Genomic DNA, 112087 nt, shown 5'->3' with positions numbered 1-112087 from the left:
ACCGAGCCGACCTTGTCGGCCGGGGCCGCCGTAGCGACCAGGGCGAAGGTGGCTCCGCTGCCCGCGCCGAGGGCGGCGGCCATGATCAGGAACGCGGCCGTGCCCGCCGGCATCAGCGGCGGGGTGAACGCCTGGGCCGCCGCGCAGAGCGCCACCACGGCGAAGACGGCGGCCAGGACGGGGATCGGGCCCAGCCGGTCCGACAGCCAGCCGCCGGCCGGGCGCGCCACCACGGCCAGCAGCACGAACCCGGCCATCCGGTTGGCCGCGTCCGCCTGCTCCAGGCCGTACGCGGACTCCAGGTAGACGGGCAGGTAGACAGAGAAGGCGACATATCCGCCGAACGCGACCCCGTACAGGATGCAGGCCTGCCAGGTGATCGGCAGGCGCACGGCCGCGGCCAGGCGCGCGGTGATCGGCGCGACCGGTGCGGCGCGGCCGGGCGGGTCGCGCATCAGGAGCCAGGCCACGGCGGCGTACAGGGCGAGCGCGGCGGCGGTGAGCAGGAACGGGGTGGCCGCGCCGCCGGCCTCGACCAGGCTGACCGTGGTGAGCGCGCTGATCGCGGTGCCGCCCATGCCCATGCCGAACACGCCGACGGCCAGGCCGCGCCGCTCGGGCGGGAACCAGCCGCTGACGTAGGGGACGCCGACGGCGAAGACCGTGCCGCCGATCCCGAGGAAGAACCCGCCGGCGAGCAGCGCCGCCAGGGAGCTCTGCCCCACCAGGCCGATGAACAGCACCGGCACGATGGTGGCGGCCGAGATCAGCGGGAACATCGTCCGGCCGCCGAAGCGGTCGGTGAGTGCTCCGACGGGGATGCGGCCCAGCGAGCCGACGATCACGGGGACCGCGACGAGCAGCGCCTGCTGGGCGGCCGTGAGGTTCAGGGTCTCCTTGAACCTCGGGCCCAGGGGGCTGAGCAGGGCCCACGCCCAGAAGTTCACGGCGAACCCCGCCGTCGCCAGCAGCAGCATCAGCGCCGGTGTGCCGGCCGGCCGTGCGCTGCTCTTGTCGATGCTCATCCTGCTCGTCCTCCCATAAGGCCTGCTCAGGGCATTCCCCTGGGGTGGAGTCCGGTAAGCATCCGGCCGTCGGATCGCTGCCGCCGACCGCCACGACCTCTTGCGGCAACCTCACCGCCTTTTATACTAAACCTACATGTAGAGTAGGTTTTGGAGCCGCTGATGAGTCCCACGTTCCTCTGGTACATCCCGAACCAGGCGCAGCCCGGCCACCGGGGCGACGACGTCGTCGAGGACCACGACAGCTTGCCGACCCTCACGAGTCACGCCCTGGCTCTCGAACGGCACGGCTGGGACGGGGCGCTGCTCGGCACCGGGTGGGGGCGGCCCGACACGTTCACGGTCGCGACCGCGCTGGCCGCGCGGACGACGACGTTCCAGCCGCTGATCGCGGTGCGGCCCGGTTACTGGCATCCGGCCAAGTTCGCCTCGGCCGCCGCGACCCTCGACCACATGAGCGAGGGGCGGGTGCTGGTCAACATCGTCTCGGGCAAGGACAATCTGGCCGCGTACGGCGACTGCGAAGGCGACCAGGCCCACCGCTACGCCCGTACCAGAGAGTTCATCCGGATCGTGCGCAGATTGTGGACCGAGGAGAACGTCACCTACCACGGGGAGCACTTCGGCGTCACCGACTCCACCGTGGCGCCGCGCCCGGTCGTCCGGGGCGAGCGCCGGCATCCTCCGCTCTACTTCGGCGGCGCCTCTGAGGCGGCCGAACGGGTGAGCGCCGCCGAGGCCGACGTGCAGCTCTTCTGGGGCGAGCCGCTCGACGGGGTCGGCGAGCGGATCGAGCGGCTCAAGCGGCTCAGCGAGGAGGTCGGGCGCGAGCACGCCCCGCTGGAGTTCGGGCTGCGCATCACCACGCTGGTACGCGACACCACCGAGCAGGCCTGGGCCGACGCCGAGGCCAAGGTCGCACAACTGGCGCAGGGCCACATCCCGCGCGACCCGAACTGGCGCGCCGCCGTCGGCCAGCAACGACTGCTGGACCTGGCCGCACGGGGCGACGTCCTCGACGACAACCTCTACACGGCGCCCGGCCGGTACGGGGCGGGCGGAGCGGGGACGACGTGGCTGGTGGGGTCGGCCGAGGACGTGGCCAAGTCACTCCGCCGCTACCAGTCCCTCGGCATCACCCACTTCATCCTCTCCGACACCCCTTACTTGCCCGAGATCACCCGCCAGGGATCGCAGCTTTTGCCGCTCCTACGCCCCTGAACGCACGCCGCCGCGACATCGGCACGCCGGCGGCCATCTCCAGTCCTGCGACCTACGCACCGCCGACGGCAACCGCTTCTCGGACCCCAGCGAGCGCCCCCGGCCACCGAGCAGGCCACGTGAACCACAACGAGCGGCCCCTTCTGATCCGACAAGCGATCTTCGAAGGCGGTGCACGATCGGCGGGGGCCGCACGACCGGGGGGCCGCACGACCAGCGGAGTGCGCACAACCGGGGGCCGCACAACCGGGGGTGCCACACAACCGGGGGTCCCACACGATCAGCGGAGTGCCGCACCTGATCGGCGGGGCGACGCACGATCGAGGAGGCCGCGCCCCATCGATTGACGAAGACGGTGTGCCTGATCGGCGCGCACCGCCCATCGACGAAGGCCGTGCACGACCGGGGGCGCGCCTGACCGACAACGCCAACCCCGCTCGGCGAAGACGGAGCACGGCCTGCAGCGGCCGCACCTGATCGACGGAGCCGTGCGCGATCGGCGGTGCCACGCCTGCTCAGCGGAGGTCGCGACGCCTGGCCGAGGCAGCGCCTGACCGCCAACCCCCCCACCCCATCGAACCAGCCGCTCCCGACCGGCACAGGCACTCCACGACCGCCGGGCCGCACCTCATTCACCGACCCGCTCCTGACCGGCGGACACGTACCCGATGGGCGGGCTCCACCTGATCGACGAAGGCAGCGCATCGCCGAAAGAGGCGGCACGCAACCCGCGGAGGCCACGACTGACGAACGAAGCCCTGCACGACCGACGGACCCGCACCTGAGCAACGGGAGCCGTGGACGACCAGCCGAGACAGCGCTCCGCCACCCCAGCCGCAGCCGATCTTTCCAGGGTCAGAATGCGCTGAACGTCGTCTCCGGGCGGTCGCGCTTGGTGAAGAGCTCCCAGGCGCCGTCCGCGAGCGTGTCCGGGTCCAGGGAGCGGATCTGGCCGCCGAAACGTTCGGGCTGGGAGGCGACCAGCTGGTAGATGTCGCCTCGTTCGATCAGCCCTCCGATGATCAGGTTTCCGGCGTACACGCCCTGTTCGGCCAGGGCCGCGTTGAGCGTCAGCCCGTAGTTGCGCAGTGCCGCCGAGGCGAGGGCCAGGCCGCCGAGTGCCGGCATCGGCATGACGGCGCTGAGGCCGCCGGCGAACAGCAGCCCGCCCTCTCCCCTGGCGAGCATGCCCGGCAGCACCTTGGCGACCACGTCGATCGCCGGATAGAGCAGCTCCATCGCCTCCCTGGCCTGCGCCTGGGTGGTCTCGGTGATCGGTTCCGGCCAGGCGGACGGGTCGGCGGCCCCCGGGCCGTAGTAGACGACGTCGATCGTCCCGAACCGTTCGGCGATCTCGTCGAGCGCGCCGTGCAGCCGGTCGCGGTCGTGCACGTCGGCGGCGAAGCCGGCCGCCTCGATGCCCGCCTCGGCCAGGGACGCCACGTATCCGGGGTGGCGATCTGCGCTGCGGGAGACGAGCGCCACGGCGTACCCCTCGCGTCCGAACCGGTGCGCCACGGACAGGCCGAGCCCGGGTCCGGCCCCGATGACGACGATGGTCTTTCTTGCTGCTGTGGACATGACTATCCCCTTCAACTAAATCGAGGGTTGCCTCAACTTTCTCTCCAGACCGTACCACGGAACTTGAGGGTGTCCTCGATTTCGTATGATGGAGGGCATGGCAGCCGAATCGAAGCCGCTGCGGTCGGATGCCGCGCGCAACCGCGACAAACTGCTGGTCGCAGCCGCCCAGACCTTCGCCGAACGCGGCCTCGACGCGCCCCTGGAACACATCGCCCGCCGCGCCGGGGTCAGTATCGGCACGCTCTACAACCACTTCCCCACCCGGGAGGCACTGCTGGAGGCGATCCTCCCCCAGCGGCTGGCCGCGCTGGAGGAGATCAACGCCTCCGCCCTGGCCGACCCCGACCCGTGGTCCGGGTTCGTCGGCCTGCTGGAGGGGATCTTCACGTTGCAGGCCGAGGATCACAGCCTCAACGACGCCATGGTGCAGAGCTTCTCGCTGAGCACCGACATGAGCCAGGCCTGCGGCGGCGGCCTGGGGGACGTCGAACGCATCATCGAACGCGCCAAGGCCGCCGGCCGGCTCCGCGCCGACTTCGACGTCCAGGACCTGGTCACCCTGGTCTGGGCGATGTCGCAGGTCATCCGGGAGTCGATGGACACGGCACCGGGCATGTGGCGCCGCTGCCTCTCCTTCTTCATCGACGGCCTGCACGCCGAGCCCGCCGCCCAGCCACTCCCCTCCCGATAGCCTCCACTGCCGACCCACCTCGGCCTGACCAGATCACCGGCGACCAGCCGGCTGGTGACCGGTTGACCCCACTTCCGATCTGCGGGCCGAGGCGAGGATGGTGGGCTGCTGGAAGGCAACGCGAATCACTGCGACTATCTGGTCCATCCAGCCCTGAGTGCGAAACTGCCCGAGGCCGAGATCACCCGTTATTACCGGTCTGTCAGCAGCGTCTTGGTTCAGGTACGCAGGCGGCTTTGTCAGGGGCCGGTCACAGCGGGGTCACCGGGCTTGCCTCTGGTACATAGATCAGGGCGTCGTAGGACTTGGCGGGCACCATCTCCACTGTGTACGCCCAGAGGATGGAGCTGTAGGCCGAGCGGAAGCCGTCGCCGACGCTGCCCATCCTGATCTTCGAGGTGAGCAGCTCACGGTTGCCCGGGTCGGCGGAGGCCTGCGCGAGGTTCACGTAGCCCATCGGCTCGCCGCCGAACAGCTTGGCCACAGGTGCGTCGTGGCTGACGGTGAAGCGTTTGCGTGCGCCTGAGTCCTCGTCCTTGCTGATGAAGGTGCTCCTGCCGAACTCGGTGCCGATCGCGAAGTAGCCGCCGCCGTAGGTCTTGGCCAGCCGCTGCCCCATCGACTGGAACGGGAACGCCGCGCCGCTCTTGTCGATGTGACCGTTGTGCCCGGCCACGATGATCTTCTTGCGTCCCTGGGCCGCCTCGGTGTCGGCGATCCACCCGATGCTCCCGGCCATCCAGGCGTCCCGTTTGGCGGCGTAGTCGTTGCCCGAGGTCTGCAGTCGCGCGCCGCGCCAGATCGTCTCGGCGTGGTGCAGGGCCGGCGCGTACGACTGCGCGGAGCTCGCTTTCACGTACCGCTCCCGCCCGGCCCTCATCGTGGTGACGAGCCGGCCTGCGGCGCTGGCAGCGGCGGCGGTCTTCTTCGGGTCCTGGGTGGTCCGGGTGGCGTCGGTGAGGTCGGCCAGCGACGTCTCCGCCTCGCGTCTCAGGGCGGGGTCGACCTTGGCGAGATAGCGCAGCAGCCGTTCCTTGTTGCGGTCGTAACGCTGCATGTCGAAGCCGTAGAGGCGGATCTTGTCGCGGTCGTCGGCGGCGGCGTTGTGGTCGTGGATCCACTTGATCAGGTCGGCCGTCTCGCGGGTGCGGTAGAGGTCGAACCCGAGCGCCTTCGCCGCGCCCTCCGCGCTGCCCTCGCCACCCATGACGTAGTCGCCGGCCACGGCCGTACCGCCGAAGTCGGCCTCGATGGCGACGGTGCGGAAGCCGTGGTCGCGCACCAGCCGCTGGATGACCAGCAGCCGGGTTCTGACGAACTCCTTGTTGCCGTGGGTCGCCTCGCCGATCCCGACCACGCGGGCGGGCGCGGCGTCGGAGAGTGGCGCCTGGTCGAGGGGGACCACGTCGGCGGCTGTCACCCCGGAGGTGTCCGCTCCCCCGCAGCCGGCCGCCGCCGACGCGCCGGTCAGGCCGCTCAGGATGATGGCCGCGAGTTTGCGGAACGGCCGGGCCCTCATGCCGGCCCGCCTTGGACGGCGGTGGCGGGGGGAAGGAGGTCGGCGCATGCGCCGATGTGGTCGAACTCGATCATGCGATCGATTACATCGCAGGCGGGATCGGCCGGTCATCGGACTCAGGTCGAGAGCGGACGGGCGCAGGGATAGCCGTTTCGGGCCGGACGTAGACCCGCGGCCAGGACGATGTGGACCTGGGTAGCCAACGCACCTGGTGAACCTCCCTAGCGAACGCGGCCGGCGAACCTGGATGGCCGACGCACCCGGTGCACCTCGGTAGCGAACGCGGCCGGTGAACCTCGGTGGCCGACGCACCCGGGGGGCGGGCCCGTGCGACGGCAGGAGACGGGGATCGGCTGGAAGGGGGCGGTGGCGTCGTGGGTCAGGAAGTGGGGCTCCAGGAGCCGGCGAAGGCGGTTCTGTAGTGTTCGGCGGAGGCGGCCATGTCGTCGCTGAGCAGCTGGAAGAAGCGGCTCGCGGTCAGGAGTCTGGTGCTGGCCGGGGTGTCCGCGCCGAGCACGTCCGCGCCCTCCCTGACGGTGGCCGCCCACAGCGCCATCGACCGGGTGCCCACCAGCCAGGCGCGGTACCAGACGTCGTCGTCGATGCGGTACCGCTCGCGCCGGTTGTCACGCTCGCGCTTGAGGAGTCCCAGCTGTTCCAGCGCGCCGACCGCCTTGGAGATCGACGCGGGGCTCACCCGCAGCCGTTCGATCAGGTCGGCCACGGTCATGTTCCCGCTGTCGCTGGTGAGCAGGCAGACCATCACCTTGGCCGCCATCGGTGGCCAGCCTCCCGCCAGCAGGCCGGTGAGCTTCTGCTCGTACGCGCGCACCGCCCCCGGGTCGCGCCCTGTGACCTCGTGTCCGCCGTGCTCGTGTCCTCGGGGATCACCGGCGGCGGCCGGCGGCAGTGGCGGGGTGGGACGGCGGCGGGCTCGCCAGGTGGTCGCCTGCTGCGCCCTGGCCGCGTGGTAGCCGTGCGGCCCGCCGTTGCGGGCGATCTCCCGGCCGATGGTGGATCTCGGCCGTCCGAGGCGACGGGCGATCTCCGCGTAGGGGAGCCCTTCGGCCAGCCCGTCGGCGATCGCGCGGCGGTCCTCGTACGTCAGATGGCCTCCAGGCATGAGCCCCTCCCGATCGACGCTGCCGAGCCGAGTATGTCGCCGTTCGAAGGTCGTTGCGACACGCGGCGGGCGGTTGTTGCGTTCGGCGGCAACGTCGTTGCGCCAATCAGTCCGCTTTGAGCTGGGAATACATCGTCAGTACGTTGCCGCCGGCTCGAACGCGGACGTAGCTTTCCCGGTGCGTGAACGATGGCCGTTCCCGCAGAAAAGAAGCGAGATGACCCAGTCACACCTGGCGTCCGCGCCACCGATCGGGCGTGCGGCGGAGTGCCCCTTCGATCCTCCTCCCATACTCACGCGGGTACGTCGGCGTCGCCTTCCCGCTACCGGAGGCGTCCATGCCGTGACGTGGGAGGCGTGATGGCATCGCACCGCACCGGCGTCCGGGAGAAGGCCGGCCGGGTGTGCCTCGTCACCGGCGCCTCGTCCGGCATCGGGCTGGCCACCGCGCTGGAGCTCCTGCGCGCGGGCCACATCGTGTACGGCGCCGCCCGCCGCGTACCCAGGATGACGCCGATCGTGGCAGCGGGAGGATACGCGCTGCCGCTGGACGTCACCGAGGAGGACGACCTCCAGCGCGTCGTCAGCACCCTACTGGACCGGCACGGGCGGATCGACGTGCTGGTCAACAACGCCGGAGCGGTCGTCCACGGCGCGGCCGAGGACACGCCGGTTGCCATGGCGCGTGATCTGTTCGAGGTCAACGTGCTCGCTCCGGCGCGGCTGGCTCAGCTCGTGCTGCCGGGGATGCGGCTGCGCGGGTCGGGCACGATCGTCAACGTATCGTCGATCGGCGGCGTGATCGCCCTGCCGCTCGGCGCCTGGTACTACGCCTCCAAGCACGCACTCGAGGCCTTCTCGGACACACTCCGGATGGAGGTGGAGCAGTTCGGCGTCGACGTGGTCGTCATCCGGCCCGGCGTCATCAGGACCGGCTTCGAGGCGGGGGCCGCCCGGCAACTGCGGGAGGTCTCCGGGCACGGCGCCTACAGCCGGATGGCCGAGGCGATGGCACGCGCGGCCGAGGCGCAGACGATCGCGGAGGCACAGACGGACGCGCAAGCCGACGCGGAAACGCACACGAACGCGCAAGCGGACGTGGACGGCCCGGCGTTCCGAGCGACCGACCCGGTCGTGGTGGCGGAGGTGATCCGGCGGGCCGTCGAGGCGGACCGGCCGCAGACCCGCTACGTCGTCGGATGGCAGGCCGAAGCACTCCTCAACCTCCGCAAATCCCTCACCGACCGGGATTTCGACGCCCGCGTCACCGCCCCGCTGCTATGAACCGCCCTCCCCATCGGAGAACCACCCATGACCCCTGCCATCACCGTCTCAGGACTCGTCAAGACATTCGGGCCCGCCCGCGCGCTCGACGGCCTCGACCTCACCGTGAACACCGGCGAGGTGCACGGCTTCCTCGGCCCCAACGGAGCCGGCAAATCCACCACCATCCGCATCCTGCTGGGCCTGGTGCGCGCCACCTCCGGCACCGTCCGGCTGCTGGGCGGCGATCCCTGGGCCGACGCCGTCGCGCTGCACCGGCGGCTGGCGTACGTACCCGGTGATGTCGAACTGTGGCCGAACCTCACCGGAGGTGAGGTCATCGACGTGCTCGGCCGCCTGCGCGGCGGGATCGACGAGCGGCGCAAGAGAGAGCTGATCGAGCGGTTCGAGCTCGACCCGCGGAAGAAGGCGCGCACCTACTCCAAGGGCAACCGGCAGAAGGTCGCCCTGGTCTCCGCCCTGGCCGCGGACGTCGAGCTGCTCATCCTGGACGAGCCGACGAGCGGTCTGGACCCGCTGATGGAGGCGGTGTTCCAGCAGGTCGTCGCCGAGGTGAAGGCCGCCGGGCGCACCGTGCTGCTGTCCAGCCACATCCTGGCCCAGGTCGAGACCCTGGCCGACCGGATCACCATCGTCAGGGACGGCAGGGCGGTGGAGTCGGGGACGCTGGCGCGGCTGCGGCATCTGACGCGGACGACGATCGCGGCGGAGACGGCCTCCCCCGTCACCGGCCTCGACCGGCTGCCCGGCGTGCACCGGGCGCGGGCCGGGGCGGGGAGTGTCAGCTTCAGCGTGGACGCCGAGCACCTGGACGCGGCCGTCCGGCATCTGACCACGTTCGGCATCCGCTCGCTGGTCAGCCATCCGCCGACGCTGGAGGAGCTCATGCTCCGCCACTACGAGACCGAGGAGGCCGCCGCATGACCGCCACGTCGTCCCGGCCGCGGGACGGAGGCGGCCCGCTGACCGGCACGGGCGCCATGGTCCGGCTGGCGCTGCGCCGTGACCGGCTCAGGCTGCCGATCTGGGTGCTGGTCGTCGTGGCCCTCGTCCCGCGCTTCTATTACGCCGCCACGTCCGCGGTCGTCCCCACGCCGCAGGCGCTGGCCGACGCCACGCGGCTGATCCGGGCCTCGTTCATGCGGGTGCTGGCCGGGCCCTTCTTCGGCGCCGAGGCCGTCACGACGCAGAAGTACTTCCTGGCCGCGTACTGGGTGGAGTTCCTGCTGGCCGCGGCGCTGATGAACATCCTGCTCGTCACCCGGCACACCCGGGCCGAGGAGCAGAGCGGCCGGGCCGAGCTGGTCAGGGCGGCGGTCGTGGGCCGGCCCGCGCAGCTGACGGCGGCGCTGGTCGTGGCCGCGGCGGGCAACGCCGTGCTCGCGCTGCTCGCCGCGGTCGCGGCCGGCGCCATCGGGTTCACGGCCGGCGGCGCGCTGCTGTTCGGCGCCTCCCTCGCCGCCGCCGGGATGGTCTTCGCCGCGGTCGCCGCGGTCACCGCGCAGCTCACCGAGCATCCGAGGGGCGCCACCGGGCTCGCCGGGGCGGTGCTGTTCGTGGCGTGGCTGCTGCGCGGCGCGGGCTCGTTGCAGGCGGAGCAGGGCGGGCCGCTGTTCTGGCTTTCGCCGATCGGCTGGTCGCAGCAGACCCGGGTGCTGGCCGGCGATCGGTGGTGGCCGCTCGGTCTGTCGGTGCTGCTCGCCGCGCTGCTGGTCGCGGCCGCGTACGCGCTGGCGGGCCGGAGGGATCTGGGCGCCGCCCTGGTGGCCGCGCGTCCCGGCACGGCCTGCGCTCCCGTCTGGCTGCGCTCGCCGCTCGCGCTCGCGCTGAGGCTGCGGCGGGCGGCCATCGTGTCGTGGGCGGCGGCGTTCCTCGCCGTGGGCCTCGTCCTGGGCGGCATGACCGGCGCGATGTCGGTCACCGACCTGCCGATCTTCGCCGGGGCGGACTTCGGGCGGGCGTGGCTCGGCCTCATGGTGTTCACCGGGTCCCTCTACACCGGCGTGCACGCGGTGCTGTCGGTCCTGCGGCTGCGTGCTGAGGAGGTGCGCGGGCTCGCCGGTCCGGTGCTGGCCGGGCCGACGAGCAGGCGGGCGTGGTTCGGATCCTCCCTGCTGGCCTCGGCGCTCGCCGTGGTGGCGCTGCTCACGGTGTACGGGGTGGCGCTCGGGGCCGGCGCCGCCCTCTCGACCGGCGACGGAAGGCTCGTCGCCGAGGTCGCCTGGGCGAGCCTGCGCCGCGTGCCGGAGGTGCTGGTCCTGCTCGCCGTGCCCGCCGCCCTGCTCGGGCTCGCCCCGCGCGCGGCCGGCGCGGCGGCCTGGGCCGTGCTCGGCTGCAGCGGGTTCGTCGCGGTCCTGGGGGCGTACCTGCGGCTGCCCGGCCCGCTGGTGAACGCGTCGGTGCTGTCCCACCTGCCCTGGCATCCGCTGGAGGCGGCCGCGCCGGTGGCCACGGTGGTGCTGCTCGGGCTCGCCGCGGCGCTGACGGGCCTCGGCCTGTACGGTCTGCGCCGCCGCGACCTCAGCACGGGATAGGCCTGCCCGCCGGTGCGGAGACGGGGGCGTAATCGGGGCATGCGTGTCGGCATAGCGCGTCATTTCGGCTGGGCCGTGGGCCGTCACCGCGTCGGCCGGTCACCGGGTCGTCGACCGCAGGCGGATCGAGCTGGTCGAGCCGGGCGTGCCGGCCGCGCCCGTCCATCACGACGGCAAGCCGCTCGACGACGGCGCGTTCTCGGCTCTGGTGGCACGGGTGCGGGCGTCGGCGCTCCGGGCGACGGCCGTCTCGCTGGACGAGCTCGCCGCCGCCCTGCCGGGACCGGCGAGGTCCTGCGCGGCCCTCGGACCGCCCTGGACGCAGGATCATCGGACGGCGCTCGCGGCGACGGTCCTGGCGGCGCTCCCCCGCGCCGCTCCGGACGCCGGGCCGGCGGGATCAGAGCGGGATGTTGCCGGGGCAGCCTCGCGCGGGTGCGGCGTCGGCGAGGGCTCGGGCGGGTGCGTGACGGCGGGACGACCGATGCGTTCATGCGGCGCGGCCACCAACGTGGGCGGCGAAGCTTGTCCACAAGCCGCGCCGGCCGTCACTGCGGCGGGCGTACGGCCGGGAGTGCCGCCTCGACGGTGTCGAAGATGGGCAGGTGGGCGTACAGCCCGGTGATCCGCAGCCACTGCCGCACCAGCGGGGCGGGCTGGGTGAAGGCCATCGGCACGCCGGCCTGGCGCAGGCGCTCGGAGGTCGAGAGCAGGCTGGAGATGCCGGCCGAGTCGAGGAACGTCAGCGCTGACAGGTCCACCAGGACAGGTACGCCGGAATCGCCCGCCACGTGCCCGTCGAGCCACGACCGCCAGTCGGCGACGGTCTCCCACACGAGCCCTCCGGCCGGTCTGACGACGAGCACGCCGTGCTCCTCGGCCACGGTCACGGCGATCGCGTTGCCGGGCATCCCGCCTCCCCATGGTGGCCGCGTCGGCTGGCGAGCGGACGGCGGCCGCGTCGCCGCCGGGGCCGGCACCGAACCCCGGCGCTCACCCACAGTACCCGGATCGGGCCGCCGCGTTCGTTCGCGCCGCTCGCACACGCCGCTCGATCGCCCCGGGCAGGCGTCCTGGGCGGATCGTGGCGGTCAGAGGCGGTCAGAGCGTGGTCAGAGCGTGGTCAGAGGCGGTAGACGCGGGTGGCGGTGGCGGTGAAGACGTCGTGGACCTCCTCGACCGTCCGGCCGGCGAGCGCGTCCTGCCAGGCGGTCAGGAGGGTACGCAGGTCGGTCCAGAGCTTCTCGATGGGCAGGTTGCTGCCCCACATGCAGCGGCGGGAGCCGAACAGGTCCAGGCACGTGGCCGTCACCCGTTCGATCAGCGCTCGGTCGACGCGGTGCACGAAGGTGCCCTGGCCGCTGAGCTTGACCACGACGTTGGGCCGTTCGGCCAGCAGCCTCATGCCGCGCGTCCACTCGGCGACGGCGTCGGACCCCACCGGCATGCCGGCGTGCACCAGCACGAACGTGATCTCGGGAAAATCGCCGGCGAGGTCGGCGGCGTCGGCCATCTGGGCGGGGAAGACCTGGAGTTCGAACAGCCAGCCGAGCTCGGCGAGCGTGGCGAGGTTGCGCCGGAAGGTGGCGTCCTTCATCCGGTCGGGGGCTTCGGCGAAGCGGAACTCGGGCCGTTCGTGCCAGTGGAGCTGCAGCCGGGTGCCGCGGACGAGCGGGGTGAGCGCGGCCTGGCGGCGCAGGACGTCGGCGGCGCCGGCGTCGAAGAGGTCGGCGCTGCCGACGACGGCGGTGGGCCAGCCGGTCTCGGCGTGGACGTCGCGCAGCCAGGCGACCTCGTCCAGGGCGCGGCCGAGCGGCCAGTTGGTCTGGACGTAGACCGACGAGGTGATGCCGCAGGGCGCGGCTTCCGCGAGGTATTCGGCGATGGGATAGTCGCGGCGGATCGGCTCGTACGGGCCGAAGATGCGCGGGACCATCTCTCCTTGCAGCCAGGGCAGGTCGGCGGCGCGCCAGATGTGGTGGTGCGCGTCCACGATTCCGGCGCGGTGGTGGGACGGATCGGTCATCGGGCGGCTCCCATGGGGTGCGGGGTCCAGTGCCTGGCGGCGGTGTGGCGCGGGCCGGACAGGACGGCGGGCAGGCGCCGGACCTCCGCCAGCGCGGTGGCCAGGTCGCGGACGCCGCCGAGGTGGTCCAGGCTCGGCAGCTGGGCCGACATGGCGCGGGTGGCGGGACGGTACTCGGGTGAGCAGGCCAGCGGCGTCCACCAGACGAGCCGGTGGCCGAGCCGCGACAGCCGGGCCGTGGCCCGGACCATGGGGGCGGGGTCGCCGCGTTCGAGCCCGTCGGACAGGACGATCACGAGCGCGCCGCGGGCGAGCGCCGCGTAGCGCGGGTTGGCCAGGAAGCGGTGCAGCGCCGCGCCGATCGCCGTGCCGCCGTCGGCGTCGGTGACCAGCCGCGCGACCGACGTCAGCGCGTGGTCGGCGTACGGGTGCGACAGCGCGGCGGTGATCCTGGTGAGCCGGGTGCCGAAGGTGAACACCTCGGTACGGGCGGGCGCGGCGCGCAGCGCGGTGTGCGCCACGCGGAGCAGGTCGGGGGTGTGCTGCCGGAGCGAGCCCGAGACGTCGACCAGGAGGAGCAGGCGGCGGGGGCGGGGCGGGCGGGCGAGGCGGCGCAGGTCGACGATCTCGCCGTCGTGGCGGCGGGCGCGCCGCCAGGCGTGCCGCACGTCCAGCCGGTCGCCCGTCCTGGCCGGGCGGCGGCGTCTGGACGGGGTGGCGGGCAGGGCGGCGGGCCAGGCGGCTTCGAGCGCGCGCATGAGGACGTGCCCGCGTTCGCCGGTGCGGCCGAGGTCCCGCGTGCCGTAGGTGCTCAGGGTGCTGGCCCGGGTGCCGTCGCCGGGCCGCAGCTCGTGCGGCGGCGGGTCGTCGTGGCCCGGCGCGCCGGGGGACGGCGTGCGCTCGTCGTCGCGCGGGAGCGGCGGGTCGTCGAGGGGGCCCTGCCGGAACCAGGCGTCGAAGACGCGGTCGAAGGCGGGCAGGTCGCCGGCGTCCTGGAGCAGGGTGACGCGGGCATACCAGTACAAGGCGGTCAGGTCGGACGGTGGTGACTCGGCGATCACGCGCAGCAGGTCGGCCCGCTTCGGCGGCGCCGCCGGCAGCCCCGCCGCGCGCAGCCCCGTCAGGAACCCCCACAGGTGGTCGGCGGCGAGCCCGGCCGGATCCGCCGCCACCGGGCCGGCCCTCCCGGCGCCCCTCCCGGCGGCCCTCTCGTCGGCCACGTCCGCCGCCACGTCGGTCGCCGGCCGGTCCTCGCTCGCGGCCGGGTCAGGCATCGGTGAACAGCTCCTCGGCGTGGTCGAGGAGGAGCCGGGTGTCCTCCTCGTCCTTGATCAGCAGGCCCAGGGCCCGGCGCAGCGCCACGGGCCACGGGCTGCCGTCCTCCGCAAGCGCCACCGCCCCGCGTGCCCACTCCACCGACTCGGCGATGCCGGGCCGCTTGAGCAGCGGCAGCCGCCGTACCCGCTGCACCGCCGCGACGAGCCCCTCGGCCGCCCGTTCCTCGAGGCCGGGCACCGACGCGCGCAGGATGGCCCGCTCCCGGTCCGGATCGGGGAAGGCGATCCAGTGGTAGAGGCAGCGCCGTTTGAGCGCGTCGTGCAGCTCGCGGGTGCGGTTGGAGGTCAGCACCACGATCGGCGGCGTGCCCGCCCGTACGGTGCCCAGCTCGGGGATGGTGATCTGGAAGTCGCCCAGGAATTCGAGCAGGAACGCCTCGAACTCGCTGTCGGCCCGGTCGATCTCGTCGATGAGCAGCACCGCGCCCCGCTCCGCCCGTACGGCGCGCAGCAGCGGCCGGCGCAGCAGGAACTCCTCGCGGTACAGCTCGCCGACGTCCTGGCCGCGGCTTTCGGCCACCCGGACCTGGAGGAGCTGCTTGGGGTAGTCCCATTCGTACAGCGCCTGGCCGGAGTCGAGCCCTTCGAAGCACTGCAGACGGATCAGCTCCAGCCCGGTGACCCGCGACAGCACCGAGGCGACCTCGGTCTTGCCGACGCCGGGCTCGCCCTCCAGCAGCAGCGGCCGGCCCAGCCGCAGCGCCAGGTGGACGGCCGTGCACAGGCCCTCGTCGGCGAAGTACCTCTCGCCCTCCAGCGCGGCGGCCAGCTCGCCCGGGCGCAGGGTCACAGCTGCGCGTGCTCGGTGGTCAGCAGGTGGACGCGCTGGGAGGTGTGCGCGGCCGCGTCGGCCGCCGCGGCCTTGCCGTGCTCGGAGCCGAACGCGGCGGCGCGGGCGTCCTCGTCGTCGAAGTAGAGCTCGTTCACCGAGTCGTACGCCCCGTCCGCGCCGTTGCTCACGCTGACCGTGTACCTGCGCAGGCCGGGCAGCTTCCTGGCGAACTCGACGTGCTCCTCCACGACCCACTTGGCGAACTCCTCGTGGGACAGTCCCTCGGCCCGCTTGAGCAGGGAGATGACCTTCAGCATGTTTCCTCCGTCTTCAGGGCGTCCAGCCCTCGCAGGACGCGTTCGGGGGTGAACGGCATCGACGTCAGGCGTACGCCGCAGGCGTCGAAGATCGCGTTGGCGATGGCCGGGATGGGGGCGTTCGCCGTCATCTCGCCGATCCCCTTGGCCCCGTACGGGCCGTTGGCGGACGGGCGTTCCAGCAGCAGGCTGTGCTGGACGGGGAGGTCGGCGGGCCCCGGCATCAGGTAGCCGGCGAAGTCGCGGGGCCCGTGGTCGCGGGCCGGGTAGTACGGCTCGGTGGTCTCGAACAGGGCGTGCGAGAGCCCCATCCACGCCCCGCCCTCCACCTGCTGGGTCGCCATGGCGGGGTTGAGCGCCCGGCCGATCTCGTAGGCGTTGAACAGCTCCAGCACCTCGACCACCCCGGTCTCGTCGTCGACCTCGACGACGGCGACCGTGCACGCGTGCGCCTGGCAGGAGTCGGGGTCCATCTCCCCCGTCTCGGGCACGGGCACGCTGGGCTCCTTGAGGTAGATGCCGCGCCCGGAGATCGTCCGCCCGTGCTTGAAGTGCGCGGCCAGCGCCAGGTCGGTGATGTGCACCCGCTTGTCCTGCGCGCCCTTGACCGCGATGTAGCCGGTGCCGTCGGTCTCCAGGTCGGCCGCGTCGACCTCCAGCTCCTCGGCGGCGACCTCCAGCATCACGCCGCGCGCCTCGGCGGCGGCCATGATGACGGCGTTGCCGACGCGGTGGGTGCCGCGGCTGGCGAACGTGCCCATGCAGTGCGGCCCGGTGTCGGTGTCGGCGGTGTCGACCAGGATGTTCTCCATCGGCAGGCCGAGCGTCTCGGCGGCGCACTGGGCGGCGATCGTCTTGATGCCCTGCCCGAGGTCGACGGAGGACAGCGAGATCACGAACGTGCCGGTGGTGGTGGCGTGGACCAGGGCCTGCGAGGGGTCTCCGCCCAGGTTCATGCCGGTCGGGTAGTTGACCGAGGCGTACCCACGGCCGCGCAGCTTCGCCATCACAGCCCCTCTCGTGTCGTGGACGACATCCGGCGGTAGGTCTCGGGCAGCTCGTGCCCGGACATCTCCGCCGCCTTCTGGATCACCTCGACCAGGGCCGTTCCCTCGGCGACCTTGCGGTGCGCCTTGACGTCGCCGTCGCGGTAGGCGTTGAGCAGCCGGAGCTGGAGCGGGTCCATGCCGAGGGTGCGGGCGACCTGGTCCATCTGCGACTCCAGCGCGAAGTCGGCGATGGTGACGCCGAAGCCGCGCATGGCGCTGGACGGGGTGCGGTTGGTGAACACGCAGTGGCAGTCGGCCCACACGTTCGGGATCGCGTAGGGGCCCGGCAGGTGCGCGGCGGCCTTGGTGACGCCGTAGGGGCTGTGGCGGGCGTACGCGCCGGCGTCCACGTACAGGGTGATCTTGCGGCCGATGATCTTGCCGTCGTTCATGACGGCGTCCTTGATGTAGAGGCGTTCGGCGGCGCGCGGCGAGGAGACCTGCATCTCCTCGGCGCGGTCGTAGACGAACTTGACCGGCCGGTCGGTCGCCATCGCGGCGACGCACGCGATCGGCTCGACCACCACGTCCACCTTGCCGCCGAAGCCGCCGCCGACCGTCCCGCCGACGATGCGCAGCTTGTTGAACGGCGTCTCCAGGATCAGCGCGGTGTTGTCGAGGGTGAAGAAGCACGCCTGGGTGTCGGAGTGGATCCGCAGCCGGCCGTCGGCCTGCGGGATCACCACGCAGCCGGTGGTCTCGACGGGCGCCTGCTCGATCGGCGCCGACTGGTAGCGCCACTCGAGGACGTGGTCGGCGCGGGCGAAGGCCGCCTCGACGTCGCCGAAGCGGATCCGCCGGCAGTGGTGGCCCTCGTAGATGAAGTGGTTCTGGCCGTGGTACTCGTTGACCAGCGGCGCGCCCTCGCGCAGCGCCTCCTCGACGTCGAAGACGGGCGGCAGGTCCTCGTAGGTGACCTTGACCCGGGCAGCGCCCTCCAGCGCGGCGGCCTCGGTCTCGGCCACCACGGCGCAGATGGGCTCGCCGAGGTAGCGCACCTTGTCCACGGCCAGGATCGGCTCGTCGTCCGGCCCGACGCCGATCAGCTTGAGCGGGGTGTACAGGTTGTTCGGCACGTCGGCGTGGGTGAGGACGCGCAGGACGCCGGGCACGGCCAGCGCCTCGCCCAGGTCCACGGCGGCGATCCTGGCGTGGTGGCGGGCCGAGCGGTGCATCTTCAGGTGCGCGAGCCGGGGCGGGGCCACGTCCTCGAAGAACTCGGTCCTGCCGGTGACGTGGCCGCGGGCGTCGGAGCGCTGGACCACCGAGCCGATCACGGTGAGGTCGCCACCGCCGCGCTCGGCGGCGAAGGCGGTGGTGTCGACGGGGGCGAGCCGGTACGTCATCGCGTCACCGCCTCCTCCCTGCGCCGGGCGGCCGCCTCCAGGACGGCCTGCACGATGGGCCGGTAGCCGGTGCAGCGGCAGACGTTGCCCGAGATGGCCTCGATCACGTCCTCCTCGCTCGGGTCGGGGTTCCGATCGAGCAGCGCCTCGGCGACCATGATCATGCCGGAGGTGCAGAAGCCGCACTGGGTGGCGAAGCAGTCCACGAAGGCGCTCTGCACCTCGTCCAGGTCGCCGCCGGTGGCGACGCCCTCCAGGGTGCGGACGGACCCGCCGGCCACGGTCTCGACGGCGACCAGGCACGAGGCCTCGGGCCGGCCGTCGACCAGGACCGTACAGCTGCCGCAGGCGCCCTGCGCGCAGCCGCGCTTGGCGGCGGTCAGCCCCAGCGACTCCCGCAGGCACGCGAGCAGGGTGGCTCCCGGCGCGGCGATGAACTCACGGTGCTCGCCGTTGACGACGAGCGAGACGATCTGTGACGGCACGGTCCCACCTCTTCGGATGCGGGCGCTTCAAGGGTGACGGGGTCGGGGATGACAGGGGTCGCTCAAGGGGGTTCAGGTGAGTTGCGAAGCGTTCATGTGCGTTCAGGTGCGTTCAGGTGAGTCAGGACAGGAAGGCGCGGCGGAGGTGCACGGGCAGGACGCGGGCCCGGTACCACGCGCTGGCGTAGGCGTCGTCGAAGGGGTCGATGTCGGCGCGGGCGGCCTGGCCCGCCTCGGTGAGGCTCTCCTCGGTCAGCGGACGGCCGCGCAGCGCCCGTTCCGCGGACGGCGCCCGTACGGGGCGGGGGGCGACGCCGCCCAGCGCGATCCTGCACTCGCCGGCCACGTCCTCGGGGGTGGCCTTCGTGACGACGGCGGCGACGGTGACGATGGAGGCGGAGTTCAGGCGGCGGCGCATGGCCTTGTGGTAGTGCCAGGCGCCCGGTGGAGGCGGTGTGAGCCGTACCGCGACGACGATCTCGCCGGGGGCGAGCCCGGCGGCCAGGACGTCCGCGACCGGCGCGTCCCGCCGGCCGGCCGGTCCGGCGATCTCGCAGGCGGCGTCGAGGGCGAGCAGGCAGACGGCCAGGTCGCCGTACGGCTGCGCGACGAACAGGTTGCCGCCCACGGTGGCCTGGTTACGCAGGGTCGGGGAGGCGATCGTGCGCAGCGCCGGGCGCAGGAACGCGAGCCCGGGATGCTCGGCGACGGCGGTGAGCGTGGCCGCCGCCCCGATCGTGGCCACGCCGTCGCTCACCTCGATGCCGTCCAGGCCCGCGCGGCGCAGGCTGATCAGCTCGGTCACGCCCGCGGATCCGCTGTTGACCAGCGGCATCACGACCGTTCCCCCGCCCATGACCAGGCCGCCGGCGGCCGACCGGGTCACCACGGCTTCGACGGACTCGGGCACGTGCACCGCCTCGATCACCATGTGCGGCCTCCCTGCTCGGGGTTTACGGCGCTATAATTCTCGATAATTGATTATCGAGATTCCCGCGTCAAGAGATCTTCTCCTCTTGCTGATCGGTAGGATCGCGCCATGACCGAAGAGCCCCCGAAGCTGCCGCGGCTCACGCTGGCGCGGCAGATCCGCGACTCGCTGGTCAGCAGGATCGTCTCCGGGCAGGTCAGGCCGGGCGAGCGGCTGGTGGAGACCCGGCTCGCGGCCACCTACGGCACCAGTCAGGCGCCCGTGCGCGAGGCGCTGCGCGAACTGGAGGCCATGCGGCTGGTGGAGACGCTGCCGCGCCGGGGCACGTTCGTGCGCCCGTTCGTACAGGAGACCCTGCGCGAGAGTTACGTGGTGCGGGCCGCGCTGGAGGAGACCGCCACCCGGCTCGCGCTGCTGGCCGGGACGGTGCCGGTGGAGGCGATGCGGGCCGACGTGGAGGCGATGCGGGACGCCGCCGGCCGCGGCGACGACGAGGCGTCGGCGCGGGCGAGCGTGTCGTTCCACCGCCATCTCGTCGAGGCGGCGCGCAACGAGCTGCTCAAGCTCACCTGGGAGAGCCTGCAGATCGAGGCGCGCACCTCGGTCACCATGGTCGCCACCGAGGTCGACCTGCACGACGTCGCCCGCGATCACGCCGAGTTGCTGGCCGCGATCGAGGAGGGCGACCTGGAGACGGCGTGCCGGCAGGCCCGCGACCACCAGTGGCACTACGCCGACCTGCCGCACGACGCCCACGGCCGTACCCGCGACTCCGCCACGGGCTGACCCCTTCCGAGGCGAAATACATCGATATTTGATATAAATACGGGCGTGACGCCCGCGCCACCGGATCCGGAGCCCGGCTCCGCGCCGGACCTCGCACCCGACCTCGACCTCGACGTGCTGGCCACCGCGATCGAGGACTTCAACACCTACTTCATCCGGCTCCCGTCGGTCAGGAGGCTCAGCTTCTCGACGCTGTCGGTGCTGCACACGCTGGAACGCCGGGGGCCGATGCGCCTGACCGCGCTGACGGCGACCGAGCAGCTCAAGCAGCCCGCGCTCACCAGCCTGGTCGCCAAGCTGGAGCAGGACGGGCTCGTCTCGCGCCGCCCCGACCCGCGCGACGGCCGGGCCGTGTTGCTGGAGCTCACCGAGGAGGGCCTGCGCATCGTCCGCTCCCGCCACGCGGACCGGGTGGCGCGGCTGTCCCGGCTGGTGGAGCACCTGGACGAGGACGAGCGGGCGGCGCTGGCCGGCTCGGCGCGGGTGCTCGGCCGCCTGACCGAGATCGCCGCGAGCCTCGGCGACTGACCGCGTACGACCTGCTCCAGGAGGAGACCCATGCCGACCCGGCCGTTCCCGCTCGAACCGCAGCCGCTGCACGTCCCCGACGAGGTCCTCGACGACCTGCGGCGCCGGCTGGTGACGACCCGGTGGCAGCCGGACGCGGGCAACGACGACGGCTACTACGGGGTGCGCCGCGCCTACCTGGAGGAGCTGGTCTCCTACTGGGCGGACGGCTTCGACTGGCGGGCCGCCGAGCGGGAGATCAACGCGTTCGAGCACTACCGGGTGGACGTCGGCGGCGTGCCCGTGCACTTCATGCGCAAGCCCGGCGTCGGCCCCGACCCGGTGCCGCTGATCCTCAGCCACGGCTGGCCGTGGACGTTCTGGCACTGGTCGAAGGTGGCAGGCCCGCTCGCCGACCCGGGCGCGCACGGGGGCGATCCGGCGGAGGCGTTCGACGTGATCGTGCCGTCGCTGCCGGGCTTCGGCTTCTCGACCCCGCTGACGGACCGTCCGGACATGAACTTCTGGAAGATCGCCGAGGTCTGGCACGAGCTGATGACCGGCGTCCTGGGGCACGACAGGTACGCCGCCGGCGGCTGCGACGTCGGCGCGCTGATCACGGGGCAGCTCGGCCACAAGTACGCCGCCGAGCTGCACGGCATCCACATCGGCTCCGCGCTGAAGCTCACGCTGTTCAACGGCGACCGCGCCTGGGACTTCAGCGGCGGCGCGCCCATCCCCTCCGGCCTGCCCGCCGACGTCCACGCGCGGATCCTGGAGATGGACCGGCGCTTCGCCGTGCACCTGGCCGCGCACATGCTGGCGCCGTCCACGCTCGGTCACGGGCTGAACGACTCCCCCGCCGGCATGCTGGCCTGGATCCTGGAACGGTGGGCGAAATGGTCGGACAACGGCGGAGACGTCGAGCGGGTCTTCAGCAAGGACGAGCTGCTCACCCACGCGACGATCTTCTGGGCGGGCGGCGGGATCGGCACCTCGATCCGCACCTACGCCAACAACAACCGCTACCCGTGGACGCCGTCGCACGACCGGTGGCCGGTGGTCGAGGCGCCCACGGGCATCACGTTCGTCGGCCACGAGAACCCGCCCGGCGTGCACACCAGCGAGGAGCGGGTACGCGGGTTCCTCGAGAGTGACCGGGCGGCCTGGTACAACCACGTCAACATCACCGCCCACGACCGCGGCGGCCACTTCATCCCGTGGGAGACCCCTGCGGCGTGGGTGGACGACCTGCGCCGCACGTTCCGCGACCGCCGCTGACGGGCCCGCTACCGGGCTCCGCTCACCGGCGGCTCACAGCCCCAGCCTGACCGGCTCGTCCGGCGCGCCGCCGGCCAGCAGCGCGCCCAGCGTCCCGGCCAGGTCACGGGGCGAGAACAGCTCGCCGCCGTCTCCCGCGGCGATCTCCGCCAGCCTCCACCAGCGCATCCCGTGGATGTGCTCGGCCGCCAGCCGCTCCGCGGACCAGGCGGGGTTCGGGACGAACGCCGGGACCCGTACCAAGTGGTAACGGTTGATCACGCCGTCGTAGCCGGGCGCGTACCCCGGGCCGCTCACCTCCTGATGCCAGACGAGCGGCGGATCGCCGTCCAGGCGCAGCCCGATCTCCTCCATCAGCTCGCGGCGCAGCGCCCGCAGGTCCGTCTCGCCCGGCTCCACCCCGCCGCCCGGCATCGCCCAGACGACGGGGCCGTCCAGGGCGGTCAGGTCGTGGCGGCAGAGCAGGACCCGATCGCCCGGGTCGAGGACGATGGCGCGGACGGACCTGCGCTTGCGCGATTCCGGCATTCCACGCACCTTACCCGAGCCGATCTTGCTCGGGTGCGCTGCCAGGTGCGGTTACCGGATCAAGGGTTGCCGGAGCGGCAGACCGGGTTCGAGCGGAACTCCACGGACGCGCCGGTGCCGTCGGAGATCACCGCCCGGATGTCGTAGCGGAAGGTGGGCTGGCAGCCGATCCCGACGAACGTCCGGTTGTCGTACGCGGGCACGTGCGATCCGTCCACGAACCAGCGGACGCTGACCGGCGCGACCGCTCCGCTGAAGGCGACCGAGCAGAGGAAGCGGCGTGCGAGGCCCTCGCAGCTGCCGCCGGTGAGGGTGAGGGCCGCACTGGCGGCCGCCGCCGAGCCGGCCGCAGTGGACGAGGCCGACGCTGGGAGCGCGCCGGGGAACATCAGCATGGCGGCCGCGGCCACGGCAGGCAGGGTGAGCTTGTACGACGTGCGACGCATGTCCGTCTCCTCCGGGTAGGGGGCTCGGACGGGACCGGTGCCGCGCACGGACGCCTCCGGCGCGGTGATCCCGCTCATCCCTTGCTTCGCCCGGCCCGCGATCCCGGATGACCATCACCGGGCGCCGTTTTCCTCCGGAGCCCCCTCCGCCGCGTCCGTCGCAGGCGACAAGCGGTGCGGACCGGCCAAAACGCCCCGAAGGCCCTCAGATACGCTCCTGAACGTCCAATTCGTGGAAGGGAACAGGTTGTCGGGGGTTGTCGCGGCGTTCGCCGCTCTGGTGTCGGTCGCCGTGCTCGGGTACGTCATCGGTGTCATCGGCGTGCTGCGCGCCACCGACGAGCTGGTGCTGTCGCGGCTGGCGTTCTTCGTGGCCACCCCGGCACTGATGTTCGCCACCGTGTCCCGGGCCGACCTCGGCGCGCTGCTGTCGCCGGTGCTGCTGACCCAGGTCGTCGCGGTGGCGTTCACGGCGCTGGTGTTCGTGCTGGTGGCCAAGCTCGCCTGGCGGCGTACCGCGCGGCAGCTCACGATCGGCGCGCTCGCCTCCTCCTACGTCAACGCGGGCAACCTGGGCGTGCCGATCTCCCTGTACGTGCTCGGCGACGCCGCCCTCGTCGCCCCGATCCTGCTCTTCCAGCTGCTCGTGCTCACCCCGCTCTCCTTCCTCGTCCTGGACAAGGGCTCCCGTTCGCCGCGGGCCGCGCTGCTGCTGCCGCTGCGCAACCCGCTCACCGTGGCCTCGCTGTTCGGGCTCGCGTTCGCGCTGGCGGGGGTCGCGCTGCCGGTCACGGTCATGCGCCCGATCGACCTGCTCGGCGGCGCGGCCGTGCCGGTGGCGCTGCTGGCGTACGGGCTCAGCCTGTACGGCTCGCGCCGCGCCGCCCCAGCCCCGGAGGAGGACGGCGTGGGCCGGGACATCGCCCTGGCGGTGGCGCTCAAGGCGTTCGCGCAGCCCGCGGTGGCGTACGCGACCGCCCGCCTGCTCGGCCTGGAGGGCACGCACCTGCTGGCCGCCACCCTCTTCGCGGCCCTGCCCACGGCGCAGAACATCTACGTGTACGCGGTCACGTACGACACCGGCAGGCGGCTGGCCCGCGGCGCCGTCCTGGTGACCACGGGCCTGTCCATCCCGATCATGGCGACGCTCGGCGCGGTCCTCGGCTGACCTCGAAAAAAACTTCGCGGCGGATGTCGATCCGCGCCCGGCGTGTTCGACGCCCTGGTGAACGACCACGACGACTCCCGATGGAGGGACTCACCATGCGGAAGATCACCACGTGCCTCTGGTTCGAAAGCCAGGCCGAGGAGGCCGCCACCCTTTACACGTCGCTGATCGCCGGCTCCCGGATCCTGGAGGTCCAGCGGTTCGGCGAGGCCGGCCCCGGTACCCCCGGGACGGCCATGGCGGTCACGTTCGAGCTGGCCGGCCAGCAGTTCATGGCGCTGAACGGCCGGCCGGGCTCCGCCTTCACCGAGGCGGCGTCCGTGTACGTGGCCTGCGAGTCGCAGGCGGAGATCGACGAGCTGTGGGCCAGGCTCACCGCGGACGGCGGCGAGGAGGGGCAGTGCGGGTGGTTGAAGGACCGCTGGGGTGTCTCCTGGCAGATCGTCCCCCGGCAGCTGTCTGAGCTGCTCGGCCACGCCGACCCGGTGGCGGCTCAGGGGGCGATGAAGGCGATGCTCGGCATGCGCAAGCTCGACCTGGCCGCCCTGTACGAGGCCGCCGGCCTCTGAGGCCGATCCCCGCCCGGCGCAGAGGCAGCTGGGCGGGATGCCGCCGCGCTACGACGCGGGTCGCGTCAAGGGCTGACGTAGTGGTGCACCAGGGCGGGCTCGCCTGCCGCGTTGAGCCAGGCGGCCCGGTCGCTGCCGATCCTGCGCCAGCCCGCGCGCTCGTAGAAGGCGATGGCCGCCTTCCCCTCCGAGGAAACCTGCAGCTTGAGCGGCCCGGCCGCGGCGGCCCTGGCGGTTTCGAGGAGCCGCGCGGCCAGTCCGCCGCCGCGCGCCGCCGGGGTCACGAACAGCCGCACGATCTCCGCGTCCCCGGTCAGCCCCACATGCCCGACCACCACACCCGACTCCACCGCGATCCAGGCCGCCGCCAGGTCATCGGGCGTCAGCCAGCCGCCCGGATCGTCCGGCCAGTCCACCGGATACCGGTCGGCGGCCTGGACCTGAGCGAGCGCGTCGACACATGCGGGAAGGTCTTGCGGGGTTCTGGGGCGGATCGTCACCCGGGCAAGGGTAGCCGCGACGTCACCCGGCCCCGGCACCGCGGTCGATCCTTATCCGGGGCGTCGCACCGGCCTTCCTGACAGACGCGTGCTCAAACTCAGCCGTCGCTGCGGAACGGCCCCGTTCCGGTCAGTGCTTCATGCTCAGCAGGACCGCGGCGGGAACAGCCGCGACGAGGGTCATGACGAGCGCGGCGGGGCCGAGCAGGCCGGCCGCCAGGAGGGGGGTGACGATCGCGGCGCCGATCGGCGGCGTCGCCTGCATGAGCGTCCTGAGGATGGCGAAGCCCCGGCCACGCAGGGGCGCGGGGATGCGGGCCATGCGCAGCGACTGCGCCCAGATGGTCATGGGCGCGCTGAACATCCCGATGACGAGGAACCCCGCGAGGACGGTGATCGTGAGCGGGGCGGTCAGCAGCGCCAGGAACCCGGCTGCGGCGACGAGCTGGACTCCGGCGATGGCCCTGAGCGGGCGAGCCCGCGGCGTCCTCGCGCCGGCGACCGCCGCACCGGCCAGCTCGCCCGCCGCCAGAGCGGCGAGCAGCAGGCCCAGAGCTTGCGGACCGCCCTGGAGCTGGGTCTTGGCCAGCCAGGGGCCGGTGACGAGCAGCATGCCCACGGCGATGTTGAAGGCCATGAACGCGAGCGTGGTCGCGACCAGCACCCGGTCACGCAGCAGGGTCATGAGCGTGCCACGCGCCGACTCCGGCACCGCTTCCGCCGACGGTTCCGTCGCCGCTTCCCGCGGCGGTTCCGTCGCCGGAGACGCCTGCGGTGCGAGAGGGCGGCGGACGACGGAGGGGCGGCGGACAGCGAAGGGCGGACGGACGGAGGCAGGCCGGCGCACGACGAGGGGACGGCGGACGGTGAGGGCTGCCACGGCGAACAGCGCATAGGAGAGGGCGTCGAAGGCCAGCACGGCCTCGCCGCCGAACCCGGCGATCAGGACACCGCCCAGAGCGGGTCCGATCATGCCCGAGAGGCTGAAGCTCAGGCTCTCCAGCGCGTTGGCCGCGTCCCGATCCCGCTCGGGGACGAGGTCCGGGATCGCCGCCGGAAACCCGGCCAGGGGCACCATCCTGAACAGCCCGTACACCGCGGCGACCACGAACGGCATCGCCGGCGGCACCTCGCCCACCAGCGACACGACCGGGATCGACGCCATCGCCCCGCCCCGGACCACGCTGTCGACGGCCAGCACATGCCGCTTGTCGAACCGGTCCAGCACCGGCCCGGCCAGCAGCCCGCCCACGAACACCGGCAGCGTGTGGCAGACGGTCAGCAGCCCGAGCCGCCGCACCCCGTCAGGCTGGGACAACACCAGCCACGTCAGCGCGACGAACGTCATCCCGTCGCCCACGAGCGAGACGGACGAACCCAGCCAGAGGACGCGGAAGTCACGCCGCGACAGCGCCCGCCGGTATCCGGCCAGACGGCCGCCGGCGACATCGTTCACCATCATGCGGACAAAGCCTGGTCCCGGCCCGCCCGCCGGCGCTGGCGGGCATCGGCCGCCGACCGTCGCCGTCCGATGCCCGCCAGTCGTGCTCCCGTCCCTGTGGCACGCTTGATGAGGTGATCGAGGACGAGCTGGCGTACGCGGCCATGCGGAGCCGTGACCCGCGCTTCGACGGATGGTTCTACGTCGCCGTCACCACGACCCGCGTCTACTGCCGTCCGAGCTGCCCGGCCGTCATGCCGAAGCCGCAGCACGTGCGGCTGTTCCCGACCGCGGCGGCGGCGCAGGTCAACGGGTTCCGGGCGTGCAAGAGGTGCCGTCCCGACGCGGCCCCGGGATCCCCCGAGTGGAACACGCGCACGGACCTGATCGGCCGGGCCATGCGGCTGATCGCCGACGGGATCGTCGACCGCGAAGGCGTCACCGGGCTGGCCGCCCGCCTCGGCTACAGCCCGCGCCAGGTGCACCGTCAGCTCGTCGCCGAGGTCGGCGCCGGACCCCAGGCCCTGGCCAGGACGCGACGGGCGCAGACCGCGCGGATGTTGCTGGAGTCCGGCCCGCTGCCGATCAGCGACGTGGCCTTCGCCGCCGGGTTCGCCAGCATCAGGCAGTTCAACGACACCATCAGGCAGGTGTACGCGACGACGCCGAGCCGGTTGCGCGGCGCCGGGAACGGTGCCCAGCCGCCGGGGGTCACCACGGTGCGGCTCGCCTACCGGCCGCCCATGGACGTGCCCGCGCTGCTGGCCTGCCTGGGCGCGCGGGCCGTTCCCGGCATCGAGCACTATGACGGCGACGCCTACAGCAGGTCGCTGTCGCTGCCGCACGGCGCGGGCGTGATCACGTTGCGGCCCGGGGCCGGGCACGTAATCTGCGCTCTGCGGCTGGAGGACCTCAGAGACCTCGCCGCCGCGGTGCAGCGCTGCCGGCGGCTGCTCGACCTGGACGCCGACCAGCAGGCCATCGACGCCTTCCTCGGCGCGGACCCGGCGCTGGGACCGCTGGTCGCGGCCCGCCCCGGCCTCCGGGTGCCGGGTTGCGCCGATCCTGGAGAACTGGCGATCCGGGCGGTGCTCAGCCACCGGACGCGAGCCGCGACGGTACGCGACCTGCTCGCCGGCCTGGTCAGCACGTACGGGACACCGCTCACCACCCCCTTCGGCGCGATAACCCATGTGTTCCCCGACATGTCGGTCCTGGCGGACACCGCGTCCGCAGGCCGTACCGGGCGGGAGCTGGCCCGCGCGCTGGCCGACGGAACGCTCAGGCTGGACACCGGCTGCGACCCCGCCCAGGCGCGCAAGCAACTGCGCGACATCCCCGGGATGAGCCGGTGGGCGATCGCCTGCATCCAGATGAGGGTCCTCGGCGATCCCGACGTCCTCCTCCCCGGCCTGCCGGTACGGCGAGCCGTGCACCGCCTCGCCGCCGATCCCGGCCGGTGGCGCCCCTGGCGCTCATACGCCATGCGGCACCTGGCCCTCATACCCGACACCTCCGGGAGCCGGCCCCACGCCGCGTCTGCCACACGACCACGACTTCCGCGGCACCACCCGCGCGTAACCCACGGCACCACCCGCTCGTAACCCACGGCGCCGTCCGTTCGTAGCCCGCGTGCAGTCCCCATCCGCAACACGAGGCAGGGCCGGTTTGCCCACCGCATCGCGCCCTCCCGCTCGCAGCACCTCAGCTCGTCTCGTCCAGGGGAGCTCGTCGAGCCGCCCATCCCGGGAGTAGGTGCACCCCGGTTCTGCCTCCACCCTCAACCACGCCCACGTCGCGTCCTCCCGCCCGTATCACCCCGGCTCATCCGCTCAGAGGAGCTGGTCGAGCCACCCGCCCCGGGTGCAGGTGCGCTCAGGTCGTGCCGCCCCAGCCCCGCCGCGCCCACGTCGTGCACTCCCATCGGCAGCAGGAGATGGCCCAGCCCTTCCGGGCTCCTCCCCCACACACGACGCACCGGCCGCCCGACCCGTCCTCAGACCGGCGGCATCCCGAATCGCCCCCTTTGGGCGGCACTCCGGGTCGCCCAACCGTCCTTCAGCCGCAGCGCCCCGGCCCATCCCTTCCGTTCTCCGGGGGCAGTGCCCCGGCCCATCCCTTCCGTTCTCCGGGGGCAGTGCCCCAGCTCATCCCTTCCGTTCTCCGGGGGGCAGCGCTCCGGCTCATCCCTTTTGTCTCCCCGGGGGCAGCGCTCCGGGGCGTCCATTCCGCCCTTCGACCCGAAACGCTTGGTCGCCTATCTCACCCTCCCGCCGGCAGCACGCCGGCCTGCCGCTCCTCCCCTCCGACCAACAGCAACCCAGCCCTCCCACGGCCACGCGCAGCATATGGCGATTGACATAGTGGGCGCTTGCCCATTTATAGTGGGCACATGACCACTTCTACGCCGGACTCCGGCCGTACGTCCATGTCCACCCCCGGCAACGCCCACGTCGCGAACTCTCATCGGCAGCGGGAGATGGCCGAGTCCTTCGGGGTGGACGCCGAACGTTACGACCGCACCCGCCCCGCCTACCCGGACGCCCTGATCGATCAGATCATCGCCACCAGCCCCGGGCGCGACGTCCTCGACGTCGGCTGCGGCACCGGCACCGCCATGCGGCAGTTCCTGTCGGCCGGCTGCACCGTGCTGGGCGTCGAACCCGACCCGCGCATGGCCGCCTTCGCCCGCCGGGGCGGGCTCGACGTCGAGGAAGGGACGTTCGAGACCTGGGACCCTGCCGGCCGCACCTTCGACGTCGTCGCCGCCGGGACGGCCTGGCACTGGATCGACCCGATCGCCGGCGTCACCCAGGCCGCGCGCATCCTGCGGCCTGGCGGGCGGCTGGCGGCCTTCTGGCACGTCTACCAGCTGCCGGCGGAGGTGTTCGAGTCCTTCACCGCCGCCTTCCGGCAGGCCCTGCCCGTGTCACCGGTCAACGGCCAGGCGCCCGGCCAGTCCCTCGACGCCTACCAGCCGCTGCTCACCAAGGCCGCGAACGGCATCCGCGAGGCGGGCGGCTTCGCTGAGCCCGAGCAGTGGCGGCACGACTGGGAGCGGACCTACACCCGCGACGAGTGGCTCGACCAGCTCCCCACCTCGGGCACCCTCACCCGGCTCCCGCGCGAGGAACTGGAGCCGATCCTGGACGCTGTCGGCGCCGCCATCGACGCCCTCGGAGGCCGCTTCACCCTGCCGTACGCCACCATGACCGTCACCGCGACCCGGCTTTCCTGAGCCCGGCCCGGCCGACTACCCCCGGCCGACGCTAGCCCGGCAGCGGACCCGGCTTTCCTGAGCGACCAGGCCTTCTTGAGCAACCTGCCTCTTTGAGTAACCACCTCCCGATGCGCGCGCATCCCCTGGCGACCCTCTTACGCCACCCGACCGGGTCTCCCTACAGGGATCGGCGTCCCTTGAGTTGCCTCCTCCCGCCGAGCAACCGACGTCTCTTGGGAGACCCTCTCGCGCCACCCGGCCGGTCTCCCTACAGGAACCGGTGCCGCTGGCCGATGTCCCTCGAAAGACCCGCCTCCGCTGAGCGACCGGCGCCTCATGAGCGACCCTCTTACGCCGCCCGACCGGCTCCCTACAGGGATCGGTCTCCGCTGAGCGACCCGCTTCCCACGCAAGCCGTCTCCGCATCTTGACCCACTTCCATAAGCGACCATCCCCCGAACTACCGGGCACCCAGAACGGTCGACTCCCTGAAACGACCAGCCCGAACGACAGGCCCCCGAACTACCGGCCCCCGAACGACCGCTCGCCTGGCCGGTCTCCCTTGACAAGCCGCCTCCGGCACTCAACCCGCCCCATCGAGCAACCCGCTGCTGGGTCGTCGTTGCTTGTTGTGTTTCAGTTCTTTCTCTTCGAAAGATTTGCAGGTAGCGATGGCCTTTACGTTGTAGATTTCTGCGGTGACGCGTCGGCGATCCCGATCAGTCGTCGCGCCTCCAGGACGAGTCTGGACGATCCCTTGCGGGCCGCGAGCGCCGCCACCTCCGGCAGGTCGGCCCGGGCGCCCGCGATCCTGGCGGCCCGTGCCCCCGCCGCCAGGAGGTCCGCCGCTCCGGCTCGGGGCCGCTCCCCCTCCTTGGGCAGCAGGCCGGGCAGCAGGTGGGTGATCACCGCCCACACCGCCTCGTGCGCCCCGGCCTGGTTGGCGTCGTCGAGGACCGACACCACCCGGTTGAGCCGGATGAACTCCTGCGTCACCAGGTCCGTCACCGCCTCGCCCAGCTCCCGTGCCGGCACCTCGCCGCGCGCAGCCAGGGTGAGGAAGGCGTCGGTGGCGGCGGCTCGTTCCGCGGTCTTCTCGTGGCTCATCCCGCAGGCCAGGGCGTAGGCCGTGGCTAAGCCGAGCGGCCCGTCGCCGTGGGTGAGGACCGCGAGCGCGCGCGTCTGGCCGTCGCTGGACTCCATGGACGACGGCAGGTAGCCGGTCAAATGTGCCGCCGCGAGCTCCCGGTGGCCGGGCAGGGCGAGCGGCCACCAGGTGAGGGTGTAGCTGTGGCCCGACCGCATCTCGAACAGGGCGCGGATCTCCTCGGGCAGCCCGTCGGACGCGGGGATCTCGGGCTCCGCCTCGAGCAGGTGCCACCCCGCCTGGTTGTAGCGGCCCCAGCGCCGTACGGACATGCTCACCGGCGGATCGGCCAGCCCTCCGCTCCGCATCCATGCCGCGCACTCGCGCCCCGCGTCGGACGTCAGCCGGCCCGCCCGCTCCACCTCAGGCGCGGAGAACGTGCGCGGCAGCCGGAGCAGCGCCTGGGCCAGGTCGGCCGGCAGGGCCCGCACGCCCTCGGTCTCCAGCAGCTCCAGCCGGTCGAGCAGGGTGGCCGGGTCGAGGTGGCCGGTGCCCGATGTGGGCGTGGCCAGCAGGACCGGGTAGCCGGTGCCCTCCTCGAACGGCGTCACCAGCTCCAGCGCGCGGCGCAGGTAGAGGCGGTCGAGCGGGCCGGGGGACGCCGGTCGCCGCCGTGTCCCGGACGCGGCCAGGGTCAGGCTGATGCTGTGCTCAGGGGCGGCGAAGGCGAGGAAGGCTCGGGAGACGGCTTGGATCAGGTCCTCGTGGATCTCGCTGCCGTAGTGACCGTACCAAGAGGGATTGAACGGGTACCACCAGGACCGCAGCGCCTCGCGCAGCTCGTCCGGCGCGCGGTGCGACCACTCGGCCAGGCCAGCCAGCAGGCGTTCGAAGGTGTGGACGTCCTGGGCCCAGCGCCCGGCGGTGAGGACCTCGACGAGTTCGCCGGGCGAGGCGACGGGCGGGGGCATCGCCGGCACGGCGGGGAGGATCAGCGGGAGCGCGGCGGGCGCCTCGGCCGCGGCGATGCCGCCCCCGAACGCCGCCGAGACCCGTTCCCGCAGTTCGTCGGGCAACTCGGTGGCGGCCTGGCGCACCGCTTCGCGCGCCGCCTGTCCCGCGCGGGGCGCGAGTTTGACGGCCAGGCGTACGGCGCGATCCTGCAAGGCCAGCGTGTCCTGGGCGAAGATCAGCGCCAGCGCCTCCAGCACCGTGCCGGTCCGGCCGGCGTCGCGCAGCACCGCGTCGCCCGCCCACGACATGGCCGCCCGCAGCAGCTTCTTCTCCGGCCGGAACGCCAGCGCCCGCATCGCCTCCTCGAACAGCTCTTCCTCCAGCCGTCCCGCCTCCTCCAGTCGCCGCAGCTGGGCGAGCGCCAGATCGGCCACCGCGACCGGCCCCGCGGGCAGCAGCCGGGCGTAGTCTTCGGCCCGCGCGTACGCCTCGTCGATGTCGGGGTCCAGCCGGTCGTGCAGGCCCGCCAGCGGTACGAGCGCGCCGGGGCCGTCGCGCAGCAGCCGCCCCACGACCGCGTCGAGGACGGCCACGCGGTCCAGCCGGCCGGTGTCGACGAGCCGCACGACCGTCTCGACGACCTGCCACAGGTCGGTCTCCGCCAGCGCGTCGATCTCGAAGATCCGGTCGACGTAGGCGGCGAACAGCGGATCGTCCGCGACCTGTCCCACCTGCTTGATCGGCCCCGCAACCTGCCCCGGGGTCGACCCTTCGATCGGCCCCACGACCGGCCCTTCGATCAGCCCCGCGATCGGCCCCTCGACCGACCCCACGGACGACCCTTCGATCGGCCCCGCAACCTGCCCCGCAACCTGCCCGGCGATCGGCCCTTCGATCGGCCCCCTGATGGGCTCCGAGCACAGTTCGCGCAGCCAGCCGACCATGAACGCGTCGTCGCCGGGCGGCTCGATGCCCGTTTCGCGGACGAGCCGTGCCGCCAGCCCCCAGCGCCGCAGCTCCGGCACCCGCAGCCGCCCGCACATCCGCCGCGCCAGGTCGGCCCGCCATGCCACCGGCCGCCCGCCCAGCAGTTCGAGCACCCGCTCGGCGGCCTCCGCCTCGCGCCACCACCGGAACTCGCGCCGGAACAACCACGACGCCACGGCCGCCGGGCCGCCCAGGCACACCACGCCGGCCAGCACGAGCGGCGTCATCTGCCGGTCCCACGACTCCCATCCCGCGGCGCGGGCCTCGCCGGTGACGTACGCGGGCAACTCGGCGGCGACCGCCTTCCGGCCGGCCGCGTCCAGCTCGGTGACCATCCTGATCGTGCCGAACACGTCGCCCGCTCGCACCAGCTTGCGCACGTCCGCCCACGCGTCCACGCCTGCACCTCCTTAGGGAGGCACCGCGCCTCCATACCGAAAAGGGACGGCCGGGCGCGGCCTGATCACGGCCGCGCCGACCATGATCGGGACACTAGCGACCGGGGACGACAATTCCGGGATCACGACGGTCTCCGTGACCGCAGTGGGATCACGACGGCTTCCCGGTCGCACTTGAGGAGATGTCGACGGCTCCCCATCGCCCCCGACAAGGCCTCGGCGGGTCCCCATCGCCTCCAGCGACGTCTTGACGGCTCCCGGTCGCCCTAGGGGAGGTCTCGACGAGTCTCCACCCCGCCCATGGCGGGATCATGGCCGGTCCCAGGTCCCTGGCGCCGGTGGGTACACCACTTCCATGGTCGCGGCCCGCCGGCGACAGCGCGCCGCCGAGCTCAGTGATGGCGCCAGTAGCCGCAGAACATGCTCCCCCACCACCACCCGTAGCACGGCTCCTGAGGAACGGGCAGGCTCAGCGCCGCCGTGCCGGGCACCGCGCCGGGGTCGTCGCGGACGATCCAGCTCACCGCGACCCCCTCAGGGTGGTCGAGCGGCTGCCGGTCCTGCGGCGAGGGGATCTCGGCGCCTCCGAGCGTGACGCGGGCGACGTGCGGCGGCAGGCGTTCGCGGCGCAGGACCCGCAGGACGAGGAGTTCCGACGTCCGGGGCTTGATCCTGGTGCTGTTCAGGTTGCCGCGGGCCACGCGGGGCTGTTCTTCCGCAGACGCACGCCTTTACGTTGTAGATTCACCGGCGGAGGCTGCGGGGACGCAGATCGGTCCAGTTGCCGGCCACGTACGCGAGACAGGCCGCCCGCGCGTCAGGCCCGAAGCGGACCTCCCAGCCGTCGGGCACGGCCGCGAAGGAGGGCCAGATTGAATGCTGGTCCTCGTCGTTGACCAGGACCAGGAACTCGCCGTCCGGGTCGTCGAAGGGGTTCATCGGTTCGCTCCTTAGTTAGGTAAGCCTTGCCTAATTTGATCGGAAAGTCGTGATCTGTCAAGGAGGAAACGGACAGTGAGGTGCAACACCTGGCGGGGTGCCGGACACTGACCACGGTGTCAGGCACCTTTCGCGAGGAGAATCTGTGACACACCGGGATCGCTTCGAAGCGGTCTACGACGCGTACTATCCGGCGATCCACCAGTACGCCGCCCGCCGTACCGGCTCGGCCGACGACACCGCCGACGTCATCTCGGAGACGTTCCTCATCGCCTGGCGACGCGCCGGCGAGATCCCGGAGGGCGAGCGGGCGCTGCTGTGGTTGTACGGCGTGGCGCGCCGGGTGCTGGCCAACCACCGGCGCGGCGACTCGCGCCGGGCCATGCTCGCCGACCGGCTGCGCGCCGAGCTGTCGGCCCAGCGGCCGGAGCGAGCGGCGGGGCCGGGCGAGCTGGACCACGTACGCGCCGCGTTCGACCGGCTGCCCGAGCGCGACCGCGAGGTTCTGGCGCTGGCCTGCTGGGAGGAGCTGACCAGCGAGCAGATCGCCAAGGTCGTGGGCTGCACGGCCATCGCCGCCCGGACCCGCCTGCACCGGGCGCGCAGACGACTGGCGGCGGCGCTGGAGCGGCGGCCGTCCTCGACGATCGTGATGGGGGAAGCGTGAACGGCATCGACCACCTGGTGAAAGCTATCGACCCCGCACCGCGGGCGCCGGAGCGAGGGCCCGGCGCGCGCGAGCTGCGGGCGGAGATCATGGCGACCGAGCCGGCGCGCAGCCGCCCGTTTCGAGTAAGGACGCGCGGGTTCGTGCTCGCGGGGGCGGCGACCGCGCTGGCCGTGGCCGGCGCGATCGGGATCGGCCTGCCCGCGACCGGCCCGGCCACCGAGTACGCCAACGCGGCCGTCGCCATCAAGAAGGCCGCGGACCACTTCACCGTCACCGTCACCGACCCGGCCGCGGATCGCGAGCGTTTCGAGGAGGCCTTCCGCGCCGTCGGGCTGAACGTCACGGTGAAGATCGTCCCCGTGGCCCCGGGGAAGGAGGGCGAGCTCATCGGCCCCGTCGTGCCCGGGGGTTTCCGCTGGCACGGGAGCGTCGGCGTGCAGGCGGTGCGGCCGTGCGCGTCCGCGTTCTGCGGCAAGGTGTGGCTGCCGTCTGACTTCCCCGGACGGGTCGTGTTCGGGATCGGGCGGCAGGCGGCCGCCGGCGAGGCGTACGTGCGCGACGACCTCGCCACGGATTCCGAGTGCATGACCGGCTACCCGGCCCACGGCAGAACGGTCGAAGCCGTGCGGGCCGAGGTGCTGCGGCGCGGGGCGAAGATCGGCTACCGCCTGCTCTGGTCCTCCCCCGGAGGCGGCTGGTACGAGCAGTCCGTCCCGGCGGAAAGGATCGAGGCGGACTGGATCGTGGCCGGCTGCCGCCCGTACAGCTCCGACACCATGGAGGTCTACGTCAAGCCCGGCCCCGGCGCCGGCCCGGCCCCCGATCCGCGCACGGTCGCCACGCCCGAGTGGTACGACGACTGAGCCGCGCCGGCCGCCAGGCGGCGCCTGCGCCTGGGCAGGCCGTAGGTGGGGTGCCGGGTGGCCCACAGCGCCATCCTGAGGATCCACGCCTTGATCCGCGCGCCCTCGCGGCCGCCGTAGTACCGCGGTTTCGCCCGCCCTTCTTCGTCGAACGTCTGCAGGATCCCGTCCCGCCGTCCGAGACTGATGTGGTTGTACGTGTGGACCAGCCTGGTGTGCACGATCCTGCGCCCGGTCAGGCGCCCCACGATCGCCTCGATGGCCTGCCGCCCGGTGTAGCCCGCCGAGGCGCAGGACATCGGCAGCGGCTGGCCGTGGTCGCCGACGACGTGGACGCTGTCGCCGACGGCGTACACGTTCGGGTGCGAGACCGACCGCATGGTGCGGTCGACGACGATCTGACCGGTCCCGGTGACCTCCAGCCCGCCGGCGGCGGCGATGGAGGTGACGGCGAAGCCGGCCGTCCACACGGTCGCGTCGGACGCCAGGGCGGTGCCGTCGGCGCACCGCACCCGCGCCGCTTCCACGGCCGCGACGCTGGTGTGCTCCAGGACGGTGACGCCGAGCCGGTCGCAGGCCCGTCGCAGGTGGCCGCGGGCCCCGGCGGAGAGCCGGGCGCCCAGCTCACCGCGGGCGATGAGCGTCACCGACAGGCGGGGCCGTGATTCGGCGATCTCGGTGGCGGTCTCGATGCCGGTCAGCCCGTCGCCGACGACCACCACGTTCCCGTTCCCGCCTGGCCTGGACAGCCTGTCCAGGCGTTCGCGCAGGCGCAGCGCCGAGGGCCGGCCGGTGACGTCGAAGGCGTGCTCGGCCACGCCGGGGACGCCGTGGTCGGCGACGCGACTGCCGAGCGCGTAGACGAGCGTGTCGTAGCCGAGCTCTTCTCCACCTTCGCCGTCAGCGTCAGCGGCGGCCACGGTGACGACCTGGCGTAGGGGGTCCACGGCGGTGACGCGGGCCAGGCGCAGCCGTATCCCCGTGCCCGCGAAGACGTCGGCGAGCAGGGGCGCCTCCACCTCCTGCCCAGCAGCGACCTGGGGCATCCGCATGCGCTGGACGAAGTGCGGCACGGCGTTGACCACGGTGATCTCGGTGTCCTCCGGGGACAGCCGGCGTGCCAGGTTCCCGGCCACGTAGGCCCCGGCGTATCCGGCGCCGAGGACGACGATGCGGTGCTTCATGGGTGACTCCTCGTGTTGATCCCGGCCGGCGGAGGCAGGGCGTCCTGACCATGCGGCGCCGGCGCCCCGCGACCTGTGACAGCGCGGCCATGTGACGTGTGTCACCGGGCGCGGGTGTCACACAACGGCGGGCTCCGACGCCTTGTGCATAGAGCGACAGGCAGGAGCCAGATATGAACGAGTACGGGGACGCCACGAGGAGCGGCCGGACGGACCCGGCCACCGAGGTGTTCCTCGCCCACCGCAACCTGCTGTTCACCGTCGCCTACGAGCTGCTCGGCTCGGCGGCCGACGCCGAGGACGCCCTGCAGGAGACCTGGTTGCGGTGGGTCAGGGTCGACCTCGGGCAGGTGCGGGACCAGCGCGCCTACCTGGTGCGGATCACCACCCGGCGCGCGCTCGACCGGCTGCGCGCCGTCCGGCGCCGCAAGGAGGAGTACGTCGGCCCCTGGCTGCCCGAGCCGCTGCTGACCACGCCGGACGTGGCCGAGGACGTCGAGCTCGCCGAGAGCGTGTCGATGGCGCTCATGCTCGTCCTCGAGACGCTCTCCCCCACCGAACGCGCCGTCTTCGTCCTGCGCGAGGTGTTCGGCGTCAGTCACGAGGAGATCGCCGCCGCCGTCGGCAAGAGCCCGGTGGCCGTCCGGCAGATCGCGCACCGGGCCCGCCGGCATGTCGAGTCACGCCATCCGCGTGAGGTGGTCTCCCCGGGCCAGACCCGGGTGGCGCTGGAGTCGTTCCGGCGCGCGCTGGAGACCAGAGACCTGCAGGGCCTGCTCGACGTGCTCGCCCCTGACGTCGTCCTGGTGAGCGACGGCGGCGGCGTCAAGCAGGCCGCGCCGCAGCCGGTCACCGGTGCCGGCAAGGTGGCCCGCATGATCGTCAACGGGCTTGGCCGAGCCCCGTTCGCGCTCGCCAGCGAGCCCGCAATGGTCAACGGCAACCCGGCGCTGCTGCTCCGCCTGGACGGCGCGATCGACGGCGTCATCGCGGTCCGGGTCGAGGACGCCCGCATCACCGGCCTCTATTACGTCCGCAACCCGCAGAAGCTGACCCGCATCGCCTCCGAGACCCCGCTCACCCTGCGCTGAACACCGGCGCCACACCCGAGGCCGTCGCCGGCACGGACAGAACCCGCCAGATCCATCAGGAGGTCATTCATGATGAAGAGCCGCACCGAAATCGAGCTGCCGGTCGAGCGGGACTGCCCGTTCGCCCCGCCCACCACCTACGACCGGCTGCGCGAGCAGGCGCCGATCAGCCGGGTCCGCCTGGCCGCCGGCGGCGAGGCGTGGTGGGTGGCCGGGCACGAGGAGGGCCGCGCCGTCCTCGCCGACCCCCGTTTCTCCTCCGACAAGCGCAAGGACGGTTTCCCGCTCTACAGTCTCGATCCGGCGACCCTGCGCCAGCTCCGTGAGCAGCCGCCGTTGCTGCTCGGCATGGACGGCGCGGAACACGCCGCGGCCCGCCGCCCGGTGATCGGCGAGTTCACCGTGCGGCGGCTGGCCGCGCTGCGCCCGCGGATCCAGGCCATCGTCGACCACTTCGTCGACGATCTGCTCGCCGCCGACCGGCGACCGGTCGACCTGGTGCGGGCGCTGTCCCTGCCGGTGCCGTCCCTCGTGATCTGCGAGCTGCTCGGCGTCCCGTACGCCGACCACGACTTCTTCCAGAGCCGTGCCTCCATGATGGTGAGCCGGAGCTCGCTCGAAGACCGGCGGCGAGCCTTCGCCGACCTGCGCGCCTACCTCGACGACCTGGTCACCCGCAAGGAGTCGGCACCCGGCGACGATCTGCTCGGCCGGCAGATCGCCCGGCAGCGGCGGGAGGGCGCCGTCGACCACGGGGGCCTGGTGAGCCTGGCGTTCCTGCTGCTGACCGCCGGGCACGAGACCACGGCGAACATGATCTCGCTCGGCGTGGTCGGGCTGCTCTCCCACCCGGAACAACTCGCCGTGATCAGGAACGACTCGGACAGGACGCCCTTGGCCGTGGAGGAACTGCTGCGCTACTTCGCCGTCGCCGACGGGGTCACCACCCGGGTGGCCACCGAGGACGTGCGGATCGGCGGGGTGAGCATCAAGGCCGGCGATGGTGTCGTCGTCTCGACGCTGTCGGCCAACTGGGACCCCGCGGCGTTCACGGAACCGGGCGAACTGGACGTCGAGCGCGGGGCCCGCCACCATCTCGCCTTCGGCTTCGGCCCGCACCAGTGCCTCGGCCAGAACCTGGCCAGGATGGAGCTGCGGATCGTCTTCGACACCCTGTTCCGCCGCGTCCCCGCCCTGCGGCTCGCCGTACCGGCCGGGGATCTGCCGTACAAGGCCGACGCCGTCGTCTACGGCGTGCACGAACTCCCGGTCACCTGGTGAGCGGGACGTCGATCACCTCGGCGACCAGCGGGCTCGCCGTCACTGCTGGCCGGGGCGGCGGGCCGGGGTGGGGGCCGGGCCGGCGGTGCCGTCGGCGAAGCGGTCCGGCCGGAACGGGGCCAGCAGCGCCGACTCCTGCCCGAACACCTCCCCCGCGACCTCCTCCATCAGCAGCGGCGCCAGCGTGACCCCGCTGTGCGTGGCCACCGTGTAGATCCGCCGGCCCGCGTCGGCGAACCCGGCCACGGTGAGCCCGTCGCCCGGCATCGCGCGCTGGCCGACCACCGCCCGCTCGGCCGTGGCGCCCTCCGTGCCGCGCAGGACGCCGGGCAGCAGCGTCAAGATCTCGTTGATCACCTCGCCGGGCACGGGCGCGTCCGGTCGGGCCAGGCCGTCCAGGGGCAGCGACTGCAGCAGCAGCCGTCCGCCTCCGTCCGGGCGCAGGTTGAGCGCGGCGGTGGTGAGGACGCGCGACAGCCGGGCCGGGAGCGCGGCCGTGGTGACCAGGAAGCCGTTGGTGACCGTGCCGGACACGGCCGGGTCCAGCATCGGGATCGTCACCCCGGCCAGCGCGGCGACCCGCTCGGTCCAGCGGCCGGCGCAGGTGACGACCACGTCGCCGGCGAACGTACGCCCGTCGGCCAGCGTCACCTTCGCGCCCGAGGCGGACGTCTCGATCGCGGTCACCTCGGCGCCGCACTCGACCGTGGCGCCGCCGTCGCGGGCCTCGCCGAGCAGCCGGCCCAGCAGGCGCAGCGGCTGCACGTATGCCTCGCCGGGGAAGAACACGTACTCGGTGCCGGGCGGCGGGGGCACCAGGTCCGGCTCCAGGGCCAGGGCGCGGCGGGCGGTCACCCGCTCCACCGGGTAACCCATGGCGATCAGCCGGCCGACCCGGGCCTCGAGCTGCTCCTTGTGCTCGTCGGTGAGCGCGCATTCGAGGTTGCCGGTGGGGAAGAACCAGTCGCCGGGCAGCTGGTGGTGTGCCCAGACGGCGGCGTGGTTGAGGTCGAAGTACTCCTTCGGCGTCTTGTTGTTGGCGTTGACCCACGCGACCGAGGTGGACGACGTGCCGGCCCCCGGGGCGCGCGCCTCCAGCACCGTGACCTGCGCGCCGCGCCGGGTCAGCCCGGCCGCGACCGCGGATCCGAGCACCCCCGCGCCGATGACGACGACTCGCACGCTCATTCCTTTCCCTTGTGCTCCTCGTCGGCGCCGAAGAGCTTGGCGACGCCGACGAATCGTTCGATGACGACGACCGCGACCAGCGCGAACAGCACCATCAGGGTGCCGATGGCGGTGACGGTGGGGTCGTAGTCGTACTGCATGTAGTTGAAGATGCGCACCGGCAGCGTCTGCAGGTCGGTGGTGACCACGAACAGCGCCACGGTCAGGTCGTCGAAGGAGGTGATGAAGGCGAAGAACGCCCCTCCGATCAGCGCCCCGCGCACGGCCGGCAGGGTGACGTGCCAGAACACCAGGAACGGCGGCGCGCCCAGCCCGGCGGCGGCCTTCTCCGCCGAGCGGTCCAGCCCGGCCAGCCCGGCGAGGACCAGCCGCACCGCGTACGGGACGGTCAGCACCAGGTGGGCCAGCAGCAGCGTGAACGGGCTCGACGCCAGCCCCATCTGCGCGAACCACTGCAGCAGCCCTATGCCGAGCACGATCGTGGGCACCGCGAACGCGCTGGACAGCACCGTCTCCAGCGCCGCCCGGCCCGGAAAGCGGTAGCGGTGGATGGCCAGCCCGCCGGCCAGCCCCACCACGGCCGAGATCGCCGCCGCGGCCACCGCCACGCCCGCGCTGACCGCGAACGACGACAGGAACTCCGGCTTGCGCAGCACCTCGGCGTACCAGCGCAGGGTGATGCCCTGCGGCGGGAACGTCACGTACGAGGTCTCGGTCAGGGAGGAGGCCACGGTCACCGCGACGGGCGCTATGAGGAACGCCCCCACCAGCGCCGCGAACACGCCGCCGAGCACCCGGGTCAGCCGGCCCGTCCTGCTCATTGGAACACCACCTCCCCCTTGCCCCGCCGCAGCAGCCGCGAGTAGCCGAGCAGCAGCCCCGTCGTGACGACCACGAGCACGAAGCCGATCGCCGCCGCGTACGGCCAGTCGAGGGTGGTCGTGGCCTGCGTGTAGACGAAGTACGGCATGAGCTTCACCTTGGGTCCACCGAGGATGGCCGGGGTGACGAAGCTGGAGGCGGTCAGGCTGAACACGATCATCGCGCCGGCCAGCATGCCGGGCGCCGACAGCGGCAGCGTGATCCGCCAGAAGCAGGTCCAGCCGGGCGCGCCGAGCCCCTTGGCGGCCGGGACGAGCGTCGGGTCGATCCGGTCGAGGCTGCCCATGAGGGGCAGCACCATGTACGCCAGCATCACGTGCACCATGCCGATGAGCACGGCGGTGTCGTTGTAGAGGAGCTGCGGCGGCGTGAGCCCGAACCACTTGATCACCGAGGCCACGGGGCCGTTGGGCCCGAGTACCACCAGCCATCCGTACGCGCGGATGACCATGCTGATCAGCAGTGGAGACAGCAGGAGCAGCGCCAGCCAGTTGCGCACCCTGGGTGAGCGCCCGCGCAGGTAGAGCGCGAACGGGTAGCCGACGAGCAGGCAGCCGAGCGTGGTGAGGCCGGCGACTTTCAGCGTGTTCCACAGCACGTCCCGGTAGAACGGGTCGCCGAGGAAGCGCGCGTAGTTGCCGAGCGTGAACGCCCCGGTCTGCGTCCTGAAGCTGTTGGCCACCAGCGTGAACAGCGGCGCCACGAACAGCAGCGCGAAGATCACGAGGGCGGGCAGCGCGAGCAGCAGCCCCGTCCGGCGGGCGGAGCGGCCGGCTCCGGCGGTCACCGCGCCGCCAGCGACGCGTCCGACGGCCGCCATGAGCAGGTCACCTCCTCCCCCGCCGCCGGCACCCGGGCGTCGAACGGCAGCGCCGCCGTCACCTCTCCGGCCGGGGTGGACACGACGCAGCGGATGCGTGAGCCGAGGAAACGCGTGTCGCGCACGGTCCCGTGCAGCCCTTCGCCCTGATCGCCGGAACCGACCCGGACGACCTCGGGCCGTACGTACACCCGCACGGCGGCGCCCTCGGCCGGAGCCTGCCCGACCGGGGTGGCGGACACCTTCCGGCCCGCGACCTCGCAGGTCCCGCCGCCGGCGGCGGTGCCGTCGAGGGCGTTGACCTCGCCGATGAACTGGGCCACGAAGTCCGTGGCCGGGCGCAGGTAGACCTCCTGGGGCCGGTCGAGCTGGTGGATGACGCCGTCGGCCATGACCGCGATCCGGTCGGAGACCGCCAGGGCCTCCTCCTGGTCGTGGGTGACCAGGATGGCGGTGGTGCCGATCCTGCGTTGCAGCGCGGAGACCTCGTCGCGCAGGCGTACCCGCAACTGCGCGTCGAGGTTGGAGAACGGCTCGTCGAGCAGGAGCAGGTCGGGCTGGATGACCAGGGCTCTGGCCAGCGCGGCGCGCTGCTGCTGGCCGCCGGACAGCTGGCGCGGATGCCGCTCGGACATGCCGTCCAGGCCGACCAGCTCCAGCACCTCGGCGACCTGTTTGCCGCGCCGGGTGGCGGCGACCTTGCGCATGCGCAGGCCGAACGCGACGTTCTCGGCGACCGTCATGTGCGGGAACAGGGCGTAGGACTGGAAGACCATGCCCATGGAGCGGCGGTGCGGCGCGACCGTGGTGATGTCGCGGCCGTCCACCTCGATCAGGCCGCCGTCGGCGGTCAGGTGGCCGGCGATCATGTTCAGGGTGGTCGTCTTGCCGCAGCCGGACGGGCCGAGCAGGGTGAGGAACTCGCCCGGCTCGGTCTCCAGGTCCACGGCCGAGACGACCTCCTTGCCGCCCAGGATCTTGCGCACGCCGTCCAGGCGCAGCCGCCCGCGCGGGGCGTCCGTCCCGGGCGGCGTCTTCGCGCTGGTCAAGGGGGTGCTCGTCACTGTTCGACCTCCTTCGTCCATCGGTCGGTCCAGGCGGCGCGGTGGGCGTTGACGTCCTTCCAGTCGAGCGCGGTCATGCCGGCCGCCTGTTTCGTGCCGACCACCCGCCGGGCCAGTGCGGCGTCGAGGGTGGCGTCGGTGACGGTGGGGCCGTCGTAGCCCTCGGCGGCCAGCTTGCGCTGGATGGCCGGCTCCAGCAGCGCGTTGACGAACTTCTGCGCCAGATCGGGATGCGGGGCCTTGGCGACGACGTTCGCGGTGGCCAGCAGCGGGATGGCGCCTCCGTCCGGGTAGACGAACGTGATCGGGAAGTCCTTGTCCGCCAGCGTCTCCACCCGGGAGCCGCCCCACACGCTGGCCACGGCCTGCCCTTGCAGGAAGTAGTTGGACACGTCGGCCGTGGTGTCGAAGGTGAAGGCGTTGGCCGCCACCTTCTTGATCCCGTCGAAGCCGGCCTCGATCGATCCGCCGCCCTCGCGGGCCGCCAGCATGAGGGCGCCCACGCCGTACGTGTTGCTGATCGAGGGCAGCACGACCTTGCCCTTGAGCTTCGGGTCGGCCAGGTCGGACAGCTTCTTCGGAGCGGGCAGGCCGTTCTTGGCGTACCACTCGCTGTTGTAGGCCAGCCCGGTCGCGGTCATCGCGAAGCCGACGCCGACGTCGCCGTCCAGCCGGGCGATCTTCTCCACCTTGGCCAGCCGGGTGACGGCGGCGGGATCGAGCGCGGCCAGCAGCCCCGCCTGCGCCGCCTGGGCCTGTGGCCCGTCGTCGATGAGGGCGACGTCGATCTGCGGGGCGGCCTGCTGGGCCTTCAGCTTGGCCACGGTGTCGGTGGAGCTGCCGGCGATGTAGGTGACCCGGCAGCCGCACGACTTCTCGAAGCCGGGCAGGACGGCCTGCTCGAACGCCTCCTGGTAGGAGCCGCCGTATCCGGCCACGACGAGCGTGCCGGCGGAGGCGGCCGGGTTCGGCGGGGAGCAGGCCGTCAGGCCGATGAGGGCCAGCGCCGCGGCGAGCAGCCTGGTCATGAGGTCTCGATCTCCTTGTTCCAGCGGTCCGTCCAGGCGGAACGGTTCTCGTTGATCACGGCCCAGTCGAGTTTGCGCAGCTCGGCGGCCCGATCCTGGCCGACCACCTTGTCCGCGAGGGCGGGGTCGAGTTCGACGCCCTTGACGGTGGGGCCGTTGAAGTTGGACTCGGCCATGGCCTTCTGCGCGGCCGGTTCGAGCAGCGTGTTGACGAACTTCTGGGCCAGGTCGGCGTGGGGGGCCTTGTTCACCACGTTCACGGTGGCGATCAGTGGCAGCGCGCCCTCCTCCGGGTAGACGAATTCGACCGGGAAGCCCTTCTTGGCCAGCATCTGCACCCGTGAGTTGCCCCAGACGCTGGCCACGGCCTGGCCTTGCAGGAAGTAGTTGGACACGTCGGCGGTGGTGTCGAACGTGACGGCGTTGGCCGCGACCTTCTTGACGCCGGCGAAGCCGGGGTCGACCTCGCGCTCGGATCCGCCGCCGACCTTGGCCGCGATGAGCAGGGCGCCCAGCCCGTACGTCTGCGTGATGGACGGCATCACCAGCTTGCCCTTGAGCCCGGCGTGCGCCAGGTCGGCCAGCCGTATGGGGGCGGGCAGGCCGTTCTTGGCGTAGTAGTCGGTGTTGTAGGCGATGCCGGTGGCGTTCAGGGAGAAGCCGACGCCGACGTCGCCGGGCAGGCGGGCCAGGTCGATGACGTTGGCCAGGTTCGTGACGGTCTCGGGGTCGAGCTCGGCCAGCAGGCCCGCCTGGACGGCCTGGTTCTGCACGCCGTCGTCGATGAGGGCGACATCGATCTGCGGGGCGGATTTCTGGGCCTTCAGCTTGGCGACGGTGTCGGTGGAGCTGCCGGAGATGTAGGTGACGCGGCAGGAGCAGGACTTCTCGAAGCCGGGGATGACGGACTGCTTGAACGCCTCCTCGTACGAGCCGCCGTATCCGGCGACGACCAGCGTGCCGGGGGCGGCGGACGGGTTGGGCGCGGCGCAGGAGGACAGGGCGAGGGTGGCGAGCATGAGGCCGACGATCGGCGTGACGGGTTTCATGGCGACCTCCGAAGGGGGCGGTCCGGGGCTAGGTGGCCGATGCCGCGCGTGGTGGCGCCGCTCTCGACCAGGTCGGCGACGATGTCGCCGAAGACGGGGGCGAGCTTGAAGCCGTGCCCGCTGAAGGCGGTGGCGACGACGGTGCGGCCCCGCCGGCCGAGCAGGCCGTGGCCGTCGGGGGTGAAGGCGTCGGCGTACGTGGCCACGCGCACCGGGTCGGGCCGCAGGCCGGGCAGCGTGGCGGCGACCGCCCGCGCGACCTGCCTGACGTAGGCGGCGGGGACGCTGCGGGCCAGGGACTCGGGTGAGCCGATCTCCTGCCACGGCACGTGCAGGTTGACCTTGACGCCGGCGCCGTCCACGGAGGGGAAGCAGGAGTAGGCGGGCTCGCCGACGCGGATGGCGATCGGGCACCGGCCGGGGTCGAACAGGCTCTCGTCGCGGCGCGGGAACCAGGTCGAGGTGATCGCCTTGGCCACGATCGGCTCGTGCGGGAGCAGGCTGCGCGCCCACGGGCCGGGGGCCAGGACGGCGTGGGTGAAGCGCTGTTCTCCTTCCGCGGTGACGACGGTGACGCCGGCCGCGTCCTCGCGTACCTCCGTGACGGGGGTGTAGCGGGCGATGCGGGCGCCCGCCTGTTCGGCCGCCGCGGCGGCGGCGACCACGGCGGGCTCGGGGCGCAGGTGTCCGGCCTCGGGGTCGGCGACCATGACCTCGCCGTCGCGCAGCGGGTGCTCGGGCACCCGGTCGCGGGCGTCCTGGCCGGTCAGGACCTCGACGGGCAGGTCGCAGGCGCGGGCGGAGTCCAGCACGGCGCGGATCGAGGGGTGCTCGCGCGGGCCGACGGTGACGCCGCCGACCGGGGTCAGCAGGCGGCGGCCGCACCGGCGTTCCAGCTCCTCCCACAGGTCGCGGGCCTGACGCAGCAGCGGCACGTACGCGACGCCCTCCTTGTAGGCGGTGCGGAAGATCCGTGACTCGCCGCCGGCCGCGCCGCGGTCGTGGCCGGGTGCGTAGGCGTCGAATCCGACGGCGGGGATGCCGCGCTCGGACAGCCGCCACAGGGCCATGGAGCCGACGGCGCCGACTCCGACGACGGCGACAGAGGTCATGGATCCGCTCCTTCTCGGGGGCATGGCTGGGGGCCGTTACTCGCGCATGGCTTCGCGCGCATGGCTGGGGACGGTTTTTCGGGCATGGCTGGGGACCGTGGCGCGGGCGGGCCCGGCGCACGGGGGTGGGCCGATCTGTCGGGAAAGGGGGATTCAGCTGTGGTCGGAGGAGCCGCTCAGATCGGTCTCGACGTAGAAGCGCTCGGACCCGGCCGGGATGACGATCTCGACCACTTCGGCGATCTCGCCGCGGCGGGTCCAGGTCTCGCGGGTCCAGCGGAAGACGGGCGCCCCCACCGGCAGGGCGAACAGCTCCGCCTCGGGCCCGGTGAGGACGTGCGGCTCCACGTAGAGCCTGGCCCGCACCAGCTCGACCCCGCGATCGCGCAGGTAGGCGTGGGTGGTCAACGGTTCTAACGGCTGGTCGAGCAGGTCGGGCGCGAGCCGGAACGGCAGGACGTGCAGTTCGATGTTGGCCGCGGTGCCGTCGGGCCGCAGCTTGTGCCGTTCCATCTGGACGACCGCCTCCTCGCCGGGCACGCCCGGCAGCCGCAACCGCGCCGCCTGGGCGGGCAGCACCTGCGCGGAGACGACCCGGTGGTCGCCCGGCATCTCCGGTCCCTGGATCAGCAGGCCGGTGTAACGCAGCAAGTTGTGCCGGCCGACGGCCTGGGCCACGAAGCTGCCGCGCTTGCGGAAGCGCACGATCAGCCCGGCGTCGGCGAGGTCGCGCAGGGCCCGTTGCACGGTGATGCGCGAGACCCCGAACTCCTCGCAGAGCTCGACCTCGGTGGGGATCCGGGTGCCCGGACCCCACTGTCCGTCACGGATACGTGCCTCGAGCGCCCTGCGGATCCGCACATGAAGCAAGAGGTCACGTTCTGACATGCCAAAATACTCGTTGTAGCCTTAAGTTATGTCAATAGGTGTTTAGGTATAACTTATCGGCGTACGGCGAGGTGAGCGCCGTCGTGATCAGCGTGCCGCGGACGTCTCCCTGACCCAGGGCAGCAGCAGGCGCTCGGCCAGCACCAGCGCGTAGAACAGCGCCAGGCTCATGATGCCCAGCAGCGCGATGGCGGCGAACGCGAGCGCCGTGTCCGCGCTGCCGCCGGCCTGGACGATGACGAAGCCGAGCCCCGCGTCGCCCGCGCTGAACTCGCCGATCACCGCGCCGACCGAGGCCAGGGGCATGGCCACCTTCAGCCCGACGAAGATCTGCGGCAGCGCCGCGGGCAGGCGGATCCGCACGAACGTCTGCCCGCGCGGCGTGTCCAGCGACCTGGCCAGCTCGACCAGCTCGGGCGGCGTGGACGTCAGCCCCGAGGCCACCGACAACACGACGGGGAAGAAGCACACCAGCAGCGCCATGACCACCTTGGGCTGCTGCCCGAAGCCCATCCACACCACCAGCAGCGGCGCCAGCGCCACCTTGGGCACGGCGTTGAACGCCACCAGCAGCGGCGCGAACATCAGCTCGGCCACGCGCCAGGCCGCGATCACCAGCCCGATCGCCAGCCCGCAGACCACCGAGAGCGCGAAGCCGAGCGCGGTCTCCGCAAGGGTGATCGCGGCCTGCTCCAGCAGGTAGCCGGGCAGGCGCAGGAAGGCGGTGACGACGGCGGCGGGCGAGGGCAGGATGATCTCCGGGATCGCGAAGGCCGCGGCGGCCAGCGCCCAGCCGCCGATCGCGGCCGTCACGCCCAGCGCCGACCAGCCCGCCGCCGTCACCGCGTCCCCGTGCCGCCCGCCCTCCTCCACGGCTCAGCCCTTGGGGACGAGGCCGAACGACACCACCGACTCCGGCGCCACCTCGCCCGTGAAGGCCCCGGCCTCGCGCAGGACGCCGATCGCGCGTTCGACGCGCTCGCGGCTCATCGCCCCCATCGGCTCGCCTCCGGCCGGGCGCACGTACGGGGCGATCAGGGTCAGCTCGGCGGCCGCGGCCTCGGCGTTCTGGGCCGGCTGGTGCGCGAGCAGGATCCTGGCCGCCTCCCGGGGGTTGTCCACCGCGTACGCCAGCCCCTTGAACAGGGCGCCGGTGAACCGCCTGACCAGGTCGGGGTTCTGGGCCGCGAGGGTGGCGGAGGTGCTCAGCGCCGAGCCGTACATGTCGGTGATGACATCGCCGAACGGCAGCACCTTGACCTCCTTGCCCCGGGCGGCGTTGGCCACGGTGGGCCGGCCGACCACGTACTGGCCGATCGCGTCCACCTTCCCCGAGGCCAGGTTGGCGGCCAGCTGCGCCGGCTGCAGGCTGACCCACTTGACCTTGCTCCTGTCCACGCCGGTGAGCTTGGCGTAGGTGGGGAACATCATGGCGATCACCGACGTGGCCGTGTCCCCGACGGTTCTGCCCTCCAGGTCCTTCGGCTCGCTGATGCCGCTGTCGCCGAGGGTCATGAGCGCCGCCAGCGTGCGCTGGTGGACGGCGGCGACCGCGACCGTCCCGGTCGCTCTGCCGCTGCCGGCGGTGAGCAGCATCGCGGTGAAGTCGATGGGCGAGAAGTGGGCCCGGCCGCCGGCGAGCGCGGCCATGTTCTCGCCGCTGCCCGTGCCCGGCTGCACGCTGACCTCGATGCCGGCCTCGCGGAAGTAGCCCTTGTCCATGGCGACGTAGACGTAGGCCTCACGGCCGAAGGTGCCGAAGCCGGTCACGTAGGTGACCTGGTCGGCGGCCGGCCGGGCGGGTGACGGCTCCGTGCCTCCCGAGCCGCAGCCGGCGGGGAGGGAGAGCGTCGCGACGATGGCGGTGGTCATGATGACACGCGGCAGTCGCCTCATGACACCGATCATGACCGTTTGACGCCTCCGGTCAATATCGCGGCAGGATTTCGTCAGGTGGGCGCGGCGGGCGTCGTCTACGATCGAGATCGATCCGGGCTCGGGGCCGAGGAGGTCGCCAGGTGATCCGGCTGAGCAAGGTGTCCCAGGTGTTCGGCGGGCGCCGGGGTGCGGTGGAGGCGCTGCGCGAGGTCGATCTCGACGTGGCCGGCGGGGAGTTCGTGGCGGTCGTGGGCCGGTCCGGCTGCGGCAAGTCCACGCTGCTGCGGCTGATCGCGGGCCTGCTGGTGGCCGGCTCGGGCGAGGTGCTGGTGGACGGCGATCCGGTGGTCAGGCCGCGCCGTGACGTGGCCATCATGTTCCAGCGTCCCGCGCTGCTGCCGTGGCGTTCCGTGCTCGGCAACGTGCTGCTGCCGGTCGAGGTGTTCGGATGGCGCGGGGAGGAGCACCGGCGGCGGGCGCGTGAGCTGCTGGACATGGTGGGGCTGGAGGCGTTCCACCGGCGGCTGCCGCACGAGCTGTCGGGCGGGATGCAGCAGCGGGTGGCGCTGTGCCGGGCGCTCATCCAGCGGCCGCGCGTGCTGCTGATGGACGAGCCGTTCTCCGCCCTCGACGCGCTGACGCGGGAGGAGCTGTCGATCGAGCTGCAGCAGATCCACATGGAGCACGCGGCCACGGTCGTCCTGGTGACGCACTCGATCGAGGAGGCGGTGCTGCTCGCCGACCGGGTCGTGGTGCTGACGCCGCGTCCCGGGCGCGTCCACACGATCGTGGAGGTGAACGTGCCCAGGCCACGCACGCTGGGCAGGGGCGCGCACGCCGAGGAGCTGGCCCGCTGCTCGGCCGAGCTGCACGAGGTGCTCGGCGCCCGGCGTGCCTGATTCCGGACCTCGTCAATCCGGTTGCCTGGCGGGCGTCTTTGCCCGAATCATGTGGATGTGGTGCGGCTGGCATTCGGAGTGGTGACGGGACGCGATCAGCGGGTCTGGGACGCGCGGGGGCGACCGGTGATGGACCACGGTCCAAGGCGCGGCACGGGGAGCGGCAGGGAGGACCATCCGGGAAGTGACACGGAAGGTCGCGTTGGGGACGGCGCGGAGAGCGACACGGAGAGCCGCGTTGGAGACGACGCGGGGAGCGACGCGGAGGGCCGCGTAGGGAGCCGTGCGGAGAGCGGCGCGGTGGTGTGGGTTCCGGTCGAGGGTGCGCCGGTCGTGGTGGGGCCCGCCGGGGGCGATCCGGGGCCGGCGGTGGCTGAGCTCGGCCGGCTTCTCGCCGACGGTCCTACGGCGGCCGGGGCGGGGGTGGAGTTGTGCCCGGGGTTCGTCTCCGCTCGGCTGGACGGCGCGCGCGGCGATCGGCGGGACGCGGTGCTGGCCGCGGTGCGGGTGCTGGGGCTAAAAGGTCTGCATCGGCTGGGTGAGCGGGCCGGGGTGCTGGTGGCGCTGTTCGGGGCGGAGGCGACCAAGCCGGTGGCCGCCGCCGCGGGCCAGGCCATCGCCGACGGCCGCTGGGCGGCGCTCCAGCTCGCCTCGGCGGCCAGCGGCGTGCTGGGGGCCGAGCAGCTCGAACGCGTCCTACGCCTCGGCCTGCCCGCCCCCACCAGGGAGGGGTCCGCCGCGCCGACCCCGGCACGGCCACCCGGCGATCCGGCTCCCGGGGGAGCCGCGGCCGAGGCAACTCCAGGACCGGCCGTCGTCGAACCCGCACCTGAGCCCGCCGTTGTGGAGCCCGCGCCGGAGCCCGCCGTCGTGGAGCCGGGGTTGGAGGCTGCCGCGTCTACGATGGCTGGTCATCTGGAGCGGGTGCTCAGCCCGTTTCCGCGCAGGCGGCGGCTCGATCTGCTGCTCGATCTGTGGGAGCAGGTGGCGGCCGAGCGGGAGCGGGTCGGGCGCAGGCGGCGGTTGCGGGCCATGCAGGGCAGGCAGAGCAGGCTGGAGGAGCTGACCGCCCGGTACGAGGCCCACGAGGAAGAGCTGCTGATCGCGCACATCACCCAGCAGCTGGGCCACGAGCCGTCGCTGGCGGAGGCGGCCCGCTGGTTCCCCGAGCCGTGGGAGCGGGCGGCGCTCATGCGGCGGGTCGTGGCCGACGCCCTCGCCGCCACCGTGCTGGTACGCACCGCCGTGGCGGTGGCCGATCACGGTGTGCGCGAGGGCATCGCCCGGTGCGCGGACCAGCTCGTCGCCGCAGCCGCCCTCATGAAGCCGGACGAGGCGGGGCGGGCGGCCCGGCGGGTGCCCGGGCTCACCGGTCTGCCCGCCAGGCCCGGCAACTACGTCCGGGATCTGGCCGCCAAACGGCACGACCCGCGGGAGCCGTACGTCAGGCAGCGCCTGGCCAGGGCGGCCGAGTACGCGGAGGTCGTCATCGAGGCCGTCACCGACCGCGTCCTTGAGGCCCGCCCGCAGCCGGGCGCCTGGGCGGGCGCGGGGATGCGTGAGTGGCGGGCCGTCGCCGGATACACCCCGCAGCGCGACCCCGCCTCGTGGTCGCAGCCGCACCAGGAGGAGTCGCGGGCGTCGCTGAGCGAACGGCTGGCGGCCCGGCCCGGCACGGCGCCGGAAGAGGAGGAGACGGCCGGGGACCTGCTCTGGTACGCCGAGCTCGCCGACGCGCTCGCCCAGCTCAACGGCCACGAACGGGCGGACATCGACTTCGGCCCCACCTACCCCTACCTGAACTGGAATCCCTTCCCCCGCCCTGAGGAGCAGCTCACGCCGCCGGTGGAGTCGATCCCGGCGGCGCTGGCCGGGGCGGCGCAGCTGATCTCGTTCGGCGGGCGGCCGCCCCGGCAGTGCCGTACCTGGGAGGAGCTGGTCACGGGGCTGATCGCCGACCTCCGGTTCACGGAGGCGTTCACGCGGGACTTCTCGCTGCCCGAGCCGCTGGCGGCGCGCGACGGCACGATCCTGCCCGGTACGCGGCTGCGGGTGGAGTGCGCGCGCAACGCCCGCATGCTCACCCGGTGGTCGGCGTACATGGGGAACTGCATCGGCTCACCGCACTACGCCGAGGCGGCCGCGCAGGGCAGGTGCGTGCTGCTGGCCCTGCGCCGTGAGGACGGCGCGATCGCCGCCAACGTCGAGCTCGTCCAGCACACGCGCGGGTGGCGGATCGAGGAGTTCCGGGCCAGGTTCAACGCCGACCCCGACCCGGCGCTGCGCCAACGCGTGCTGACCTGGGCAGCCGGTCTGCCGGTGCCCGCGCCCGCCGCGCCCGAGCCGCCTGACCTGCTCCCCGGGCCGCGCCCTGCGGCCCGGCGGCGGCCGAGGCGGGCGTCTCTCGAGGTGAGCGGCCCGCTGGCGGAGCTCGTCGCGGACGCCTTGACGGCCCCTGACGTGGTGGCGGCCCTGAACACTTTCGATCGCCTGTACGCCGCCCGCGACGGCGCCCCCACGTCCAGCACCGCTCCTGGATCCCGGGCGTCCGGAAGCGCGGTTCCCCGATCCCGAACGCCTGCGGGCGCCGCGCCCTCGGCTGCCGTCCCTGGATGGCGAACGCCTGCAGGCGGTGCCGCTTCCGGATTCCGGGCGGCCTGGGATGACGGCCCCGGATCCCCGGAACCGGCGAGTGCCACCACCGGGCCTCAGGAGTCCACGGGTGCCACGCCCGGACACCAGGTGCCCACGGATGCCGCCCCCGAATATCAGGCGCCCACGAGTGCCGCGCCCGGATCCCGAGCGTCCGAGGGCCCCGTGCCTGGATATCGAGTTCCCACGGGTGCCGTACCCGGACCCGGAACGCCCACGAATGCCGTGCCAGGAGCCCGGACGACCGCAGGTGCCGCGCCCGGAGCCCGAGGCGCGCCCGCGATCCAGGTGCCGGCGGGCCTGACGGCGCTGCGCCGGCTGCCGGCCGAACGGATCGAGCGGGCCTGCCGGTACGGCCTGGCCGCGGCGGGCCTGGTGGCGCTGTGGCGAGCCACCGGCGTGCGTCCCCTGGAGCGCGCGCTGGCCGCGCTCGATCCGCGCCTGCGTGAGCAGTACGACCAGCTCCCCCTGCTGCTGGCCGACGCCCCGCTCCCCGGCTCGCTGCGCCGGCTGGCCAGGCACGAGGCGATCGCCCCCGCTCGCTCGATGGAGCTGGTGGCCCGCCGGATCCGTGCCGCGCTCGGGCGTCTGGCGCGGGCCGGGGATCCGGTGCTCGCCGACCACGTGGCCCGCCGCGCCGACACGGCGCTGCTCTGCGCGCTCGTCGTCGTGGTCACCTCCTGGCCGGACGCGGGGCTTCCGACCGTCCCGGTGACACGGCCGGGCGAGACGGGCGTGCCGGGCTTTCCCCGTACGGACCTGGATGACCCGGACGGGCCGTGGCGGCGAGCATTCCCCGCGGCCGCCGAACTGGGCGCCGACCTCGCCGTCTTCAGCGAGCGGGTCGCCACGGACGGCCTCCGGGTCCCGTCCGCGTGGCTGGGCCACGGCGGCTGGCCAGCGCTGTGGCAACGCGCCGCACGCTGAGGCCGACAACGCCGCCCGCTTCAGGCCGACCTTTGGACGCTACGCACTGAGGCCGCTGATTTCGCCCGCTTCAGGCTGATCGCAGGGACGCGACGCGCTGAGGCCGCTGATTTCGCCCGCTTTAGGCTGATCACATGGACATCTCCTCTGCCGCCGGGCTCTGGGACGCTCACCCGGGCTGGCTCAACACCGCCTCCTACGGCCTGCCGCCCCGCCGTGCCTTCGACGAGTTGCAGGCCGTGCTGACCGAGTGGCGGCACGGCAGCGGCGACTGGCAGCCGTGGGACGCCTCCGTCGGCCGCTCGCGCGCGGCCTTCGCCCGGCTCGTCGGCGCCCAGGCGGCCGATGTGAGCGTCGGGTCGACCGTCTCGCAGATCATGTCGGTCGTGGCCACGGCGCTGCCGCCGCGGGCCGAGGTGGTCGTGCCCGAGGTCGAGTTCACCAGCAACCTGTTCCCGTGGGCGGTGGCCGCCGACATCGTGACGGTGCCGCCCGACCGGGTGGCCGACGCGATCACCCAGGACACCGCGGCCGTGGCGTTCAGCGTGGTGCAGTCGGCGAGCGGATACGTGGCGCCGGTGGCCGACATCGTGGCCGCCGCGCGGGACCATGACGCGCTGGTCATCGCCGACGCCTCGCAGGCGTGCGGCTGGCTGCCGGTGGACGTGGCGGGCGTGGACGCGCTGGTGTGCGCGGCGTACAAGTGGCTGATGGCGCCGCGCGGAGCGGCGTTCGGCTACCTGTCGCCGCGGCTGCGCGAGCGCATGCGCCCGCTGGCCGCCAACTGGTACGCCGGCGCGGACGAGGGCGGCTCCTACTACGGGCCGCCATTGCGCCTGGCCGGCGACGCGCGGGCGTTCGACCTGTCGCCCGCGTGGTTCAGCTTCGTCGGAGCCGCGCCCGCCATCGAGCTGCTGAACGAGCTGGGCGTCGAGCGCGTGCGCGAGCACGACGTGGCCCTGGCCAACCGGTTCCGCGCGGGCCTCGGCCTGGAGCCGTCCGACACGGCCATCGTCTCGGTGGACGCCCCGGGCGAGCGGCTGGAGGCGGCGGGAATCAGAGCGGCGGTACGGGCCGGCCGGGTGCGCGCCAGTTTCCACGTCTACACGACCGAGGCCGACGTGGACCGCGCGCTCGACGTCCTGACCTGACCTCCCCCGCACGCCGAGCACGCCCCCGCCAGAGGCCATATTTCACGAAATTTCGAAGTATCAGGACAGGTGCCCTCAGGGCGTCGGGACACCCGTCGAGGGGATCGGCGCTTGGCGTGTCCGACAGCGGAACGTAACCGATGGTCACGTTCTGTAGTCGTCGTGAGCGGCAAGAAGACTCATGGAAACCATCGACCCCCTCCGTCACAGAAGGGCACCTCAGAATGCGCCAGTCAACCCGTATCGGCACCGTAACCCTCGCCGCGGCCTTCGCGCTGTCCGCGCTCGCGGCCCCGGCGGCCGCGATCGGCCCCATCTCCGTCGACGGCACCGTCAACGCGCTGAACGACACGAAGGTCTGCGCGCCCGGGCTCAAGGCCGCGGGCCTGGGCCTGGAGATACCGATCGCCTCCCCGCAGACGTCGGCCTGCGCACAGAGCTGACGGCCTGAGGGGGGCCTGAGGCGCGCGTCCCGCTCCCCCGGGGCGACGCCTCAGGCCCCCTGCCGACTCGGGACACACCCTCCGACCAGCGTTTCCTTCCCACCGGTACGGCCGCCCCGGCTCCATACTCGTGGCATGGACCCGCGGACGGAGATCCTTCACCTGCCGGCCGGCTACCGAAACCAGGAACAGACCGTGACGCTGGCATGGCCGGAGGTGCTGGCCCGGCTGGCCGCCGCGCCCAGCTACTGGCTGGCCACCGTACGCGCCGACGGCCGGCCGCACGTCGTGCCCGTCGGCGGGGTCTGGCTGGACGACGCACTCCACTTCGGCGGCAGCCTGGAGACCGTCCACGAGCGCAACCTGCGCCGCAGCGGCCTGGCCGCCGTGCACCTCGACGACGCCGCCTCCGCCGTCATCGCCGAGGGCCGGGCCGTACGCGTGCATCCCGCCGCCGAGCAGGCCCGCCGCCTCGCGGACGCGACGCGGGCGAAGTACGGCCTCGACTCGGGCCCCGACACTTACGCGCAGGGCTGCTGGTCGCTGACGCCGTCGCGGGCCATCGCCTGGACCGCCCTGGCGACGGACGCGACCCGGTTCATCTGGGACGGCAGATGACCTCCCGCCGCGTGGTCGTAGCGGCTCGGCCGCGGGTTCCGGCGACATCGATGTCGGCCACCGGGCGCGTGGGCCGTCACGGGAGCGGGTCGCCCACGAGGTAGTGCTGCACCACCGGCCCGACGTCGCGCACCAGCGTCTCCATGTCGGCGTCGGCCATCGGCGGGAAGCGCAGCACGTACCGGGTCAGGGCCAGGCCGAGCACCTGGCTGCTGACGAGCCCCGCCCGGTGCGCGGCGTCGGCGGCCCCGGTGACGGTGGCCACGAACGCGGCGATCTGCGTCTCGAACACCTCGCGCATGCGCTCGGCGGCCATGGGGTTCGTGCTGGCCGAACGCAGCAGCATGATGAGCACGTCGTCGGACAGGTCGCCTTCCCACCGGGCCAGGAAGTGCCGGACGAGCAGCTCGCCCAGCCGTTCCCTCGGCGGCCGCTCGACCACGCCGAGCCGCAGGTCCACGTCCACGGCGGCGCTGAACAGCCCCGCCTTGCTGCCGTAGTAGCGCATGACCATGGACGGGTCCACGCCGACCATGGTGGCGACCGCCCGGATCGTCATGGCCTCGTAGCCGCGTTCGATGAGCAGTTTCCTGGCGGCGGCCAGGATGGCGGTCCTGGTCGCCGCCGAGCGTTCGGTGAAGGCCATGACAACAAGTGTAGGCCAACATCTGTTGGGAATCGTCCGTCGCTCACCACCCCTGCCCGGACATCCATTCCCTGACGGCCGCCGCGACGACCTCCGGCTGGTCCTCGGGGGTGTGGTGACCGGCGACCTCCTCCCGGCGGACGATCTCCAGCGCGGCGATGTTCTCCGCGCACCAGGCGAGGGTCTCCTCCGTCCACATCGTGCCGGGCCCGGGACGGAAGCCGAGCAGCAGTTTCGGCACCTCCGCGCTGGCGGCCAGCCACCGGCCGAACGCCTCCACCCTGGCCACCACGTCGGCCGGCTCGCCGCCCAGCGGCATCGAGCGGGCCCAGCGCAGCAGCGGCAGCCGGCTCTCCCTGGTCGGGTACGGCCGCAGGTAGGCCGCCCGGTCCTGCTCCGTCAGGGTGGCGGCGGTGGCGGGCAGGCCCGCGCGGAGGAAGGCGTTGTCGTCCAGCATCATGGACTCCCCGACGCCGTCGGTCTTGATCGCCCGGAACAGCTCGCGCCCGCCTTCAGGGAACTCCTCCCAGGTCATCGGCTTGACGATGGCCTCGGTGAAGGCGATCCCGCGGACCCGTCCCGGATGGCGGGCGGCCCAGTCGAAGGCCAGCGCGCCGCCCCAGTCGTGCCCGACGAGCACGACGTCGTCGAGGCCGAGGGCGTCGAACCAGGCGTCCAGGTGGCGGGCGTGGTCGGCGAAGGTGTAGCCGATGGCGGGCTTGCCCGACTCCCCCATGCCGATCAGGTCGGGAGCCAATCGCCGGCCGCGGCCGACGGCGGGCATCACGTGCCGCCACAGGTGGGAGGAGGTGGGGTTGCCGTGCAGGAAGACGATCGGATCGCCTTCACCCAGTTCCCGGTAGGCGATCGTGGACCCGAGGACCGGCAGGCTCCGCATGACGGAGCCGGTCCCGTCCCGTCCGGGCGCAGGAGTGCGCGGGCCGACCGGCGCGTTGAAGGTGCGCGGGGCGTTCATGGTGCGCGGGGTGCGCGCGGTGCCGGTCATGGGCGGAAGGCGGCGGCGTTGCGGGCGGCCCAGTCGGCGAAGGAGCGCGGGGCGCGGCCCAGGACGCGCTCCACGTCGGGGCTGACCCGCTGCTCGGCGGGGAGCGGCGTGCCGAGGATGGCCAGGGTGCCCTCGACGACCGGCTCCGGCATGAACTGCAGCATCTGCTCGCGGGCCTGCTCCGGGGTCTGCTCGACGAAGCTCACCGGCGCGCCGATGGCCTGCCCGATCGCGGCCGCCCTGTCGCGCGGGGTGACGGGCGCGGGCCCGGTCAGCTCGTACGTACGCCCTGCGTGCCCGTCCGAACGCAGCACCACGGCCGCGACCTCGGCGAGGTCGGCCGGATCGACGACCGGCAGCGCCACGTCGGCGAACGGCGCGGCGGCGGTGCGGTGCGCGCGGATCGGCTCGGCCCAGGCCAGGGCGTTGGAGGCGAAGCCGCCCGGCCGCAGGATCGTCCACTCCAGCCCGGACTCGCACACCGCCCGCTCGAAGGCGGCCGGGTGCTCGTACGCCCGCGGCCTCGTCCCGGCCCCCTGGGAGGAGAGCAGGACGACGCGTTTGATGCCGCCCGCCTGGGCGGCGTCGAGGACGGCGCGCGGGTCGGGGCCGGCGACGAGCAGGAACAGCGCGTCGGCGCCGTCGAAGGCGTCCTTCAGCGTCGCGGGGTCCGCCAGGTCGCCGGCGCTGTGCCGGACGCCCTCGGGGAACATCGCGGGCCGACGGGAGAGCGCGGTCACCCGCTCGCCGGCCGCGGCGAGCAGCCGGACAAGCTCGCCGCCCACGTTGCCGGTGGCGCCTGTCACTACGATCATGTCCGCTCCTGAGAATTAGTTAGTTGACTGACTTAGAACGCGACCATAGCGAGCCGCCGGACTGCTTGTCTATAGTTAGTCAGGTGACTAACTCAACACGGGCGGGGAAGCGGGAACGGCTGGCGGGCGCCGCCGTGCGTGTGCTACACGAGCAGGGGGTCGAGAAGACGACCCTCGCCGACATCGCACGCGCGGCCGACGTCCCCGTGGGCAACGTCTACTACTACTTCAAGACGAAGGACCAGCTCATCGAGGCGGCCATCGAGGCGCACGGCCACCACCTCCAGACGATGCTCGACGAGCTGGGCCGGCTCGCCGAGCCCCAGGACCGGCTCAAGGCCCTGCTGCGCGGCTGGATCGGCGAGCGCGACCTGACCGCCCAGTACGGCTGCCCCACCGGAACGCTCGCCTCCGAGCTCGACAAGCGCGACGACGGCCTGGACCGCGCCATCGCCAAGGTGATGGGCCGGCTGCTCGCGTGGGTGGAGGAGCAGTTCGCGGCCATGGGACGGACGGACGCCAAGGAGCTGGCGGTGGCGCTGTTCGCCTCCTACCAGGGCGTCGCCCTGCTGACCAACACCTTCCGCGACCCGGACCTGATGGCCACGGAGGGAGCCCGCCTCGAACGCTGGATCGACTCGCTGACCTGAGCGCACCGACACCGCGGCATGAGAGCACGGCCGGAAAGCCGGGCAGCGGCCACGAGTTGACGTGCTCCTGAGCGGCCGGTAGTGTCCCCCTCCCCTAGCGACGCCTTCGGAGGAGCTGCGGGTGGGGTTCACCCACCGGCCCTCTGGAGGCTCCAGTGCCCAGCGATCCCCTGTCCGACGGACCCTCGCCGCGCCGCCGCGACTTCCGGCTGCTGCTCTTCGGCCAGACCACCAGCCAGCTCGGCGCCCAGGTCAGCACGGTCGCCGTCCCGTTGCTCGCCGTCACGACCCTGCACGCGTCCCCGTCGCAACTGGGGCTGGTCACGGCCTCGGGGACGCTCGCCTTCGCGCTGATCGGGCTGCCCGCCGGCGCCTGGATCGACCGGTGGCGGCGGCGGCCGGTCCTCGTCGCCGGAGACGTGGCCCGCGCCGTCCTGCTGACGTCCATCCCGCTCTCGGCGTTCCTCGGCACCCTGACCATCGCCCAGCTCGTGCTCGTCTCGCTCCTGACCGGCGTGGCCAGGGTCTTCTTCGACATCGGCTACCAGAGTTACCTGCCCTCCGTCGTCGGCGAGCGCGGCCTGCTGTCGGGCAACGCGTCCATGGAGGCCGTCCGGGCCGGCGGTCAGCTGGTCGGCCCCGGTCTCGGCGGCTGGGCCACCACGCTGGTGGGAGCCGCGAACGTGGTGCTGTTCCAGGCGGTGACGTTCGGCCTCTCCGCCGCCTCGCTGCTGGCGATCAGGACGCCCGAGCCGGCGCCGTCCCGCCCGCCGCACGGCGACGGAATGGTGGCGCGGATCCGTCAGGGGGTGACGTTCATCTGGCGGACCCGGGTCCTGCGGGCGACCCTGATCACCAGCGTCGCGTGCAACTTCTCGTTCGCGATGGCCTCGGCCGTCAGCTTCATCTTCCTGGTCCGCACCCTCGGGCTGCCGCCGGCGGCCATCGGATTCGTGCTCGCCGCCGGCTCGGTCATGGTCATGATCGGCGCGCTCGTCACGCCGCGCCTGGCCCGCCGCTTCGGCTCGGCCCGCGTCGTCTGGCTGTCGCTGGCCGTGACCGGCCCCGTCACGCTGCTCGGGCCGCTGGCCCGGCCCGGCTGGCAGGTCAGCCTGCTCGTGGTGGCCACGGCCGCCGGCGAGCTGGGCCAGATCGTGTACGCGATCACGAACGTCACCCTGCGCCAGCGCCTGTGCCCCGCGCACCTGCTGGGCCGGGTGAACGCCACCATGCGCTTCTTCATGATGGGCCCCTTCCCGCTCGGCGCCCTGCTGGGAGGCGTGCTCGGGGAGGCGATCGGGCTCCGGGCGACCCTCTGGGCGGCGGCGGCCGTCATCGTGCTGTCCCCGTCGCCGATCTGGCTGGCCCTGCGGGGCATCAGGGAGACCGAAGACCTTCACTGACCACCGGCGGCCGGGCGACGGCACGCCGCCCGGCCGCCCTCCGGTCAGCCCAGGACGGGGAAGTTGGCGCGGATCACGCCGTGCGGGTCGTGGGCCCGCTTGATCGCCCGCAACCGCGCCAGGTCCGGCCCCGTGAACGCCGCCGCGGCCCGCTCCCCGGCCCCCAGCATCGTGTACGGCTTGCGCCCGCCGACCCGCTCCCCCAGCTCCTCCGCGTAGCGCCGCTGCCTGGCGCCCACGGCCGTGCTCAGCTCCGGGTTGAGCGCGAGGCCGAAGGTGGACAGCAGGTAGGGCTCGGTCACGGGACCGCTCGGCCCTCCGTCCGGCCGGGCGGCGGCCAGCGCCCCGCCCAGGTGCCTGAGCTGCACGCCGACCACCGGTTCCGCGGGCGTGTCCAGCAGGATCCCCGCCACCTCGTCGTCCAGGCCGGTCAGCAGCTCGGCGCGGGAGCGGGCCGGCGCCGGGTCGGTGGGCTCGGCGGTGACGGCGCCGAGGTCGGCCACGGCGACCGGCCTCCGGCTGTCGGAGAGCGCGTCGCCGATCTTGTCGAGCCGGGCGAGCAGCGCCCTGCCGTCGCCCTCCTCGCCGAGGTAGGTGACGTCCAGGGTGACGAGGGGCGGCGCCTGCGGCAGGCGTACCCGGTTGAACCAGACGCTGAGCTCGTCCGGCGCGTCGAAGGTGATCTCGCGGAAGGCCTCGAACACCTCCCTGGCCCGGTCGCCTGGCCAGACGACCCGGCCCCCGTACAGAGCGGGGGCGGGATGCAGGTCGAACTCGACCGCCGTGACGAGCGCGAAGTCGCCACCGCCGCCGCGCAGCGCCCAGAACAGGTCGGGGTCGGAGCCGGCGGTCACGGTGGCGGGCTCCCCGTCGGCCCGCACCACCTCGAAGGCGCGCACGCTGTCGGCGGCGAACCCGTACCGGCGGCCGAACCAGCTGAGGCCGCCGCCGAGCGTGTAGCCGGTCACGCTCACGACCGGGTTGCTGCCCGCCAGCCCGGTCAGGCCGAGCGGCCCGGCCGCGGCCAGCGTCTCCCCCCACGTCACCCCGGCGCCGACCCGGGCCACCCGCTCCTCCCCGCGTACCTCGACACCGCCGAGCCGCCGGGTGCGCAGCAGGACGACCCCGTCGGCGTCGCCGGAGGCGCCGTGCCCGCTGGGCTGCGCGCTGACCGCCAGCCCGGCTTCGGCCGCGTACCGGACGACGGCGGCGACGTCGGCGGCGTGCGCGGCCTCCACCACGGCCGCCACGCGCTGCTCCACCGACAGGTTCCACGGCCTGGCCGCCTGCTCGAACCCGTCGTCTCCGGGCAGCAGCACCCGGCCCGCCACCGCGCCGCGCAGGTCTGTCTTCGTCATGTGCTCTTCCAGCCTTCCCGTGTCCGTCATCGGCCCCCGGTCGTCCGGGGGCATCGCTATGACGGAGGCCGCGGAAGAGATGTGACGGGAAGGCCGGAGTCCGGCGAAAAGGGTTTGGGGTGGGGCGACGCCGTCCGGCATATTGCCTGCCATGGAACGCGACCTGATCAGCCATCTCGCCCACGGCGACCATCCCATCGCCGCGCCCGTCTCCGGGAGCGGGCTCGAACGCCTGCTCACCAGGGCCGGGTTGCCGCCCCGGGCCCGCATCCTGGACCTGGGCTGCGGGGAGGGCGCGTGGCTGACGCGGGCGCTGACGCTCTACCCGGACGCGACGGCCGACGGGGTGGACGTCTCCGAGTCCGGCCTGGCCGCGGCCGCCGAGGAGGCGGAGCGTCGCGGCGTGGCCGACCGGCTGCGGCTGCACCGCACGCCCGCCGCCGGCCACACGAGCGCGGAGCCGTACGACCTGGTGCTGTGCGTGGGGGCCACGCACGCCTACGGCGGGCTCGCGCCGACGCTGGCCGCCGTCCGCGGCCACCTGCGGCCGTCCTCGGGGCTGGCGCTGGTCGGCGAGGGCTTCTGGGAGCGCCCGCCGACCCCTGAGCAGCTCGCCTTGCTCGGCGCCGAGCCGGACGAGTACGCGGACCTGGCCGGCACGGTGGAGCGGATGGAGGCCGCCGGGTACGCCGTGATCCACGGTCACACCAGCACGCTCGCCGAGTGGGACGAGTACGAGTGGTCGTGGACCGGCACGCTCAGCCGCTGGGCCCTCACTCATCCGGGCCCCGACGGGGACGCGGCCCTGGCCGCGGCGCGTGCGCACCGCGAGATGTGGCTGCGCGGCTACCGCGGCGTTCTGGGCTTCGTCACGCTCCTCCTCCACCAGACCCCTGAGCCGGGATAAGGCGTTGTCAGCGGGTCCGTCCGGCTGGGAGGATCCCGTGCCTGTGAGCCGTTCCGTCGCCGCCGAGATCCCGGCCGGCCCTGTGACCGTCCCCGCCGTCGTCGCCGGCCTGGCCGGCGGTGACGGCATCACCCCGGTGTGGCGCAACGAGCTGGGCGGGCTGACGTTCCGGCTCGACGGCGCGGGGGGCGAGGTCCGCTACGCCAAGTGGGTCGCCGCCGGCACCCCCGAGATCGATCTCGGCGCCGAGGCCGAGCGGCTGGCCTGGGCGGGGCGGTGGGTACGGGTGCCGCCGGTGCTCACCCACGGCGCGGACGCCGACGGCGCCTGGCTGGTGACGGCCGCCGTGCCCGGGGTGTCCGCGGTGGACGCGCGCTGGGCCGGCGCTCCCGCCGTCGCGGCGACGGCCATCGGGCGGGGGCTGCGGATCCTGCACGACGCGCTGCCGGTGGCGGAGTGCCCGTTCGACTGGAGCGTCGAACGGCGGCTGCCCCGGGTGGCCGAGCGGATCGCCGACGGCGAGGGTCCCGGCGACTGGGCCCCCGAACATCGCCCGCTCGGCCTGGCCGAGGCGCGGGCCCGGCTCGAAGCGCCGCCGCCGGTCGACCGGCTGGTGGTCTGCCACGGCGACGCGTGCGTGCCGAACACGCTGCTGCTCGACGACGGCACGGTCGCCGCCCACGTCGATCTCGGCTCGCTCGGGGTCGCGGACCGGTGGGCCGACCTCGCCGTCGCGGCGTGGAGCGCCGAGGAGGACTACGGGCCCGGGCACGACGCCCACGTCTACGCGGGGTACGGGATCACGCCGGACGCCGAGCGCATCGCGTACTACCGGCTGCTCTGGGACCTGGCCTGATCCGGTTCCGGGGTGATGTTGAAGTTGTCGCGGAAGACGTTGTCCGGGTCGTAGCGGCGTTTGAGCGCGCGCAGCCGGCCCAGATGGGCCTCCGGGTAGGCGTCGTGCAGGCGTTCCGGGCGCAGGTCGGTCTCGAAATTGAGGTAGAGGCCGGAGAAGTGGGGCAGCATCGCGTCCCAGGCGCTGTCCAGGGCGCGGCGGTTCGCGCCGAACGCGACGAGCTGGAAGTTCGCCGAGCGCCCGGCGTACGCGGTCGCGTCGGAAGGTACGTCGGCAACGGCGCCGCCGACCGAGCGGATCGCGAAGAAGTACGACAAGCCGCCCGCGATCAGCCGTCCCACGTCGCCGGCCAGCTCGGGCGTGAGGTGGCCGGCCAGCGCGGACCTGGTCACCGGCTCGCCCTGGCCGTCGTGGGGAGCCTGCGGCGCGTTCATGATCGCCTCGTAGGGCAGCACCTGGATGGAGTAGTCGAGCACCGGCGCCACGGAGGCGAGCGGCTGCAGGCGGGCGATGATGGTCTCGGCGTCGCGGGAGTCGACGACGGCCATGACCTGGGCGACGGTCGGCTGTCCCAGGCGGGGCCGGCCGATGATGAGGAAGCTGGTCAGGTCGCGCGGCGCGGCCTCCATGACGGCGCCCCACCGTTCGAGGAACCCGGCCGTGTCACTGGCGTCCATCACGAACTGCCCGAAACCCACCTCGCCCACCTCGTCGGCCTCGAACTCGAAGGAGGTGACGATGCCGAAGTTCGCCCCGGCGCCGCGTACGCCCCAGAACAGCTCGGCGTTCTCCTCCTCGTCGGCGCGCACCCGGGTGCCGTCGGCCAGCACCAGGTCCACGGCGCGCAGGTGGTCGACGGTGAGGCCGTGCTCGCGGACGAGCCAGCCGATGCCGCCCGACGTGGCCAGCCCGCCGACGCCCACGCCGCCGTAGTCGCCCGAGCTGAGCGCCCAGCCGTGCGGGGAGAGCGCGGCGGCGACGTCGCGCCAGCGCGCGCCCGGCTCGACACGGACGCGCCGGGTGGCCTTGTCGAGTATTTCGATGGCGTGCAGGCGGGACAGGTCGATGACGATGCCGCCGTTGTTGGTCGAACGGCCGCTGATGCCGTGGCCGCCGCTGCGGACGGACAACTTCACCGGCTGCGTACGCGCGAACCGCACGGCCTCGGCGACCTCGCCCGGAGTGCCGGGGCGCAGGACCAGGCCGGGGGATCCGCCGCGCAGGTACGTCGAGCGCACCCGGCCGAAACCGGCGTCCCCCGGCTCGATCGCGGAGCCGGCCAGCGACTCGGGGACGGCGTCGTAGGCGATGCCGTCGCGGCGGTGGCGGCGGACGTACAGGCTGGGGACCTGCTCCGACCTGGGGATCTCGCCCCGGGCGGCGCGCAGCGCCGGGGCGACGTCGGTGGCGAAGCGGCGGATGGTGGCGGGGTCGTCGGTGGTGAGGATGAGCGTGCTGACGCCCTGGTCGAGAATGAGAGGGAGCAGCGCGGAGATCCAGCGTTCGGGCGTGCCGGTCAGCGAGCTATCCGCGTTATCGGCTGCGGTGGTGAAGCGGCCCGTGATGTGGGTCAGGCGGTGGATCTCGCGCGGATCGCGCCCGGCCGCGACGGCGGCCTGGTCGATGGCGGCATTCGCACCCGCCTGACCCTCGGCACCCGCCCAGCTGTCAGTGGCCGAGCCGCCATCGGCGGGCGGCCGTAGCCAGCCGTCCGCCTTGGTGCCGGCCAGGCGGAGGAGGGCCGGGTCCGGGGTGCCGGTGAGCAGGATCGGGAGGTTGTGCGCGGGGGCGGGGCCGCGTTCGGCGCCGGCCAGCCGGTGGTGCTCGCCGGCGAAACTCAGGGGTGAGCGGAGGTGCGCCGTCCAGATGCCGCGGACGATGTCGATCGCCTCGTCCAGGCCGGGTTCCGCGCTGAGGATCAGCTCGGCGCGCCCGTCCGCGAGCAGGTCGAGACTCGCCGCCGCCCGCGCCACGAGGGCGGGGTTGATCCCCGGCCCGCCCGGATGCGCGGCGAGGTGGATGCGGGTGGTGCGGGCGGCGGTCCAGCTCAGCAGCGTCCACGGGTCGAGCTCCGAGGCCCCCGGCCGGAACGACACGAGGTCGTAGCCCAGCTCCTCCCCCAGCCGCGCCCGCTCCACCGCCGCCTGCGGCCCGTCGTCCCCCGGGGTGAGCAGCAGGCCGAGCCGCAGCGGATGCCGGTAGTCCACGCTCATCGCCCCGCTCCGGCGATCCCGCCGCCGCGCGTCGCGCGTTCGGTGGCCACCAGGTCCCGGACGAGCGGCGCCACCTCCTCGCCGAACGTCCGGATGGTGGCGGCGTCGTCGCCCATGACGATGTAGCCGGACAGGCCGTACTCCAGGGTCAGCGCGGCGAGTTGTTCCGCCCACTGCTCGGGAGGCCCGGACAGGAGCCGGTCACTGCGCGGCCCGAAGCTCCCGCCGAGGTTGAGCAGGCGGCGGACGGCGGCGGGCTCGCGCCCCGCCTCCACGGCGGCGGCGTCGATGATCTCGTTGGCCTGGGCGATCTCGTCCAGGCTCTTCATGTACGGCAGCGACGGCAGCCACCCGTCGGCCTTGGCGCCGGTCAGGCGGAGCATCTTCGGCTTGTACGCGCCCAGCCAGATGCCGATGTCGTGCGCCGGGGCGGGCCCGCGCTTGGCGCCGTCGACCTGGTAGTACGTCCCGTCCACCCGGAACAGCGACCGGTCGGCCACGTCCCAGACGCCGCGGATGACGTCGATGGCCTCACTCAGCGCCTCGACGGCCTGCCCCGGGGTGAGCCGCCGCCCGCCCATGGCCTCGATCGCGTCCCAGAAGGCGCCCGAGCCGAGCCCCAGCTCGAACCGGCCCCCGCTGAGCAGGTCGAGGCTGGCCGCGGCCCTGGCGAGCACGGCCGGCGGGCGGAGCGGGAGATTGATGACGTTGCCCGACAGGCGGATGCGCTCGGTCCGGGCGGCGGCGTACGACATCAGCGTCCAGGTGTCGAGGTAGGCCGACTGGTAGGGGTGGTCCTGGAAGGTGGCCAGGTCCAGCCCCGCGGCCTCTGACTCCCGCACCAGCGAGACGACCTCCTTGGGTGAGGCGTTCGCGGGGGTGATGAAGGATCCGAACATGAGCTCGTGGCCGTAGTCAGGCATGTGCCCTCCCCTTGCGCCCTCCGACAGGGCAGATGTGTTGTTGTGAAGACTATCTAGATGCCAGACGAGTTGCACAACAGTCGGTTGCACGCGGGCATTCCCCGCGCATGCAAGTACTTGAGGCGCGGCTCAGGCGCCGTCGGCGAGCACCTGTTCGGCCACTTCGCACGGGTCGGTGGCGGGCTCGATGTCGCGCACGTCGCAGGCCACCCGCCGCAGCAGGCTCCTGAACGTCTCCCGTTCGGCCGCGTCGAGCGCACCGAGCAGGCCGTCCTCGGCCTCGCGGACGCGCCGCTCCAGCTTCTCGAACGCGCGCACGCCCTCGGAGGTGGCCACGATCCTGCGCTGGCGGCGGTCGGCCGGGTTGAGCCGCCGCTCGACCAGGCCGGCCTGGACGAGGTCGTCGACGAGGTACGTCATCACGGTCCTGTCGATGCCCAGATGCGCGGCCAGGGCGAGCTGGGTCGGATGGTCTCCGGCCACGACGGCGGCGAGGGTCTGGTAGCCGCGCGGGCCGTGCGGCAGGTCGCCGATCACGGTGACGACCGAGCTCTGGTACGCGCGCAGCAGCAGGCCGAGCGTCCAGCCGAGATTGTCCTCACCCGAGGTCTCCCCGCTCATGCGCCCCAGCATAGTCACCAGCCTGGACGGCGGCCGGTGGCCGGATGTTTCACAAAACGCTGAAGCGTGACGAAGAGGATTCCAGGCGCCGCTAACGTGGCCTCTCATGACGTACGGCCCGCACCAGCCTCCACATCCCGCGCCCTACCCTCCCCAGCAGCCCCCGCAGTCCTTCGGCCCGCCTCCCGTGGTGATCGACGTCGGCGGCGACGCCAAGGTGAAGGCGATGATCGGCGGCTCCGTCTCGGGCGTGATCGGGCTCTTCGTGATCTTCTCGGTGCTGACCGGGCAGACCACGGGCGGCGCGGGGACGGCGGTCGTGGCCGGGCTGCTGGGGCTGGTCTTCCTGGGCATCGGCCTGCTGCCGGTGTTCGCCTGGAAGAAGATCAGCCGGCCGCGCCTGCTGGTGTTCGACGGTTTCGGCGTGCGCTGGGACGATCCCCGGGGCAAGCCGTGGGCGGTGGCGTGGGCGGAGCTGTCCGGGGTGGGCATCTCGCGGACGCGGCAGCGCCGGGTCAAGCTCGCCGACCACATCTTCCGCAAGACGATGGTCCGGCTGGACCTGTTCCCCGCCGACCAGGGGTTCCGCACGCGTCATCCGGACATGGAGCACCTGTGGGAGTTCCACACGGTCAAGAACGGGTACCGGCTGCCGCTCGGGTCGAATCCCAGGTACATCCCGGTGATCGAGGGTGCCATGCGGCAGTACCGGCCGGGGGCTTACCTGGGGGTCAAGGACGAAGGATTCATGGTCGGGCTCGTCTGAGCCTCATCGAGCGGCGTCGGCGGCCGGGGTGGTGAGCGAGAGGGCGCGCAGGTCGTCGAAGGCCTGGAGGAGGTACGCGTCCAGGCTCTGCGTGGAGTCGTCGATCCAGGCCTGGGCCGCATGGTGGAAGGCGGCCCACCCGGTGTGGGCGGCCAGGCCGGCCAGCCGGTCGGCGACACCGCGCCGGCGCAGCGCTTCCGCCACGGCTTCGGCCATCGACGCGGCCTTGGCCAGGTCCCGTTCACGCAGGGCCGGCGTCTCCGCGATGACCCGCAGCCGGGGCTCCGCGAAGGGCCGGTTGCCCTCAAGGATGTGCTCGACCTTCCTGAACGCGTGCAGGATCAGGTCGAGCGGCTGCAGACCGTCGGGCGCCTCGGCCACCGCCTCCGTCAGGGCCGCGCGCAGGTCGGACTCGCCGTCGAAGAGCACCTCGCGCTTGTCGGGGAAGTGCCGGAAGAACGTGCGTTCGTTGAGGCCGGCCCTGGCGGCGATCTCGGCCGTGGTGGTCCGGTCGAACCCGCGTTCCCGGTACAGCTCCAGAGCCGCCTGCTGAAGGCGGCGGCGCGCTTCTGCTCCGCTCCGTGGCACGCTCCCCAGGATACGCATATGTCAGTCACTGGCGCTACTTGACGCCAGTGACTGACGCTACCTACAGTCGACGGCTGAACGTAGTGTCAGTAACTGGCGTTAAGCGGGAGAGTTCTCATGCATGTCTTCGTCACCGGCGGTACCGGCCAGACCGGCCCCGCCGTCGTCGCCGAGCTCATCGCGGCGGGCCACACCGTGACCGGTCTGGCCCGGTCGGGCACGGCGGCCGCCCGGCTGAGAGCCCTGGGGGCCGCCCCCCATCACGGCTCGCTGGACGACCTCGGCAGTCTGCGAGCCGGCGCCGAGGCCGCCGATGGCGTTCTCCACCTGGCCTACGGCGGCGACTTCTCCGACCTCGACGACATGCTGCGGCGCGACAGGACCGCGATCGAGACGCTCGGCCGGCCGCTGGAGGACTCGGGCAAACCGCTCGTCGTCACCTCGGGCACGCTGGTCATGCCGGCCGGCCGGGAGAGCACCGAGAAGGACGAGCCCGACCCGGCCGGGCTCGCCGCCTTCCGCGTCGCCGGCGAGCGGGCGGGCCTGGACTTCGCCGCCAGGGGCGTGCGCGCCGGCGTGGTGCGCCTGGCTCCGACCGTCCACGGGCCCGAGGACCACGGTTTCGTCCCCATGCTCATCGCCACCGCACGGAAGACCGGCGTGTCGGCGTACGTGGGGGACGGCGCGAACCGGTGGCCCGCGGTGCACCGGCTCGACGCGGCGGTCCTGTTCCGGCTGGCGCTGGAGCAGGCGGCAGCGGGCAGCGTGCTGCACGGAGTGGCCGAGAGCGGGATCCCCTTCAGGAGCATCGCGGAGGTGATCGCCCGGGGGCTGGGCGTGCCGGCGGTCTCGCTGACTCCGGAGGAGGCCGCCACGCACTTCGTCAGCCCGTTCATGGCCAGGGTCTACGCCTTCGACGGGCCCGTCTCCAGTTCCCTCACCCGGGAGTCGCTCGGCTGGTCACCCGTACACCCGACGCTGCTCGAAGATCTTGAGCACGGCGACTACCTGGCCTCCTGACCGCGCTTCTCACGGGCAGACGTCCCGGTACGGCAGGCCGGGCACGAAGGCCGCCCACTCCTCGCGGGTCAACGAGCGCCCCGCCTGGGCACAGGCCGTGGCCGTCACGTCGCCGGTCAGCGCAGCGGTGTCCCACTTCCAGACGGCGTACGCATCCCCGGTCACCTGCACGAGGTCGGCCACCGCCACCACCAGCTCCCTGCCGTCGCGGGTGAACGCCAGCGCCCGCACCTCACCACCGTGCCCGGCCAGCGGCGGCCCCAGGGGCCGGCCGGTGGCGGTGTCCCACAACCGCACGGTGCGATCCTGACCGCCGGTGGCGAAGACCGTCCCATCCGGGGCGAAGGCCACAGCGCGGACCTGCCCGGTGTGACCGATGAGCGAGGCCCCGTGGGGGCGGGCGGTGAGCGGGGCTTCGTGAGGGCGGACGCTTGGCGGGGCTTCGTGGGGACGGGCGGTGGCCACGTCCCAGAGCCGGGCCCGCTGGTCCTCGCCGCCCGACAGGAGCAGACCGCCGTCCGGCGCGAAGGCCAGCGAGGTCACCGGCAAGGCGTGGGCCCGCACCGTGCCCCGCGAACGGCCGGCCGCCACATCCCACACCGACACGGAACCGTCCGAGGTGCCCACAGCCAGCAACACGCCACGCGGATCAAAGGCCGCCGCCGTCACCCGCCCCGCATACCCGACCGGCCCGCCTTTTACCTGCCCGCCGGCCTTAGACGACCAGATCAGAACCCCACCCGACTCCTGGCCTGGTGTCCCGTCGCTCTCGTTCTCGATCTCCGTGGCCAGGAGGCGGCCGTCCGGGCTGTAGGCGAGGGGGCGGCCGCGGATCGAGGTGGGGCCGTCGAGGACGGTGGTGTTCAGGCCGCGGGCGGCGTCGTCGGAGCCGGAAGCCGCCAGCACGCGGCCGTCCGGGGTGAGGGCCATGCCGTCCACGAGGTCGTCGGGCCGGATGCGCAGCCGTTCGCCGAGCCGGCGGGGCCGCCGCACGTCCCATGACCACACGGCACCGGACCCGGGCGTCGTCGCGTCGTACGGCTGGACCACGAGCCTGCTCGCGTCGGCGCTCAGGACGGCCTGGGTGGTGTCCTGCCGCTCGTACCAGCGGTCGGGCATCGGCCGGTCGGCCGGGACCTCGCCGCCTGCGCCGCCCGTGCCCGGCAGGGTGAGCCGGTGCCGGACGCCACGCGGGATCCGCCACAGGCGCACGGTCGCGTCGGCGCCCGCGCTGGCCAGCAGACCGCCGCCGGGGCTGAAGGCGACGGCGTTGACGGCGTGCGTGTGCCCGGTCAGCGGCTCCCCGAGCGGGCGGCGGGCGCGCACGTCCCACAGCCTGATCGTCGCGTCCTGGCCGGCCGTGGCCAGAACGCTCCCGTCGGAGTTGAAGGCCGCCGAGGTGATCAGGCCGGTGTGGCCGGTGAGCGGCCGGCCGATGGCGCGCCTGGTGGCGACGTTCCAGAGCTGGATGTGCTCACTGCCCGTGGTGCCGGCCAGGATCCTGCCGCCCGGCCCGAACGCGAGCGCGCCCGCCTCCTCGCGCGGCTCCGGCACGACACTCCCCCGGACCGGCCGCAGCGGGTCTCCCGTCAGCCTGCCCGAGGCGACGTCGAACGTCCTGATGAGCCCGCCCGGATACGCGGCCGCGAGCAGCGACCCGTCCGGGCTGAACGCGACCGGTCCCGGGGCGCCGTCGAGGGAGTGCAGCGCGGCCACCGGCCTGCCCGAGCCGACGTCCCACAGGCGGGAGGCGCCGGTGGAGCCGCTCGTCGTGGCCAGCAGCCTCCCGTCGGGGCTGAACGCGGCCCAGCGCCGGCTCCACGGAGCGGTCTCACCACCGCTCCAGCTCTCGCGGGTACGGGTGTCCCACACGCGCACCCGCCCGGTCGCCGACGCGACGGTGAGATGACGGCCGTCGCGGCTGTACGCCACCGCCATCCCGTCCTCCATCCCACCCTCCGACCGCCCACCCGCTTCCTCCTCCCCTGGCTCCCCTTGGCCGGGTTCCCCCTGCCCGGTCTCGCTCTGCCCTGGTTCGCCCTGCTTCGTCCCCCTCTCCCCCTGTGGCCAGGCAACGGGGGTCAGGCCGGCCGTCTCCCACAGACGCAGCGGCGTGCCGCGACCGGCAGCGGCCAGGGTCGCACCGTCGGGACCGAACGCGACGGCGTGCATCTCCCCGGGGAACCCACCCAGCACGGCCGGCTGCGGCGTCACCGTGGCCGCGCGAACGGCCGCCCCGGCCTCAGCGGACCCGGGCATGATCCGGGCGGCGGCGACAGCAAGCAGCCTGGCCAACTGCGGCGATGCGACGGCCATGGCCCGGCTCTGCGCGCTGAGCTGTCGGCTGAGCGCCTGGTCACGCTGAACGCGGACACGATCAAGCTCGCCCCGGGCGGCGACGTTCACGACCACCAGCCCACCCACGACGACCAGCAACATCACCACCAGCACGGCCAGCACGACAACCGGCCTGACCCGGCGCCGCCCCCGCCGAGAAGGCGCCACCCCCAGAGAACCGCGCGACACTCGGCCGACGGGCACGGGGTCCGCGGGTGGCGGGTCCGGGGTGTCGGGTGGCATCGCGGACCTTCCCTGGGGGTGCGGGCCACTCGTCACGCTAGTGAACGGTGGCCCCCACGCCTCTGACCGTGGGCGTCTCTGTTCCGTTCCGGCTCGCGTTCACAGGGACAGGACGGTCACCGAGTGCGGTGGAACGGCCCATCTGCCGTCGGCGGCCTCGACCGGGCCGAGGTCGCGGACGGCGATCGTGTCCGGCGCGGTCAGCGTGTTGGCCGCGCCGAGGTCGGGCACGTCGGCGCCCACCTCGCGGATCCGGGCGGTGGCGGGCGGGGCGGCGTCGTCGAGGACGAGGCGCAGGCGTACGGTGGCGGAGCGGTGCCGGTTGATCACGGCGACGCGTACCGAGCCGTCGTCGGCGCGGGTGGCCGAGACGTCCAGGTACGGGACGGTCATGGGCGCGGTGAGCAGGCTGCCGTCCGGCCCCCGGTTGTCCCCGAGGACGACCGAGGCGGTCCGTGCCGGGCCCTCGACCTGGCAGGGCAGCACGGTGCGGCCGGTGTGGTGCCGGTAGAGGTGCCAGATGGGGTGGATCGCCGAACGCACCGCGCCGCCGGGCCGGGCGACCACAAGGCCGTTGGCGTTGACCAGGTTGACCGGGTTGGCCATGGCGACGGGGGCGGGCAGGCCGGCGGTGCGGTGGATGGCGTGGAAGACGCCGGCGCAGAAGAGCGCGTCGGCGACGGTCCTGGGGCTCCACCGGTTCACCCGCACGGCCCCGGGATCGCCGCCGGGAACGGTGGTCTCGCGCGGGGCGACGCCGCCGTCGTCGCCGGGCATCGGCTCCGGCCAGGCGGCGGGTTCGAGATGACGCATCGTCCACTCGTCCAGCGCGAGCGCCGGCGGCCGGTCCAGGCCGGCGTCATGGGCGAGGGCGGTGACGAGCTGGGAGTAGGCGTGGATCTCGCGCTCGAAGTAGAGCGACTGGGCCACCACGGCGTCGTAGTCGTCGCCGGTCCACAGGTGCGTGCCGGCCCCGTACAGGTGCAGGGACAGGTAGTCGAGCAGCGAGCCGGCCCGCTTGAGCAGGGGCCGCGTCCACTCCTCCTGCCGCCACGGGATGCCGACCCCGACCAGTTTGACGTCCGGGTCGACCAGGCGCATGAACAGGGCGTGCTCGCGGGCCGCGGCGGCGTACTGCCCGGCCGTGCGGTGGCCCATCTGCCACGGGCCGTAGACCTCGTTGCCGACGCCCCAGAAACGCACCTTCCACGGCTCGATCCGGCCGTTGCGCGCCCGGCGCGCGGTGAGCGTGGTGTCCCTGGCGGAGTTGGTGTACTCGATCCAGCGCACCGCCTCGTCCACGTCCCGCGCCGAGTGCACCAGGTACGGCTCCGCGCCCACCGCCTCGCACCAGGCCAGGAACTCGTCGGTGCCGAACCGGTTGGACTCCCGCCCGCCCCAGGCCAGCTCCAGCCTGCTGGGCCGCTCGTCCCTGGGGCCGACGCCGTCCTCCCAGTGGTAGGCCGAGGTGAAGTTGCCGCCCGGCCAGCGGATCGGGCCGGGCCCGAGCTCGCGGCAGAGCGCCAGCACGTCCGTACGCACGCCGCGCAGCAGGCCGGGCTCGCCGATCGACAGGGGCGAGCCCTCGTCGAACACCCCGCCGTCGATGTTGCCGAAGAAGGCCGACTCCAGGAAGTGCCCGTAGACGTCGTCGTCGAGGCGGCCCGACGGCCGGCGGGTGTCGACGGTGACGACGGCCTCGGGACTGGGGACTGGCATATCAGGAAGACTCCGTTCTGGTCGTGGCCGGCGCCGCTCCCGCGCTGCCGCCGGCGTACTGGCGGCCCCGCAACCGGGCCACCGCGCGGATCGGCGGGATCGCGGCGGCCTGGCCCGGCCGCCGTCCCCTTTCCCGCTCGTCCACGGGAACCGTCATGCCCACCCCCGGCGTGCGCCGACCGGGCTCGCGGGAAGAGTCCTCATCCGGCGCGCTGTGACGGCGGGAGAGCCTTCATCCGGCGTACGCCGACCGGGCGCGGGAGCGGTTCTCATCCGGGGTGCGGAACGCTCCTCATCCGGCGTTAAGAATGGCCGCCTAACGTGGCCGTCTGTGCTGGTGCGAGACGACGTGGAGACGGCGGGGGCGGCGCGGCCCCGCCGGGTGTGGCGGGGCCGGGCGGTCATCGGGGTGAGCGTGCTGTTCGCGGCGGGGACGGCCATGCGGGCCGGCGGGTGGGAGGCGGGCCCGCTGCTGGTGCCGCTGGTCTCCTTCACCCCCTACTTCGGGGTGGCGGCGCTGGTCGCGCTGGTGGTCGCGGTCGCCGTCAGGAGCCGGGCCGCGATCGCGATCCTGCTGGTGGTGTGTGCCGGCCTGGCCTGGTTCGTGCTGCCGCGGGCGATCCCGGGCGACGGGGCCTCCGGAGGTCGGGCGTTGCGGGTGCTGACGGCCAACCTCAACGGCGGGCGCGGCGACGCGGCGGTGATCGTCGATCTGGTACGCAGGCTCGACGTGGACGTCCTGAGCATCCAGGAGCTCACGTACGCGGTACGCGACCGGCTGTCGGCCGCCGGATTGGAGCGGCTGCTGCCGTACCACGTCGGCCGGGCGGACTTCCGCGGCCCCGAGGGCAGCGGCGTGTACTCCCGCTACCCCCTGACCGAGCGGACCGGCCTGTTCAAGCCGGTCGGGCACCACATGCCGGTGGTCGAGGTGGCGCTGCCCGGCGGCTCGCCGGTGGAGATCGTGGTCGTGCATCCGGTCGCGCCGGTGCCCCGTACGGTGCCGGAGTGGGCGGCCGGGGTCGCCGCGCTCCCGCCCGCGCCCTCGTCGGGGCCGCCGCGGATCCTGGCGGGCGACTTCAACGCGACGCTCGACCACGCGGTGCTCCGCCGGCTGCTGGACACCGGCTACACCGACGCGGCGGCGGCCACCGGGCAGGGGCTCGTCCCCACCTGGCCGCACGGACGCTCGCTGCCGCCGCTGGTGACCATCGACCACGTGCTGACGGACGCGCGGTCGGCGGCGGCAAGTGTGCGGGTGTTCGACGTGCCGGGGTCCGACCATCGTGCGCTCTTCGCCGACCTGCGAGTGAAGAGTTGACCATTCATCGGACATCTGGCGCTTATTTCGCTTCGGGCATGACGTAAAAAGGAGTCTCCGCGTGCGGGCGTTCAGTTGAGACAGGGAATCATGGGTCCACGTGCCGGCCGGCACTTTTCAGCATCGAGGCCGGAGGTGGGCGGGAATTGTCGTTTTTGTTTCGTATGGCGGTTGTGCGGAGAATTGCGGCCGGTGTGGTGCTCGGCTGGGTGGCCGTCGCCGCGGTGGCCCTCCTGGCGGGCGGGCCGCTCGACGACGTACGCGTCACCAGCGGCACCTCCATGCTGGCCAGGGGCGCCGAGTCGGCCCGCGTGCTCGACCTGCTGGCGAAACAGGACGGCAGGGTGGTGCCCGCGCTCGTGATCTACGAGCGTGACGGGCCGCTCCAGGCCGGCGACCTCAAGGCGGCCAGGAAGGACCTGCGCCGCTTCATCGCCGTCCCCAACGTGCTCGGCACGGCCTCCGACCCCGTCCCCAGCGCCGACGGCCGCGCCCTGCAGACGACCGTGCTCGTCTCCGGCAAGCCCGGCGTGCTGGTCAGCCCGGTCGCCGAGGAGCTGCGCAGGATCGCCGCGGAGGGTGGCCCGCCCGGGCTGGTCACCTATGTGAGCGGCGCCGTCGGGGCCGCCGCCGACTACGTCGACTCCTTCGGCCACGTCGACGGCACCCTGCTGGCGCTGAGCGTGGGCGTGGTGCTGCTGGTCCTGCTGGCCGTCTACCGCAGCCCCGTGCTGTGGGTGATCCCGATGCTGGCCGTGGTGGTGGCCTACATCTGCTCGGCGGCGGCGGTCTACGCGCTCGCCCGGGCCGGGGTGATGACGCTGCGGGCGGCCACGCCCGAGATCTTCACCGTCCTGGTGTTCGGGGTGGCCACCGACTACGCGCTGCTGCTCGTGGCCCGCTACCGGGAGCGGCTGCGGGTGACGGCCGACGAGCGGGCCGCGCTGAAGGACGCGCTGTCGGGAGGCATCCGCACGGTCGTCGCCTCGGCCCTCACGGTGGCGGGCGGCGTGGGCTGCCTGGTGGTGGCCGACACCAACGCGCTGCGCTCGATCGGCGCGGCCGCCGCCGCCGGCATCGTGATCACGATGGTGGTGATGGTGACGCTGCTGCCCGCGCTGATGCTGCTGGGCGGGCGGCGGGCGTTCTGGCCCAGCGTGCCGCGTCCCGGCGAGGCCGCCCGCGACGGGCTGTGGCGGGGCGTCGCCGGTTTCGTCGGCCAGCGCCCCCGGCTGTCCTGGGCGGGCTCGGCGCTGCTGCTGACGCTGCTGTGCCTGGGGCTGACCACGCTGGACGCCTCGGGCATCCCGCCGTCGGCGCTGTTCACCATGCGTACCGACTCCGTGGCCGGCTACGACGCGCTGAAGCGGCACTATCCCGCCAGCGCTCCCGTGGTGGTCCTGGCCAGGCAGGACAGGAGCGCCGCGGTGGCCGAGGCCGCCCGGCGGTCGGAGGGGGTCGTCTCCGTGCGGCCGGGGCCGCCCGCGCGGTGGCGCGGCATCGACGTGGTGCTCGCCGCCGAGCCCAACACGCCGGAAGCCCAGCGCCTGGTGGAGCAGTTGCGCGCGTCCGTACGCGGCGTCGCCGGCGGCGCGGCGCTGATCGGCGGGTTCACCAGCGAACTGCTCGACGTCAAGAACGCCGCCGTCGACGACGCCTACCTCGTCGTGCCGCTGATCCTGCTGGTCGTGGGGCTGATCCTGGTCGTCCTGCTGCGCTCGCTGGTGGCGCCGCTGCTGCTGATGGGCACGGTCGTGCTGTCGTTCGCCGCCACGCTGGGGCTCTGCTCGGCGCTGTTCACCCAGTTCCTCGGCTATCCCGTCATGGACGCCTCGTTCGCGCTGTACGCGTTCGTCTTCCTCATCGCCTTCGGCATCGACTACAACATCTTCCTGATGGCCCGCGTACGCGAGGAGTCCATGCGCCTCGACACCCGCGAGGCCACCCTGCACGCGCTGCGGGCGACCGGCGGGGTGATCACCGCGGCGGGCGTGGTGCTGGCGGCGGCGTTCTTCGTGCTGACCGTGCTGCCGCTGGTGCCGATCGTCCAGCTCGGGCTGCTGGTGGCGATCGGGGTCGTCATCGACACCGTGGTCGTGCGCTCGTTCCTGGTGCCCGCGCTCGCCCACCACCTGGGGCGGGTCATCTGGTGGCCGGCGCGAGCGACTCCGTGAGCTCCCGCCGCAGCAGTTCGGGGAACTCCTCCGTACGGGCGACGCGGGGGTCGAACACCGCCGAGATCGCCACGTTCGCGCCGGCGGGCAGGATCACGACCATGCCGGCCAGGGCCGGCGGCAGGCCGGGGACCGCGAACACCTCGCCCTGACCGGCCAGGTCCCTGGGCACGGGCAGGGCGGTGGCGCCGAGCCGGCGGGGGAAGCCCCGGCCGAGCAGCGGCGACAGCAGCCGCAACATCGGCACGGCCACGGCGGCGGGCAGCCCGTACAGGCGGCGGGCGGACCGGCGGGCGTGACCGATCCGCGTGATCGTGGTCTGCTCGGCGATCCGTTCGAGCCTGGCCGCGGGGGACGGCTCGTCGCAGGGCAGGGTGATGGGGAGCAGCCCGGTGTGGTTGCCGAGCCCGGTGTGCTCCCGATGCCCGACCAGCCCCACCGGCAACCCCACCGGTAGCCCCCTCGACAGTCCCCTTGGCGGTCCCACGGGCCATTCGTCCGGCGGCCCCGCCGATGGACCGGCCGCCTGCCCGGCCCGCGACTCACCTCGCGGGCCGGCCGCCGGCTGCCCGTGTCCGTCCAGGGCCGGCCCGCCGTCCATGGACGGCTGGTTCCAGGTGCGCAGGGCGCCGGTGACGAGGGCGAGGCCGATCTGCGCGATGCTGGCGCCGGTGGCCCGGGAGACGGCGTCGAACGCCGCCCGGTCCAGGTTCGCCACCTCCAGCCGGGGACCGTCGCCGGTGCTCTCGCCGGGGTCCGGGTGCGTGGCGAACCACGGGGGCGAAGCCGCCGCCAGGCGGCCCAGGTCGGCGAGCGCGCGCCGGGCCGGACCCGGCGACCCCCGGTACACCGGTCCGGCACCACATCCCCGTTCGGCACCGCCACCGGCACCGGCACCGGCGCTGCTACCGCCGCCTCCACCGCCCACGTCACCGCCACGACCATCGTCACCGCCACGACCATCGCCCGCGCCCGTGGGTGCGGGCAACGTGCCGGTGCCGAGCAGGGCGCGGGCGGCGGCCACGACTCCCATGCCGTCCTGGAACGCGTGGTGCGCCCGGTAGCAGATGACGTGCCCCTCCCCCGGCTCGCCGTACAGCACCATCAGGCTCCACAGCGGTCGCTCCCAGGACAGCGGCCGCAGCCGCATGGCGTCCACGACCGCCTGGTACGCCCCGGCCCCGCGCGGCAGCCGATGGAACTCGACGTGGTCGGCGGCGTCGAACCCGGGGTCCGGCTCCCAGTACGCGTTCCGTCCTCGCCCGGCCGGCCGGTAGGTCAGTGCGGGGGCCGCCACGCGCACCCGTTCCGCGACGAGTTCGCGCAGCGACCCGGGCTCGGGCGGCGGGCCCGGGAGGCGGACGGCGAGGCCGCAGTGCATGCGGGAGTCGTGCACCGCCCCCGCGCCCAGACGGATCGCGTAATGGTCGCCGAAGGTCAGGGGCACCGCGCCGGCGGCGAATTCGCCTTTCACGCTTGACCACGTTATCGCCGCCACCCGCCCGGTCGAAGCCATTCGTGCGGGGCGTGCCGCGACTATATTGAGCCCCAGCGAATGGCGCGGAATGGCGACGCAACGGCGCGGGGGTCGCGGGACTTATGGTGGAATTCAGACCGGTTGAAAAGATAATGCTGGGCTATTTCGGGATAATGGCGGTCATTGTGGCCGTGGCCCGGAATCGCCTGCCCGAGTGGCCGATGCTGCTCGCCGGCTACGCGCTCGCCGCGCTGCTCCTGCTCGCCCTGGCCGCCGCCATGCGACGGCGGCCCGGCAGCAGGCCGGTCGCCGTCCTCCGGTTCGCCGCTCCGCTGCTGGTGCTCCCGTTCGTCTACTCCGCCGCCGCCGAGACCGTCCTCGTGCTGCACGGCCGCTTCGTCGACGACGTGGTGCTCGCCTGGGAGCGGGCGCTGTTCGGGGGCTCGCCGAACGTGGCCGCGGTGTCCGCCGGCAGCCCGCCGCTGACCGAGCTGCTGACGCTCTGCTACTTCTCCTACTACGGCTGCTTCCTGCTTCCCATCGTCCTCTACGTCCGCGGCCGTGAGCCCCTGGCCGAGCGTTACCTGTTCGCCGCGATGACGACGCTGCTGATCTGCTACCTCGGGTTCATCGCGGTCCCGCTGGCCGGTCCCGTGCCGGCCACGCCCGAGCTCGCCGCGGCGTACAAGCCGTCCGGCTATCTGATCACGTCGCTGCAGAACCAGATCATGGCCGCCTTCGACCCGCCCGGCGCGTGCTTCCCCTCGCCGCACGTGGCGGGCGCGTGGATCACGCTGCTGAGCCTGCGCCGGCACATCTCCACCCGCGCCCGCCTCGCGCTGGGGGCGCTGACCGCCGGTCTGACGGCGGCCGTCGTGTACGACTGGTACCACTACCTCTCCGACGTGGCCGCCGGGCTGGCGGTGGCGCTGGCGGTCCACTTCGCCATCGAGCGGTACGCGGCCAGGAAGCCGGCCCGGCAGGCGCGGTCACGTGTCCTGCAGAGCTCGCACCGCTAGCCGCGTCACGCGGGCCGTCGTGCGTCCACCTCGATCTCGAACTTCATCCGGGGGTCCGACAGGCCGCACACGAGCATGGTCGCGGCCGGGCGGACGTCGCCGAAGCGGCGGCGCAGGGCCGGCCAGCACGGCGGGAAGTCCTCGCGCTCGGGCAGCAGGTATCTGACCCGGACGACGTCGGCGAACGAGCAGCCCGCCTCGGCCAGGGCCGCTTCGACGTTGCGCAACGCCTGCTCGGCCTGTTCGGCCACGTCGCCGGAGATCGTCATGGTCGTGTAGTCGAAGCCGGTCGTCCCGGACACGTGCACCCGGTCGCCGTCGATCACCGCCCGGGCGTAGCCGATCTCCTCCTCGAAGGTGGACCCACTCAAGATCGCGCGTCGCTCTGTCATAGGGCCACAACGTAGAAGACCAGGAGCGATATGTCCAAGACCGTCCCCATCATCATCTGATATCTCTAAGCGTATGGACCGTCCCGAGCTCAACCTTCAGCAGTTGCACGCCTTCACGGTCCTGTCCGAAGAGCTCCACTTCGGGCGCGCGGCCGAGCGGCTGGGCATCGCGCAACCGCCGCTCAGCCAGCAGATCCGCCGGCTGGAGGCGAAGGTCGGGCATCCGCTGTTCACCCGGGGGCCGGGCGCGGTCGCCCTCACGGCGGCGGGCCGGCAGCTCCTGCCCGCCGCCCGGCGCGCGCTCGGCGAGGTCGCGGCCGGTCTGGACACGGCCCGGCGCGCGGGCAGCGGTGAGGCGGGGCTCATCCGGGTCGGCTTCGCCGCGTCGCTCGCGCTGACCGTCCTGCCGGGCTTACTGCGTACCTACCGGGACCGGTACCCGCAGGTGCGGATGGAGATCCGCGAGATGACCTCGGCGCCGCAGGTGACGGCGCTGCACGAGCACGTGATCGACGTCGGGCTGCTGCGCGAGCCGCCGGACGAGCCGGGGCTGGCCGCCGAGGCGATCCTGGCCGAGGAGTTCATCGCGGTCCTGCCGGTCGCCCATCCGCTCGCGGCCCGGCGCGTCGTCCCGGTCGAGGCGCTCGCGGACGAGCCGTTCGTGCTGCTGCCCCGCGGTGCCGGGCCGAGGTTCCACGACCGGATCCTCGGCCTGTGCCGCAGCGCCGGCTTCGAGCCCCGCCTCGGCCAGGAGGCCGTCGAGTGGCAGACGGTGTGCGCGCTCGTCGAGGCCGGGCTGGGCGTGTCGCTCGCCCCGGCGAGCATCCGCCGGATCCGCCTGAACGGGGTCGCCTACCGCCGGATCAGTCCGAACGACGCCCGCACCACCGTCGCGGTGGCCTGGCGCCGCGACGACCACGATCCCCTGCTCGCCCGCTTCCTCGCGGCCGCCCGCAGCGACCTCTGATGCCCCCTGGCGGCTTCCGGACGATCGTGAACTGCGGTCGCCGTCGGCTTCACAGCTCGCGGCCGTAGATGCGGTACGTCCTGGCGCGGGCGCAGCCGAGTCGGCGCAGGTAGCCGTTGACGGCCTGGTTGTCCTCCAGTGTCCAGCCGTACTCGGTGCCGCCGGTGTAACCACGCGCCGTGATGGCCTCCTGGCCCCTGGCGAACAGCACGGTCTCGACGCCGCGCCCGCGCGCGTGCGGCAGGACGCCGAACAGCACGCCCCTGACCCGGTCGATCCGGCGCACCGCCCGGACCAGGCGCAGCATCCCGATCGGCAGGCCGAAACGGGTCAGGCGGCCGCGCGCGGCGGTCAGAGCCTGGTTGAGGTCGGGCAGGGCGAGGGCGACCCCGGCGGGTTCCCCGGCCACCTCCGCGAGCTGCACGATCGCGGGATCGAGGTGCGCCTTCAGCCGCCCGGTGACGTCGGCGAACTCGGCGCCGGTCATCGGCGTGAAGCCCCAGTTGCCCTGCCAGGCCCGTTCGAAGACCTCCTGCACCACCCTCATGTCGGCGTCGTAGCCGGAGCCCAGGTCGAGGGGCCGCACGGTGACCTGGTGACGCCGCTCGGCCAGCCGCGCCACCCGCAGCAGCCGCTCCATCGGCAGCCCGCCGGCCGTCTCCTCCCACGTCCACAGGTCCTTGGCCTTGGTCAGCCCGCAGGACTCCAGCAGCGGCGGGTAGTAGGCCGGGTTGTACGGCATCATCACGCTCGGCGGCCGGCCGAACCCGTCCACCAGCACCCCGCACTCGTCGTTCGTGGTGAACCCGACGGGCCCCAGCATCGTGCGCAGCCCGCGCCCGCGCAGCCACGACGCCGCCGCGTCCAGCAGCTCGCGCGCCACCGACGGGTCGTCGGCGCAGGCGAACTGCCCGAAGAACCCGTCGCGGGCGGCGCGGAGCTCGTTGTGCCGCGGGTTGTGCACGGCGGCGACGCGCCCGGCCACCCGGCCGCCCCTGCGCACGGTGAACAGCTCGACGTCGCCGTACTCGAAGAACGGGTTGCGCCGCCGGTCGAGCAGGCGCCGGCAGTCCTCCCGCAGCGGCGGCACGAAGGCCGGATCGCGGCCGTGCAACCGGTACGGGAGCTCGATGAACTCCCGCAGCTCGCGGCGGCCCCGCACGGGCACGGCCGCCGTGGCCGGCCCGCTAGGGGCGTGCGGAGGTGAAGACGAGGCTCGCATTGTGGCCCCCGAAGGCGAACGAGTTGGACACGACGGCTCCCGGACCGAGCGGGCGCGGCCGGCGTACCACGTCGATCTCGCACTCGGGGTCCTGGACGTCGAGGTTGATCGTGGGATGGATGAGGCGTTCGTGCAGCGTCAGCACGCTGACCACGGCCTCGATCGCCCCGGCCGCGCCGATCGCGTGGCCGAGGATGCTCTTGGTGGAGGTGACGGGCACCTGGCCTGGCCCGCACAGCCGGGCGATGACCTGGGCCTCGGTGATGTCGTTGAGCGGGGTGCCGCTGCCGTGGGCGTTGACGCAGGCGACGTCGCCGGTGCGCAGGCCCGCGTCGGCCAGCGCCTGCCGGACGCACCGCTCGGCGCCCTCCCCCTTGGGGTCGGGGGTGGTCAGGTGGTGGGCGTCGGAGGTGCGGCCGTACCCGGACAGTTCGGCGTAGACGCGGGCGCCGCGCCGTTCGGCGTCCTCCAGCCGTTCGAGTACGACGAACGCCGCGCCCTCGGCCAGCACGAACCCGTCGCGGGCGGCGTCGAACGGCCGCGAGGCGCACTCCGGCTCGTTCACCCGCTGCGACAGCGCGCCGCAGCGGTGGAAGGCGAGCAGGATCGTGGGCGACACGCACGCCTCCGTGCCGCCGGCCACGACCAGGTCGGCCGAGCCGTCGCGGAGCAGGCGCAGGCCCTCCCCGATCGTGTGGCCGCCGGAGGCGCAGGCGGTGGAGACGGTCAGGCTGGGGCCGAGGATCTGGTGACGCATGCTGACGAACGCGGCGGAGGCGTTCGGCATGATCCTCGGGACGTAGAGTGCGCTCGGCTGCGCGCCGGCCCCGGGCGGGCTGGGCGGCGGGCTGGGCGGCGCGGCGTACGCGGCGCCGAGCAGGGTGGCCTCGGCGGTCTCGTTGCCGCCGAGCGCGGTGCCCGTCACGACCGCCCGCCGCTCGGGCGGCACCGACGCGCCGGCGAGGCCGCCGGGACCGCCCAGGCCGTTCATGCCGCTCGGATCGATCAGCCCGGCGTCGGCGAGCGCGTCGTCGGCCGCGCACACGGCCAGCAGCGTCGCCCGGTCCATGCGGCGCGCCTGCTTGCCCGTCACGTAGGGACCGGTGTCGAAGCCGGGGACCTGGCAGGCGAAGCCGACCGGCAGGGACGAGGCGTCGAAGGAGGTGATGGTGCGCGCGGTGGAGCGCCCGGCGATCAGGGTGTCCCAGAACGTCCGCAGGTCGTTGCCGCCCGGTGTGCGCACGCCCAGGCCGGTGACGGCGACGCGGACCCGTTCCGCCATCAGCCGGCCTGGGCCCCGGCGCGGACCAGGGAGGCCACGTCGGCCAGGGTGCGGGCCTGCTTGGCGGTGTCGAGGTCCACGACGAGCTGGAAGCGGTCCTCGCTCGCCGCGGCCAGCTCGGCCATGTCGAGGCTGTCGGCGTCCAGCTCCTCGCGCAGGTCGGTGTCGGGGGCGATCCGCGCCGGATCCACCGAGAGGATCCTGGCGCAGATGGCGCGCAGCTGGTGGAAGGTCTCGTCCTCGGTCATGCTCACGTCCTTGTCGGCTCTCGGCTGTCGCCCGGTCAGGTGCTGGTCGGGCGCTTGGTCGGGCATCGGGCCGGCGACGCGGCGGACCCGGGCGCCGCACGGCACGGAGCACTTCCTCCGGACCTGGGCACCGCGAAGCACGAGGCGCTTCCCCCGGACCTGGCCGGTTACTCTACTCTTACGCTTCGACACTGTCAGCTACGATCGCCTGACGCGGAGCGAGTCGCCGGACCGCTCCGGACAAGGCGGAAAGTGAGTGCCGTGACGGACCCGTTCAGCAAGTGCCGGCTGCCCGGCGAGATCGAGGCGCTCATCGCGCCGGGCGTCTACCCCTTCTACGTGCCGGTGGAGGAACGGCCGGGCGGCGGGGAGGCCGTGGTGGGCGGCCGTCGCGTGCTGATGGCCGGCTCCAACGACTACCTGGCGCTGTCCGGCGACCCCCGGCTGAAGGAGGCGGGTGCGCGGGCGCTGCGCCGGCTGGGCGCGGGCAACTCCGGCTCGCGCGCGCTCAACGGCACGCTGGCCCTGCACCAGCGGCTGGAGGAGGAGCTGGCGGCGTTCCTCGGCCACGAGGCGGTGATGGTGGTCTCCACCGGCTACCAGGCCAACCTCGCGCTCAGCGCCCTGTTCGGGCCGCGTGACCTGCTGCTCGCCGACCGCGACATCCACGCCTCGCTCATCGACGCCGCCCGCCTCGGCCTGGCCCCGCTGCGCCGCTACCGGCACAACGACCTGGACCAGTTGGAGCGCCTGCTGGCGGAGGCCGATCCGGCGGCCGGGGTGCTCGTGCTCACCGAGGGCATGTTCTCGGTCGGGGGCGATCTGTGCGACCTGCCCGGCATCGTCAAGCTGGCCGAGCGCCACGGGGCGCGGATCGTGCTCGACAGCGCGCACGACCTCGGGCTGCTGGGGCCTGGCGGGCGGGGCGCCGCCGAGCACTTCGGGCTGCAGCCGGCGGTGGACGTGCAGACGCTGACGTTCTCCAAGTGCTTCGGCACGCTCGGCGGGGCGGTCGCCGGGCCCGGTCACGTCATCGCCTACCTGCGGCACAGCGCGCGGGCCGCGCTGTTCTCGGCCTCCCTGCCGCCGGCCTGCACGGCGGCGGCGCTGGCCGCGCTCGACGTGGTCCGCACGGAGCCGGAGCGCCGCCTGGCCGTGCTCTCCGCGGCCGAACGGCTCCGCTCAGGGCTGGCCGCGCTCGGCTTCGCCGTCCCGGCCGGCGGCACCCCGACCGTGTCGCTGCGGGTGGGCGACGCCATGACGTGCTGCCGGTTCTGGTCGGGGTTGCTGGAGGAGGGGGTGCTGGCCAACGCCATGCTGCCGCCGGGGGTGCCCGAGGGCCGGGCGCTGATCCGGCTGAGCGTCACCGCCGCCCACACCGCTGCGCAGGTGGACCGGATCCTGGACGCGGTCTCCGCCGTCGCCACCCGCCTCTCCCTTCCCGCCGGCTGACCGTCCGGCTTCAGGCGCGAGTTCCGGTACGGAGCCGCCGCCTTTCAGGTGCCGGTCGAAGCCTCCACCCCGACGACCTGCCCGGGTCCCTGGAGCGGATGAACCGGCCTCATCGGCGACGCCTCGGCAGACGGCGGCCCGTGCGCGGGCTCCGGATCGAACGGGATACGCTGGCGCGCGTTGCCGGTGGGCGAGCGGGAGGGGCCGATGTTGCGTACCTGGCTGACCGAGCGGTTCGGGCTGGAGGTTCCGCTGGTCGGGGCGCCGATGGCGGGAGTGAGTGACGGACGGCTGGCGGCTGCCGTGTCGGCGGCGGGCGGGCTCGGCATGTTCGGGGCGCCGGCCACCGCTTCGGCCGCATGGATCGCCGAGCAGGCCGCCGTCGCCGCCGCGAGCGGCCGGCCGTACGGGATCGGGCTGATGGCCTGGGCGCTGGAGGAGCGGCCCGGCCAGCTGGACGCGGTGCTGGCGGCGCGACCCGCCCTGGTGTCGGTGAGTTACGGGGACTTCGCGCGTTACGTGGAGCCGCTGCGTGCGGCCGGGATCGCCGTGGCCACGCAGGCGGGCACCACGCGGGAGGCACTGGAGGCCGAGCGGGCCGGGGTGGACGTGATCGTGGCGCGCGGCGGAGAGGGCGGCGGCCACGGCAGGGACGAGGTGGCCACGCTGCCGCTGCTGCAGGGCGTGCTGGACGAGGTGAGCGTCCCGGCGCTGGCCGCCGGCGGCATCGCGACGGCGCGCGGGCTGGCCGCCGTGCTGGCCGCGGGCGCGGAGGGCGCCTGGGTGGGCACGGCGTTCCTGGGGTGCGCCGAGACGACGCTGTCCGGGGCGGCCAGGGAGCGCGTTCTGGCCACGGAGGAGACGGGCACCGCCTACGGCCGCGTCTTCGACGTCGCGCAGCGGCTGGCCTGGCCGCCGGAGTTCGGGGGGCGGGCGCTGCGCAACGCGTTCTTCGACCGGTGGGACGGGCGGGAGGAGGCGCTGGCCGCCGACGAGGCCGCGCGGGCCGAGCTGGAGGCCGCACGGGCGAAGGGCGACTTCGACGGCGCGTACGTCTACGCGGGCCAGGCGGTGGGTTTGGTGCGGCGGGAGCGCACGGCCGCGGACGTGGTGGCCGGCTTCAAGGCCGCGCGGGAACTGCTCGCCCGCCGCTTCGACGACCCGCCCGCTTAGGAACGAACACCGCTCGGCGCGCCGCCGCCGCTCCGGGGCTGTCCCGACCGGCGCTCTACCGCCGTCCCATGGCCGCCCCTCCCGGCGCTGCACGGCGCGGCGATGTCCGGCGTTCCCCGGCGTTCGGTGCGTCGTGATCCCGGGGGCGGCTCGGTGGGTAGGGAGCCGTCAGGGCAGGAGCCGGGAAGGGAGCGGATGTGCGGGACGAAGGTGAGCGCGCCCTCAGCGGCCTGCTGGAGTTCATGCACCTCAACGGGATGGAGGAGCTGGCGTCCGCGGTCGAGGAGCACGCGCGGCCGCTCGGCCTGTCCGAGACGGACATCTACCTGACCGATCTGCAGCAGTTGCAGCTCATCCGCCTGCCGGGCAGGCAGGACCAGGACGACGAGCCGCCCAAGCCGATCCGGATCGACGGCACCCTGCCGGGCCGCGCCTTCCGCGCGGTGGAGATCGTGCGCGGCCGCTCCCCCGCCGCCCCGGCGAACCCGGAGGGAAAGCCGCGCCTGTGGGTGCCGCTGCTCGACGGCGCCGAACGGGTCGGCGTGCTGGGCATGACCGTCCCCGGCTACACGGAGCCGGTCGAGGAGCGGGCCAAGGCGCTGGCGTCCCTGGTGGCGCTGCTGGTGATCAGCAAGCGCCCGCACAGCGACTCCTACGCCCGGCTGGTACGCGCCCGCCCGCTGACCCTGTCGGCCGAGGTGCTGTGGAACCTGCTGCCCCCCAGCACGTTCGCCAACGGTGACGTGGTGGTGAGCGCGGCGCTGGAGCCCGCGTACGAGATGGGCGGCGACGCGTTCGACTACGCCGTGGACGGCCGCCACCTGCATCTGTCGATCTTCGACGCCATGGGGCACGACACCGCCGCCGGGCTGACCGCCTCCATCGCCATGGGCGCCTCCCGTACCCATCGCCGGCAGGGGCTGGAGCTGCCGGAGGTCGGCGAGGCGGTCGACGCGGCCGTCAAGGAGCAGTTCACCGGGCGGTTCGTCACGGGGATCCTGGCCCGGCTGGACCTGCGAACCGGGGCGCTCACCTGGGTCAACCGGGGTCACCACCCGCCGCTGGTGCTGCGGGAGGGCCGCCTGGTGACGACGCTGGACAGCGTGCCCGACCCGCCGATGGGCTTCGGCCTGGCCCCCTCGACGGGCCTGCTGCGGTACCAGTTGCAGCCGGGTGACCGGCTGCTGTTCTACACCGACGGCGTCATCGAGGCGCAGAGCCCGGCCGGGGAGCTGTTCGGGCTCAAGCGGTTCATCCAGTTCGTGGTCAAGCGGGAGGCGGACGGGCTTCCGGCTCCCGAGACGATGCGGCGGCTGATCCAGGAGATCCTGGAGCACCAGCATGGGCGGCTCCAGGACGACGCGACGGTGATGACGGTGGAGTGGCGCAGCCGGAGAAGCAGGCAGCAGTTCCGGCTCTGATCCAGCAGCGGGCAGGCGCTGATCCGGCGCTGATCCGGCGCTGATCCGGCTGTCGCGGGATGCCGGGGATGCCGGGGATGCCGTGGGATGATCGGGACGAAGAGGCTAAAAAGGAGAGGCAGGCCACGGTGCCAGAGCAGCAGCAGGAGCGACGCGTACCCGGAATGTCAGGCCCGCTGGAGGCGGTGACCGTCGGCCTGTCGGCGCTGGGCCGCGAGCCGGACGGCGAGAAGCTGGCGGACGCGCTCATGTCCGGCCGCTTCCGCCAGCTCGACACCTCCAACGAGTACGCGGGCGGCCGCAGCGAGACGCTGATCGGGCAGGCGCTCGCGAACGCCGGGGGCGGCGCCGGGGTGACGATCTTCACGAAGGCGGACCGCGACCCGGACACGGGCGTGTTCGACGGTGACCGGGTGATGCGCTCGTTCGAGGAGACGATCACCCGGCTGGGCGTCGAGCGGCTGCCGGTCTACCACCTGCACGACCCGTTCACGATCACGCTGTCGGAGGCGATGGCGCCCGGCGGCGCGGTGCCGGCGCTGGTGTCGCTGCGCGAGCAGGGGCTCGTCGGTGAGATCGGCATCGCGGCGGCGGGCGGCACGCTGGTGCAGGACTACATCCGTACGGACGCGTTCGACGCGGTCCTCACCCACAACCGTTACACGCTGGTGGACCGGCGGGGGGAGGACATCCTCGACCTGGCCACGGAGCGGAACATGACGGTTTTCAACGCCGCGCCGTTCGGCGGCGGCATCCTGTCGGGCTCCCCGCGCCGGGCCGGCCGGTACGGCTACCGGCCGATCTCGCCCGAGTTCGGGCAGCACGTGGAGCGGCTGCGGGAGCTGGCGGAGCGGTGGGGCATCGGCCTGGCCGCCGCCGCGCTGCACTTCTCGCTGGCCGAGCCGCGGGTCCATTCGACGGTGGTGGGGGTGACGTCGGTGGCGCGGCTGGAGCAACTGGGTGCCCTGGCCGACACGGTCGTGCCGGACGGCTTCTGGGACGAGGTGGCCGCCCTGGGCTCCCCGCCGCCCTCGCCGGTGGACTGAGCCGGCCGGCCGGTTCAGGGTAGCGGGGACAGGCCCTCGTGGCGGACCGTCCACGTGCCGGGGAAGCCCGGCGAGGGCGGGCCGCCGTCCCAGCCCTTGACCATGAGCGCGACGGCCGTCAGCAGCCCGCCGTTGCCCGGCAGGTAGACGGGGAGCGTGGCGCTCTGCCGGTTGTGGCCGTTGGGCAGGTACGTGTTCTTCGTCTCGGGCCGCAGCAGCGCCTCGACGGCCAGGTCAGGCTCGCCCAGCCGGGTGGCGGTCATGGCGATGGCCGGGTAGTCCCAGCCCCAGGTGCTCTCCCAGTTCCAGCGGGTGAGCACGTCGTCGAGGGTGCGGCGCATGGTGGCGTTGTCGACGAGGTGCGTCGGGGGGACGACGCCGAGCGCGTACAGCATGGAGGGGTGGTCGTCGCGCACCGTGTACGGCGGCGCGTCCATGGCCGCGTACACCCCGTCGCGCACGAGCGGCCGGGCCATCCCCTCGGCCACCTCGGCCCAGCGCGGCTCGGGCGGCAGGCCCAGCAGCAGCCGCCAGCGCTGCGCCACCCGCAGCGCCCACGACCAGTAGGCCAGCTCGAACGTCGGATTCGCCGCCTCGGCGCGCACGTCCGCGTACGACTCCTGGGCCGGCACCAGCGGCGGCCCCAGCCCGTACCCCTGAGGTCCCTTGACGGCGAAGGCGGCCATGAAGGCGGCGGTGTCGAGCACGAGGTCGCCGTAGAGGGACAGCGCCCGGCGGGTGCCGGCGGCGCGGCGCACCAGCTCGGCCAGGTAGATCGGGTGGGGCTGCTGCCACACCAGGAACGGCCCGATCGGGCTCGGGCTCTCCCGCCCGTCGGGGCCGGTCTGCTTGGGCCAGCGGGCTCCGGGGCAGCCCTGCGCGCGGGCGGTCTCGCGGGCGCGGGGCAGGATGGCGGCGTACCAGGACAGGCTGCGTTCCAGCAGCTCAGAGCGGCCCCACAGCGGGAAGTGCGCCGCGTGCCACCAGTGCATCTCCAGGTGGAAGCGGCCACGCCAGCTGTTGGCGATCAGCCCGGTCTCGGCGGGCGGTGAGGAGCCGGCGCAGTGGATCGCCGTGAGGTACTGCGACAGGACGATCCGCCGCTCCAGCTCGGGGGCGCGCTCGTCGCGGCTGCCGGACAGGTCCACCGCCCCGCCCGTGCTCCAGAAGCGGGGCCAGTGCCGCGCCGCGGCCCCGGCGACCTCGTCGTGACCCGGCGGCTCCGCCACCGCGTAGCCCGGGGATTCCGCCCCCAGGTGAATCGGCGGTTCCGCCTCGGCGTGACCCAGCGCTTCTGCCCCAGTGCGGCCCGGCGGTTCCGCCTCGGCGTCGCCTGGCAGGAAGGCGAACGTCAGCTCGGCGACCGGCTCGCGGAAGGTGATCAGGAACTCGTGGGCGCCGGCCGCGGACACCTCGCCGCCGCCCGTCATCCGCACGCTCACCTGGTACGCGGTGCCGTCGAGCCGCCGCAGCACCGTGCCGCCGCCGGCGCGGGCGAGCAGGCGGGAGGTGTGCTCTCCCGGTCTGGTCCAGTCGGCCGCGTTCCCCCACGCCTCGGACCCGTACGGGAACGCCAGCCGCACCCCCGTCTCCCCCAGCGCGGGCGACTCCAGCCGCACGCTGATCACGTCCCGGCCGGGATGGCAGACGGTGACGACGTGGAAGGGCGCGCCGCGCAGCAGGTAGCGGCTGGTCAGCGTGCCGGTCCACAGGTCGAGGCGCTGGCGGGCGCCGCTCACGTCCCCGGGGGTGAAGGGCGCTCCGCCGGCCGAGGCCAGCCCGATCCGGCCGAGGTCGAGCCGGTGCGGGTTGGCGCGCAGCCACGACTCGGCGGCCGAGGCGGGGTCCTCGCCGTCGCCGCTCAGGTCCCCGCGCATGTCGACGTACGGGACAGGCCCCCGGGCCGTCCCGTACACGCGGGTCGTGTCCGCCAGCCGGTACGAGCCGGGCATGCTGTGCCAGCCCCACGACGCCATGGTGGCCAGCAGCGTCCCCGGCGCCGTACCGGTGCGGTCCTCGACCGGGTAGGAGCCGGGGAACGTCTGCAGCCCGGTGAGGTCCGCGGTGAAGCAGAGCTCCCCGTTGCCCACCGACAGAGGTGACTCGGGCAGGATCCGGGTCACCTCGACGGCGTGCCGTGCGGCGAGCGCGTGGCGGTCGATCACTGCTTGATCGCCGTCCCGACCTGCTGGACGAAGTCCGTCGCCGCGGCGGCGGGCTGCTGGCGGGCGAACAGCACCTCGGCGTTGACCCGGTCGAGGATCTTCGGCGTGTCGGTGGACCCGGCGGGCCCGATCACCAGCGGCGGCCCGGCCTTCGGCGTGAGCGCGTCGATGAAGGTGGCCTGCGCCTTCTCCGGCTCGCCGAGCACGTCCTGGATGGCCGTGCGGACGTCGGAGTTGGCCGGGATGCCCCGGTCAGCCAGGATGATCTTGCCCGCGTCGGGGCTGTTGACCAGGAAGTCGACGAACTTGGCGGCCTCCTGCGGATGCTCGCTCTTGGCGTTGATGCTGTAGATCTGCGAGGCCTGCAGCCACATGCCGGGCTGCGTGGCGCCGCTCTCGCCGGGCACCCGCATCAGCCGCAGCGGCTGCCCGGCGGCCTTGCTGAGGGCGCTGAGCTGGTTGCTCCAGTCGAACTGCATGGCCGCCTGGCCGCGGCCCATCAGCGACTGCTCGGGCGCGGGCTGGGTGATCAGCTCGGCCGTCTGCGAGGCCGGCGGGGTCGCCCCGGCGTTCATCAGCTCCAGCGTCATCGTCCACCAGTCCACCAGCGTCTTCTCGCCGATGCCGACCTTGCCGTCGGCGGTGTAGAGCGCCTCGCCGCGCTGGCGGGAGTACACGTCCAGCATGTCGGTCCTGGTCGGGTCGGCCAGCGCGAACGTGCCCTTCGGCAGCTTCTGGGCCAGCTCCTTGGCGATGCGCTTGAAGTCGTCCCAGGTCCAGGTGTCCTCCTCGGGCAGGTCCACGGCCGCCTTCTCGAACACGGACTCGTTGACGATGAGGGAGATGGCGTTGACGCCGGTCGGCACGCCGTACTGGACGCCGCCGAACTTGCCGTTGTCCAGCGCCGCGGCGCCGATCTTGTCGGTCTTCAGACCGGTCTTGGCCAGGTCGAGCAGGGCGCCGCGGTCGCCGTACTCGCGCGGGTAGGCGCCGCCGAGCGTGATGACGTCGGGTGCCCGCCCGCCCGCCACCTCGGTGGCCAGCCGGTCGAAGTAGGAGTTGAAGTCGGTGTAGCTGCCCTTGACCTTGATGCCGGGGTTCTTGGCCTGGAAGGCCTCGATGACCTTCTGGGTGGCGGCCGCCCTGTCGTTGTTGCCCCACCAGCCGAAGCGCAGTTCGACCGCGCCTCCGTCCGAGCCGCCGGACGAGCCGCCGCCGCACGCGGAGACCGCGAGCAGGACACCGGTGAGACAGAGCGCCGCCAGGCCACTGGTTCTTCTCGGCATGGCCTTCTCCTTCTGTTGGTACGTGGTGACACGGGGGGGGTGACGCGGGGGGGTGGGCGTGGCTCAGCGGAAGCCGGTCGTGGAGATGCCCTGCGTCAGGTAGCGCTGCCCGGCCAGGAAGAACCCGAAGATCGGCGCCAGGCCCACGATGGACATGGCGAACAGCTGACCCCAGGCCGTCTCGCCCTGCCCGTCCATGAACGAGCGCAGCGCCACGGGCATGGTCCACAGCTCGGGGTCGGTCAGGAAGATGAGCTGGCTGAAGAAGTCGTTCCAGGTCCAGATGAAGGTGAACAGCGCCGAGGTGGCCAGCGCCGGCACCGACAGCGGCATGATGATCCGCCAGTAGATCCTGAAGTGCCCGCAGCCGTCGATGCGGGCCGCCTCGTCCAGCTCCCTGGGCAGGCCGCGGATGAACTGCACCATCAGGAAGATGAAGAACGCGTCGTGCGCCAGGAACTTCGGCACGACCAGCGGCAGGTCCGTGTTGATCCAGTCGAGCTGGGAGAACAGCACGTACTGGGGGACGATGAGCACGTGGATGGGCAGCATCAGCGTCGCCAGCATCATGGCGAAGAAGACGTTCCTGCCCCGGAAGTTCAGCCGCGCGAAGGCGTAGGCGGCCAGCGAGCACGAGATCAGGTTGCCGGCCACGGCCAGCAGGGCGATCACGGCCGAGTTCAGCAGGTAGAAGTGGAACGGGTGCTCCAGCGCCGTCCAGCCGTCGGTGTAGTTGCCCAGATCGAAGCTGGTCGGCCAGATGGAGGGGTCGCGGAAGATGGTCTCACTGGGCTTGACCGAGCTGGACACCATCCACAGCAGCGGATAGAGCATCACCAGGCCGAAGCCGATGAGCAGCGCGTGCTTCGACAGGCGGCGCGAGCGTCCGCCGGAGGCCTTGAGTTCAGCCGCCATAGAACACCCACCGCCTGGCGAAGAGGAAGTTGATTCCGGTCAGCACGGCGATGATGGCCAGCAGGAACCACGCCATCGCGGAGGCGTAGCCCATGTCGAAGGAGCCGAAGCCGCGTTCGTACAGGTAGAGCGTGTAGAGCAGGGTCGAGTCCGACGGCCCGCCGCGCCCGCCGCTGACGACGAACGCCTGCGTGAAGCTCTGGAAGGCGCCGATGAGCTGCAGGACGAGGTTGAAGAAGATGATCGGGGTGAGCATCGGCAGCGTGATGTGGAAGAACCTCGTCACCGTGCCCGCGCCGTCCACCTGGGCCGCCTCGTAGTACGAGGTGGGGATCTGGCGCAGCCCGGCCAGGAAGATGACCATGGGCGCGCCGAACGTCCAGGCGTTGAGCAGCACGAGCGTGCCGAGGGCGAAGTCCGGATGGGACACCCAGCTGACGCCCTCCGTGCCGAACAGCGCCAGCACCTGGTTGACCAGGCCGTCCTTGCCGAAGATCTGCCGCCACAGGATGGCGATCGACACGCTGCCCGCCAGCAGCGAGGGCAGGTAGTAAACCGACCGGTAGAAGCTCAGCCCGCGCACGCCGCGGTTGAGCAGGAGTGCCAGGGCCAGCGCCAGCACGAGCTGGATGGGCACCGACACGAACACGTAGACGAACGTGACCAGCAGCGACTTGTGCAGCCGCGGGTCGGCGAGCATCTCGCGGTAGTTGTCCAGCCCGAGCCATTCCGGCGGCTTGAGCAGGGTGTACTCGGTGAAGGACAGGTAGAGCGAGGCCAGGATCGGCCCCACGGTGAACAGCGCCATGCCGATGAACCACGGCGTGAGGAACAGGTAGCCGATCCGGTCGCGTGGCGGGCCGCTGATCTTTCTGTGCCCGGCCGGACGCCGGTCCTTGAGCCGCGTCCGGACGAGTGAGGTGCTGGTCGGCGAGACGGTCGTCGCGGGGGTTTCGGAGGTTTCGGGGGGATGCAAACGTTCGCTCATCTATTACCCTTCACGGTCGCGCTGAGCCGCACGCGACCGGGGACCATCAGGGACGCAAGCCGTGAGGCGCCTGCGAGTAACCAGTTTCTAACATTGCCCACATCGGGTGTCAACGCTTGGTCAGCCGTGCGATGACCTGCGTTGACGGGCATCGGCGCAGGACTTGCGCGGTTTTCGGCAAGCGGTTGTAATACCTGGTGAGAAACCGGTATCTCAGCGTCGGCGCCCGGCCGGGGGGCCGGTGTGATGTCATGCGTGCGAGACGACGGCCGAGCGCGTGCGGGAGAGCGGATGAGGGCGAGCCCCGAAGACAGAGACGGAGACGATGAGCGGGAAGCGGCGGCCCCCACGGCGGGGCGTGTGACGGGGCGGCGCGGGCCGCGACCGGCCGGGCCGGCCACGATCAGCAGTGTCGCCGCGGCCGCGGGGGTCTCGCGGGCCACGGTGTCGCGGGTCATGAACGGCTCGCCAAGCGTGCACCCCGAGCTGGCCGCCCGGGTCAGGGCCGCGGCCGAGGCGCTCGACTACGAGCCGAGCGCGGCCGCGCGCCGGCTCGCGCTCGGCCGCACGGGCACCGTCGCGCTGGTCGTCCCCGACCTGTCCAACCCGCTCTTCCAGAACGTGCTGCGCGGGCTCAGCCAGGCCGCCGGCAAGGCGGGCTGCCAGTTGCTGGTGGTCGAGTCGGACGAGGACCCCGAGGAGGAGGTGGTCCTGGCGCTGGAGGCGCGGCGCAACGCCGACGGGATCGTGCTGGCCTCGCCCAGGGCGCCGGACGCGCGGCTGCGTGAGCTGAGCGAGCGGCTGGCGCCGTTCGTGCTGGTCTACCGGGAGGTCGCCGGGCTGGGCGCGCCGTCGTTGTCGATCGACAACCGGGCCGGCATCGGCGAGATCGTGGCCCACCTCACCGCGCTCGGCCATCGCCGGGTGGCCTACCTCGCCGGACCGCCGGCCAGCGCGGGCAACGCCGAGCGGCTGGCCGCGCTGCGCGCCGACCGCGGCCTGGAGCTGACCGTGCTGCCGTGCGGGTCGATGTTCGACCACGGCCACGCCGCCGCCGGGGCGGTGGTGGCGTGCGGGGCCAGCGCGGTCGTGGGGTTCAACGACATGGTGGCCTCAGGCGTGCTGACCGGCCTGCGCGAGCTGGACGTTCGGGTGCCCGGCGAGGTGTCGGTGGTCGGGTTCGACGACATCGCGTTCGCCCGCTACACCTCGCCGCCGCTGACCACGGTGGCCATCCCGGCGAACGAGCTGGGCCGGCAAGCGTGGGAACGGCTCTGGGCGCTGATGAACGGGGAGAGCGGCGGCTACAACGTGCGCTACCAGCCCCGGCTGCTCGTCCGCGACAGCACCGGCCCCGCACCGTCCTGAAGGTCCCCGCGTCCTGAAGGTCCCCGCTGTCCCGAGGGTGCCCGCCGTCCTGAAAATCCCCGCCGCCTCGAAAAAACCCGCCGCCTCGAAGATCCTCGCCGTCCCGAGAATCCCGCCGCCCCTGGGACGACCCACCGCGCGGCCGCGTGCGTCACCACTCGGCGAAGGAGCCGTCCGGGTGCCGCCAGATCGGGCCGCGCCAGCAGTGGCCCAGCTCGGCGGCGCGCTCGACGGCCCGCTCGTCGACCTCGACGCCCAGCCCTGGCCGGTCCGTACGCCGGGCGTACCCGCCGGTGAACGTCAGCGGCTCCGGGTCGACCAGGTAGTCCAGCACGTCGTTGCCCTGGTTGTGGTGCAGGCCGACGCTCTGCTCCTGGATGGGGAAGTTGGGGACGGCGAAGGCGAGCTGCAGGCTGGAGGCCGGCGAGACGGGGCCGAGCGGGCAGTGCGGGGCCAGGCTCACGTCGTAGGGCTCGGCCATGGCGGCGATCCTGCGTACCTCCGAGATCCCGCCGGCGTGGCTCACGTCGGGCTGGGCCACCGCGATGCCGTGCCCGATGACGTCGCGGAAGTCCCACCGCGAGTACAGCCGCTCGCCGGTCGCCAGCGGGATGGAGGTGCTCGCCGATCGCCTCACGCACGGCGGCCACCCTGGCCACCACCTCGCGCGAGCGGGCCGGGGTGTCGATCGCGGTCAGCTCGCCCGAGCCGTTCATCTTCACGGCGGTGAACCCGGCCTCGATCTGCGCCGCCGCCGGCTCGGCCACCTCGGCGGGCCGGTCGCCGCCGATCCAGGCGTACATGCGCACCCGCTCGCGTACGGGCCCGCCCAGCAGTCCGTGCACCGGCCGCCCCGCCGCCTTGCCCGCGATGTCCCACAGCGCCTGGTCGATCCCGGCCACCGCGCTGGACAGCACCGGCCCGCCCCGGTAGAAGCCGCCCTTGGTGAGGACCTGCCAGTGGTCCTCGATGCGCAGCGGGTCGGCGCCGATCAGATGGTCGCTCAGCTCGGCCACCGCCTCCCTGACGGTGGCGGCCCTGCCCTCGACCACCGGCTCGCCCCAGCCGGTGATGCCCTCGTCGGTGCGTACGCGCAGGAACAGCCAGCGCGGCGGGACGAGGAAGGTGTCCATGGACACGATCTTCATGGGGTTCCCTTCTAGGAGGAGGCGATCACCAGGGCCCCCTCGGTCCCGGCCGGCAGCGGGCAGAAGGTGCGCGCGGCCAGGAAGGCGGCCTTGAGCGAGACGTCGATCTGCAGGTCCCAGTCGGCTTCCGGCATCTCGTGCGCCGGTCTGGCCGCCACCACGCGGCCGGGCCCGTTGGCGTGCAGCACGTCGAGGCGGCCGAAGCCAGACGGCGGGCGGTGGCGGCGCCGATTTCGCGGCCGACGCCGGTATCCGTCTCCCGGCGACTGAACATCGGCGGAGTGCACTGCGTACCTCCTGACGAAGCCATGACGAGGCGACGGCGAGGCGACGCGGAGGAGGCGGGACGGTGACGATGGCCGGGCTCGGACGGATGGCGGGCGTCATGACCGTGACGGTGACGGCCGCTGTCACGGTGGCGGTGACGGGCGCCATGGCCGTGCCCGGCGCCGCGCTGGCCGACCCCACCCCGGCCCAGGCCAGGGCCAAGCTGGTGAAGCTGAACGAGCAGGCCGACCAGCTCGTCGAGCGCTTCAACCAGGCCACCGAGACCTACGGCAAGGCCAGGAAGAAGTACGAGAAGCTGGACACCGAGCTGCGCGCCAAGCAGGCGCAGGCCGAGGCGCTGCGCGGCGAGGTTGCCGAGCTGGCGCTCAACGACTACCAGATGGGCGGCCCGCTCGGCTGGCAGCGGTACGTGGTCCAGGGCCGGCCGGAGGCGATGCTCGGCGGCATGGCCTCCCTGGAGCAGATCATGCTGGACCGGGCGGCCAAGGTGCGCGCCTTCCACAGCGCGACCGAGGACCTGCGCAAGCGGCGCGACGCGGCCAAGGGTGTGCTGGCCGAGGCGGAGAGCGCCCGCGACGACGTACGCGACGAGAAGTCGAAGGTGGACAAGCTCGTCGGCGAGCAGACGAAGCTGCTGCGCAGGCTGGGCGCCTTCAACACCGGCAACCCGCGCAGCACCGGCATCACCTACACGGGACCCGCCTCCGGCAACGCCCGCCAGGCGCTGCAGTTCGCGTTCGCGCAGGTCGGCAAGCCGTACCGGTACGGCGGCACGGGGCCGGGCTCGTGGGACTGCTCGGGTCTGGCCCAGGCGGCCTGGCGCGCGGCCGGGGTGCGGCTGCCGCGCACCACGTACACGCAGTGGAGCTGGGGCGCCGCCCGGCGCGTTCCGGTGAGCCAGGCGCAGCCGGGCGACCTGCTGTTCAGCAAGGGCCTCGGGCACATGGGCCTGTACGTGGGCGACGGCAAGATGGTGCACGCGCCGCAGACCGGGGACGTCGTCAAGGTCGTCGTGCTGGACGACTACTGGCGCAACCGCCTCGTCGGCGCGGTCCGCCCCTGAACCTCCTGACGACGCCCCCGGACGGCACTCCGTTACAGGTTGACGGGCGCGCGGGTGAACACCGGCCCGGCGTGCCGCCCGGTGGGGACGCCGGCGGCCAGCACGGGCATGGTGGCCAGCATCTGGCCGGCCAGCTTCAGCTCGAACATGACGCCCATCGCCGCGTCGAGATGCCCGGGGTCGCCGTCCACGCAGCGCTGCAGCCCGTCGAGCAGCCGGGTGAACGTCACCCTGAACTGGTGCACGCGCCGCCACGCCTCGCTCTCCGGGTCGAGGTCGGCGGCCCGCTGGTTCGGCGTGAGCGGCCACACCCCGTCGGCGTCGAAGGGGTAAGGGGCGCCGCTGTAGGAGAAGCCGGCCGGGGCGGACGGGTCGCGCACCAGGCGGCGGCCCTTGGCGATGGCGGCGAAACGGTAGTAGTGGGCGATGTCGCCGTCGGGGTCGACCGGCGAGTCGGGCGTGCCCTCGCCCTCCGCCACGATGAGCCCGATGGCGCGGGCGGCGTCCTTGGTGGTCGTGATCGGGAAGAGCCGGTCGGGGCCGAACCACGCGGGCGCGACCACCTGCCGCCGCACGTCGCCGGGCAGCACGGCCTGGGGCAGGGCGAGCAGCGCGTCGGACAGCGTGCGGTAGAACTCGCCGATCGTGGCGAACTCCGGCGGGGCTCCCGCCCCGTCGGCCTGCCGGAACGTCAGCGGGTTCTCCGGCTCCTCGATCCGCATGAACACCGACTCCATGAGCCCGAGGGAGAACGGTTCGAGCCCGACGACGAGGTCCTCGCCGATGCCGAGCGGCAGCGGCCCCGGATAGTCGGGGACGAAGTCCGCGGCGTCGAGCGCCGGCCTGGAGCCGAGGGCGTTCAGCAGGTTGCACCCGATGAGCAGGTGCAGCATCTCGTCCACGACGACGTCGTGCACGGCCCACCAGATGTCGCGGTTGCGGCCCGGCTTGAGCGACAGCATGGCGGTGAGGTACGGCGGGATGGTGGCGAACTCCAGCCGGACGGCGTCCTGGACCCGCGGGACGAGGTCGGCGGGCTGCTGCGCCCTGCTCAGCTCCTCGACGGCGGCGCGGTCGATCCTCAGCATCGGTCAGTCGCTCCCTTCGGCGGCCCGGTCGAGCCGTCTCCTGATCCGCTCGGCGCTCTCGTGCGCGGCCGTCGTCTTGGCGACGGACTCCCGCTCCGCCCGCCCCGGCACGGTGCGCGCCATGGCCCGGGGGCCGGTGGGCAGCCCGCGCAGCCAGCGCAGGATCGTGGCCCGCTTCGGCTCGGACAGGTCGCGGGTGACGGGCATGTGGTTGGGGTCGGTGATGTCGCGCGACAGCGCCAGCAGCATGGCGGCCCGCCAGGGCTTGAGGGCCTCCAGGTCGCCGAGGTTCACCAGGTGCTCGCCCATGATCGGATAGTGCAGGGCGTACGGGGCGAGGAGGCGCCGTACCTCGTGTTCGAGGTCCTCGTCCGCGGGCGGGACGTGGGCGTCGCGCACGTGGGCGACGATCACGTCGAAGCTCGGGTCGAGGCCGGTGCCGTCCAGGTCGAGCGTGCCGTCCGCGGCGACGCGCGGGCTGTAGCCGACCTGCTCGACGATGCCGTCGAGCGCGCCGCGCGGGTTGCCCGGGTCGGCGGCGTCCAGGGTCACCGTGGCGGTGCCGCCGGGGCCGGTCTCGACCGTGGCGGGTCCCGTGAGCACGGAGCCGGGGCCCTGGGCGGAGGCGAGGTGGATCGTCAGGCCGGCGGCGGGCGCGCCGCGGCGCCGCGCGTGCAGGGTGACCGTGGCGCGGGCGCCGGCCTCGACGCGGTGCACGAAGTCGTCGGCCCTGACGTACAGGCCGTCCGCGATCTCCCTGGAGACCACGAGCCGGCTGCCGTCGGGCCTGGCGGTGACCAGCGCGAGCGGAAGGCGGGCGAGCGCCTCGGCGGCGTCGCGGGCGAGCGGGAGCGAGACGACGCCCGCGGGCGGGAGCTCCGGCAGCAGCGAGATCGTGCCGAGGTCGAGCCCGGCGCCGGGCGCGAGGACGTCGCCGGCCCGCACGTCCTCGCCGGGCAGCACGGCGACGCCGATCGCGGCCGCCTCGGGGTGCACGGTCCCGGTCACGTCGGCGAGCGGGTAGGCGTTGCCGAGGTCGAGCACGAGCCGGTCGCCGGTGACGACGGCCACGGCCTTGCTGATGGGGACGTCCTCGGTCAGCAGGCCCGCGTCGAGCCGGCGTCCCGCGACGAACGACGTCGGCTCCCCCTCCCGCCACGGCCCGACGCAGCCGGTGAGCCTGCCGGTCGCGAACGTGACGCCGCCGCGCCTGGCGTCGATCCCGTACACGTTGAGCCCGATCGACAGCCGCTGCGGCGACGCCTCGCGCAGGGTGGCCAGCACGGGGACGGAGCCGGCGCCCGGCCCGTACTCGACGTCCTCAAGGACGGAGATCCACGAGGCGCCGAGCCCGCCGAAGCCGTCATCGGGGACGCGCGGCCACAGGTCGCGGAAGGCCGCGGGCCGGTAGCGGCCGGACAGCAGCGTCTCGCCGTCGTAGCCGGTGAGCCGGACGGTCAGCCCCCAGATCTCGGTGGAGAACTGCCAGTCGGGGTCGAGGTCGGCGAGCTTGGCCGCGGCCCGGTCGCGGGTGGCGGCCACGACCAGACCGAAGGCCGGGTCGTCCTTGGTCAGCGGCCTGCCGGGCGCGCTCTCCCCGCCGTCGACCACGCAGCCGAGCAGGTCGAACGTGCCGCACCCGTACGGGTTCCAGCCCGGATCGGGCGCGCCGCCCGTGCCGAAGGAGGACGGGTCGTTGTTCATGGTCGGCACGTCGCTGAGGAACCGGCCCGCGAAGGTGATGCGCGGGCTGTCGAGATGACTCATGGTGGCGCTCCCCCTGTCCGTTCGGTATCGGATCGTGCGAAGGACGCTGAGATCGGGCCCCGTCCCCTTCAGCTCCCACCACACACTGATGCCGCACCGCCGGGCCGGGCACTGCCCCCGGGGATAGACCTCAGGGACCGCGCTCCGGGCCGCGCTCCGCCGGAATCTTCACGACTTTTCCGGCTGCGCACGGGTACGGCATGCTAATGATCTGTAAGCACCCGCCCGCGATCGCCGCGGGCCGAGGTCACGATCACGAGCACATCCAGCAGTGATCACATACCGCGACTGAGCGGCCACCAATCATCGATCGAAGGTTGTGAGACTCATCGAGACACATGACGGAGGTACCCGATGCCCTTCCTGACCCAGCTCGCCGACGTCGCGCGCCGCACCGGGCACCCCGTGACCGAGGTGGGCGGCTGGAAGACGCGCGGCCACGGGCCGCAACCGGAGGTGAAGGGCATCGTATGCCATCACACCGCCGGACCGGCCGCCGGCGGCGACTACCCCTCGCTCGCGGTGGTGCGCGACGGCCGCCCCGGGCTCGACGGGCCGCTGTCGCACTTCGGGCTCGGCAGGTCGGGGCACGTCTACGTCATCGCGGCCGGGCGCTGCTGGCACAACGCCCCCTCGACCTCGCCGCAGCACACCAACTCCAGCTCGATCGGCATCGAGGCGGAGAACGACGGCTCCCAGCCGTGGCCGGCCGTGCAGCTGGACGCCTACCGCAAGCTCTGCGCCGAGCTGTGCCGCGAGTTCGGGCTGCCCGCCTCGCGGGTCAAGGCGCACCGGGAGGTCAACACGGCCAAGCCCGACCCCCACTCCATCGACATGAACGACTTCAGGGCGGCCGTCGCCGCCCTCGTGAACGGCGCGCCCGCGCCCGGCCCGACCGGACCACCCGGGCCTACCTGGACGGAGGACATCTTGCGCGAACTGCCGCTGATCCGGCTCGGCGACGACAACTACGACGTCAAGACCGTGAGGGGGTGCCTGTTCGCCCGGGGGCACGTGCCGCCGACGGTGTACGCCGGCATCCAGGACGGCCTGGAGGGCTGGCTGAAGACCACGCAGTGCGACAACGGGCTGGTGGAGCTGGTGCGCGGCTTCCAGCGGGCCGAGGGCATCGACGAGGACGGTCTCGTCGGGCCCGCGACCTGGGCGCCGCTGCTGCGCGTTTAGGCGTGCCATACTTCGGGAATGGCGCGGATCGTCTTCATCGGGGTCGGTGACGTGGAGCTGACGCGCCGCGTCGCCTCCGCCCTGATGCTCGCCCCCTCGCTGCGCGGCGAGCTGGAAATCGTGCTGCACGACGACGACCCCGGCCGGCTGGCGACCACCGAGCGGCTCGTGCGGGCCCTCGACGCCGAGGCGCGGGCGGACGCGAAGATCCGCAGCGTGTTCGACCGCAGGCAGGCGCTCAAGGGCGCCGGGTTCGTCGTCGCCCACCTCGACGTCGGAGGCTTCGAGGCGACGCTGCGCGACTTCGAGATCCCCCACCGCTACGGTCTGCGCCAGACCATCGGCGACACGATCGGCATCGGGGGCGTCTTCCGCGGTCTGCGGATGATCCCCGTGCTGGTCGAGCTGGCCGCCCAGATGGCCGAGGAGTGCCCCGACGCCTGGCTGCTGAGCTGCAGCGACCCGATGGCGATGACCGGGTGGGCGGTGCACGAGGCGACCGGGTTCGAGCGGTTCGCCGGGCTGTGCCACTCGGTGTGCGACACGCACGCGTACCTGGCCGACCTGGTGGGCCGCGACGAGGACGAGGTGAGCTTCCTCAGCGCGGGCCTCAACCACCAGTCGTTCGTGCTGCGCTTCGAGGCGGGCGGGCGCTCGCTCTACCCGGAGCTCGACGCGGTGCTCGACGCCGATCCGCAGCTGCGGCGGCACGTACGCGCCGAGCTCTACCGCACCTTCGGTTACTTCCCCACCCAGTCGAGCGAGCACGCCGCCGAGTACGTGCCCTGGATCATGCGGCACCCCGACGAGACCTCCCGGCTCGGCGTGCCGGTCGAGGAATACCTGCGCCGCGTCGGCAAGAGCCTGCACCTGTACGAGGAGACGCGGCGGGCCCTGTCCGCCGGCCATCCGCTGCTGATCCGCTGGCAGCACCAGGAGCCCGCCGCGGCGGCGATCCTGGCCATGCTGACCGGCGAGGAGAAGGAGATCTACGTCAACGTGGCCAACCGGGGCCTGATCGGCAACCTGCCCGCGGGCAGCTGTGTGGAGGTGCCGGCCGACGTGGGCGCGGGCGGGGTACGGCCCAGGGCCGTGGGCGACCTGCCCGTGCAACTGGCCGCGCTCAACCGGACCTTCCTCAACGTGGTCGAGCTGACCGTGCGCGCCGCCCTCGACGGCGAGCGCGGCCACGTCTACCACGCGGCGATGCTCGACCCGAACACGGCGGCCACGCTGCCGCTGCCCGCGATCGAGCGGCTCTGCGACGAGCTGATCGAGGCGCACGGCGACCTGCTGCCGCCGGCGGTCCGTGCATGATGGAGTCGATGCCGACCGAGGTGCGGCGCGAGCGCATGCTGGCGCTGCTCACCGAGCAGGAGTTCGCCAGGGTCGCGGAGCTGGCCGAGGCGTTCGGGGTGTCCAGCGTGACCGTCCGCGCGGACCTCGACGCGCTGGAGGAGCAGGGCCGGGTGCGCCGGGTGCGCGGCGGCGCCGTGTCGGCCGGGCCCGCGCCGCACGTCGAGCCGTCGTTCGAGCTGTCGCTGGGCACGGCGGCGGTGGAGAAGTCGCTGATCGGGAAGATCGCCGCCCGGCTGGTCGGCTCGGGCGAGAGCGTGCTGATGGGAGCCGGCACCACCACTTCCTACGTGGCCAGGGAGCTGGTCGCGCGCTCCGACCTGACCGAGGTGACGGTGTTCACCAACGGGCTGCGCACGGCGCTGGAGCTGGAGCCGGCGCTGCCCAGGATCTCGGTCGTGGTGACCGGCGGCAGCCTGCGCCGCCAGCAGCACTCGCTGGTCGACCCGCTGGGCGGCAAGCTGCTGGAGGGCATCAGGGCCCACACGGTCATCCTGGGCTGCGGCGGCGTGGACGCCGCCGGCGGGGTGACCAACGTGAGCCTGCCCGACGCGGAGATGAAGCAGCGCATGTTGCGCGCCGCGGCCAGGAAGATCCTGGTCGCGGACGCGTCCAAGCTGGGCGTGGTGGAGATGGCGCCGATCTGCGCGATCGGCGACATCGACCTGCTGATCACGGGCGAGTCGGCCGACCCGGAGTGCGTGGCGGCGCTCCGGGACAAGGGACTTGAGGTCGAGATCGCCCGCTGAGCACGCGTGCCGAGCCCGCTGAGCACGCGTGCCGAGCTCGCTGAGCACGCGTGCTGAGCTATCGTGCTGAGGTCACCCGCGCAGGGCCTCCGGGAGGAGGTCGCCGTGGGCGCGGGTCAGTTCGTCCGCCATGCGCCAGATGTCCTCCAGCGGAAGTGACGCCGCGGTGTTGGGGTCGATCATCAGGGCGTGCCGGACGTGGCGGGGCTCTCCTTCCAGCGCCGCACGTACAGTGAGCTCATTGACGCTGACATATGTCCTGTTCAGAGCGGCGAGCTGCGGGGGCAGCGCGCCGACCGCGGTCGGCCTGACGCCGGTCGCGTCGGCCACGCAGGGCACCTCCACCACGCAGCCGTGCGGCAGGTTCGAGATGAGCCCGTCGTTGACGACGTTGCCGTAGACGACGCGGGGCGTGCCGGTGACGATGCTGTGGATGATCTGGGGGGCGTACTCGTCGGTGCCGGCGATGTCCAGCTCGCCGCCCTGCCGGACGAGGTCGCGGGTGCGCTTGTACTCGGCCAGGTTCTCCTCGCTGACCCGCAGGTACTCCCCCACCGGGATGCGCAGCCGGTCGATCTCGGAGTCGTGGTGCATCAGCCAGGGCACGTACTCGGCGGAGTGCTCGCTGGTCTCCGTCGGGTAGTAGCCGAGCCGCCGGTACATGTCCACCCGCACCCTGCGGCGCAGCTCCGGGTCGTTCACGTCGAGCAGCGGGTAGAGGTCCTGGCCGTCGCGCTCGAAGCGCAGCACCCACGCCTGGTGGTTGACGCCGGCCGCGAGGTAGGTGATCTCCTCGTACGGCACGTTCACCAGCTCGGCCAGGTCCCGCATGGTCCAGTAGACCGAGTGGCACAGCCCGACGACGTTCCTGACCTTGCCCGACAGGTACCAGACGTTCATCGCCATCGGGTTGGTGTAGTTGAGCAGGAGCGCGTCGGGGCAGACCGCGTCGATGTCCGCGGCCAGCGCGTCGAGCAGCGGGAACGTGCGCAGCGCGCGGAAGATGCCGCCCGCGCCGATGGTGTCGGCGATGGTCTGGCGCAGCCCGTACCTGGCCGGGATCTCGAAGTCGGTGACGGTGGAGTCGTAGCCGCCGACCTGGACCATGTTGATCACGAAGTCGGCGCCGTCGAGCGCCTCGCGCCGGTCGAGGTGGGCGGTGACGGTCGCGGCGTCGCCGGTGATCCGGCGGGCGACGGCCTCGGCCACCTGGAGCCGCTCGGGGTCGATGTCGTGCAGGGCGATGCGCATGCCCCGCAGCTCGGGGAACTTGACCAGGTCGGCGAGCAGCCCGTGGGTGAAGACCACGCTTCCCGCGCCGACGAACACGATCTTCTTCATGAGGTAGCTTCCTCCCAGGTGGGCTGGGCCGCGGTGCCCCCGGCGGCGCGGGTGGAAAGGGTGCCGCAGGCCACGGCCACCGTCATGGCCTGGCGCAGCGGGCGGCCGCGCAGGAGCGCGGCGAGCAGGCCGGCGTTGAAGCTGTCTCCCGCGCCGACGGCGTCGACCACGGTGACGGGCGGGGCGGGGGCCTCGACGAGCTCGCCGTCGGCGAGGGCGAGCGCGCCCCGCCCGCCCCGCTTGACCACGGGCAGCGTGCCGCGGGCGGCCAGCTCCTTGACGGCCTGCTCCAGCGTGGTGGCGCCGGCGATGGACAGGGCCTCCGCCTCGTTCGGCAGCAGCACGTCGGTGACCGGGAGGACGTCCTCCAGGCCCGCCCAGCGGCCCGCCGGGTCGTCGTTGGTGTCGAGGGAGGTGGACGCGCCCGCCGCCCTGGCCAGCCCGAACAGGCCGCCGAGCCCGGCCGCGAGCAGCGGCTGCAGGAAGTACGACGACACGTGGACGTGCGCGGCCCGCTCCAGCAGCCCCGGCGGCACGTCGGCCGCGCCGAGCCGGTCCAGGCAGCCCGGGGCGGTGAGGATGGCCCGGTCGTCGCCGTCCACCAGCGCCACCGTCATGGCGGTGGGCACCGCGGGGTCGACGACGCACGCGGACACGTCCACGCCGCCGGCGCGCAGGGCGTCCAGGACGAAGGCCCCCGCGGGGTCGTCCCCGACCCGCCCGACGAAGGCGGTGCGCAGGCCGAGCCTGGCGGCGCCGTACGCGGTGATGGCGCCGGAGCCGCCGAGCACCAGGCCGGCGGCGGGGACGAGCTGCTCACGCTGGCCGAACTCGGGGTGGCGAGGCGAACCCGACACGATCACGTCCGGGTTGGCGTCGCCGACGACAAGAAGGTCGAAGGTCGTTCTGGACACCACGGCACCGTCCCAGGAGTTGTGAAACCTTGTCAAGCCTTGCGCTTTTTCGAAGGTATTGACAAGACTTCGAAAGTAACCATGATTGGCTCCAACATTCCGGGAGGAGCATCCACAGTGCGAAGAAGAACCGCGGTGGCCCTGGTCACGGCGATCATCCTGACGGCAGCGGGCTGCGGGGGGTCGTCCCAGGAGGGCGCCAAGACGGTGGACCCGCAGGCGAAGGTGAAGCTCACCTGGTGGACGGGCCAGACCTCCGATGCGGAGAAGATCCTGGAGAACCTGGCCGCCGAGTTCACCAAGAAGCACCCCAACGTCACCATCGACGTCTCCTCGGGGGCGTCCACCACCGACGAGCTGCTGCAGAAGCTGTCCGCCGGCTTCGCCAGCGGCGTCTATCCCGATATTTCGTACTCTTTCGGGAACTGGGCGTCGCAGCTCCAGGAGTCGGGCAAGACCCTGGACCTGACGGAGAAGGTGAAGGACCCGGCCGTCAAGTGGGAGGAGTTCGCCGCCTCCGCCCGTACCACCGCGACGCCGAACGGCCAGGTCATCGGCTTTCCCGCGATCGTGGACAACCTCTCGCTGCTCTACAACAAGAAACTCTTCGACGCCAAGAACGTGCCGTACCCGACCGACGAGTGGACCTGGGACGACTTCAGGGCGGCGGCCAAGAAGCTGACCGACCCGGCCGCGAAGGTCTACGGGACGGCGTACTCGGTGAGCGCCTCCGAGGACACCACCTGGCACTTCTGGCCGCTGCTGTGGCAGCGCGGCGGCGCCATCCTGTCGCAGGACCAGAAGCAGGCCGCGTTCAACGGCCAGCCCGGGGTGGACGCGCTGGAGTTCCTGCGGGCGATGGCGGTGGACGACAAGAGCGTCTACCTCGACCAGACCGACGAGCGTTACGCGCCGCTGTTCGCGGACGGCCGGATCGGAATGATCATCAACGGGCCGTGGACGCTGTTCGACCTGAAGCAGAAGAAGACCGACTACGGCGTGGCCTTCCTGCCCGGCACGAACGGCGACCACCAGACGGTCTCGGGTCCCGACCTGTGGACGCTGTTCGACAACGGTGACGCCAACCGGGCCTACTGGTCGTTCGAGCTGATCAAGTGGCTCACCTCGGCCGAGGGCGACTCGCAGTGGAACCTGGTCCAGGGCAACCTACCGCTGCGGGCCTCCGAGACGTCCCTGCCCGCGTACGAGGACTACGTCAAGGAGTACCCGGGCGTGGAGAAGATGGTCGCGAACATGGCCAACGCCAAGCAGGCCCGGCCGACGGTCAGCGGATACGTGGAAATGTCGAGACATGTCGGCGAGGCCATCGCCAAGGTGCTCCAGGGCGCGGCCGCGCCGAAGGCGGCGCTGGACGAGGCCGCCACCAAGTCGGCCCAGGCGCTGGCCGGGGGCTGACCATGTCGCTGCTGTTCGCCGGGCGGCACCAGAGCGCCGCCCCCCGCGCGGCGATCCCGTCCGGCAGGGTGCGGTGGCTGCACCGCACCCTGACCGGCTGGGGGTTCGCGGGCCCCGCCACCGCGCTCGTGGTGGGCCTGTCGATCTTCCCCGCGGTGTGGGCGTTCCTCATCTCGCTGCAGAAGTGGAACGGCATCGCCCCGGCCAAGCCCATCGGCCTGCTCAACTACGAGTTCATGGCCCAGGACCCCGACCTCCTCGCGGCGGTGCGGCACACGCTGGTGTTCACCGTGCTGTTCGTGCCGTCGTCGATCTTCCTCGGGATGCTCGTCGCCGTCGCCCTCAACCGGCCGATCAAGCTGGTCGGCTTCTACCGTACGTGCATCTTCATCCCCTTCGTCGCCTCGGCGGCGGCCACCGGCATCCTGGCCAGCTTCGTCTTCAACCCCCAGTACGGCGCCGCCAACAGCGTCCTGCGCGCGCTCGGCCTGCCGCAGCAGCAGTTCCTGGAGAGCCAGTCGCAGGCGCTGACCGTGATCTGCCTGATCGCCCTGTGGGGGCAGGTCGGCTTCACCGTCGTCGTCTACCTGGCCGCGCTGCAGGACATCCCCAAGGACGTGGTCGAGGCCGCCCGCATGGACGGCGCCAACCGCTGGCAGGTCTTCCGGCACGTCACGCTGCCCGCGCTCGGGCCGGTCACGGTGTTCACCTCCATCTGGCAGACGATCACCGCGCTCCAGCTCTTCGACCTGGTCTTCACCACGACCAGGGGCGGCCCGCTGGGGGCGACGCAGACGATCGTGTACTACGTCTACACGCAGGCGTTCAAGCTCACGAAGTTCGGCTACGGCTCGGCCGTCGCCTACGGGCTGTTCGCCGTGACCATGCTCATCACCGTCGGGATGATCCTCTACTCCCGGCGCAGCAAGATCGAGGCCTTCTGATGAGACGCCTGCCGTTCAGCCCCTGGCATCTGCTGCTGATGCCGCTGGCCCTGCTGTTCGCGCTGCCGCTGGTGCAGATGGTGCTGACCGCGTTCATGCCGGACGGCGACATCAACCGCTTCCCGCCCCGCTTCATCCCGACCCGGTTGCAGCTCGACGGCTTCATCGGCCTGTTCAACGAGTCGCAGGCGCTGCGCTGGCTGCTCAACACCGTCATCGTCTCCGCCATCGCGGTCATCGCGCACCTCGTGCTCTGCTCGATGGCCGGCTACGGCTTCGCCCGGCTGAAGTTCTTCGGCAAGAACGCCGGGTTCCTGATGATCCTGGCCACCATCATGATCCCGGCCCAGCTGCTGATGATCCCGACGTACGTGATGTTCACCCGGCTCGGCCTGATCGACACCCTGGCGGCGGCGTTCGTGCCGTGGCTGGCGTCGGCCTTCGGGATCTTCCTGATGCGGCAGTTCTTCCTGTCGCTGCCCGCCGAACTGGAGGACGCGGCCCGCATCGACGGCTGCAACACGTTCGGGGTGTTCTGGCGGGTGGTGCTGCCGCTGGCCAAGCCGGCCCTGGCGACGCTCACCGTGTTCACGCTGCTCGGCTCCTGGAACGACCTGATCTGGCCGCTGGTCGCGATCAGCGACGAGAGCATCTACACGATCCAGCTGGGCCTGGCCAACTTCCAGGGCACCCGGCACACGCAGTGGTCGCTGCTCATGGCCGGCAACGTCGTGGCCACGATGCCGCTGATCATCGCCTTCATCGTGGCGCAGCGGCAGTTCGTGGCCACGATGACGTTCAGCGGCCTGAAGGGGTGAGGCGAGCCGGGTTCAGCGGACCAGCCGGAAGAACGCGCGGACGTCGGCGACCAGCAGGTCCGGCGCCTCCATGGCGGCGAAGTGGCCGCCCCGGCCGAACTCCGACCAGTGGATCACGTGGTGCTCGCGCTCGGCGACGCGGCGGATCCCGGGGTCGCCGGGAAAGACCGCCACCCCGGTGGGGACGTCGGACTTGTCCACGGGCTGCCCCCAGTCGGTCGCGCCCTCCTTGTACAGGCGGGCCGACGACCCCGCGGTGCCGGTGAACCAGTAGATGGACACGTCGGTGAGCAGCTGGTCGCGGTCCACGGCGTCTTCGGGCAGGTCGCGGGCGGGGTCGGTCCACTCCTTGAACTTCTCGGCGATCCAGGCCAGCTGACCCGCGGGAGAGTCGTGCAGGCCGAAGGCCAGCGTCTGCGGGCGGGTCGACTGGATCATGGCGTAACCCGAGCGGTCGTGGTCGGTGTAGAGAGCCAGCCGGGCCCGCTCCGCCTCCGTCAGCCCCTCCGTCTCGCCGGGCTCGAACGACGGGAAGCCCAGGGCGCCGTTGACGTGGACGCCGGCGACCTCGCCCGGTGCGACCCGGCCGAGCTCGGGAGAGACCAGCGCGCCGGTGTCGCTGCCCTGGGCGCCGTAACGGTCGTAGCCGAGGCGGCGCATCAGCTCGGCCCAGGCGCGGGCCACGCGGCGCAGGTTCCAGCCGGTCTCGCGGGTGGGGCCGGAGAACCCGAAGCCCGGCAGGGAGGGCGCCACCACGTGGAAGGCGTCGGCCGGGTCGCCGCCGTGGGCGCGGGGGTCGGTGAGCGGGCCGATGACCTTCATGAACTCGGCGATCGAACCGGGCCAGCCGTGCGTGATGATCAGCGGGAGCGCGTCCGGCTCGGGCGAGCGTACGTGCATGAAGTGCACCGTCTGGCGGTCGATCTCGGTGGTGAACTGCGGGTACGCGTTGAGCGCCGCCTCCTGCGCGCGCCAGTCGTACGTGGTCCGCCAGTACTCGGCCAATTCCCTCGCGTACGAGGTCGGGACCCCGTAGGACCAGCCGACTCCGGGCAGCTCGTCCGGCCAGCGGGTGCGGCCCAGCCGGTCGCGGAGGTCGTCCAGGTCGGCCTGGGGAATGTCGATGCGGAACGGGTCGATGCTCGTCATGCCTCAGACGTTAGACGCCACCTAGGACGGATTCGGTCCTAGCTCGGAGGCAGAATGGGCTCATGTTGGAGACCTCGGCCAGACTGCTCAGACTGCTGTCCCTGCTGCAGACCCATCGCGACTGGTCCGGCGCGGAGCTGGCGGAGCGGCTGGGCGTCACCACGCGGACCGTGCGCCGCGATGTGGACCGGCTGCGCGAGCTGGGCTATCCCGTGCACGCCACGCCCGGCGCGCCGGGTTACCGGCTGGGCGCCGGGTCCGACCTGCCCCCGCTGCTGCTCGACGACGACGAGGCGGTCGCGGTCGCGGTGGGGCTGCGCACGGCCGCCGGCGGCACGGTCGCCGGGATCGAGGAGACGTCCGTGCGGGCGCTGGCCAAGCTCGAACGCGTGCTGCCCGCGCGGCTGCGACAGCGCGTGCACGCGCTCCAGTCGATGACGGTGCCCATGACGGGGGCCGCGGCGCCGGTCGACGCCGCCGTGCTGACCGCCATCGCCGCGGCCTGCCGGGATCATGAGGGGCTGCGGTTCGACTACCGCTCGCACGACGGCCGCGACAGCCTCCGTTCCGCCGAGCCCCACCGGCTCGTCAACTCGGGGCGGCGGTGGTATCTCGTCGGCTGGGACGTCGACCGGCGCGGCTGGCGCACGTACCGGGTCGACCGGCTGCGGCTGCGGACGCCGAACGGGCCGCGTTTCGTCCCCCGCGACCCGCCCGACGACGACCTCGCCGCCTATATGTCCCGCGCGATCTCCAGCGCTCCGTACCGGTACCGGGCGCGCGTCGTCATGCACGCGCCGGCCGAGGTCGTGACCGGGCACATGCCGCCGACGATGGGGACGGTGGAGCCCATCGACGACCGGACCTGCCTCCTGCTGTGCGGCGCGAACACCCTCGACGAGATCGTCGTGTGGATCGCCCTGATGGACATCGGGTTCGAGGTGCGCGATCCGCCCGAGCTGGTCGAGCGGGTCGGCGTGCTGGCCGACCGCCTCCGGGCGGCGTCCCGGTGAGGATCGCGGCCCGCCGGGTCCGAGTCAGTCGGTGAGGGCGGTGCGGAGCTGGGTGAGGACGGCGCGCAGGATGCGGGAGACGTGCATCTGGGAGATGCCGAACTCCTGGGCGATCTCG

104 protein-coding genes and 1 pseudogene (1 of these 105 cut by a window edge) are annotated in these 112087 nt (G+C 73.0%); 45 read left to right on the top strand and 60 right to left on the bottom strand.

Features of this window, described 5'->3' with window-relative positions; translation table 11 throughout:
* Window positions 1-1025: the 5' portion of an MFS transporter gene (locus B0I32_RS15525; RefSeq protein ID WP_106239429.1), read on the bottom strand. The gene continues 208 nt to the left of window position 1, outside the view; only the first 1025 of its 1233 coding nucleotides appear in the window; its start codon is at window positions 1023-1025; the stop codon falls past the left edge of the window.
* Window positions 1026-1187: 162 nt separating this feature from the next.
* Here B0I32_RS15525 and B0I32_RS15520 point away from each other — a divergent pair, with 162 nt between their 5' ends.
* Window positions 1188-2246 carry an LLM class flavin-dependent oxidoreductase gene (locus tag B0I32_RS15520; RefSeq protein ID WP_106239425.1) on the top strand — a complete coding sequence of 353 codons (1059 nt, stop codon included), beginning with the start codon at window positions 1188-1190 and terminating at the stop codon, window positions 2244-2246.
* A gap of 855 nt (window positions 2247-3101) precedes the next feature.
* Here the strand turns inward: B0I32_RS15520 and B0I32_RS15515 are convergent.
* Window positions 3102-3827 (bottom strand): SDR family NAD(P)-dependent oxidoreductase, encoded by a 726-nt coding sequence (locus tag B0I32_RS15515; protein ID WP_106239423.1) that lies wholly within the window; start codon window positions 3825-3827, stop codon window positions 3102-3104.
* A gap of 97 nt (window positions 3828-3924) precedes the next feature.
* On the opposite strand from B0I32_RS15515, the gene B0I32_RS15510 reads away from it, so the two are divergent.
* Window positions 3925-4521 (top strand): TetR/AcrR family transcriptional regulator, encoded by a 597-nt coding sequence (locus B0I32_RS15510; RefSeq protein WP_106240115.1) that lies wholly within the window; start codon window positions 3925-3927, stop codon window positions 4519-4521.
* Between the two features lie 250 nt (window positions 4522-4771).
* On the opposite strand, the gene B0I32_RS15505 is transcribed toward B0I32_RS15510, so the two are convergent.
* Together B0I32_RS15505 and B0I32_RS15500 are read right to left on the bottom strand one after the other, a co-directional pair.
* A complete protein-coding gene (locus B0I32_RS15505) occupies window positions 4772-6040 on the bottom strand; it encodes an erythromycin esterase family protein (protein WP_181307425.1) in 1269 nt (422 codons plus the stop codon).
* Window positions 6041-6419: 379 nt separating this feature from the next.
* Entirely contained in the window at window positions 6420-7163 is a 744-nt protein-coding gene (locus B0I32_RS15500; RefSeq protein WP_106239418.1) for a GbsR/MarR family transcriptional regulator, read from the bottom strand.
* Window positions 7164-7523: 360 nt separating this feature from the next.
* On the opposite strand from B0I32_RS15500, the gene B0I32_RS15495 reads away from it, so the two are divergent.
* The 3 genes from B0I32_RS15495 to B0I32_RS15485 are packed head-to-tail and all read left to right on the top strand — an operon-like array spanning window position 7524 to window position 10981.
* Window positions 7524-8447 (top strand): SDR family NAD(P)-dependent oxidoreductase, encoded by a 924-nt coding sequence (locus B0I32_RS15495; RefSeq protein ID WP_106239416.1) that lies wholly within the window; start codon window positions 7524-7526, stop codon window positions 8445-8447.
* 27 nt (window positions 8448-8474) lie between these two features.
* Complete coding sequence (locus tag B0I32_RS15490; protein WP_106239414.1) at window positions 8475-9371, top strand: ABC transporter ATP-binding protein; 897 nt, start codon at window positions 8475-8477, stop codon at window positions 9369-9371.
* Window positions 9368-10981, top strand: coding sequence for an ABC transporter permease (locus tag B0I32_RS15485; protein ID WP_106239411.1), 1614 nt, complete (start codon window positions 9368-9370; stop codon window positions 10979-10981). The genes B0I32_RS15490 and B0I32_RS15485 overlap by 4 nt, the downstream gene beginning before the upstream one ends.
* Window positions 10982-11529: 548 nt before the next feature.
* Here the strand turns inward: B0I32_RS15485 and B0I32_RS15475 are convergent.
* The 9 genes from B0I32_RS15475 to B0I32_RS15435 all read right to left on the bottom strand — a co-directional run bounded on the left by B0I32_RS15475 (window position 11530) and on the right by B0I32_RS15435 (window position 19244).
* Window positions 11530-11892: an STAS domain-containing protein gene (locus B0I32_RS15475; protein ID WP_106239410.1), complete on the bottom strand. Its 363-nt coding sequence runs from the start codon at window positions 11890-11892 to the stop codon at window positions 11530-11532.
* A gap of 212 nt (window positions 11893-12104) precedes the next feature.
* Window positions 12105-13007: an amidohydrolase family protein gene (locus tag B0I32_RS15470; protein ID WP_106239407.1), complete on the bottom strand. Its 903-nt coding sequence runs from the start codon at window positions 13005-13007 to the stop codon at window positions 12105-12107.
* Complete coding sequence (locus tag B0I32_RS15465; protein WP_106239405.1) at window positions 13004-14281, bottom strand: vWA domain-containing protein; 1278 nt, start codon at window positions 14279-14281, stop codon at window positions 13004-13006. The genes B0I32_RS15470 and B0I32_RS15465 overlap by 4 nt, the downstream gene beginning before the upstream one ends.
* Window positions 14274-15134, bottom strand: a complete 861-nt coding sequence (locus tag B0I32_RS15460; RefSeq protein ID WP_106239403.1) for an AAA family ATPase — start codon at window positions 15132-15134, stop codon at window positions 14274-14276. Before B0I32_RS15460 ends, B0I32_RS15465 begins: the two co-directional genes overlap by 8 nt.
* Window positions 15131-15433 carry an EthD family reductase gene (locus B0I32_RS15455; RefSeq protein ID WP_106239400.1) on the bottom strand — a complete coding sequence of 101 codons (303 nt, stop codon included), beginning with the start codon at window positions 15431-15433 and terminating at the stop codon, window positions 15131-15133. The genes B0I32_RS15460 and B0I32_RS15455 overlap by 4 nt, the downstream gene beginning before the upstream one ends.
* A complete protein-coding gene (locus tag B0I32_RS60930) occupies window positions 15427-16440 on the bottom strand; it encodes a xanthine dehydrogenase family protein molybdopterin-binding subunit (RefSeq protein WP_106239398.1) in 1014 nt (337 codons plus the stop codon). Before B0I32_RS60930 ends, B0I32_RS15455 begins: the two co-directional genes overlap by 7 nt.
* The gene (locus B0I32_RS60925) at window positions 16440-17828 is read right to left on the bottom strand and encodes a xanthine dehydrogenase family protein molybdopterin-binding subunit (RefSeq protein WP_106239396.1); all 1389 of its coding nucleotides are present in this window, start codon (window positions 17826-17828) and stop codon (window positions 16440-16442) included. The genes B0I32_RS60930 and B0I32_RS60925 overlap by 1 nt, the downstream gene beginning before the upstream one ends.
* Window positions 17825-18313 (bottom strand): (2Fe-2S)-binding protein, encoded by a 489-nt coding sequence (locus tag B0I32_RS15440; protein WP_106239393.1) that lies wholly within the window; start codon window positions 18311-18313, stop codon window positions 17825-17827. The genes B0I32_RS60925 and B0I32_RS15440 overlap by 4 nt, the downstream gene beginning before the upstream one ends.
* Window positions 18314-18434: 121 nt before the next feature.
* A complete protein-coding gene (locus tag B0I32_RS15435; protein ID WP_106239391.1) occupies window positions 18435-19244 on the bottom strand; it encodes an FAD binding domain-containing protein in 810 nt (269 codons plus the stop codon).
* A 108-nt stretch (window positions 19245-19352) separates the two neighbouring features.
* Here B0I32_RS15435 and B0I32_RS15430 point away from each other — a divergent pair, with 108 nt between their 5' ends.
* From B0I32_RS15430 to B0I32_RS15420, 3 genes are read left to right on the top strand one after another with little or no spacing between them, the layout of a single operon-like run.
* Window positions 19353-20030 (top strand): GntR family transcriptional regulator, encoded by a 678-nt coding sequence (locus tag B0I32_RS15430; RefSeq protein ID WP_106239389.1) that lies wholly within the window; start codon window positions 19353-19355, stop codon window positions 20028-20030.
* Between the two features lie 45 nt (window positions 20031-20075).
* Complete coding sequence (locus tag B0I32_RS15425; protein ID WP_106239387.1) at window positions 20076-20558, top strand: MarR family winged helix-turn-helix transcriptional regulator; 483 nt, start codon at window positions 20076-20078, stop codon at window positions 20556-20558.
* A gap of 30 nt (window positions 20559-20588) precedes the next feature.
* The gene (locus B0I32_RS15420) at window positions 20589-21818 is read left to right on the top strand and encodes an epoxide hydrolase family protein (protein WP_106239385.1); all 1230 of its coding nucleotides are present in this window, start codon (window positions 20589-20591) and stop codon (window positions 21816-21818) included.
* 33 nt (window positions 21819-21851) lie between these two features.
* On the opposite strand, the gene B0I32_RS15415 is transcribed toward B0I32_RS15420, so the two are convergent.
* Window positions 21852-22346, bottom strand: coding sequence for an NUDIX hydrolase (locus tag B0I32_RS15415; RefSeq protein WP_106239383.1), 495 nt, complete (start codon window positions 22344-22346; stop codon window positions 21852-21854).
* Window positions 22347-22405: 59 nt separating this feature from the next.
* A complete protein-coding gene (locus B0I32_RS15410; RefSeq protein WP_106239381.1) occupies window positions 22406-22870 on the bottom strand; it encodes a hypothetical protein in 465 nt (154 codons plus the stop codon).
* Between the two features lie 169 nt (window positions 22871-23039).
* Here B0I32_RS15410 and B0I32_RS15405 point away from each other — a divergent pair, with 169 nt between their 5' ends.
* The gene (locus B0I32_RS15405) at window positions 23040-23960 is read left to right on the top strand and encodes an AEC family transporter (RefSeq protein ID WP_106239378.1); all 921 of its coding nucleotides are present in this window, start codon (window positions 23040-23042) and stop codon (window positions 23958-23960) included.
* A gap of 95 nt (window positions 23961-24055) precedes the next feature.
* Window positions 24056-24529, top strand: coding sequence for a VOC family protein (locus tag B0I32_RS15400; protein ID WP_106240113.1), 474 nt, complete (start codon window positions 24056-24058; stop codon window positions 24527-24529).
* Between the two features lie 65 nt (window positions 24530-24594).
* On the opposite strand, the gene B0I32_RS15395 is transcribed toward B0I32_RS15400, so the two are convergent.
* Both B0I32_RS15395 and B0I32_RS15390 read right to left on the bottom strand, forming a co-directional pair.
* The gene (locus B0I32_RS15395; RefSeq protein ID WP_106239377.1) at window positions 24595-25029 is read right to left on the bottom strand and encodes a GNAT family N-acetyltransferase; all 435 of its coding nucleotides are present in this window, start codon (window positions 25027-25029) and stop codon (window positions 24595-24597) included.
* A 130-nt stretch (window positions 25030-25159) separates the two neighbouring features.
* Window positions 25160-26491 (bottom strand): MFS transporter, encoded by a 1332-nt coding sequence (locus tag B0I32_RS15390; protein WP_219911828.1) that lies wholly within the window; start codon window positions 26489-26491, stop codon window positions 25160-25162.
* Window positions 26492-26604: 113 nt separating this feature from the next.
* On the opposite strand from B0I32_RS15390, the gene B0I32_RS15385 reads away from it, so the two are divergent.
* Window positions 26605-28074: a bifunctional transcriptional activator/DNA repair enzyme AdaA gene (locus tag B0I32_RS15385; RefSeq protein ID WP_245955845.1), complete on the top strand. Its 1470-nt coding sequence runs from the start codon at window positions 26605-26607 to the stop codon at window positions 28072-28074.
* A 788-nt stretch (window positions 28075-28862) separates the two neighbouring features.
* On the top strand, window positions 28863-29708 hold the full coding sequence (locus B0I32_RS15380; RefSeq protein WP_106239374.1) for a methyltransferase domain-containing protein: 846 nt from the start codon (window positions 28863-28865) through the stop codon (window positions 29706-29708).
* Between the two features lie 660 nt (window positions 29709-30368).
* Here B0I32_RS15380 and B0I32_RS15375 read toward each other — a convergent pair.
* The 3 genes from B0I32_RS15375 to B0I32_RS15365 form a co-directional block, all read right to left on the bottom strand.
* Window positions 30369-33116: a DUF7825 domain-containing protein gene (locus tag B0I32_RS15375; protein ID WP_106239372.1), complete on the bottom strand. Its 2748-nt coding sequence runs from the start codon at window positions 33114-33116 to the stop codon at window positions 30369-30371.
* Window positions 33117-33508: 392 nt separating this feature from the next.
* Window positions 33509-33817, bottom strand: a complete 309-nt coding sequence (locus tag B0I32_RS15370) for an SIP domain-containing protein (RefSeq protein WP_106239369.1) — start codon at window positions 33815-33817, stop codon at window positions 33509-33511.
* Between the two features lie 43 nt (window positions 33818-33860).
* On the bottom strand, window positions 33861-34055 hold the full coding sequence (locus tag B0I32_RS15365) for an MbtH family protein (RefSeq protein WP_106239367.1): 195 nt from the start codon (window positions 34053-34055) through the stop codon (window positions 33861-33863).
* Window positions 34056-34200: 145 nt separating this feature from the next.
* On the opposite strand from B0I32_RS15365, the gene B0I32_RS15360 reads away from it, so the two are divergent.
* Complete coding sequence (locus tag B0I32_RS15360; RefSeq protein ID WP_106239365.1) at window positions 34201-34722, top strand: RNA polymerase sigma factor; 522 nt, start codon at window positions 34201-34203, stop codon at window positions 34720-34722.
* Entirely contained in the window at window positions 34719-35588 is an 870-nt protein-coding gene (locus B0I32_RS15355) for a hypothetical protein (protein WP_106239363.1), read from the top strand. Before B0I32_RS15360 ends, B0I32_RS15355 begins: the two co-directional genes overlap by 4 nt.
* On the opposite strand, the gene B0I32_RS15350 is transcribed toward B0I32_RS15355, so the two are convergent.
* Window positions 35510-36772, bottom strand: coding sequence for an NAD(P)/FAD-dependent oxidoreductase (locus B0I32_RS15350; protein ID WP_106239361.1), 1263 nt, complete (start codon window positions 36770-36772; stop codon window positions 35510-35512). The genes B0I32_RS15355 and B0I32_RS15350 overlap by 79 nt on opposite strands.
* A gap of 173 nt (window positions 36773-36945) precedes the next feature.
* Here B0I32_RS15350 and B0I32_RS15345 point away from each other — a divergent pair, with 173 nt between their 5' ends.
* Window positions 36946-37863, top strand: coding sequence for an RNA polymerase sigma-70 factor (locus B0I32_RS15345; protein ID WP_106239358.1), 918 nt, complete (start codon window positions 36946-36948; stop codon window positions 37861-37863).
* A gap of 69 nt (window positions 37864-37932) precedes the next feature.
* On the top strand, window positions 37933-39144 hold the full coding sequence (locus tag B0I32_RS15340; protein ID WP_106239356.1) for a cytochrome P450: 1212 nt from the start codon (window positions 37933-37935) through the stop codon (window positions 39142-39144).
* 39 nt (window positions 39145-39183) lie between these two features.
* On the opposite strand, the gene B0I32_RS15335 is transcribed toward B0I32_RS15340, so the two are convergent.
* The 10 genes from B0I32_RS15335 to B0I32_RS15290 all read right to left on the bottom strand — a co-directional run bounded on the left by B0I32_RS15335 (window position 39184) and on the right by B0I32_RS15290 (window position 49071).
* Complete coding sequence (locus tag B0I32_RS15335) at window positions 39184-40332, bottom strand: NAD(P)/FAD-dependent oxidoreductase (protein ID WP_245955844.1); 1149 nt, start codon at window positions 40330-40332, stop codon at window positions 39184-39186.
* Entirely contained in the window at window positions 40329-41153 is an 825-nt protein-coding gene (locus B0I32_RS15330; protein ID WP_106239350.1) for an ABC transporter permease, read from the bottom strand. The genes B0I32_RS15335 and B0I32_RS15330 overlap by 4 nt, the downstream gene beginning before the upstream one ends.
* Window positions 41150-42034 (bottom strand): ABC transporter permease, encoded by an 885-nt coding sequence (locus B0I32_RS15325; protein ID WP_106239349.1) that lies wholly within the window; start codon window positions 42032-42034, stop codon window positions 41150-41152. The genes B0I32_RS15330 and B0I32_RS15325 overlap by 4 nt, the downstream gene beginning before the upstream one ends.
* Entirely contained in the window at window positions 41998-43098 is a 1101-nt protein-coding gene (locus tag B0I32_RS15320) for an ABC transporter ATP-binding protein (protein WP_181307423.1), read from the bottom strand. Before B0I32_RS15320 ends, B0I32_RS15325 begins: the two co-directional genes overlap by 37 nt.
* Entirely contained in the window at window positions 43095-44126 is a 1032-nt protein-coding gene (locus B0I32_RS15315; protein WP_106239344.1) for an ABC transporter substrate-binding protein, read from the bottom strand. The genes B0I32_RS15320 and B0I32_RS15315 overlap by 4 nt, the downstream gene beginning before the upstream one ends.
* The gene (locus B0I32_RS15310) at window positions 44123-45175 is read right to left on the bottom strand and encodes an ABC transporter substrate-binding protein (protein ID WP_106239341.1); all 1053 of its coding nucleotides are present in this window, start codon (window positions 45173-45175) and stop codon (window positions 44123-44125) included. Before B0I32_RS15310 ends, B0I32_RS15315 begins: the two co-directional genes overlap by 4 nt.
* Entirely contained in the window at window positions 45172-46287 is a 1116-nt protein-coding gene (gene solA / locus B0I32_RS15305; RefSeq protein ID WP_106239339.1) for an N-methyl-L-tryptophan oxidase, read from the bottom strand. The genes B0I32_RS15310 and solA overlap by 4 nt, the downstream gene beginning before the upstream one ends.
* A 153-nt stretch (window positions 46288-46440) precedes the next feature.
* Window positions 46441-47175, bottom strand: a complete 735-nt coding sequence (locus B0I32_RS15300; protein WP_106239337.1) for a GntR family transcriptional regulator — start codon at window positions 47173-47175, stop codon at window positions 46441-46443.
* A gap of 87 nt (window positions 47176-47262) precedes the next feature.
* Complete coding sequence (locus B0I32_RS15295; protein WP_219911827.1) at window positions 47263-48048, bottom strand: ABC transporter permease; 786 nt, start codon at window positions 48046-48048, stop codon at window positions 47263-47265.
* Window positions 48049-48051: 3 nt separating this feature from the next.
* The gene (locus B0I32_RS15290) at window positions 48052-49071 is read right to left on the bottom strand and encodes an ABC transporter substrate-binding protein (RefSeq protein ID WP_181307421.1); all 1020 of its coding nucleotides are present in this window, start codon (window positions 49069-49071) and stop codon (window positions 48052-48054) included.
* 122 nt (window positions 49072-49193) lie between these two features.
* On the opposite strand from B0I32_RS15290, the gene B0I32_RS15285 reads away from it, so the two are divergent.
* From B0I32_RS15285 to B0I32_RS15265, 5 genes are all read left to right on the top strand, one after another.
* On the top strand, window positions 49194-49952 hold the full coding sequence (locus B0I32_RS15285; RefSeq protein ID WP_106239333.1) for an ABC transporter ATP-binding protein: 759 nt from the start codon (window positions 49194-49196) through the stop codon (window positions 49950-49952).
* Window positions 49953-50252: 300 nt separating this feature from the next.
* Window positions 50253-53531, top strand: a complete 3279-nt coding sequence (locus B0I32_RS15280) for a hypothetical protein (RefSeq protein ID WP_106239331.1) — start codon at window positions 50253-50255, stop codon at window positions 53529-53531.
* A 134-nt stretch (window positions 53532-53665) separates the two neighbouring features.
* A complete protein-coding gene (locus B0I32_RS15275) occupies window positions 53666-54682 on the top strand; it encodes an aminotransferase class V-fold PLP-dependent enzyme (RefSeq protein ID WP_106239329.1) in 1017 nt (338 codons plus the stop codon).
* A gap of 224 nt (window positions 54683-54906) precedes the next feature.
* Window positions 54907-55125, top strand: coding sequence for a hypothetical protein (locus B0I32_RS15270; protein ID WP_106239326.1), 219 nt, complete (start codon window positions 54907-54909; stop codon window positions 55123-55125).
* Between the two features lie 135 nt (window positions 55126-55260).
* Entirely contained in the window at window positions 55261-55743 is a 483-nt protein-coding gene (locus tag B0I32_RS15265) for a pyridoxamine 5'-phosphate oxidase family protein (protein ID WP_106239325.1), read from the top strand.
* Between the two features lie 76 nt (window positions 55744-55819).
* On the opposite strand, the gene B0I32_RS15260 is transcribed toward B0I32_RS15265, so the two are convergent.
* From B0I32_RS15260 to B0I32_RS15250, 3 genes are read right to left on the bottom strand one after another with little or no spacing between them, the layout of a single operon-like run.
* A complete protein-coding gene (locus B0I32_RS15260) occupies window positions 55820-56389 on the bottom strand; it encodes a TetR/AcrR family transcriptional regulator (RefSeq protein ID WP_106239323.1) in 570 nt (189 codons plus the stop codon).
* Between the two features lie 43 nt (window positions 56390-56432).
* Window positions 56433-57395: a haloalkane dehalogenase gene (locus tag B0I32_RS15255; RefSeq protein ID WP_425438103.1), complete on the bottom strand. Its 963-nt coding sequence runs from the start codon at window positions 57393-57395 to the stop codon at window positions 56433-56435.
* Window positions 57392-58210 carry an NAD(P)H-binding protein gene (locus B0I32_RS15250; protein WP_106239320.1) on the bottom strand — a complete coding sequence of 273 codons (819 nt, stop codon included), beginning with the start codon at window positions 58208-58210 and terminating at the stop codon, window positions 57392-57394. Before B0I32_RS15250 ends, B0I32_RS15255 begins: the two co-directional genes overlap by 4 nt.
* An 83-nt stretch (window positions 58211-58293) precedes the next feature.
* Between B0I32_RS15250 and B0I32_RS15245 the strand changes: the two genes are divergently transcribed.
* Both B0I32_RS15245 and B0I32_RS15240 read left to right on the top strand, forming a co-directional pair.
* Window positions 58294-58860, top strand: coding sequence for a TetR/AcrR family transcriptional regulator (locus B0I32_RS15245; protein WP_245955843.1), 567 nt, complete (start codon window positions 58294-58296; stop codon window positions 58858-58860).
* A gap of 155 nt (window positions 58861-59015) precedes the next feature.
* A complete protein-coding gene (locus B0I32_RS15240; RefSeq protein ID WP_219911826.1) occupies window positions 59016-60263 on the top strand; it encodes an MFS transporter in 1248 nt (415 codons plus the stop codon).
* A 44-nt stretch (window positions 60264-60307) separates the two neighbouring features.
* Here B0I32_RS15240 and B0I32_RS15235 read toward each other — a convergent pair whose 3' ends face one another.
* A complete protein-coding gene (locus B0I32_RS15235; protein ID WP_106240099.1) occupies window positions 60308-61621 on the bottom strand; it encodes an FAD-binding oxidoreductase in 1314 nt (437 codons plus the stop codon).
* 151 nt (window positions 61622-61772) lie between these two features.
* Between B0I32_RS15235 and B0I32_RS15230 the strand changes: the two genes are divergently transcribed.
* Both B0I32_RS15230 and B0I32_RS15225 read left to right on the top strand, forming a co-directional pair.
* Window positions 61773-62528 carry an SAM-dependent methyltransferase gene (locus tag B0I32_RS15230; protein ID WP_106239316.1) on the top strand — a complete coding sequence of 252 codons (756 nt, stop codon included), beginning with the start codon at window positions 61773-61775 and terminating at the stop codon, window positions 62526-62528.
* Window positions 62529-62571: 43 nt separating this feature from the next.
* Entirely contained in the window at window positions 62572-63384 is an 813-nt protein-coding gene (locus B0I32_RS15225; RefSeq protein WP_106239314.1) for an aminoglycoside 3'-phosphotransferase, read from the top strand.
* On the opposite strand, the gene B0I32_RS15220 is transcribed toward B0I32_RS15225, so the two are convergent.
* The 3 genes from B0I32_RS15220 to B0I32_RS15210 form a co-directional block, all read right to left on the bottom strand.
* Complete coding sequence (locus tag B0I32_RS15220) at window positions 63357-65597, bottom strand: LLM class flavin-dependent oxidoreductase (RefSeq protein WP_106239311.1); 2241 nt, start codon at window positions 65595-65597, stop codon at window positions 63357-63359. The two genes, B0I32_RS15225 and B0I32_RS15220, sit on opposite strands and share 28 nt — an antisense overlap.
* Window positions 65594-66520 (bottom strand): LLM class flavin-dependent oxidoreductase, encoded by a 927-nt coding sequence (locus B0I32_RS15215; protein WP_106239309.1) that lies wholly within the window; start codon window positions 66518-66520, stop codon window positions 65594-65596. The genes B0I32_RS15220 and B0I32_RS15215 overlap by 4 nt, the downstream gene beginning before the upstream one ends.
* Before the next feature lie 129 nt (window positions 66521-66649).
* On the bottom strand, window positions 66650-67141 hold the full coding sequence (locus tag B0I32_RS15210) for a MarR family winged helix-turn-helix transcriptional regulator (protein WP_106239307.1): 492 nt from the start codon (window positions 67139-67141) through the stop codon (window positions 66650-66652).
* A 106-nt stretch (window positions 67142-67247) separates the two neighbouring features.
* Between B0I32_RS15210 and B0I32_RS15205 the strand changes: the two genes are divergently transcribed.
* Window positions 67248-67907: a hypothetical protein gene (locus tag B0I32_RS15205; RefSeq protein ID WP_219911825.1), complete on the top strand. Its 660-nt coding sequence runs from the start codon at window positions 67248-67250 to the stop codon at window positions 67905-67907.
* Window positions 67908-67910: 3 nt separating this feature from the next.
* On the opposite strand, the gene B0I32_RS15200 is transcribed toward B0I32_RS15205, so the two are convergent.
* Entirely contained in the window at window positions 67911-68495 is a 585-nt protein-coding gene (locus tag B0I32_RS15200; protein WP_106240095.1) for a TetR family transcriptional regulator, read from the bottom strand.
* A gap of 117 nt (window positions 68496-68612) precedes the next feature.
* Here B0I32_RS15200 and B0I32_RS15195 point away from each other — a divergent pair, with 117 nt between their 5' ends.
* Window positions 68613-69515 carry an SDR family oxidoreductase gene (locus B0I32_RS15195; RefSeq protein ID WP_106239305.1) on the top strand — a complete coding sequence of 301 codons (903 nt, stop codon included), beginning with the start codon at window positions 68613-68615 and terminating at the stop codon, window positions 69513-69515.
* Between the two features lie 9 nt (window positions 69516-69524).
* On the opposite strand, the gene B0I32_RS15190 is transcribed toward B0I32_RS15195, so the two are convergent.
* The 3 genes from B0I32_RS15190 to B0I32_RS57645 all read right to left on the bottom strand — a co-directional run bounded on the left by B0I32_RS15190 (window position 69525) and on the right by B0I32_RS57645 (window position 73971).
* Complete coding sequence (locus B0I32_RS15190) at window positions 69525-71975, bottom strand: WD40 repeat domain-containing protein (RefSeq protein ID WP_106239303.1); 2451 nt, start codon at window positions 71973-71975, stop codon at window positions 69525-69527.
* Between the two features lie 219 nt (window positions 71976-72194).
* The gene (locus B0I32_RS15185; protein ID WP_106239301.1) at window positions 72195-73814 is read right to left on the bottom strand and encodes an alpha-L-arabinofuranosidase C-terminal domain-containing protein; all 1620 of its coding nucleotides are present in this window, start codon (window positions 73812-73814) and stop codon (window positions 72195-72197) included.
* 1 nt (window position 73815) lies between these two features.
* The gene (locus B0I32_RS57645) at window positions 73816-73971 is read right to left on the bottom strand and encodes a hypothetical protein (RefSeq protein ID WP_181307419.1); all 156 of its coding nucleotides are present in this window, start codon (window positions 73969-73971) and stop codon (window positions 73816-73818) included.
* Window positions 73972-74145: 174 nt separating this feature from the next.
* On the opposite strand from B0I32_RS57645, the gene B0I32_RS15175 reads away from it, so the two are divergent.
* Window positions 74146-75135 carry an endonuclease/exonuclease/phosphatase family protein gene (locus tag B0I32_RS15175; protein ID WP_106239296.1) on the top strand — a complete coding sequence of 330 codons (990 nt, stop codon included), beginning with the start codon at window positions 74146-74148 and terminating at the stop codon, window positions 75133-75135.
* 173 nt (window positions 75136-75308) lie between these two features.
* Window positions 75309-77309 carry an MMPL family transporter gene (locus B0I32_RS15170; protein WP_181307417.1) on the top strand — a complete coding sequence of 667 codons (2001 nt, stop codon included), beginning with the start codon at window positions 75309-75311 and terminating at the stop codon, window positions 77307-77309.
* Here B0I32_RS15170 and B0I32_RS15165 read toward each other — a convergent pair.
* Window positions 77278-78783: a wax ester/triacylglycerol synthase domain-containing protein gene (locus B0I32_RS15165; protein ID WP_181307415.1), complete on the bottom strand. Its 1506-nt coding sequence runs from the start codon at window positions 78781-78783 to the stop codon at window positions 77278-77280. The genes B0I32_RS15170 and B0I32_RS15165 overlap by 32 nt on opposite strands.
* A gap of 176 nt (window positions 78784-78959) precedes the next feature.
* Between B0I32_RS15165 and B0I32_RS15160 the strand changes: the two genes are divergently transcribed.
* The gene (locus B0I32_RS15160) at window positions 78960-79805 is read left to right on the top strand and encodes a phosphatase PAP2 family protein (protein WP_181307413.1); all 846 of its coding nucleotides are present in this window, start codon (window positions 78960-78962) and stop codon (window positions 79803-79805) included.
* Window positions 79806-79810: 5 nt separating this feature from the next.
* Here B0I32_RS15160 and B0I32_RS15155 read toward each other — a convergent pair whose 3' ends face one another.
* Complete coding sequence (locus tag B0I32_RS15155) at window positions 79811-80197, bottom strand: RidA family protein (protein WP_106239287.1); 387 nt, start codon at window positions 80195-80197, stop codon at window positions 79811-79813.
* 73 nt (window positions 80198-80270) lie between these two features.
* On the opposite strand from B0I32_RS15155, the gene B0I32_RS15150 reads away from it, so the two are divergent.
* The gene (locus B0I32_RS15150) at window positions 80271-81164 is read left to right on the top strand and encodes a LysR family transcriptional regulator (protein WP_106239285.1); all 894 of its coding nucleotides are present in this window, start codon (window positions 80271-80273) and stop codon (window positions 81162-81164) included.
* Between the two features lie 49 nt (window positions 81165-81213).
* On the opposite strand, the gene B0I32_RS15145 is transcribed toward B0I32_RS15150, so the two are convergent.
* From B0I32_RS15145 to B0I32_RS15135, 3 genes are read right to left on the bottom strand one after another with little or no spacing between them, the layout of a single operon-like run.
* Window positions 81214-82332, bottom strand: a complete 1119-nt coding sequence (locus B0I32_RS15145) for an N-acetyltransferase (protein WP_106239283.1) — start codon at window positions 82330-82332, stop codon at window positions 81214-81216.
* Between the two features lie 19 nt (window positions 82333-82351).
* Window positions 82352-83668, bottom strand: a complete 1317-nt coding sequence (locus B0I32_RS15140) for a beta-ketoacyl-[acyl-carrier-protein] synthase family protein (RefSeq protein ID WP_106239281.1) — start codon at window positions 83666-83668, stop codon at window positions 82352-82354.
* A complete protein-coding gene (locus B0I32_RS15135) occupies window positions 83668-83916 on the bottom strand; it encodes an acyl carrier protein (RefSeq protein WP_181307411.1) in 249 nt (82 codons plus the stop codon). The genes B0I32_RS15140 and B0I32_RS15135 overlap by 1 nt, the downstream gene beginning before the upstream one ends.
* A 261-nt stretch (window positions 83917-84177) precedes the next feature.
* On the opposite strand from B0I32_RS15135, the gene B0I32_RS15130 reads away from it, so the two are divergent.
* The 4 genes from B0I32_RS15130 (at window position 84178) to B0I32_RS15115 (ending at window position 89008) form a co-directional block, all read left to right on the top strand.
* A complete protein-coding gene (locus B0I32_RS15130) occupies window positions 84178-85368 on the top strand; it encodes an aminotransferase class I/II-fold pyridoxal phosphate-dependent enzyme (RefSeq protein ID WP_219911824.1) in 1191 nt (396 codons plus the stop codon).
* A gap of 186 nt (window positions 85369-85554) precedes the next feature.
* On the top strand, window positions 85555-86541 hold the full coding sequence (locus B0I32_RS15125) for an NAD(P)H-dependent flavin oxidoreductase (protein ID WP_245955867.1): 987 nt from the start codon (window positions 85555-85557) through the stop codon (window positions 86539-86541).
* A 197-nt stretch (window positions 86542-86738) separates the two neighbouring features.
* A complete protein-coding gene (locus B0I32_RS15120; protein ID WP_245955842.1) occupies window positions 86739-87962 on the top strand; it encodes a PP2C family protein-serine/threonine phosphatase in 1224 nt (407 codons plus the stop codon).
* 128 nt (window positions 87963-88090) lie between these two features.
* Complete coding sequence (locus B0I32_RS15115; RefSeq protein WP_219911823.1) at window positions 88091-89008, top strand: aldo/keto reductase; 918 nt, start codon at window positions 88091-88093, stop codon at window positions 89006-89008.
* A 14-nt stretch (window positions 89009-89022) separates the two neighbouring features.
* Here the strand turns inward: B0I32_RS15115 and B0I32_RS15110 are convergent, their stop codons facing one another.
* From B0I32_RS15110 to B0I32_RS15095, 4 genes are all read right to left on the bottom strand, one after another.
* A complete protein-coding gene (locus tag B0I32_RS15110) occupies window positions 89023-91173 on the bottom strand; it encodes a hypothetical protein (RefSeq protein ID WP_106239273.1) in 2151 nt (716 codons plus the stop codon).
* Window positions 91170-92459 (bottom strand): ABC transporter substrate-binding protein, encoded by a 1290-nt coding sequence (locus tag B0I32_RS15105; protein WP_106239272.1) that lies wholly within the window; start codon window positions 92457-92459, stop codon window positions 91170-91172. Before B0I32_RS15105 ends, B0I32_RS15110 begins: the two co-directional genes overlap by 4 nt.
* A gap of 63 nt (window positions 92460-92522) precedes the next feature.
* Entirely contained in the window at window positions 92523-93374 is an 852-nt protein-coding gene (locus tag B0I32_RS15100) for a carbohydrate ABC transporter permease (protein ID WP_106239269.1), read from the bottom strand.
* Window positions 93364-94362 carry a carbohydrate ABC transporter permease gene (locus B0I32_RS15095; protein ID WP_106239268.1) on the bottom strand — a complete coding sequence of 333 codons (999 nt, stop codon included), beginning with the start codon at window positions 94360-94362 and terminating at the stop codon, window positions 93364-93366. Before B0I32_RS15095 ends, B0I32_RS15100 begins: the two co-directional genes overlap by 11 nt.
* Before the next feature lie 246 nt (window positions 94363-94608).
* Here B0I32_RS15095 and B0I32_RS15090 point away from each other — a divergent pair, with 246 nt between their 5' ends.
* The gene (locus B0I32_RS15090) at window positions 94609-95730 is read left to right on the top strand and encodes a LacI family DNA-binding transcriptional regulator (RefSeq protein WP_342751744.1); all 1122 of its coding nucleotides are present in this window, start codon (window positions 94609-94611) and stop codon (window positions 95728-95730) included.
* Between the two features lie 151 nt (window positions 95731-95881).
* On the opposite strand, the gene B0I32_RS61670 is transcribed toward B0I32_RS15090, so the two are convergent.
* The gene (locus B0I32_RS61670; RefSeq protein WP_245955840.1) at window positions 95882-96367 is read right to left on the bottom strand and encodes an enolase C-terminal domain-like protein; all 486 of its coding nucleotides are present in this window, start codon (window positions 96365-96367) and stop codon (window positions 95882-95884) included.
* A 44-nt stretch (window positions 96368-96411) separates the two neighbouring features.
* On the opposite strand from B0I32_RS61670, the gene B0I32_RS61665 reads away from it, so the two are divergent.
* On the top strand, window positions 96412-96663 hold the full coding sequence (locus B0I32_RS61665; RefSeq protein WP_245955839.1) for a hypothetical protein: 252 nt from the start codon (window positions 96412-96414) through the stop codon (window positions 96661-96663).
* On the opposite strand, the pseudogene B0I32_RS61660 reads toward B0I32_RS61665, so the two are convergent.
* Both B0I32_RS61660 and B0I32_RS15080 read right to left on the bottom strand, forming a co-directional pair.
* A pseudogene (locus tag B0I32_RS61660) lies at window positions 96618-96863 on the bottom strand (galactonate dehydratase); the annotation flags it as partial. The gene B0I32_RS61665 and the pseudogene B0I32_RS61660 overlap by 46 nt on opposite strands.
* A 26-nt stretch (window positions 96864-96889) precedes the next feature.
* Window positions 96890-97165, bottom strand: a complete 276-nt coding sequence (locus B0I32_RS15080; RefSeq protein WP_181307409.1) for a Rossmann-fold NAD(P)-binding domain-containing protein — start codon at window positions 97163-97165, stop codon at window positions 96890-96892.
* A gap of 68 nt (window positions 97166-97233) precedes the next feature.
* On the opposite strand from B0I32_RS15080, the gene B0I32_RS15075 reads away from it, so the two are divergent.
* Window positions 97234-98229 carry a C40 family peptidase gene (locus B0I32_RS15075; protein WP_245955865.1) on the top strand — a complete coding sequence of 332 codons (996 nt, stop codon included), beginning with the start codon at window positions 97234-97236 and terminating at the stop codon, window positions 98227-98229.
* A 32-nt stretch (window positions 98230-98261) separates the two neighbouring features.
* On the opposite strand, the gene B0I32_RS15070 is transcribed toward B0I32_RS15075, so the two are convergent.
* On the bottom strand, window positions 98262-99317 hold the full coding sequence (locus B0I32_RS15070; protein WP_106239264.1) for a ferritin-like domain-containing protein: 1056 nt from the start codon (window positions 99315-99317) through the stop codon (window positions 98262-98264).
* Window positions 99318-99320: 3 nt separating this feature from the next.
* Complete coding sequence (locus tag B0I32_RS15065; RefSeq protein WP_106239261.1) at window positions 99321-101084, bottom strand: hypothetical protein; 1764 nt, start codon at window positions 101082-101084, stop codon at window positions 99321-99323.
* A gap of 354 nt (window positions 101085-101438) precedes the next feature.
* Between B0I32_RS15065 and B0I32_RS15060 the strand changes: the two genes are divergently transcribed.
* The 3 genes from B0I32_RS15060 to B0I32_RS15050 are packed head-to-tail and all read left to right on the top strand — an operon-like array spanning window position 101439 to window position 104374.
* Window positions 101439-102269, top strand: coding sequence for a peptidoglycan recognition protein family protein (locus tag B0I32_RS15060; RefSeq protein WP_106239259.1), 831 nt, complete (start codon window positions 101439-101441; stop codon window positions 102267-102269).
* An 18-nt stretch (window positions 102270-102287) separates the two neighbouring features.
* Complete coding sequence (locus B0I32_RS15055; RefSeq protein WP_106239257.1) at window positions 102288-103586, top strand: family 4 glycosyl hydrolase; 1299 nt, start codon at window positions 102288-102290, stop codon at window positions 103584-103586.
* Between the two features lie 8 nt (window positions 103587-103594).
* Complete coding sequence (locus tag B0I32_RS15050; protein ID WP_219911821.1) at window positions 103595-104374, top strand: DeoR/GlpR family DNA-binding transcription regulator; 780 nt, start codon at window positions 103595-103597, stop codon at window positions 104372-104374.
* A gap of 72 nt (window positions 104375-104446) precedes the next feature.
* Here B0I32_RS15050 and melA read toward each other — a convergent pair whose 3' ends face one another.
* Together melA and B0I32_RS15040 are read right to left on the bottom strand one after the other, a co-directional pair.
* Complete coding sequence (gene melA / locus B0I32_RS15045; RefSeq protein ID WP_106239253.1) at window positions 104447-105715, bottom strand: alpha-glucosidase/alpha-galactosidase; 1269 nt, start codon at window positions 105713-105715, stop codon at window positions 104447-104449.
* Window positions 105712-106629 carry a carbohydrate kinase family protein gene (locus B0I32_RS15040; protein ID WP_106240087.1) on the bottom strand — a complete coding sequence of 306 codons (918 nt, stop codon included), beginning with the start codon at window positions 106627-106629 and terminating at the stop codon, window positions 105712-105714. Before B0I32_RS15040 ends, melA begins: the two co-directional genes overlap by 4 nt.
* A 117-nt stretch (window positions 106630-106746) precedes the next feature.
* On the opposite strand from B0I32_RS15040, the gene B0I32_RS15035 reads away from it, so the two are divergent.
* Genes B0I32_RS15035 through B0I32_RS15025 form a run of 3 tightly spaced genes read left to right on the top strand, consistent with a single transcriptional unit; the run spans window position 106747 to window position 109807 of the window.
* Window positions 106747-108045 (top strand): ABC transporter substrate-binding protein, encoded by a 1299-nt coding sequence (locus B0I32_RS15035; protein ID WP_219911820.1) that lies wholly within the window; start codon window positions 106747-106749, stop codon window positions 108043-108045.
* 2 nt (window positions 108046-108047) lie between these two features.
* Window positions 108048-108989 (top strand): carbohydrate ABC transporter permease, encoded by a 942-nt coding sequence (locus B0I32_RS15030; RefSeq protein ID WP_106239248.1) that lies wholly within the window; start codon window positions 108048-108050, stop codon window positions 108987-108989.
* Window positions 108989-109807, top strand: a complete 819-nt coding sequence (locus tag B0I32_RS15025) for a carbohydrate ABC transporter permease (RefSeq protein ID WP_106239246.1) — start codon at window positions 108989-108991, stop codon at window positions 109805-109807. Before B0I32_RS15030 ends, B0I32_RS15025 begins: the two co-directional genes overlap by 1 nt.
* A 12-nt stretch (window positions 109808-109819) precedes the next feature.
* On the opposite strand, the gene B0I32_RS15020 is transcribed toward B0I32_RS15025, so the two are convergent.
* A complete protein-coding gene (locus B0I32_RS15020) occupies window positions 109820-110956 on the bottom strand; it encodes an epoxide hydrolase family protein (protein ID WP_106239243.1) in 1137 nt (378 codons plus the stop codon).
* A gap of 62 nt (window positions 110957-111018) precedes the next feature.
* On the opposite strand from B0I32_RS15020, the gene B0I32_RS15015 reads away from it, so the two are divergent.
* Window positions 111019-111969, top strand: coding sequence for a helix-turn-helix transcriptional regulator (locus B0I32_RS15015; protein WP_106239241.1), 951 nt, complete (start codon window positions 111019-111021; stop codon window positions 111967-111969).
* A gap of 24 nt (window positions 111970-111993) precedes the next feature.
* Here the strand turns inward: B0I32_RS15015 and B0I32_RS15010 are convergent.
* A partial coding sequence (locus B0I32_RS15010) for a sigma factor-like helix-turn-helix DNA-binding protein (RefSeq protein ID WP_281262603.1) occupies window positions 111994-112087 on the bottom strand: 94 nt, incomplete at its 5' end.

This window comes from Nonomuraea fuscirosea, from assembly GCF_003001935.1.
Classification (GTDB): domain Bacteria; phylum Actinomycetota; class Actinomycetes; order Streptosporangiales; family Streptosporangiaceae; genus Nonomuraea; species Nonomuraea fuscirosea.
This window is presented reverse-complemented; position numbering and strand designations above follow the sequence as displayed.

Excerpts from the sequence above, each read along its gene's own strand:
- B0I32_RS15520 (WP_106239425.1), top strand. The coding sequence starts at position 1,188 with ATGAGTCCCACGTTCCTCTGGTACATCCCGAACCAGGCGCAGCCCGGC.
- B0I32_RS15515 (WP_106239423.1), bottom strand. The coding sequence starts at position 3,827 with ATGTCCACAGCAGCAAGAAAGACCATCGTCGTCATCGGGGCCGGACCC.
- B0I32_RS15510 (WP_106240115.1), top strand. The coding sequence starts at position 3,925 with ATGGCAGCCGAATCGAAGCCGCTGCGGTCGGATGCCGCGCGCAACCGC.
- B0I32_RS15505 (WP_181307425.1), bottom strand. The coding sequence starts at position 6,040 with ATGAGGGCCCGGCCGTTCCGCAAACTCGCGGCCATCATCCTGAGCGGC.
- B0I32_RS15500 (WP_106239418.1), bottom strand. The coding sequence starts at position 7,163 with ATGCCTGGAGGCCATCTGACGTACGAGGACCGCCGCGCGATCGCCGAC.
- B0I32_RS15495 (WP_106239416.1), top strand. The coding sequence starts at position 7,524 with ATGGCATCGCACCGCACCGGCGTCCGGGAGAAGGCCGGCCGGGTGTGC.
- B0I32_RS15490 (WP_106239414.1), top strand. The coding sequence starts at position 8,475 with ATGACCCCTGCCATCACCGTCTCAGGACTCGTCAAGACATTCGGGCCC.
- B0I32_RS15485 (WP_106239411.1), top strand. The coding sequence starts at position 9,368 with ATGACCGCCACGTCGTCCCGGCCGCGGGACGGAGGCGGCCCGCTGACC.
- B0I32_RS15475 (WP_106239410.1), bottom strand. The coding sequence starts at position 11,892 with ATGCCCGGCAACGCGATCGCCGTGACCGTGGCCGAGGAGCACGGCGTG.
- B0I32_RS15470 (WP_106239407.1), bottom strand. The coding sequence starts at position 13,007 with ATGACCGATCCGTCCCACCACCGCGCCGGAATCGTGGACGCGCACCAC.
- B0I32_RS15465 (WP_106239405.1), bottom strand. The coding sequence starts at position 14,281 with ATGCCTGACCCGGCCGCGAGCGAGGACCGGCCGGCGACCGACGTGGCG.
- B0I32_RS15455 (WP_106239400.1), bottom strand. The coding sequence starts at position 15,433 with ATGCTGAAGGTCATCTCCCTGCTCAAGCGGGCCGAGGGACTGTCCCAC.
- B0I32_RS60930 (WP_106239398.1), bottom strand. The coding sequence starts at position 16,440 with ATGGCGAAGCTGCGCGGCCGTGGGTACGCCTCGGTCAACTACCCGACC.
- B0I32_RS60925 (WP_106239396.1), bottom strand. The coding sequence starts at position 17,828 with ATGACGTACCGGCTCGCCCCCGTCGACACCACCGCCTTCGCCGCCGAG.
- B0I32_RS15435 (WP_106239391.1), bottom strand. The coding sequence starts at position 19,244 with ATGGTGATCGAGGCGGTGCACGTGCCCGAGTCCGTCGAAGCCGTGGTG.
- B0I32_RS15430 (WP_106239389.1), top strand. The coding sequence starts at position 19,353 with ATGACCGAAGAGCCCCCGAAGCTGCCGCGGCTCACGCTGGCGCGGCAG.
- B0I32_RS15420 (WP_106239385.1), top strand. The coding sequence starts at position 20,589 with ATGCCGACCCGGCCGTTCCCGCTCGAACCGCAGCCGCTGCACGTCCCC.
- B0I32_RS15415 (WP_106239383.1), bottom strand. The coding sequence starts at position 22,346 with ATGCCGGAATCGCGCAAGCGCAGGTCCGTCCGCGCCATCGTCCTCGAC.
- B0I32_RS15410 (WP_106239381.1), bottom strand. The coding sequence starts at position 22,870 with ATGAGCGGGATCACCGCGCCGGAGGCGTCCGTGCGCGGCACCGGTCCC.
- B0I32_RS15400 (WP_106240113.1), top strand. The coding sequence starts at position 24,056 with ATGCGGAAGATCACCACGTGCCTCTGGTTCGAAAGCCAGGCCGAGGAG.
- B0I32_RS15390 (WP_219911828.1), bottom strand. The coding sequence starts at position 26,491 with ATGATGGTGAACGATGTCGCCGGCGGCCGTCTGGCCGGATACCGGCGG.
- B0I32_RS15380 (WP_106239374.1), top strand. The coding sequence starts at position 28,863 with ATGACCACTTCTACGCCGGACTCCGGCCGTACGTCCATGTCCACCCCC.
- B0I32_RS15365 (WP_106239367.1), bottom strand. The coding sequence starts at position 34,055 with ATGAACCCCTTCGACGACCCGGACGGCGAGTTCCTGGTCCTGGTCAAC.
- B0I32_RS15350 (WP_106239361.1), bottom strand. The coding sequence starts at position 36,772 with ATGAAGCACCGCATCGTCGTCCTCGGCGCCGGATACGCCGGGGCCTAC.
- B0I32_RS15345 (WP_106239358.1), top strand. The coding sequence starts at position 36,946 with ATGAACGAGTACGGGGACGCCACGAGGAGCGGCCGGACGGACCCGGCC.
- B0I32_RS15340 (WP_106239356.1), top strand. The coding sequence starts at position 37,933 with ATGATGAAGAGCCGCACCGAAATCGAGCTGCCGGTCGAGCGGGACTGC.
- B0I32_RS15335 (WP_245955844.1), bottom strand. The coding sequence starts at position 40,332 with ATGAGCGTGCGAGTCGTCGTCATCGGCGCGGGGGTGCTCGGATCCGCG.
- B0I32_RS15330 (WP_106239350.1), bottom strand. The coding sequence starts at position 41,153 with ATGAGCAGGACGGGCCGGCTGACCCGGGTGCTCGGCGGCGTGTTCGCG.
- B0I32_RS15325 (WP_106239349.1), bottom strand. The coding sequence starts at position 42,034 with ATGGCGGCCGTCGGACGCGTCGCTGGCGGCGCGGTGACCGCCGGAGCC.
- B0I32_RS15315 (WP_106239344.1), bottom strand. The coding sequence starts at position 44,126 with ATGACCAGGCTGCTCGCCGCGGCGCTGGCCCTCATCGGCCTGACGGCC.
- B0I32_RS15310 (WP_106239341.1), bottom strand. The coding sequence starts at position 45,175 with ATGAAACCCGTCACGCCGATCGTCGGCCTCATGCTCGCCACCCTCGCC.
- solA (WP_106239339.1), bottom strand. The coding sequence starts at position 46,287 with ATGACCTCTGTCGCCGTCGTCGGAGTCGGCGCCGTCGGCTCCATGGCC.
- B0I32_RS15300 (WP_106239337.1), bottom strand. The coding sequence starts at position 47,175 with ATGTCAGAACGTGACCTCTTGCTTCATGTGCGGATCCGCAGGGCGCTC.
- B0I32_RS15290 (WP_181307421.1), bottom strand. The coding sequence starts at position 49,071 with ATGAGGCGACTGCCGCGTGTCATCATGACCACCGCCATCGTCGCGACG.
- B0I32_RS15275 (WP_106239329.1), top strand. The coding sequence starts at position 53,666 with ATGGACATCTCCTCTGCCGCCGGGCTCTGGGACGCTCACCCGGGCTGG.
- B0I32_RS15270 (WP_106239326.1), top strand. The coding sequence starts at position 54,907 with ATGCGCCAGTCAACCCGTATCGGCACCGTAACCCTCGCCGCGGCCTTC.
- B0I32_RS15265 (WP_106239325.1), top strand. The coding sequence starts at position 55,261 with ATGGACCCGCGGACGGAGATCCTTCACCTGCCGGCCGGCTACCGAAAC.
- B0I32_RS15260 (WP_106239323.1), bottom strand. The coding sequence starts at position 56,389 with ATGGCCTTCACCGAACGCTCGGCGGCGACCAGGACCGCCATCCTGGCC.
- B0I32_RS15255 (WP_425438103.1), bottom strand. The coding sequence starts at position 57,395 with ATGACCGGCACCGCGCGCACCCCGCGCACCATGAACGCCCCGCGCACC.
- B0I32_RS15250 (WP_106239320.1), bottom strand. The coding sequence starts at position 58,210 with ATGATCGTAGTGACAGGCGCCACCGGCAACGTGGGCGGCGAGCTTGTC.
- B0I32_RS15235 (WP_106240099.1), bottom strand. The coding sequence starts at position 61,621 with ATGACGAAGACAGACCTGCGCGGCGCGGTGGCGGGCCGGGTGCTGCTG.
- B0I32_RS15230 (WP_106239316.1), top strand. The coding sequence starts at position 61,773 with ATGGAACGCGACCTGATCAGCCATCTCGCCCACGGCGACCATCCCATC.
- B0I32_RS15220 (WP_106239311.1), bottom strand. The coding sequence starts at position 65,597 with ATGAGCGTGGACTACCGGCATCCGCTGCGGCTCGGCCTGCTGCTCACC.
- B0I32_RS15215 (WP_106239309.1), bottom strand. The coding sequence starts at position 66,520 with ATGCCTGACTACGGCCACGAGCTCATGTTCGGATCCTTCATCACCCCC.
- B0I32_RS15210 (WP_106239307.1), bottom strand. The coding sequence starts at position 67,141 with ATGAGCGGGGAGACCTCGGGTGAGGACAATCTCGGCTGGACGCTCGGC.
- B0I32_RS15205 (WP_219911825.1), top strand. The coding sequence starts at position 67,248 with ATGACGTACGGCCCGCACCAGCCTCCACATCCCGCGCCCTACCCTCCC.
- B0I32_RS15195 (WP_106239305.1), top strand. The coding sequence starts at position 68,613 with ATGCATGTCTTCGTCACCGGCGGTACCGGCCAGACCGGCCCCGCCGTC.
- B0I32_RS15185 (WP_106239301.1), bottom strand. The coding sequence starts at position 73,814 with ATGCCAGTCCCCAGTCCCGAGGCCGTCGTCACCGTCGACACCCGCCGG.
- B0I32_RS57645 (WP_181307419.1), bottom strand. The coding sequence starts at position 73,971 with ATGACGGTTCCCGTGGACGAGCGGGAAAGGGGACGGCGGCCGGGCCAG.
- B0I32_RS15160 (WP_181307413.1), top strand. The coding sequence starts at position 78,960 with ATGGCGGTCATTGTGGCCGTGGCCCGGAATCGCCTGCCCGAGTGGCCG.
- B0I32_RS15155 (WP_106239287.1), bottom strand. The coding sequence starts at position 80,197 with ATGACAGAGCGACGCGCGATCTTGAGTGGGTCCACCTTCGAGGAGGAG.
- B0I32_RS15150 (WP_106239285.1), top strand. The coding sequence starts at position 80,271 with ATGGACCGTCCCGAGCTCAACCTTCAGCAGTTGCACGCCTTCACGGTC.
- B0I32_RS15140 (WP_106239281.1), bottom strand. The coding sequence starts at position 83,668 with ATGGCGGAACGGGTCCGCGTCGCCGTCACCGGCCTGGGCGTGCGCACA.
- B0I32_RS15135 (WP_181307411.1), bottom strand. The coding sequence starts at position 83,916 with ATGACCGAGGACGAGACCTTCCACCAGCTGCGCGCCATCTGCGCCAGG.
- B0I32_RS15105 (WP_106239272.1), bottom strand. The coding sequence starts at position 92,459 with ATGCCGAGAAGAACCAGTGGCCTGGCGGCGCTCTGTCTCACCGGTGTC.
- B0I32_RS15100 (WP_106239269.1), bottom strand. The coding sequence starts at position 93,374 with ATGGCGGCTGAACTCAAGGCCTCCGGCGGACGCTCGCGCCGCCTGTCG.
- B0I32_RS15095 (WP_106239268.1), bottom strand. The coding sequence starts at position 94,362 with ATGAGCGAACGTTTGCATCCCCCCGAAACCTCCGAAACCCCCGCGACG.
- B0I32_RS15090 (WP_342751744.1), top strand. The coding sequence starts at position 94,609 with ATGTCATGCGTGCGAGACGACGGCCGAGCGCGTGCGGGAGAGCGGATG.
- B0I32_RS15075 (WP_245955865.1), top strand. The coding sequence starts at position 97,234 with ATGGCCGGGCTCGGACGGATGGCGGGCGTCATGACCGTGACGGTGACG.
- B0I32_RS15070 (WP_106239264.1), bottom strand. The coding sequence starts at position 99,317 with ATGCTGAGGATCGACCGCGCCGCCGTCGAGGAGCTGAGCAGGGCGCAG.
- B0I32_RS15065 (WP_106239261.1), bottom strand. The coding sequence starts at position 101,084 with ATGAGTCATCTCGACAGCCCGCGCATCACCTTCGCGGGCCGGTTCCTC.
- B0I32_RS15060 (WP_106239259.1), top strand. The coding sequence starts at position 101,439 with ATGCCCTTCCTGACCCAGCTCGCCGACGTCGCGCGCCGCACCGGGCAC.
- B0I32_RS15055 (WP_106239257.1), top strand. The coding sequence starts at position 102,288 with ATGGCGCGGATCGTCTTCATCGGGGTCGGTGACGTGGAGCTGACGCGC.
- B0I32_RS15050 (WP_219911821.1), top strand. The coding sequence starts at position 103,595 with ATGCCGACCGAGGTGCGGCGCGAGCGCATGCTGGCGCTGCTCACCGAG.
- melA (WP_106239253.1), bottom strand. The coding sequence starts at position 105,715 with ATGAAGAAGATCGTGTTCGTCGGCGCGGGAAGCGTGGTCTTCACCCAC.
- B0I32_RS15030 (WP_106239248.1), top strand. The coding sequence starts at position 108,048 with ATGTCGCTGCTGTTCGCCGGGCGGCACCAGAGCGCCGCCCCCCGCGCG.
- B0I32_RS15025 (WP_106239246.1), top strand. The coding sequence starts at position 108,989 with ATGAGACGCCTGCCGTTCAGCCCCTGGCATCTGCTGCTGATGCCGCTG.
- B0I32_RS15020 (WP_106239243.1), bottom strand. The coding sequence starts at position 110,956 with ATGACGAGCATCGACCCGTTCCGCATCGACATTCCCCAGGCCGACCTG.
- B0I32_RS15015 (WP_106239241.1), top strand. The coding sequence starts at position 111,019 with ATGTTGGAGACCTCGGCCAGACTGCTCAGACTGCTGTCCCTGCTGCAG.